At 38.1% G+C, this 115,343-nt stretch carries 103 protein-coding genes, 1 tRNA gene and 6 pseudogenes (1 of these 110 running past the window's edge); 67 read left to right on the forward strand and 43 right to left on the reverse strand.

Annotated elements, in window-relative coordinates; all coding sequences use genetic code 11:
- Both IX38_RS13440 and IX38_RS13445 read right to left on the reverse strand, forming a co-directional pair.
- A partial coding sequence (locus tag IX38_RS13440; RefSeq protein ID WP_034705844.1) for a hypothetical protein occupies nt 1-459 on the reverse strand: 459 nt, incomplete at its 3' end.
- Between the two features lie 9 nt (nt 460-468).
- Nucleotides 469-1,023, reverse strand: coding sequence for a LemA family protein (locus IX38_RS13445; protein WP_084680274.1), 555 nt, complete (start codon nt 1,021-1,023; stop codon nt 469-471).
- Between the two features lie 673 nt (nt 1,024-1,696).
- Between IX38_RS13445 and IX38_RS13455 the strand changes: the two genes are divergently transcribed.
- The 4 genes from IX38_RS13455 (at nt 1,697) to IX38_RS13470 (ending at nt 7,104) form a co-directional block, all read left to right on the forward strand.
- Nucleotides 1,697-4,201, forward strand: a complete 2,505-nt coding sequence (locus IX38_RS13455; protein ID WP_034705846.1) for a PIG-L family deacetylase — start codon at nt 1,697-1,699, stop codon at nt 4,199-4,201.
- A 100-nt stretch (nt 4,202-4,301) separates the two neighbouring features.
- Complete coding sequence (locus tag IX38_RS13460) at nt 4,302-5,993, forward strand: sodium:solute symporter (protein WP_034705848.1); 1,692 nt, start codon at nt 4,302-4,304, stop codon at nt 5,991-5,993.
- A 32-nt stretch (nt 5,994-6,025) separates the two neighbouring features.
- Nucleotides 6,026-6,544 (forward strand): DUF2911 domain-containing protein, encoded by a 519-nt coding sequence (locus IX38_RS13465; RefSeq protein WP_034705850.1) that lies wholly within the window; start codon nt 6,026-6,028, stop codon nt 6,542-6,544.
- 245 nt (nt 6,545-6,789) lie between these two features.
- Nucleotides 6,790-7,104, forward strand: a complete 315-nt coding sequence (locus tag IX38_RS13470) for a DMT family transporter (protein WP_034705851.1) — start codon at nt 6,790-6,792, stop codon at nt 7,102-7,104.
- Nucleotides 7,105-7,473: 369 nt separating this feature from the next.
- On the opposite strand, the gene IX38_RS13475 is transcribed toward IX38_RS13470, so the two are convergent.
- The gene (locus IX38_RS13475) at nt 7,474-8,073 is read right to left on the reverse strand and encodes a Crp/Fnr family transcriptional regulator (protein WP_034706037.1); all 600 of its coding nucleotides are present in this window, start codon (nt 8,071-8,073) and stop codon (nt 7,474-7,476) included.
- A gap of 124 nt (nt 8,074-8,197) precedes the next feature.
- Between IX38_RS13475 and IX38_RS13480 the strand changes: the two genes are divergently transcribed.
- Entirely contained in the window at nt 8,198-8,923 is a 726-nt protein-coding gene (locus IX38_RS13480; protein ID WP_117585903.1) for a hydrolase, read from the forward strand.
- A 546-nt stretch (nt 8,924-9,469) separates the two neighbouring features.
- Here IX38_RS13480 and IX38_RS22655 read toward each other — a convergent pair.
- Nucleotides 9,470-9,715 carry a ferritin family protein gene (locus tag IX38_RS22655; RefSeq protein ID WP_051884736.1) on the reverse strand — a complete coding sequence of 82 codons (246 nt, stop codon included), beginning with the start codon at nt 9,713-9,715 and terminating at the stop codon, nt 9,470-9,472.
- A gap of 144 nt (nt 9,716-9,859) precedes the next feature.
- Here IX38_RS22655 and IX38_RS23475 point away from each other — a divergent pair.
- Nucleotides 9,860-10,028, forward strand: a pseudogene (locus IX38_RS23475) (IS982 family transposase); the annotation flags it as partial.
- A gap of 262 nt (nt 10,029-10,290) precedes the next feature.
- Here IX38_RS23475 and IX38_RS13495 read toward each other — a convergent pair.
- From IX38_RS13495 to IX38_RS13505, 3 genes are all read right to left on the reverse strand, one after another.
- A complete protein-coding gene (locus IX38_RS13495) occupies nt 10,291-11,346 on the reverse strand; it encodes a serine hydrolase domain-containing protein (protein WP_228377962.1) in 1,056 nt (351 codons plus the stop codon).
- 162 nt (nt 11,347-11,508) lie between these two features.
- Nucleotides 11,509-12,555, reverse strand: a complete 1,047-nt coding sequence (locus IX38_RS13500; RefSeq protein WP_084680275.1) for a helix-turn-helix domain-containing protein — start codon at nt 12,553-12,555, stop codon at nt 11,509-11,511.
- 197 nt (nt 12,556-12,752) lie between these two features.
- Nucleotides 12,753-12,826: transfer RNA gene (locus IX38_RS13505), tRNA-Arg, on the reverse strand.
- A 59-nt stretch (nt 12,827-12,885) separates the two neighbouring features.
- On the opposite strand from IX38_RS13505, the gene IX38_RS13510 reads away from it, so the two are divergent.
- From IX38_RS13510 to IX38_RS13520, 3 genes are read left to right on the forward strand one after another with little or no spacing between them, the layout of a single operon-like run.
- Nucleotides 12,886-13,932 carry an ABC transporter substrate-binding protein gene (locus tag IX38_RS13510; protein WP_034705859.1) on the forward strand — a complete coding sequence of 349 codons (1,047 nt, stop codon included), beginning with the start codon at nt 12,886-12,888 and terminating at the stop codon, nt 13,930-13,932.
- Nucleotides 13,933-13,977: 45 nt separating this feature from the next.
- Nucleotides 13,978-14,622 (forward strand): monofunctional biosynthetic peptidoglycan transglycosylase, encoded by a 645-nt coding sequence (mtgA, locus tag IX38_RS13515; protein WP_034705860.1) that lies wholly within the window; start codon nt 13,978-13,980, stop codon nt 14,620-14,622.
- Between the two features lie 13 nt (nt 14,623-14,635).
- On the forward strand, nt 14,636-16,663 hold the full coding sequence (locus IX38_RS13520) for a recombinase (protein WP_034705862.1): 2,028 nt from the start codon (nt 14,636-14,638) through the stop codon (nt 16,661-16,663).
- A 383-nt stretch (nt 16,664-17,046) separates the two neighbouring features.
- Here IX38_RS13520 and IX38_RS13525 read toward each other — a convergent pair whose 3' ends face one another.
- The 4 genes from IX38_RS13525 to IX38_RS13540 all read right to left on the reverse strand — a co-directional run bounded on the left by IX38_RS13525 (nt 17,047) and on the right by IX38_RS13540 (nt 19,767).
- Nucleotides 17,047-17,343 carry a hypothetical protein gene (locus tag IX38_RS13525; protein WP_034705865.1) on the reverse strand — a complete coding sequence of 99 codons (297 nt, stop codon included), beginning with the start codon at nt 17,341-17,343 and terminating at the stop codon, nt 17,047-17,049.
- A gap of 125 nt (nt 17,344-17,468) precedes the next feature.
- Nucleotides 17,469-17,843 carry a four helix bundle protein gene (locus IX38_RS13530; protein ID WP_084680280.1) on the reverse strand — a complete coding sequence of 125 codons (375 nt, stop codon included), beginning with the start codon at nt 17,841-17,843 and terminating at the stop codon, nt 17,469-17,471.
- A gap of 121 nt (nt 17,844-17,964) precedes the next feature.
- Complete coding sequence (recF, locus tag IX38_RS13535; protein ID WP_034705867.1) at nt 17,965-19,068, reverse strand: DNA replication/repair protein RecF; 1,104 nt, start codon at nt 19,066-19,068, stop codon at nt 17,965-17,967.
- A gap of 3 nt (nt 19,069-19,071) precedes the next feature.
- On the reverse strand, nt 19,072-19,767 hold the full coding sequence (locus tag IX38_RS13540; protein ID WP_316934145.1) for a UbiA prenyltransferase family protein: 696 nt from the start codon (nt 19,765-19,767) through the stop codon (nt 19,072-19,074).
- Nucleotides 19,768-21,384: 1,617 nt separating this feature from the next.
- Here IX38_RS13540 and IX38_RS23565 point away from each other — a divergent pair.
- The 20 genes and pseudogenes from IX38_RS23565 to IX38_RS13635 form a co-directional block, all read left to right on the forward strand.
- A pseudogene (locus IX38_RS23565) lies at nt 21,385-21,714 on the forward strand (MG2 domain-containing protein); the annotation flags it as partial.
- A gap of 1,734 nt (nt 21,715-23,448) precedes the next feature.
- Nucleotides 23,449-25,725, forward strand: a pseudogene (locus tag IX38_RS23570) (alpha-2-macroglobulin family protein); the annotation flags it as partial.
- A gap of 6 nt (nt 25,726-25,731) precedes the next feature.
- Nucleotides 25,732-31,605, forward strand: a complete 5,874-nt coding sequence (locus IX38_RS13550) for an alpha-2-macroglobulin family protein (protein ID WP_051884738.1) — start codon at nt 25,732-25,734, stop codon at nt 31,603-31,605.
- A gap of 41 nt (nt 31,606-31,646) precedes the next feature.
- A complete protein-coding gene (locus IX38_RS13555) occupies nt 31,647-32,135 on the forward strand; it encodes an ecotin family protein (protein WP_034706045.1) in 489 nt (162 codons plus the stop codon).
- A 236-nt stretch (nt 32,136-32,371) separates the two neighbouring features.
- Nucleotides 32,372-32,827, forward strand: a complete 456-nt coding sequence (locus IX38_RS13560; protein ID WP_034705872.1) for a DUF1569 domain-containing protein — start codon at nt 32,372-32,374, stop codon at nt 32,825-32,827.
- A 19-nt stretch (nt 32,828-32,846) separates the two neighbouring features.
- Complete coding sequence (locus tag IX38_RS13565; protein ID WP_034705873.1) at nt 32,847-33,317, forward strand: hypothetical protein; 471 nt, start codon at nt 32,847-32,849, stop codon at nt 33,315-33,317.
- Nucleotides 33,318-33,364: 47 nt separating this feature from the next.
- A complete protein-coding gene (locus IX38_RS13570; protein ID WP_034705874.1) occupies nt 33,365-33,724 on the forward strand; it encodes a hypothetical protein in 360 nt (119 codons plus the stop codon).
- Between the two features lie 136 nt (nt 33,725-33,860).
- Complete coding sequence (locus IX38_RS13575) at nt 33,861-34,232, forward strand: VOC family protein (RefSeq protein ID WP_034705875.1); 372 nt, start codon at nt 33,861-33,863, stop codon at nt 34,230-34,232.
- A gap of 9 nt (nt 34,233-34,241) precedes the next feature.
- The gene (locus tag IX38_RS13580) at nt 34,242-34,784 is read left to right on the forward strand and encodes an SRPBCC family protein (protein WP_034705881.1); all 543 of its coding nucleotides are present in this window, start codon (nt 34,242-34,244) and stop codon (nt 34,782-34,784) included.
- 43 nt (nt 34,785-34,827) lie between these two features.
- Nucleotides 34,828-35,277 carry a VOC family protein gene (locus tag IX38_RS13585; RefSeq protein WP_034705882.1) on the forward strand — a complete coding sequence of 150 codons (450 nt, stop codon included), beginning with the start codon at nt 34,828-34,830 and terminating at the stop codon, nt 35,275-35,277.
- A gap of 159 nt (nt 35,278-35,436) precedes the next feature.
- Entirely contained in the window at nt 35,437-35,829 is a 393-nt protein-coding gene (locus IX38_RS13590) for a DUF1398 domain-containing protein (protein ID WP_034705883.1), read from the forward strand.
- A gap of 73 nt (nt 35,830-35,902) precedes the next feature.
- Nucleotides 35,903-36,580, forward strand: a complete 678-nt coding sequence (locus IX38_RS13595; protein ID WP_034705892.1) for a DUF2490 domain-containing protein — start codon at nt 35,903-35,905, stop codon at nt 36,578-36,580.
- A gap of 88 nt (nt 36,581-36,668) precedes the next feature.
- A complete protein-coding gene (locus tag IX38_RS13600) occupies nt 36,669-37,673 on the forward strand; it encodes a bestrophin family protein (RefSeq protein WP_034705895.1) in 1,005 nt (334 codons plus the stop codon).
- Nucleotides 37,674-37,849: 176 nt separating this feature from the next.
- Nucleotides 37,850-39,463, forward strand: a complete 1,614-nt coding sequence (locus IX38_RS13605) for a Na+/H+ antiporter (protein WP_034705898.1) — start codon at nt 37,850-37,852, stop codon at nt 39,461-39,463.
- 137 nt (nt 39,464-39,600) lie between these two features.
- Nucleotides 39,601-40,113, forward strand: coding sequence for a GNAT family N-acetyltransferase (locus IX38_RS13610; protein ID WP_034705900.1), 513 nt, complete (start codon nt 39,601-39,603; stop codon nt 40,111-40,113).
- 157 nt (nt 40,114-40,270) lie between these two features.
- Nucleotides 40,271-41,293: a glutaminyl-peptide cyclotransferase gene (locus IX38_RS13615; RefSeq protein ID WP_034705902.1), complete on the forward strand. Its 1,023-nt coding sequence runs from the start codon at nt 40,271-40,273 to the stop codon at nt 41,291-41,293.
- A gap of 100 nt (nt 41,294-41,393) precedes the next feature.
- The gene (locus tag IX38_RS13620) at nt 41,394-42,419 is read left to right on the forward strand and encodes a glutaminyl-peptide cyclotransferase (RefSeq protein WP_034706046.1); all 1,026 of its coding nucleotides are present in this window, start codon (nt 41,394-41,396) and stop codon (nt 42,417-42,419) included.
- A gap of 79 nt (nt 42,420-42,498) precedes the next feature.
- Nucleotides 42,499-43,455: a hypothetical protein gene (locus IX38_RS13625; protein WP_051884742.1), complete on the forward strand. Its 957-nt coding sequence runs from the start codon at nt 42,499-42,501 to the stop codon at nt 43,453-43,455.
- Between the two features lie 28 nt (nt 43,456-43,483).
- Complete coding sequence (locus IX38_RS13630) at nt 43,484-44,098, forward strand: deoxynucleoside kinase (protein ID WP_034705905.1); 615 nt, start codon at nt 43,484-43,486, stop codon at nt 44,096-44,098.
- Nucleotides 44,099-44,183: 85 nt separating this feature from the next.
- Entirely contained in the window at nt 44,184-44,534 is a 351-nt protein-coding gene (locus IX38_RS13635; protein ID WP_034705907.1) for an ArsC/Spx/MgsR family protein, read from the forward strand.
- 41 nt (nt 44,535-44,575) lie between these two features.
- On the opposite strand, the gene IX38_RS13640 is transcribed toward IX38_RS13635, so the two are convergent.
- Complete coding sequence (locus IX38_RS13640) at nt 44,576-44,881, reverse strand: DUF493 family protein (protein WP_034705909.1); 306 nt, start codon at nt 44,879-44,881, stop codon at nt 44,576-44,578.
- 41 nt (nt 44,882-44,922) lie between these two features.
- Nucleotides 44,923-45,594 carry a DUF4197 family protein gene (locus IX38_RS13645; RefSeq protein WP_034705911.1) on the reverse strand — a complete coding sequence of 224 codons (672 nt, stop codon included), beginning with the start codon at nt 45,592-45,594 and terminating at the stop codon, nt 44,923-44,925.
- 343 nt (nt 45,595-45,937) lie between these two features.
- Here IX38_RS13645 and IX38_RS13650 point away from each other — a divergent pair, with 343 nt between their 5' ends.
- From IX38_RS13650 to pdeM, 10 genes and pseudogenes are all read left to right on the forward strand, one after another.
- A complete protein-coding gene (locus IX38_RS13650; protein WP_084680276.1) occupies nt 45,938-48,781 on the forward strand; it encodes a SusC/RagA family TonB-linked outer membrane protein in 2,844 nt (947 codons plus the stop codon).
- 12 nt (nt 48,782-48,793) lie between these two features.
- Nucleotides 48,794-50,209, forward strand: a complete 1,416-nt coding sequence (locus IX38_RS13655; protein ID WP_034705917.1) for a RagB/SusD family nutrient uptake outer membrane protein — start codon at nt 48,794-48,796, stop codon at nt 50,207-50,209.
- A gap of 73 nt (nt 50,210-50,282) precedes the next feature.
- Nucleotides 50,283-51,674 carry a glucoamylase family protein gene (locus IX38_RS13660; RefSeq protein WP_034705919.1) on the forward strand — a complete coding sequence of 464 codons (1,392 nt, stop codon included), beginning with the start codon at nt 50,283-50,285 and terminating at the stop codon, nt 51,672-51,674.
- Between the two features lie 110 nt (nt 51,675-51,784).
- A complete protein-coding gene (locus IX38_RS13665; RefSeq protein ID WP_051884752.1) occupies nt 51,785-52,492 on the forward strand; it encodes a carboxylesterase family protein in 708 nt (235 codons plus the stop codon).
- A gap of 204 nt (nt 52,493-52,696) precedes the next feature.
- On the forward strand, nt 52,697-55,024 hold the full coding sequence (gene bglX / locus IX38_RS13670) for a beta-glucosidase BglX (protein ID WP_034705920.1): 2,328 nt from the start codon (nt 52,697-52,699) through the stop codon (nt 55,022-55,024).
- 83 nt (nt 55,025-55,107) lie between these two features.
- Entirely contained in the window at nt 55,108-55,494 is a 387-nt protein-coding gene (locus tag IX38_RS13675) for a hypothetical protein (protein ID WP_034705921.1), read from the forward strand.
- Nucleotides 55,495-55,960: 466 nt separating this feature from the next.
- Nucleotides 55,961-56,251: pseudogene (locus tag IX38_RS23480) on the forward strand (ligase-associated DNA damage response exonuclease); the annotation flags it as partial.
- Nucleotides 56,248-57,828: an ATP-dependent DNA ligase gene (locus tag IX38_RS13685; protein WP_034705922.1), complete on the forward strand. Its 1,581-nt coding sequence runs from the start codon at nt 56,248-56,250 to the stop codon at nt 57,826-57,828. The pseudogene IX38_RS23480 and the gene IX38_RS13685, both read left to right, overlap by 4 nt.
- 1 nt (nt 57,829) lies before the next feature.
- Nucleotides 57,830-60,277: a ligase-associated DNA damage response DEXH box helicase gene (locus IX38_RS13690; RefSeq protein WP_034705923.1), complete on the forward strand. Its 2,448-nt coding sequence runs from the start codon at nt 57,830-57,832 to the stop codon at nt 60,275-60,277.
- 162 nt (nt 60,278-60,439) lie between these two features.
- Nucleotides 60,440-61,084 (forward strand): ligase-associated DNA damage response endonuclease PdeM, encoded by a 645-nt coding sequence (gene pdeM, locus IX38_RS13695; RefSeq protein ID WP_034705925.1) that lies wholly within the window; start codon nt 60,440-60,442, stop codon nt 61,082-61,084.
- Nucleotides 61,085-61,181: 97 nt separating this feature from the next.
- On the opposite strand, the gene IX38_RS23375 is transcribed toward pdeM, so the two are convergent.
- Nucleotides 61,182-61,304: a hypothetical protein gene (locus IX38_RS23375; protein WP_262483455.1), complete on the reverse strand. Its 123-nt coding sequence runs from the start codon at nt 61,302-61,304 to the stop codon at nt 61,182-61,184.
- 17 nt (nt 61,305-61,321) lie between these two features.
- Here IX38_RS23375 and IX38_RS13700 point away from each other — a divergent pair, with 17 nt between their 5' ends.
- The 5 genes from IX38_RS13700 (at nt 61,322) to IX38_RS13720 (ending at nt 63,840) form a co-directional block, all read left to right on the forward strand.
- On the forward strand, nt 61,322-61,912 hold the full coding sequence (locus IX38_RS13700; RefSeq protein WP_034705927.1) for a TetR/AcrR family transcriptional regulator: 591 nt from the start codon (nt 61,322-61,324) through the stop codon (nt 61,910-61,912).
- Between the two features lie 69 nt (nt 61,913-61,981).
- Nucleotides 61,982-62,440: a hypothetical protein gene (locus tag IX38_RS13705; RefSeq protein ID WP_034705928.1), complete on the forward strand. Its 459-nt coding sequence runs from the start codon at nt 61,982-61,984 to the stop codon at nt 62,438-62,440.
- A 2-nt stretch (nt 62,441-62,442) separates the two neighbouring features.
- Nucleotides 62,443-62,745, forward strand: coding sequence for a DUF3817 domain-containing protein (locus IX38_RS13710; protein WP_034705930.1), 303 nt, complete (start codon nt 62,443-62,445; stop codon nt 62,743-62,745).
- Nucleotides 62,742-63,098: a rhodanese-like domain-containing protein gene (locus tag IX38_RS13715; RefSeq protein WP_034705931.1), complete on the forward strand. Its 357-nt coding sequence runs from the start codon at nt 62,742-62,744 to the stop codon at nt 63,096-63,098. The genes IX38_RS13710 and IX38_RS13715 overlap by 4 nt, the downstream gene beginning before the upstream one ends.
- 235 nt (nt 63,099-63,333) lie before the next feature.
- Nucleotides 63,334-63,840, forward strand: coding sequence for a pyridoxamine 5'-phosphate oxidase family protein (locus IX38_RS13720; protein WP_034705933.1), 507 nt, complete (start codon nt 63,334-63,336; stop codon nt 63,838-63,840).
- A gap of 345 nt (nt 63,841-64,185) precedes the next feature.
- Here the strand turns inward: IX38_RS13720 and IX38_RS13725 are convergent, their stop codons facing one another.
- Nucleotides 64,186-65,328 carry an NAD(P)H:quinone oxidoreductase gene (locus tag IX38_RS13725; RefSeq protein ID WP_034705934.1) on the reverse strand — a complete coding sequence of 381 codons (1,143 nt, stop codon included), beginning with the start codon at nt 65,326-65,328 and terminating at the stop codon, nt 64,186-64,188.
- A 68-nt stretch (nt 65,329-65,396) separates the two neighbouring features.
- Between IX38_RS13725 and IX38_RS13730 the strand changes: the two genes are divergently transcribed.
- A complete protein-coding gene (locus IX38_RS13730; protein WP_034705936.1) occupies nt 65,397-66,203 on the forward strand; it encodes an AraC family transcriptional regulator in 807 nt (268 codons plus the stop codon).
- Here the strand turns inward: IX38_RS13730 and IX38_RS13735 are convergent.
- From IX38_RS13735 to IX38_RS13775, 9 genes and pseudogenes are all read right to left on the reverse strand, one after another.
- Nucleotides 66,200-66,842 (reverse strand): annotated as a pseudogene (locus tag IX38_RS13735) (DUF6766 family protein). The gene IX38_RS13730 and the pseudogene IX38_RS13735 sit on opposite strands and share 4 nt — an antisense overlap.
- Before the next feature lie 39 nt (nt 66,843-66,881).
- Nucleotides 66,882-67,628, reverse strand: coding sequence for an SDR family oxidoreductase (locus IX38_RS13740; protein ID WP_034705937.1), 747 nt, complete (start codon nt 67,626-67,628; stop codon nt 66,882-66,884).
- A 7-nt stretch (nt 67,629-67,635) separates the two neighbouring features.
- Entirely contained in the window at nt 67,636-68,136 is a 501-nt protein-coding gene (locus IX38_RS13745) for a CinA family protein (RefSeq protein ID WP_034705938.1), read from the reverse strand.
- A gap of 42 nt (nt 68,137-68,178) precedes the next feature.
- A complete protein-coding gene (locus tag IX38_RS13750) occupies nt 68,179-70,311 on the reverse strand; it encodes a catalase (protein WP_034705940.1) in 2,133 nt (710 codons plus the stop codon).
- A 62-nt stretch (nt 70,312-70,373) separates the two neighbouring features.
- Nucleotides 70,374-70,760: a hypothetical protein gene (locus IX38_RS13755; protein WP_034705941.1), complete on the reverse strand. Its 387-nt coding sequence runs from the start codon at nt 70,758-70,760 to the stop codon at nt 70,374-70,376.
- 14 nt (nt 70,761-70,774) lie between these two features.
- Nucleotides 70,775-71,077 (reverse strand): hypothetical protein, encoded by a 303-nt coding sequence (locus tag IX38_RS13760; RefSeq protein WP_034705942.1) that lies wholly within the window; start codon nt 71,075-71,077, stop codon nt 70,775-70,777.
- Between the two features lie 236 nt (nt 71,078-71,313).
- Nucleotides 71,314-71,928: a Crp/Fnr family transcriptional regulator gene (locus IX38_RS13765; RefSeq protein WP_228377965.1), complete on the reverse strand. Its 615-nt coding sequence runs from the start codon at nt 71,926-71,928 to the stop codon at nt 71,314-71,316.
- 409 nt (nt 71,929-72,337) lie between these two features.
- Complete coding sequence (locus tag IX38_RS13770; RefSeq protein WP_034705944.1) at nt 72,338-72,550, reverse strand: hypothetical protein; 213 nt, start codon at nt 72,548-72,550, stop codon at nt 72,338-72,340.
- 86 nt (nt 72,551-72,636) lie between these two features.
- The gene (locus IX38_RS13775) at nt 72,637-73,521 is read right to left on the reverse strand and encodes a DMT family transporter (RefSeq protein WP_051884744.1); all 885 of its coding nucleotides are present in this window, start codon (nt 73,519-73,521) and stop codon (nt 72,637-72,639) included.
- Nucleotides 73,522-73,613: 92 nt separating this feature from the next.
- Between IX38_RS13775 and IX38_RS13780 the strand changes: the two genes are divergently transcribed.
- Complete coding sequence (locus IX38_RS13780; RefSeq protein WP_034705945.1) at nt 73,614-75,026, forward strand: aminotransferase-like domain-containing protein; 1,413 nt, start codon at nt 73,614-73,616, stop codon at nt 75,024-75,026.
- Nucleotides 75,027-75,028: 2 nt separating this feature from the next.
- Here IX38_RS13780 and IX38_RS13785 read toward each other — a convergent pair whose 3' ends face one another.
- The 5 genes from IX38_RS13785 to IX38_RS13805 form a co-directional block, all read right to left on the reverse strand.
- Nucleotides 75,029-75,622: a Crp/Fnr family transcriptional regulator gene (locus tag IX38_RS13785; RefSeq protein WP_034705947.1), complete on the reverse strand. Its 594-nt coding sequence runs from the start codon at nt 75,620-75,622 to the stop codon at nt 75,029-75,031.
- The gene (gene ytxJ / locus IX38_RS13790) at nt 75,622-75,999 is read right to left on the reverse strand and encodes a bacillithiol system redox-active protein YtxJ (protein WP_034705949.1); all 378 of its coding nucleotides are present in this window, start codon (nt 75,997-75,999) and stop codon (nt 75,622-75,624) included. The genes IX38_RS13785 and ytxJ overlap by 1 nt, the downstream gene beginning before the upstream one ends.
- On the reverse strand, nt 75,996-76,457 hold the full coding sequence (locus IX38_RS13795; protein WP_228377966.1) for a DUF1569 domain-containing protein: 462 nt from the start codon (nt 76,455-76,457) through the stop codon (nt 75,996-75,998). Before IX38_RS13795 ends, ytxJ begins: the two co-directional genes overlap by 4 nt.
- Nucleotides 76,451-76,987, reverse strand: coding sequence for a YfiT family bacillithiol transferase (locus IX38_RS13800; protein WP_034705951.1), 537 nt, complete (start codon nt 76,985-76,987; stop codon nt 76,451-76,453). Before IX38_RS13800 ends, IX38_RS13795 begins: the two co-directional genes overlap by 7 nt.
- A 330-nt stretch (nt 76,988-77,317) precedes the next feature.
- Nucleotides 77,318-78,460 (reverse strand): DEAD/DEAH box helicase, encoded by a 1,143-nt coding sequence (locus tag IX38_RS13805; RefSeq protein ID WP_034705952.1) that lies wholly within the window; start codon nt 78,458-78,460, stop codon nt 77,318-77,320.
- Nucleotides 78,461-78,903: 443 nt separating this feature from the next.
- Between IX38_RS13805 and pncA the strand changes: the two genes are divergently transcribed.
- Nucleotides 78,904-79,509: a bifunctional nicotinamidase/pyrazinamidase gene (gene pncA / locus IX38_RS13810; protein WP_034705954.1), complete on the forward strand. Its 606-nt coding sequence runs from the start codon at nt 78,904-78,906 to the stop codon at nt 79,507-79,509.
- Between the two features lie 162 nt (nt 79,510-79,671).
- On the opposite strand, the gene IX38_RS13815 is transcribed toward pncA, so the two are convergent.
- On the reverse strand, nt 79,672-80,856 hold the full coding sequence (locus IX38_RS13815; protein WP_228377967.1) for a pseudouridine synthase: 1,185 nt from the start codon (nt 80,854-80,856) through the stop codon (nt 79,672-79,674).
- A 101-nt stretch (nt 80,857-80,957) separates the two neighbouring features.
- Between IX38_RS13815 and aroB the strand changes: the two genes are divergently transcribed.
- The 4 genes from aroB to IX38_RS13835 all read left to right on the forward strand — a co-directional run bounded on the left by aroB (nt 80,958) and on the right by IX38_RS13835 (nt 84,997).
- Nucleotides 80,958-82,004 carry a 3-dehydroquinate synthase gene (aroB, locus tag IX38_RS13820; RefSeq protein ID WP_034705955.1) on the forward strand — a complete coding sequence of 349 codons (1,047 nt, stop codon included), beginning with the start codon at nt 80,958-80,960 and terminating at the stop codon, nt 82,002-82,004.
- A 267-nt stretch (nt 82,005-82,271) separates the two neighbouring features.
- Nucleotides 82,272-82,910 (forward strand): porin family protein, encoded by a 639-nt coding sequence (locus IX38_RS13825; RefSeq protein WP_034705956.1) that lies wholly within the window; start codon nt 82,272-82,274, stop codon nt 82,908-82,910.
- A gap of 264 nt (nt 82,911-83,174) precedes the next feature.
- Entirely contained in the window at nt 83,175-83,858 is a 684-nt protein-coding gene (locus tag IX38_RS13830) for a porin family protein (RefSeq protein WP_034705957.1), read from the forward strand.
- Between the two features lie 413 nt (nt 83,859-84,271).
- A complete protein-coding gene (locus IX38_RS13835; protein WP_051884748.1) occupies nt 84,272-84,997 on the forward strand; it encodes a porin family protein in 726 nt (241 codons plus the stop codon).
- A gap of 83 nt (nt 84,998-85,080) precedes the next feature.
- Here the strand turns inward: IX38_RS13835 and purF are convergent, their stop codons facing one another.
- The 6 genes from purF to IX38_RS13865 form a co-directional block, all read right to left on the reverse strand.
- Nucleotides 85,081-86,580 (reverse strand): amidophosphoribosyltransferase, encoded by a 1,500-nt coding sequence (purF, locus tag IX38_RS13840; protein WP_034705958.1) that lies wholly within the window; start codon nt 86,578-86,580, stop codon nt 85,081-85,083.
- Between the two features lie 64 nt (nt 86,581-86,644).
- The gene (locus IX38_RS13845) at nt 86,645-87,004 is read right to left on the reverse strand and encodes a four helix bundle protein (protein ID WP_034705959.1); all 360 of its coding nucleotides are present in this window, start codon (nt 87,002-87,004) and stop codon (nt 86,645-86,647) included.
- 36 nt (nt 87,005-87,040) lie between these two features.
- Nucleotides 87,041-87,760, reverse strand: coding sequence for a phosphoribosylaminoimidazolesuccinocarboxamide synthase (gene purC, locus IX38_RS13850; RefSeq protein WP_034705960.1), 720 nt, complete (start codon nt 87,758-87,760; stop codon nt 87,041-87,043).
- Between the two features lie 33 nt (nt 87,761-87,793).
- Nucleotides 87,794-88,489, reverse strand: a complete 696-nt coding sequence (locus IX38_RS13855) for a DUF3307 domain-containing protein (protein WP_034705961.1) — start codon at nt 88,487-88,489, stop codon at nt 87,794-87,796.
- Nucleotides 88,490-88,491: 2 nt separating this feature from the next.
- A complete protein-coding gene (locus tag IX38_RS13860; RefSeq protein ID WP_034705962.1) occupies nt 88,492-89,097 on the reverse strand; it encodes a SatD family protein in 606 nt (201 codons plus the stop codon).
- A gap of 231 nt (nt 89,098-89,328) precedes the next feature.
- Nucleotides 89,329-91,191: an endonuclease gene (locus IX38_RS13865; protein WP_034705963.1), complete on the reverse strand. Its 1,863-nt coding sequence runs from the start codon at nt 91,189-91,191 to the stop codon at nt 89,329-89,331.
- A gap of 193 nt (nt 91,192-91,384) precedes the next feature.
- Here IX38_RS13865 and IX38_RS13870 point away from each other — a divergent pair, with 193 nt between their 5' ends.
- From IX38_RS13870 to IX38_RS13890, 5 genes are all read left to right on the forward strand, one after another.
- Nucleotides 91,385-92,524 (forward strand): acyl-CoA dehydrogenase family protein, encoded by a 1,140-nt coding sequence (locus tag IX38_RS13870; protein WP_034705964.1) that lies wholly within the window; start codon nt 91,385-91,387, stop codon nt 92,522-92,524.
- Nucleotides 92,525-92,541: 17 nt separating this feature from the next.
- Nucleotides 92,542-93,039: a DinB family protein gene (locus tag IX38_RS13875; RefSeq protein ID WP_034705965.1), complete on the forward strand. Its 498-nt coding sequence runs from the start codon at nt 92,542-92,544 to the stop codon at nt 93,037-93,039.
- Between the two features lie 200 nt (nt 93,040-93,239).
- On the forward strand, nt 93,240-96,170 hold the full coding sequence (locus IX38_RS13880) for a reprolysin-like metallopeptidase (protein ID WP_034705966.1): 2,931 nt from the start codon (nt 93,240-93,242) through the stop codon (nt 96,168-96,170).
- 362 nt (nt 96,171-96,532) lie between these two features.
- The gene (locus IX38_RS13885; RefSeq protein ID WP_034705967.1) at nt 96,533-97,246 is read left to right on the forward strand and encodes a glycohydrolase toxin TNT-related protein; all 714 of its coding nucleotides are present in this window, start codon (nt 96,533-96,535) and stop codon (nt 97,244-97,246) included.
- A 10-nt stretch (nt 97,247-97,256) separates the two neighbouring features.
- The gene (locus IX38_RS13890; protein ID WP_034705968.1) at nt 97,257-97,667 is read left to right on the forward strand and encodes a hypothetical protein; all 411 of its coding nucleotides are present in this window, start codon (nt 97,257-97,259) and stop codon (nt 97,665-97,667) included.
- Between the two features lie 104 nt (nt 97,668-97,771).
- Here IX38_RS13890 and IX38_RS13895 read toward each other — a convergent pair whose 3' ends face one another.
- Complete coding sequence (locus tag IX38_RS13895) at nt 97,772-98,875, reverse strand: terpene synthase family protein (protein ID WP_034705970.1); 1,104 nt, start codon at nt 98,873-98,875, stop codon at nt 97,772-97,774.
- A 309-nt stretch (nt 98,876-99,184) separates the two neighbouring features.
- Between IX38_RS13895 and IX38_RS13900 the strand changes: the two genes are divergently transcribed.
- Genes IX38_RS13900 through IX38_RS13915 form a run of 4 tightly spaced genes read left to right on the forward strand, consistent with a single transcriptional unit; the run spans nt 99,185 to nt 101,024 of the window.
- Nucleotides 99,185-99,652, forward strand: coding sequence for a pyrophosphohydrolase domain-containing protein (locus IX38_RS13900; protein WP_034705973.1), 468 nt, complete (start codon nt 99,185-99,187; stop codon nt 99,650-99,652).
- A gap of 1 nt (nt 99,653) precedes the next feature.
- Complete coding sequence (locus IX38_RS13905) at nt 99,654-100,220, forward strand: TlpA family protein disulfide reductase (RefSeq protein ID WP_034705975.1); 567 nt, start codon at nt 99,654-99,656, stop codon at nt 100,218-100,220.
- A 2-nt stretch (nt 100,221-100,222) separates the two neighbouring features.
- On the forward strand, nt 100,223-100,828 hold the full coding sequence (locus IX38_RS13910; RefSeq protein ID WP_034705976.1) for a DUF4230 domain-containing protein: 606 nt from the start codon (nt 100,223-100,225) through the stop codon (nt 100,826-100,828).
- Between the two features lie 13 nt (nt 100,829-100,841).
- Nucleotides 100,842-101,024: a hypothetical protein gene (locus IX38_RS13915; protein ID WP_034705979.1), complete on the forward strand. Its 183-nt coding sequence runs from the start codon at nt 100,842-100,844 to the stop codon at nt 101,022-101,024.
- A 185-nt stretch (nt 101,025-101,209) separates the two neighbouring features.
- Here IX38_RS13915 and leuB read toward each other — a convergent pair whose 3' ends face one another.
- The 4 genes from leuB to IX38_RS13935 are packed head-to-tail and all read right to left on the reverse strand — an operon-like array spanning nt 101,210 to nt 105,512.
- Nucleotides 101,210-102,334, reverse strand: a complete 1,125-nt coding sequence (leuB, locus tag IX38_RS13920) for a 3-isopropylmalate dehydrogenase (protein WP_034705981.1) — start codon at nt 102,332-102,334, stop codon at nt 101,210-101,212.
- Nucleotides 102,315-102,920, reverse strand: coding sequence for a 3-isopropylmalate dehydratase small subunit (gene leuD / locus IX38_RS13925; RefSeq protein ID WP_034705982.1), 606 nt, complete (start codon nt 102,918-102,920; stop codon nt 102,315-102,317). Before leuD ends, leuB begins: the two co-directional genes overlap by 20 nt.
- A gap of 10 nt (nt 102,921-102,930) precedes the next feature.
- Nucleotides 102,931-104,319 (reverse strand): 3-isopropylmalate dehydratase large subunit, encoded by a 1,389-nt coding sequence (gene leuC, locus IX38_RS13930; protein WP_034705983.1) that lies wholly within the window; start codon nt 104,317-104,319, stop codon nt 102,931-102,933.
- A 29-nt stretch (nt 104,320-104,348) separates the two neighbouring features.
- The gene (locus IX38_RS13935) at nt 104,349-105,512 is read right to left on the reverse strand and encodes a 2-isopropylmalate synthase (RefSeq protein ID WP_084680278.1); all 1,164 of its coding nucleotides are present in this window, start codon (nt 105,510-105,512) and stop codon (nt 104,349-104,351) included.
- 146 nt (nt 105,513-105,658) lie between these two features.
- Here IX38_RS13935 and IX38_RS13940 point away from each other — a divergent pair, with 146 nt between their 5' ends.
- The gene (locus tag IX38_RS13940) at nt 105,659-107,203 is read left to right on the forward strand and encodes a hypothetical protein (RefSeq protein ID WP_034705986.1); all 1,545 of its coding nucleotides are present in this window, start codon (nt 105,659-105,661) and stop codon (nt 107,201-107,203) included.
- 44 nt (nt 107,204-107,247) lie between these two features.
- Here the strand turns inward: IX38_RS13940 and IX38_RS13945 are convergent.
- Nucleotides 107,248-108,215: pseudogene (locus tag IX38_RS13945) on the reverse strand (dipeptidase).
- Between the two features lie 256 nt (nt 108,216-108,471).
- Here IX38_RS13945 and thrS point away from each other — a divergent pair.
- The 6 genes from thrS (at nt 108,472) to IX38_RS13975 (ending at nt 114,909) form a co-directional block, all read left to right on the forward strand.
- Nucleotides 108,472-110,391, forward strand: a complete 1,920-nt coding sequence (thrS, locus tag IX38_RS13950) for a threonine--tRNA ligase (protein WP_034705988.1) — start codon at nt 108,472-108,474, stop codon at nt 110,389-110,391.
- A gap of 188 nt (nt 110,392-110,579) precedes the next feature.
- On the forward strand, nt 110,580-111,080 hold the full coding sequence (infC, locus tag IX38_RS13955; RefSeq protein WP_175548907.1) for a translation initiation factor IF-3: 501 nt from the start codon (nt 110,580-110,582) through the stop codon (nt 111,078-111,080).
- 503 nt (nt 111,081-111,583) lie between these two features.
- On the forward strand, nt 111,584-111,781 hold the full coding sequence (rpmI, locus tag IX38_RS13960; protein WP_034705991.1) for a 50S ribosomal protein L35: 198 nt from the start codon (nt 111,584-111,586) through the stop codon (nt 111,779-111,781).
- A gap of 117 nt (nt 111,782-111,898) precedes the next feature.
- On the forward strand, nt 111,899-112,243 hold the full coding sequence (gene rplT, locus IX38_RS13965; protein ID WP_034705993.1) for a 50S ribosomal protein L20: 345 nt from the start codon (nt 111,899-111,901) through the stop codon (nt 112,241-112,243).
- A gap of 222 nt (nt 112,244-112,465) precedes the next feature.
- On the forward strand, nt 112,466-113,641 hold the full coding sequence (locus IX38_RS13970; protein ID WP_034705996.1) for a M28 family peptidase: 1,176 nt from the start codon (nt 112,466-112,468) through the stop codon (nt 113,639-113,641).
- An 80-nt stretch (nt 113,642-113,721) separates the two neighbouring features.
- Nucleotides 113,722-114,909, forward strand: coding sequence for a M28 family peptidase (locus tag IX38_RS13975; RefSeq protein ID WP_034705999.1), 1,188 nt, complete (start codon nt 113,722-113,724; stop codon nt 114,907-114,909).
- Nucleotides 114,910-114,980: 71 nt separating this feature from the next.
- On the opposite strand, the gene hisIE is transcribed toward IX38_RS13975, so the two are convergent.
- Nucleotides 114,981-115,343: the 3' portion of a bifunctional phosphoribosyl-AMP cyclohydrolase/phosphoribosyl-ATP diphosphatase HisIE gene (gene hisIE / locus IX38_RS13980; protein WP_034706001.1), read on the reverse strand. It continues 225 nt past the right edge of the window; the window shows 363 of its 588 coding nt (coding positions 226-588); the start codon falls outside the window, past its right edge — the gene reads right to left on this strand; the stop codon is at nt 114,981-114,983.

The following is a 115,343-nucleotide window of genomic DNA, read 5'->3' on the forward strand; positions in this document are numbered from 1 at the left end:
TACGATATGATCGCAAGCTTCAAGGCAAGTCAATTCAATATTCTGGATTTCAGTAATAAGAGAGGATGTTAAGAGTGGGAATCTTACCGGCAATTCTATGGATGTCAACGCATTGACTTCAAAAATCGTTTTGAGATGAGCTTGATTGATCATTCCCAATCCGCTCCAGATATCACGAAACTGTCCAATTCCTTTTTGATTGGAAAGTGCCGTACAATTGTAGACTTTTTCAGAAAAAAGCTGGGCTCTTTCCAGATAATTTTGAGATTCGTCTTCATAGAAAAAAGGATAGATTTCTACATTTTCCGCAAGCTTGGGATCTAGGGCAGAATTACCTTTCAGACAGTACACATCTACTTTATCCGCAATTTCGGATAGAGCCTGCAAACTATGGCTGATGTGTGTAGACGCACCTTTGCTGGTGGGGAAAGCATCAAAACTGGCGTAGTAGGATTTCATTCTTCGAAGTTAGAAATTAACTTTCGTTACCTCGCGCTCACTCGCATTTTGAATTTCAAAAAATTCCGCTTTCTCAAATTTAAAAGCGTTGGCGATTACGTTGGAAGGGAAGACATCAATAGCAACATTATTCTCCTTTACCGTGCCGTTGTAGTATCTTCTCGCCATCTCGATATCATCTTCAAGGGCGTTCAAATCCTCCTGGAGAGAGATGAAATTACTGTTGGCTTTCAGGTCCGGATAGTTTTCTGCCACCGCAAATAGGTTTATCATTGCATTTTGCATAGTAGATTCCGCTGCGCCCAGTTCTTTTGCAGACTGCGCTTTGCCGGAAAGATTTCTGGCTTCTACTACATTTTGCAAAACCGACGATTCGTGTGATGCATAACCTTTTACTGTTTCTACAAGATTGGGAATCAGGTCATTCCTCTTTTTCAGAAACACGTCTATCGAGCTCCACCCTTCCTGCACGTTGACCTTTTTACTTACCAATCCGTTGTAAACCGAGATCGCCCAAATAATAGTAATAGCCAAAATAGCAACGATAATTCCGACTGTAATCATTATTTATTTTTTTTTACAAGTTAAAAAAAATACCAAAAGGAAAGGGAAAAATGTTGGAAAATTCTTTCAACCTATAAGATTTTATCAGGATTCTGACATTGAGCTATTATTTAGAGGCAATTAGTTTCAACTTCTTTTCACCATTCCAACCCGCTATCCAATTTGATTCCCGAAACTTCGGGAGATGCCGTTCCTGTCAATAGAATTCCATCGGCCCAACTTTGCAAAAAATCCAAAATTTGTTATTCAATCTTAATCTTGTTGTTTCAAATTTCCAACCATTTTTTTTAAATGATCTTTATTCAAGAAATATTTGTCCAATATTCAAATCTGTTGCACTGAACACTTATGTAATATGTCTAACTGCTAAACATACAAATGGTAAAAACATTTTTTCTTGGTTATTAATTTCAGTTACGGTTTCGTGCCTTTTGTGAAACTATCTGCTTTAGCTATTCTTTTTTTGTATCGTTATTTCAGGACTAGACATTTTAAGCATTAAAAACAATCGAAGCTGACCTAGTTGATCTTTAGTTTGCTTTGATTGTCTTTTACCTTCACACAAAGATTTTACGAAGAATATAATAGAATGTTTGGAGTTGCTAAGTGCTTTTTCTTTTAAGGTTGAAAGAAAAAACGATTTACTTATATTTGCCTCGTAAAGCAAATTTAAATGTTCAAAAAAGTAAGCACTGTATTTATTCTTGGCTTTTATACGGTTTTTTGTTCGGCCCAGCAGGTCCGGCCCTCCAAATCATCTGAAATTTACCGCGAACTCAAAACCCTTAAACAACTGCCTAAAGTTCTATACCTTGCGGCTCATCCTGATGATGAAAATACAGGATTGCTCTCTTGGTTAATCAACGACCAAAATGTAGAAACGGGCTATTTGTCTTTAACCAGAGGCGATGGTGGTCAGAATTTATTAGGCACAGAACAAGGTGCTGCATTGGGTTTAATCAGGACGCATGAGCTTTTAGAGGCAAGAAAATTAGACGGCGCCCAGCAGTTTTTTACCCGTGCGATTGATTTCGGGTTCTCTAAAAATACGACCGATACCTTTAAACAATGGGATGCAGACAGCATTACAGCTGATGTAGTTTGGGTCATCCGTAAATTCCGTCCTGATATTATCATTTGTCGTTTTCCTCCTACTGCTGCGGCAGGACACGGACAACATGCGGCTTCGGCTGTGGTTGCAGAAAAAGCTTTTAAGCTGGCAGGCGATAAAAATGCTTTTCCAGATCAACTAAAATATGTCAATGTATGGCAGCCAAAACGTGTATTGTGGAATACTTTCCGATTTGGTGCGGTCAATACGACAGCTGAAAATCAACTGAAAGTTACCGTTGGGCAATATGATGCGCAGTTGGGAATGGGTTATGGTGAACTGGCAGGATTAAGCAGAAGTTTACATAAAAGCCAGGGTGCGGGAACACAGTCTGTAGCCGGGATCAGAACTGAATATTTTAGCCACGTTCTTGGCGAGCCTGCAAAATCAACACTTTTTGATGGAGTAGCTAAAACCTGGACAAAAGAAGGAAATCCTGATATCGACCAATCTTTAGATAAAATTATTTCCTCTTTTAATTTTAATCAACCTGATCTCAGTTTGCCGGCTTTGCTTGTTTTGAGAAAAAATGTGATGGCATTAAAAGATTCAGACCTAAAAAAGGATAAAATTACAGCACTCGATAATATTATTTTAAGCTGTGCCGGGTTTATGGGTGAGATAGTGACCAATCAGGCTGAAGCTGTTGCCGGGGACAATTACAATTTCAGGTTAAATCTGATTTCAAGAGCTGAAAATCCTGTCGTTTTAGAGAATGTTAAATGGTTAACTCAATCAGAAAGCTTCAACAGAAAACTATCAAATGATTCTTTAATTACCATTCAGCATGACATTCAGATTCCTGCTGATGCAGCGCTTACAGAACCTTACTGGTTGGCAAAATCTCCCACGAATTCGGCAACTTTCTCTGTTCCGAATGATACTTTAATCGGTTTGCCTGAGGCAGAATCACCACTGAATGTTTTGCTTAGTTTAAAAATCGGTTCGGAAAAGTTTCAGGTTAAACTTCCTTTATCTTTCAAGAAATTAGATCCGGTACATGGTGATGTGGTCGAAGCTTTGCGCATTGTTCCTGCATTGGAATTGAAATTTACACAACCGCTTTATTTGGTCAAAGAAAATGAAGATTTACATTTGAGTTTAAATGTTAAGGTTAATTCCGGCAAAAAATTCACTAATAGTAAAATAAACCTGATGTATAACGGAGAACAATTAGGCAGTACTGATGTAAATTCGATCACAGGGAAAGATTTTACCATAGATTACGTTATTCCAAAAACTAAGCTTGCCTCAATCAATTCGAGTCGTTTGCAATTGGATGCAAATTATGTTGCAGATGGAGTAACTTACAATAAAAATAAGGTATTAATTCAGTACCCACATTTACCGTCCTTACAATATTTTGCGCCTGCAAGTGTAATTGTAATGAAGGGCGATATTCAGGCGAAGGTTAAAAAAGTGGGATATATACAAGGAGCGGGCGATTTTATTCCTGAATTTTTACGCATTGCAGGTATTCAGGTAGATGTCTTGAAAGACGAAGATTTTTATGGCAACTTAGATGAATCCGGCGGAAGCGGTAGCCAAAACAAGCTGTTGCAATATGATGCCATCGTATTTGGTATTCGTGCAAATAACACTGAGAAAAAGTTGGGTCGCTGGATGCCTTTTTTATGGTCTTATGTAAAAGCTGGTGGTAATTTGGTGATGCAGTATAACACCAATCAGGATACAACTGTTAACCAATTGGGGATGTACAATTTCAGCATTGCCAATAAACGCGTTACCGAAGAAAATGCTGAGGTTACGTTTTTAAATCCAAATCATAAACTACTGAATTTTCCGAACAAAATTACTACGGATGATTTTAAAGATTGGGTTCAGGAGCGGGGTGCCTATTTCCCTGATCAATGGGACGCAGCGTACGAACCGCTTTTTGAAATGCACGATACAGGTGAAGAGCCTCTGCAGGGATCAACTTTATATGCCAAATACGGGAAGGGTAATTTCATTTATACTCCGTTGTCATTTTTCAGACAGTTGCCTGCAGGAAATGTTGGCGCGGCACGTTTATTTTTAAACTTTTTATCTGCACAGAAAAACTGATGAACAATCAATTTAAAAACTGGAATACCTGGTACATATTATTGGCGATTGCATTGGTCGTACAGATCGCATTTTATTATTTGTTTACTAAATTCTGGGCATGAGCAATATAGATTGGACAGTTCTTATTTTTACACTGGTTGCAGTGGTTGTTTATGGCGTATTCATCGGTCGTGGCCAAAAAAGCAACGAATCATATCTGAAAGCAGATAATAAAATGCCCTGGTATATTGTGCTTATAGGTATTATGGCTACGCAGGCAAGTGCTATTACATTTCTTTCAGCACCGGGCCAGGCTTATACAGACGGTATGCGTTTCGTTCAGTATTACTTTGGTTTGCCTTTGGCGATGATTGTTATCTGTATCACTTTCATCCCGATTTTTCAACGCTTAAATGTTTATACAGCCTACGAATATTTGGAAAACCGTTTTGATAAAAAAACAAGGGTGCTCACTTCAATGCTTTTTCTTTTTTCCAGAGGCTTATCAACAGGAATCAGCATTTACGCTCCGAGTATCATCTTGTCAAGCGTTTTAAACTGGAATATTTACTTAACCAATGTTTTAACAGGTGGAATTCTGATGATTTATACTTATGTTGGTGGTGCAAAAGCGATCGCTCACACCCAAAAACTACAGTTTCTTATTATTCTAGGAACAATGGCTTTTGCAGGTTATCTGCTTATCCAGAATATGCCGAATGGAATTGGTTTTAAGGATGCGCTTTATCTGGCCGGAAAATCCGGAAAGCTCAATGTCATCACGACAGAATTCGATTGGAAAGATAAATATAATATCTGGAGCGGGCTCATTGGCGGTTTTTTTCTGGCACTTTCTTACTTCGGGACTGACCAGAGCCAGGTAGGAAGGTATATTACAGCGAAAGACAATACCAATGCAAAAATGGGCTTGCTGTTGAACGGATTGGTTAAAATTCCGATGCAGTTTGCTATTCTCCTGATCGGTGCTTTGCTTTTTGCTTTCTTTTCTCTAAAACCGGCTCCGATTTATTTTAACGAACGTTCTTATCAACATTTAAAGGAAACACAACCTGAACAGGCTGCGGTATTTGAAAAAGAGCATCAGAATCTGCAAATAAAATTTAACGCAGAATCGAAAGAAATTCTACAATTGAAAGAAACTCAATCTCCTCAACTTAACAAAACAATTCAGGATTTTAAAAATACACAAACTCAGGTGAAAGCACTTCACGGCAGGGTAGAGGAAGCCATCAATAATTCAAAATACAATGCAGAGAAAACGGATACCAATTATATTTTCCTGTATTTCGTAAAAAACACCTTGCCTGTAGGGATGATCGGTTTACTGTTTGCCGTCATTTTTCTGGCCAGCTGGGGTTCAATTTCCGCAGCGCTGAATTCCCTTGCCGCCTGCTCATTAAAGGATGTTCATTTGATATTTAAAAAGGAAATTCCTGATGACGCAACCGAATTGAAGTATAGTCGCTTACACACTTTAGCCTGGGGTATTTTCTCAATCGGCGTAGCGATGTTTGCAACCCAGATGGGTTCCCTAATCGAAGCGGTCAATGTATTAGGTTCTCTTTTCTACGGTCCCATATTGGGAATTTTTCTTGTCGCTTTTTACTATAAAAAAATTACCGGTTCAAATGTATTTGTTTCGGCAATTTTATCAGAAATTATGGTGATTGCCATTTACAATTTCGATATCGTTTCTTTTCTTTGGCTCAACGTAATTGGGGCAGCAGCAGTCATTATATTTTCTGCAATCGGGTTATTGTTTTATAAGCAGAAAGCAGTAAATTCGTAAACTAACAAAGTAAACATACAAACAAAAATATTATGAAAACTATCATTAAATCTGCTGTCGTCCTTGTTGCGACAATGACAATCTCCATGAATGCATTTGCACAGGACACTAAAAAACCTGCCAGCCCTCCGGCTACTGCTACAGGAAAAATTAAAGATGCAACCATTACCATAGCCTATAGCAGTCCTTCTGTAAAAGGACGTACCATCTGGGGTGGTTTAGAAGCTTATGATAAAGTTTGGCGTGCAGGTGCCAATGAAGCAACTACTTTCGAAACAGATAAAAACATTACCGTTCAGGGTAAACCGCTGCCTGCAGGTAAATACAGCTTTTTCTTAATCCCTAAAGAGTCCGGAACATGGACTGCGATTTTTAACAAGGAGCCAAAACAATGGGGCGCTTATAAATACGAAGAATCTAAGGATGCTTTACGTGTTGATGTTAAAACAAAACCTTTACAGGCAACACAGGAAACTTTAGTTTATAAAGTGAACAGTAACGGATTCACAATGGATTGGGATAAAATCTCAGTTCCTGTAGAGATCAAATAAATTTGAATATTCAGAAATTAAAATCCCGTTCATCCGGGATTTTTTTTGTTTAAAATTACAGTTTTCATTGTTAGCAAATGTGTGGAGTTGCTAACTTTGTTAGGACACAATTCTTATACTTTTTAACTTTAAGAGTATATAAATTTTGTCTCAAAAATAGTTGCAAGTGATCATCAGCAGAGATAAAGCTTCTCTGTTACATAATGGATAGAATAATAAAAAATTAAAATGAAAAACTACTTTTTTTGGTATGTGCCATTATTTTTGAAAGTTTAGGAACTTCTTTTCTAAAAGCGTCAGAAGGTTTTACCAAGCCTTTGCAAACTTTTGTTTTCGTTGTGGCAATGACCACATCCTTTTATATGCTTACACTCGCCATTCGAACCATTCCGATTGGTATAGCGTATGCCATTTGGTCTGCAGTAGGTATTGTTGTGATTTCTATAGTCGGATATTTTCTTTACAAACAAAATTTAGACCTTCCTGCAATCATTGGAATTGGGCTTATTATTGTTGGCGTTATTGTTATTAACGTTTTTTCGAAATCAGCTTCATATTAGAACGTTCTAATGTGTTTTTTGAAAATCAATTTATAGCTTTAAAAATTTAATGTCATCTTAAACCCAAGTTATTCATAAAATTGGACGTATTGCAATGTTCCAGATTAAGTGTCTGATTGAGTAAAAGCTCCATTTCCGAAAAATTATTTATAAGCGATTTAATTCCAGCTTGTAAAACTTCCACATTTGTATTAAAAGAACCTGGCATCCAAAATTTACATTTATAAGTGTTCAAATAATCTAAGCTGATTTCTGAAATAGCTAGCAGTTGTTATGGCAGAGTATGATGCTAACATCATCGCACTCCATCTAATAATATAAAAAAGACGGAATCTGATGTTGCAACTCTTTTTATCTAGGATTGCAAGTTTACTGCTTTCGTAAGCCATTGCTTTTCATCTTGCTTAAGAATTCAGGAGTGACACCTATATAACCGGCGATGTATTTTTGTGGCAATTTACGCATCAGGTCGGGATATTTGTTAGAGAATTTCCAATATCGTTCTTCTGCACTGAGGCTGAGAATTTCCAGCGTGCGTGCCTGAAAATCTATTATTGAACGTTCAGCCAAAATCCGGAAGTACCTTTCGAAGACTGCACCTGACAACAACAACTTTTCTTTAGTTTCCTTGGTGAAAAATAAAATTTCGGTATCAAATATGGCCTGGATGTTCAGCTCGCTTGGTTTGTCATTGTAGAAGTTCTGCAAACTTCCTGTCCACCAGCCAGGCGTTGAAAATCCAAGAATGTGCTCTATCCCTCGGTTGTCTGTTATATATGTCCTAAGGCACCCGCTCAATATAAAGGAACTCATGGCTGCAACTCCACCTTCATGAATAAGATATTGATTTTTTTTAATTTGCTTGTACTCAACCAGGGAATTTAGTGTCAAGATTTCATCATCGCTCAAACTCACATAGGATTTGATATGGTTTTCGAGTGAGGAAGTGTCATATTTTGGACCTGTCATCTGATTCATTTTGGTCATTTCTTAATCTAGGTTAAGTCAATTTAATAAGGTACATTATTTCGCTTAGGCCTGCGAAGTTCTAATTTTGACTTATTAAATAACTAGAATTTTAAATAACTAATTTATGAAAAAATTAATGAATTCATCAGTTCTAAAGGCACTATCGATTATGTTCGTTTTAGGCCTGAATTTTACAGCAGCAAACGCACAGCAGAAAAAAACTACACTGATCAATCCGGATGATGCTGTTTTCTTATTTGTCGACCATCAGAGTGGTTTGGTGCAGACCGTTCACAGTATGCCGGTTGGTGATTTAAGAAGAAATCTTACCGCTCTTGCAAAAGCATCCCAATTGTTGCATATTCCTGCGATTTATACTGCATCCGTTCCGACAGGACCAAACGGCCCTACACTGCCTGAGGTAAAAGACAATGCCCCAAGTGCAAAGTATGTTATCCGCCAGGGAGAAATTAATGCCTGGGATAGCAAAGAATTTGTTAATGCGGTTAAAGCTACCGGTAAGAAGACCCTTATTATTTCCGGTATGTGGACCAGCGTATGTGTGGTGTATCCTGCCTTGTCTGCCCTTGGAGAAGGCTATACTGTATATGCAGTTGCTGATGCCAGCGGAGATATCACGCCTGAAGCACATAATCTGGCTATGCTACGCCTGACCCAGGCAGGCGCTATTCCGGTAACTGCCGGTGCGGTGCTTCCTGAATTGATGAAAGACTGGAGAAGAAAAGAGGCCGGAGATTTTGCCAAAATACTGGCAGAAATGGTACCTAATTTCCAAGCTGTTATCGAACAATACAATAAAGCCCAGGAAGTTGCAAAATCAGAAAAATAAATAAGTGGCCCTGTATTCTAATGATGCATTAAATACCAAGCCAATAAGAAAAGGTTGTTCCTCAAAAAGCAACCTTTTTTTAACCTCTATTGTAATTATAATACGGCTTAAGTCCAATACCAATTTTATATTAAAAAGACATAAATATGATACAATTATTAAAGAAAGAAGACCAGTTTAACAGAACCATATTCAATGGTAATTTTATTGCAAACAAACCAGCAGCTAGTGGAACAAAAGATAATGTCAAACCTTATTCCAGTCTATTTTACTGGAGTCACGCACGAGCAATTGACCAATGTGAGTTTGGATTGCATCCGCACGAAGGGTTTGAAATAATGACTTTATTTAGAAGGAAATGTAGCACATTACGACACGATGGCTCCGTAACTGACAAAATATCATTCATATTATCCAAACTAAAGAGACTGTCTCAAAAGTATCTCCTCTCTCGGACTCCTGTCTGACAATTTTTGCTATTTAGGAGATTCTAAGAGTAGTATTTTACCTTTTGAGACAGCCTCTTTAATTTTTCAATTTTAAAATTTAATTTTCCTTCTTTTTATATTCTTCAATTTTTTTAAACTGATGATAAGATTCTTTCAGGCTGTGCAATTGTTCCGAAACAATTTTTTCACTTTTTTCGCAAAGATCTCCGCTGTCAAAGGCCTTTTGATAAGCTTCTATCGCTGCTCTTTCCCCAAATACCACATTTCCCAGCGTAGATTCTTCAATATTTCCTATAGTAAATGAATTTTTAATATCAATCCATGTTCTGTGGGCTCCTGCCACGAAGTGGAATCGTCAGGAGTTCCGTTCTTTTCAGTAATTAGATTGATCAGTTCATTTTTCATAACTTTTGATTGAGAGATCATCCGGTCATATTCATCTTTTATATCAGGATACATTTCGGCGAAAAGGAGATTGTCTTTTAAAATCAACGAGATACGATTAAGATTAGCTAAATGTTTTTTAGAGTTTGAAGATTGCTTTATTATTGACAATATGCCCTTGGAAATCTGCAAAATCTCCCGAAGCCATCGGTCTAAAATTTGTAAAGGGGGCAGCTTACAGCTCTCCAGATAAGGGATATTGTGCATCACAACAAATATCTTCTATGGTGTTATGTATCTGGAGGATAAATTAGATGAAGAGGATTTAGAAGAATTAAATTAAAGTATAAAGGAGAAATTGAAAATTTTACTTTTAAATTGAATTCATTAAAAAATTCAGAACACACAATTTTATTGTAGGCTAAACTTTTTGTAATGTTATTTTAAGCGTTTGAAACAATCAAAGTTGACATAGTTGGACTTTAGTTTACTCCGATTGTCTTTACATCGAAACTGCTGTTATATGCTGTTTTTTTAGTTTATATTGATGTCGTCATACAAGTTATCAACTACTTTTTCTAAAATTTCTCCTGTTTCATTAAAGCTGGTATTTGTCAATATGGATATCCCTATATTTTGTTTAGGATAAATCACAAACCAATTCTGCATTCCGTATATACCTCCGTGATGTCTATAAATTAATTGATTATCATTTTCTATGATGTACCAATGATAGCCTTCCCAAAAATCAGCACCTTCTTTATATAATTTTTTATGAGATTCGTTTACAATAGGATTCAAGTTGTCTAGTTGCAATTTCATATATTTCACTAAATCAGTAGTCGTAGAGTGCAATCCTGAAATTCCGCCCCATAAAGTTCTGTTGAAATTAGGCATTAACTCGTTTTTATCGTTATAACCTTTTACCAATCTTGTTCTATCATTTTCATTGAGTGTAAACTTGGTTTGGTGCATTTTATTTGGTTTCAAAACAAATTCAATGACCAATTCGTCAAAAGGTTTTTGATACACTTTTTCAAGTATATAAGCTGTCAACTCTGGAGCTGTGTTTGAATAGAAATATATTTCTCCAGGTTTCGTTTCAATTTTGATGAGTTTTAATCCTTCAAAAAAAGCCTTTTTATTTTCGCTTTTTATAGGCAAATTAGGAAATCCACTGGTATGGGTGATGAGGTGTTTGATTTTTATAGGTTCACCTTTGAATTCTAAATTGGTATAAGGTTCGTCAAGATAGATTCTAATATCATCATCTAAATTTATTTTTTTATCAAGTACGGCTTTAGCGGCTACATAACCTGTAAAAGTTTTAGTTACAGAAGCTAATTCATAAAGTGTAGAATCGTTGGGTTTGTTTCCTTTTCCGATGGTTAATTCTCCAAAATGTTTTATGGTGGCTTCTCCATCTTTAAACACTGCAACGGAAACAGAATGAAATCTTTTGTCCTCTAATAACTGAAGAGCATTTTTTGTAATCGCATTTTCAACATTTTGTTTATTGATTGAATGAGCACTTTTACACCCAAGTAAGGCAAAAAATAAAATAAAGGTTACATATTTTATTGTCATCATTTATAGTTTCTAAGTTTTAAATTAACATTCATAATCTGATGCAAATATGCTGTAGAGAATTTTGAAAAAAGTCCGCGTAAAAAAAGTCGGACTCATTTTAATGAATAAAATGAGTCCGATTATTTACAAATCAAAGTTCGGATTTTTACAATTGATTAATTATCAACTGTTTCTAAATGCTGTTGGCGTTTGATTGGTGTATTTTTTAAATGAAGTATGAAAAGAAGATTTTGAATTGAAACCTACTTCATATAAGATTTCTAAAACTGTTACCTCTTTTTTTGTGGGATCTTTCAGAATGGTCATTGCTTTTTTAACGCGGTATTCATTCACAAAATCAAAAAAATGCTGATTGAGGTGATGGTTAATTAAAACAGACAACTCACGAACGGGAATTTTCACCTGATGCGCCAATTGCTGAATGGTTAAGGAGGGGTCTAAAAAAGGTTCTTTTTCAACCATGAAATTTTTAAGCTGTGCGATCTGAAAACTTTTTGTTTCGTCGGTCTTATTTTCAGCTTCAAGAGTTTCAGTAAAATCTTTTGTTGGCTGTAAGGTAGAATCAATTCTGCGAAAAAGCTCAGGATAATTTAATGCCTTTAATATAAACCAGCAGGCAGCCAATAAAAACACCGTTCCCGCAACAATATTCAACCAGATAAATAGATCTCTATGTTCTGTGTATCTTACTATGTTTTTAAAAATAATACATAAATGAATGACTAAGAAAATCACTGTAAGCTGATACAGCCATTTGTACAACAAGGTGTTTGGATTCGTATAGTTTTCCAGATAAATTTTCCTGTATTTTTTAAGGATAAGAAATACGCCAACGATATAAAAGAAATACTGCAGTTCTCCGATGAGTTGATAAAAAAACATTTCAGGGGAGTGCCAGATACCTTTAAAAAAATCTTCTTTTGTAGCACCTTCTGCAAGATAAAGTCTTGGAACCAAAATTAAATTGGCAACAATGAAAGGAACAAGATGCAGTAAATGCTTTCTTTTTAAGGTAAAATCAGAATAACAAACGGCATTAACGTAAAGATAAAAAAGAGGCATTACCAATAAGTAAGCAGATATTTTGAAAGTTTTCAAGTTGTAACTATCAGTAAAATGATGCATGAAAAGTCCGCTGATATCAATTGCATTAATAATAAGGAACGCTGCAAACAATCTGTTTTCTAGTTTTCTTTCTGTCTTTACCATTAACAAAAATACAGCAAGTAACAGCGATATAAAAGCGGCAATTGCTTTTTTAATAGGATTTAAGTAATAAAAATAGGATTGTTAATAATCATTTTTCAAATATTGTATTTTGATTATGTTTTCATCACTTAAAAACAATTATTTCATTAAATAAAAATGGCGCCAACTGTCTTTAGTTGGCGCCATTGGCAAATTTGTGACCTCGACAGGATTCAAACCTGTAACCTTCTGAGCCGTAATCAGATGCGCTATTCAGTTGCGCCACGAGGCCGTTGTTTCCTTGTTGTTTTAAGGTTTGCAAATATAGCACTTTTTTCCGTTCTTTGAAAGATGAAACAGACAATTTTACTTTTATTTACAGTTATAGCGCTAATATCCTGTAAAAGAGAACAAAAAAATTCGTCCTCAGACTGGACTCATCTATCAAACCGCACCCAGTTTAAAGAACATGATGGTATCCTGGAAATCAAATCGGGAAATTTTACCTATAATTTTAAATCCGGTCAGACTCCGTTTAAGAAAATTATTCTTTTAAATGCAAGTATGGCAGGATATATTTCTGAGTTGGGAGCCGAAAATCTTATTGTTGGAGTTTCAAGTCCGGAATATATTTACTCGGATAAAATTCAAAACCTTTTAAAGTCCGGGAAAATCCAGAATGTAGGAAGCGAGCAGAAATATGATGTAGAAAAGATCATTTCCATGAAACCGGATGCTGTTTTTACCAATTATATTGCAAGTTTCGACAATGCTTACCAGCTCCTGAAAAACAACGGAATCCAGGTGGTTTTCCTGGATGAGTATATGGAACAGCTTCCGCTGGAAAAAACAGCGTATATAAAGCTCTTTGGGGAATTCCTCGGAAAAGAAAAAGAAGCAGAGGCCAAATACGAAGAAGTTGAGAAAAATTATAATCAGCTGAAGCAGCTGGCATTAAAAGCAAAAGACAAACCTGTAGTATTGGCCAACGAAATGTACGGAGATGTATGGTATCTGCCGGGTGGAAAAACATCAGTGGCAAATTATATTACAGATGCCAACGCTTCCTACATTATGAAAGACAATAAGGAAGAAAAATCCCTGACCATGAGTTTTGAAGAAGTCTATGCCAAGTCAGCAGGCGTACAGTACTGGGTGAATGCAGGAAACCATGTTTCAAAAAAAGAAATGCTGGTTACAAATCCTTTCTACGCAAAACTGGATGTATTCAATAAAGGGAAAATTTATACAGTGGCAGGAAAAGAAAAACAGAAAGCCAATGACTTTTTCGAAAGTGGTGCCGTACGGGCCGATCTTGTCCTGAAAGATTACATCAGGATCTTCCATCCCGAACTTCTTCCGGAATATCAGCTTACCTACATGAAAGAGCTTCAATAACTCAGACGAATTGTTTATTTTTGCAATTCCTTTTTACAATAAATTATGTGGAAAAAAATTAAACAGCTTATTTTCATCGTTCTTGTTCTGAATGTGGTATTCATTATCTGGGGCCGGTTTTTCAATCCGCCTATTACCATCACGCAGATTGGAGGTCTTTTTGAATTCGGAAAGCTGCACAGGGATTATATTTCCTACGACGAAATGGGAAATAATGTCAAAAAAGCAGTGATAGCATCTGAAGACCAGAAATTCTTTGACCACAACGGGTTTGATTATACTGCGATTGAGAAGGCGATGAAGAATAATGAGAAAGGAAAGAAGATCCGCGGTGGAAGCACCATTTCCCAGCAGACAGCAAAAAATGTCTTTCTGTGGCAGGGAAGAAGCTGGTTCAGAAAAGGACTGGAAGCGATGTATACCTTCATTATTGAGAAGGTCTGGAGCAAAGATATTATTCTGGAAAGATATCTCAATTCTATTGAAATGGGGCAGGGCGTATTCGGTGTGGAGGCTGCTGCCCAGTATTATTTTGGAAAACCGTCTAAGGATTTAAGTGCCTCGGATGCAGCATGGATTGCTGCCGTACTGCCTAATCCCAAGAAATATGATCCTAAAAATCCATCTCCTTATTTAAGAAAGAAACACAATTGGATCATGAGACAGATGAGGAATGTGAGTTTGAAATAGTATCTTTGTCCCAATGAAATTTTTTAATTCCAGCACAAATTTTGAATCAGTTCTTAAAAAATATTTTTCTTTTAAGAATGAGACTATTTCTTTAGAGCCCTTTGCCGAGTTTTTAGAAGGCGTTAAAAGGGCGGATTTTACAACTGTTCTTAATTTTCTGAGAAATAATCCTGTTTTTGCCGGGAATTTTAAAAATTATATTCATCATATTTTCAAAGAAAGACCTTTCAACCTTTCCCTTACCGAAGCCAATATTCTTTCGGAAAATGCTTTCTTTCCGGAGCTTAAAAAAAGAATTCTGAACAAAGTGCTGCCGCCTGTAGAACATGAAAAAACAGTGTGGTACATGATTGATAATGTCAGCTTAAGACCTAAGACTGATCTGAAATACCTCCAAAATCTCCCTGAAAATGAATTTGATGAATTTTTAGACCTTATCGGAGCTTCAGATTTTATCATCATGCCCAATGTTAAAAAAGAACTTATCTTCTCTATGAGCATCCTTTCCTGGAGGGTTACCGGGATGGCGATGGAAGTAGAGGTTGTAAGAATGGCTCCTCAGTACAGAAATCTGGACAATCCGTTTCTGGCCCTTCAGAACGAGCTGGAAGCACTTACAGAAGACCTGAAAAACGATCCAGGGCTGCAGCTTCACTCCAAAGACAGCCGTTACAAGCAGATCAAAATTTATACAGAGCATTGTCAGGAATTTGTCAATATTGCTTTTAAAAACTCGGCTAAATACGGAATCTCCGGAAAAATTAACCAGTCGCTGCTTAAGATCCGTCAGCAGACCGAAAGAATCTATGAAATCGTACAGCTTTTGGTGATTGATAACGAGCAGGATATTACCATAAAATCTAAACAGCTGATTTTTAATATACTCAGTTATAAATCCCATAAAAATAATATCGCAGACCTGATCAACGACAGTACACGTCTGATCTCGCACCTGATTACCAACCACACCGCAGAAACCGGCACCCATTACATCACCTCTACCCGGAAGGAATATATGACGATGTTCTACAAAGCCAGCGGCGGGGGAATTATTGTAGGGGCACTCTGCGTTCTGAAAATGCTTTACGGATACATTCCCGGAAGTGATTTTTCACATGCATTTTTATACTCAATGAACTATGCAATGGGGTTCATTATGATCTATCTGATGGGCTTTACACTGGCCACCAAGCAGCCTGCAATGACGGCGGCTACTATGACCAAGGTCCTGTCGGAGGAAGGAAACGGAAAGCGGAATAATACCGAATTTGCCCATCTCGTATCAAAGCTTTTCAGAAGTCAGTTCATAGCATTTGTAGGGAATGTACTCCTTTCATTTCCGATTGCGCTGGCGATCATTTATGGGCTGGATGTGTTTTTCTCCCAGAATCTGGCTGTGGAAAGATCAGATAAATTATTGAAAGACCTTGATCCGTTTAAGTCGAAAGCGATACTGCACGCAAGTATTGCAGGATTTTACCTGTTTATTTCAGGGATTATTTCAGGAAATATAGGGAACAACTCTGTATTTTATCAGATTCCGGAAAGGATTGCAAAAAACCTTTCTATCAGAAGCTTTTTAGGTAAAAAAACGGCGAAAAGTTTGTCTAAATATTATGCCAAGAATTGGCCGGGAATTGTTTCCAATTTCTGGTTTGGGGTATTTTTGGGGGCAACAGCTCCTGTAGGTTTATTTTTCGGTCTGGACCTTGATATCAGGCACATCACCTTTGCTGCCGGGAACTTGGCTTTAGGACTTTACGGAAAAGATTTTTCAGTGGATTCCTATACCTTCTGGATATCTTTCTTCACCGTTTTTCTGATAGGCTTCTTCAACTTCCTGGTAAGTTTCAGTCTATCTATGTTTTTGGCGTTCAGATCAAGAAAAATGAACTTTGGCCAGGTAAGCGGAATTTACAGGGAGATTTTCAGATATTTTGTAAAGCATCCGTTTAAATTTTTCTTCCCGCTGCGTTCAGGGCTGGATAAAAGGGCGGATGATCTGATGAGCAATACGATCACGAATAAATCTGAGGATTGATAGCTTAATATTCAAAAAACGCTCCGGGAAAGAAGCGTTTTTATTTTTTTAAGATATGCCAGATTGTTTAAGAGATCATAAATCAAAATGGCTGCAGGGTTGTTTTATTATATACAGGGCTCCATTATTGGGCATTTAGCCGGAAGTGTAGTGTAATATGTACATTCACCCGTTGCACAAATAGTTTGACAGCATATCATTGCTCCGGAACCCATAATTTGTCTTAAATTTTCTCTGCTTAGTTTTTTAATAGACTTTTTCATAGTAACGTGATTTTATTTTTTTTAGCTGTTAAATGTATAAATTTAATCTGAAAGTTTTTATAATATTTCATAAAGCTTTAATGATTTATACAATCTGGAAAATGAAGTATAAATAGGAATTTACACAATACGCAAATCATTAAATTGATCTTCTCCAAACTTATCCTGAAACTTCTTCAGGTAAAAAGTTTTACGCATTTGGAAATCATGCTTTAACAGCGGAGAATCAATCTTGATGATGATGCACTTGCCTTCAATATTAACACTTCTGATCTCATTAAAAAGGCTCTCGTCGAGATAGTCCTCAAGAAAATCTTTAATTTCAAAGGCAATCAGCTTATGTTCAAAACCATAGATTCTTGCAAAAGATTTTACAAGTTCCGATGACTGAAATTCACGTTTTTTATTCTTCTTCATAGGGGTGGTACGGGTTCCGGGTTATATAGTGTAGGTTTTTCGTTTCGAGTTGCTGGATGAGTTTGGAAGTGATTTCAAAATTTTATGATCATATTTCGGTTACTACTTCACGGTCCGTATATCAATCATATTTTCTTTTCGTTCCAGTTTTCTTTGGCCCATTTCTTATAATTGTTAATTTTTCCACCTAATACATTATACTCATTTCTTAATGTTTCGAATTCTAATGAAATATCAGGATACAGTGCCATAATTTTTTCCAAATGATTAATCGTTTCATCATTACTGGCATGACTGTAAATCAGAAAGCGGATATATTCATTTTTATAACATGATCTTCCATAACCTTCCACAATATTGGTGATAACGGAATCAGAAGATCTCCTTAATTGACTGCCTAACTCAAATAACTCATATTTTGGAAGGAGAAAAGTAGCCTTATGTGTTCTCAGAAATAATTCAAAAGCAGTTTTATAAATCTCTAAATTTCGATAGCTCATAATCATTTGTGTTTGGGCTAAATTTAACAAATTTAAATTTACCAATCACCTAAATCCAAATTTACCCCTCAACTTTAGATTCTACATTCCTGATCCCGAATCCCGGAACCCGCATATCTCTTTAAACCTCAAAAATAATACTCTCCTCATTAATCTTCTTCACCACACTTTCCGTACGTTCCCTGTGTGTATCCGTAATGAAAATCTGTCCGAAACTTTCCTGGTTCACCAGCTCAATCAGTTGTGAAACCCGTGTATCATCAAGCTTGTCAAAAATATCATCCAACAGAAGAATGGGAGTCTTCTTTGTTAATTCTTTAACAAGGCTCATCTGTGCCAGCTTTAACGAGATCAGGAAAGATTTCTGCTGTCCCTGCGACCCTGTTTTCTTGATCAGTACATGATCCATCTCAAAAAGCAAATCATCCTTGTGAATTCCCTTTGAAGTATACGTCAGCATCCGGTCTCTTTCAAGACTTTCCGTTAAAAGGTGCCGAAAAGTTCTGTCAGGCTGAGCAGAGTCGAAGCCTTCACTTAAATCAGACTGATACTGGACAGAAACCGTTTCTTTTCCTCCCGAAATAATCCTGTAGAAATTCTGAACAATTGGTCCCAGTCTCTCAACAAAGTTCCTTCTTTTCACGAAAATACCGGTCCCGAATTTTGTGATAGGAGCATCATAGATTTCCAGTGAATCTCTATCCCAGGTTCTGTTTTTGGCGAAATACTTTAACAGTGCATTTCTCTGCTGTACCGTTTTCTGGTACTGTATCAGGTCAAACAGATACTCCGAATCCGTCTGTGAAATCATAGAATCCAGAAACCTTCTCCGGCTTTCCCCGGAATCTGAAATCAGGTTGGAATCATACGGTGAGATCATCACACTTGGAAGGTAGCCAATGTGGTCTGCAAGCCGGTCGTAGCTTTTATCATTCTTTTTAATGATCTTTTTAGCTTCTTTGGGCTGGGAGATCTTAATAATGTCTTCACTGTCTTCGTTCTGGACTTCAGCATCGATGGTGAAAAAATCTTCATCCCTTTTGATATTGTTAAAATCCGTGTTCCCTAAAAAACTTTTTCCTACGGATAAATAGTGCAGTGCATCGAGGATATTGGTCTTTCCGGCACCGTTGTTTCCCACAAAACAGTTGATCTGCGGAGAGAATTCGAACTTCTTTTCCGAATGATTTTTGAAATTGTAAAGGGAAAGCTTTTTGATAATCATTCGTCAAAAATACTCCATTATTAGTAAAAATAAAAAAGGAAGTGCAGAACAGGTTTCTATGCCGAATGAAAAATAAGTGTCATCTCTTTTATTTTCAGAGAAATAGATGAGGATAAATGTAATGATTCCTGAGAGAAAAAATGCAGTGCCATAGATCAGTTTAAGATAAAAAACAGCCAGAAGAATGCTGACAAAGACCAGTGCATAGGCAATGTATTTTGTATTCTGAACACCGATCATTTTGGGAAAAGTCTGTACCGTATCACTTTTCATATCCCTGATGTCAAAAGGCAGGACGAGAGCCGTTATAAAAAAGAAGCTGACCAGGAATATCGGAAGGCTGAATTCAGGAAGCGTAAGCCAGCTGTTGACCAAAGCCCATACAAGGCCTACGTAAAATACCTTAAGCAACGGAATTTTCCGGATATAGACATCCAGAAAAAAACTGTTATAAAGCAGTCCCAGCACCACAATGACAAACCATTTTAAAAGCCTTATTTCATTGTGGTTATGAATAATCAGAAAAGCACACACAATGCCTGCTATGGCATTCAGAACCAGTATTTTCAGAAAGTGCCTGGTATATTGGTATTTTGTGTAAAGATAACCGCTGAAGTAAGTAATGAAAATTAACAGTACGGTAGGGAAACGAAATGTGTTTTGTTCCTCCATGAAAAATACTGCAAAAAGAGTTCCCATTAAAGAGACATAAATTTGGCTGTCAATGACAGTTTTTTTCAGTATTTTTAAGAAATTCATTTATCAAAAATAATACCTATGAAAAACATCTCCAAATATGTTCTGTTGTTTTTTACTTTTTTCAGTATATTTTCCTCAGCCCAGGACTTCTATGAGGAGCAATGGCTGAAAGTGGCAGAAGGCTATCGCAACGGAGATTTCAAATCAAGTCTTCCCATTATACTGGATATTCAGAAAAAAGCAGTTAATGAGAGGAAGACCACGGAAATTATAAAATCATTGAAAGCCGAATTTGCGATCTATAAAGACACTCAGGATGATCCTAAAAATGATTATGCATCCGTTTTCTTTTCAAAAATCAGCAATACGGAAAAAGAGTTGAAAAAAAATGATCTGCTTTTATTTAAAGTTCTGGAGATAGAGTTTTTTGAAGACTATTATGAAAAAAATAAATGGGAAATCCAGAAACGGACAGATGTTGATAAAGAGGATATTACGGAAATTGAATCATGGACGAAACTTGATTTTAAAAATTACTACCTGAAGAAGTTTCAGGAGCTTTCGGAAATTGATAAAAAGCTTAAAAAAGTACGTCTTGAAAAATATAAAGATGCCTTCGATAAAGAAAGCGATTTCGATTTCTTTCCTACACTATACGACTGGAAAGTTAAAAAAAATATAGAGTTCCTGAACAACAGCGATATATTTACAAAAAATGAACTGAAAGATAACCAGGCTGTTGTTCAGGCATTATACCAGGATCTTATTGATAGTAATGAAGGTAATCCTAAACTTTATTTTCAGCATCAAAAACTGATTTACGGGAACGTGATAAAGAAAGATGACCAGTTTACCGAAAAACAGATCGCTCTGATCAACTCTACGGTAGTGGGTGATTACAAAATATTAATTGTCAATAATGTGGCCGGCGGTCTTTTCATGTCAAAACCTGATGAGGTGGATACTCTTATCAATAAAGTAAAAAGAGAATATCCCGGATCGAAGTTTCTTAGCAATATCACCTATCTGGAAAACCAGATAAAGACTCCTGTTGTACAGCTTTTTTACGAAGTTCACAATGAACCGGAAAAACCGATTCAAATTATAGCCCAGCATAAAAATGCTGACCAGTTCACGATAAAAATCTACACGATCAATGATTTCAAAAAACAGCTCCAATATCTGAAAAATCTTGAATACACTGAATCTTACAGGAAAATAGATAAAACACTTTACAGAACGGATGTATTCACCCTTCCCACTAAGAAAGACTATAAAAACCATACCACAGCCCTTGAAATGAAGTCACTTCCCAAGGGAATGTACATCTGTGAATATATCAATGGAGAAGATGTATCTAAATTTTTGTTTTTTGTAACTTCTTCAAGAGTTATTTACAACGAAAAGAAAGACCATATCCTCGTTTCAAGGGAAGACGGCAGACCTATGCCCAATACGAGGCTCCTGAAATACGGTTTTGGAGATTATTCGAATGTAAATGAAACGCAACTGCTCATAGAAACAGATAATTTTGCCAGATTTCCTTCCGAAAAGACACAATACCATTACATATCTCCCTACATTATTTATGATCCTGTGAATAATGATTTCAATATGATGGAAGGAACTTATGAAGCCCGTTCCAATAATTATTCCTATCCACATACCCAGTTTTTTCTGGACAGGGAAATATTCAGACCCGGACAGACCGTGTATTTTAAGGCGGTGTCTACAGTTCCCGATTTTGAGAAAAGAAGGGACAACATCATCATTAATAATGAACAGGAAGTGACGCTGTATGATGCCAACAGCCAGGTAATAAGCTCTAAAAAATTTAAAACCAATGCATTCGGATCGTACAGCGGAAGTTTTGTGCTGCCGAAAGATAAGCTGAACGGGCAGTTCAGAATGCAGGTTTCCGGTGAATATAAAAGTTATCAGATCAATGATTCAAAATATTTCTCTGTCGAGGAATATAAGCGTCCGAAATTTGAGGTTATATTTGATACCATCAAAAAGGATTACAAATATGGCCAGACCATAGAATTGAAAGGGAAAGTTCTTACATTTTCAGGAATCCCGTTAAGCAATACCAATGTTAGTTTTGAGCTGAAAAAAGAAAATATACGCCAGCGCTATTTCTGGTGGTATCCCGTTGACCAGTACAGCAATGAAAACTCCATCCTGGGAAAAGCGGAAACCAACGAAAAAGGTGAATTTATCATTAAAATTGATATGAAGAAGGATGAAAATACAGAAGGAATACAGGTTCATAATTATAAAGTAAAAACATCTGCCACAGACATTAACGGAGAAACCCAATCGGCAGAAACCAATATAAAAGTAGCATCAGTTTCACACTATCTCACAGCTGGTGAAATAAAAGAGGCATCGGCAGATGATGAGCTTAAAATCAACGTGAAATCTTTCAATTACAATGATATTCCTTTACAAAAGAATTATAACGTAAAATTGGTCCGTCTCAGACAGCCAAACAGAGTCCTGAGAAACAATTTTCAGAATAATATTCAGGATCTTCCGAAAATGTCGAGGGAAGAATTCCTGGCCAGATTCCCGCATGACAGGTACGATAAGTCGGAAGACCGTAAAAACTGGGAAATCCTGAAAACGGTTACAGAACGTTCACAGAATGAAAAAGAACTGAGTCTTGGAAAACTCGAAGCCGGAGATTACAGGTTATTGGTCTACAATATCGAAGGAAAAGATACCATAAAAACACAGCAGGATTTCAGCATCTGGGATAAAAAAGGGCTGGGACCGGATCAGTTCCCTTTCCTTAAAATAACAGCTCCGAAAGATGAAGCCAAAAGAGGTTCGCAGGTGACTTTATACGCGTACTCCGCCATTCCGGATGCCGTAGTGAATGTGTACTGGCAGGACGGGCAGGGACGTAAAAAAATTGAAGAGAAAAAATTCACCAATGGTGTACTGGCCTATACTTTCCCGGTCTCTCAGGATAAAAATATTGTTAAATATAATGTACAGTTTGTAGTGGTTCATTACAATGATGTGCAGAATGAATTTGCCAATATCTACGTTAAAAACGAAGAAGATCCTTTGAAAGTGGAACTCATGACCTTCCGGGATAAAGTAGAACCCAATTCAAAAGAAAAATGGAGCGTTAAGATTTTAGGAAAAAACAATGAAAAAGTAGTCGCGGAGGTGCTGGCTTCGATGTATGACAAATCCCTGGATAAATTTGCACCGAATACCTATAGGTTTAATACATACTACATCCCGCACAGTGTGATCGAGGACTATAACGTAGATAACTTCTTTGAATCCCTGTACTGGTATAAAAAGGTTAATTATGTAGAAACTAAAAACGTATACTTTCCACAGTTCAGATGGTTCGATGAAAATGTCTTTTATAACCTGTTGGTTAAATACTGCCTGACCACAGATACAGACGGAGATGGGATTGATGATCAACGCGATGCATGTCCTACTGTTCCCGGGTTGGAAACTTATAACGGCTGCCCAAGTCCCAAACGTTCGGTAGCAATGGAAGTCAACAGTAGTTTAAGCAGAAAAAAAGGCCGTTTTGAAAATGAAGAAGACAGCAGGCTTTCAGATAAAAAAGACAAGCAATCTGAAGATAAAAAAGAAGACCTGGATGATGTGAAAGTCCGTAAGAACCTTAATGAAACAGCCTTTTTCTATCCCCAGTTAAGAACAGATCAGGAAGGCAGGGTAAGCTTTGAATTCACAACTCCCGAAGCGCTCACCAAATGGAAGCTGATGTTTCTGGCCCACACCAAAGATGCGAGAAGTGCAGTTTTGGAAAAAGATATTGTTTCACAGAAAAAACTTTCCGTCAATCCAAACTATCCACGGTTTTTAAGAGAAGGTGATGAGCTCAGTTTCCAGACCAGGATCTCCAATCTTACCGATGAAGCTATGGCTGGTGTTGCGTCCTTACAGATCCTGAATGCAGAAACCAACGAAGATATTTCATCATTATTCGGGATCACCTCATCTGTACAGGATTTTAATGTGGGAGGAACCGGAAATTCCACCGTAAGCTGGAACATTAAAACGCCTTTCAATAACGTTTATTCAATTATCATTAAAGTGGTGGCAAAATCAGGAAACCATTCCGACGGCGAGCAGATTCCGGTTGCCGTACTTTCAAACAGGATGCTGCTCACCGATGCTGTTCCTCTTTTTGTAAAGGAAGGACAGACCAAAACATTTACATTAACTAATTTAAAAAACAATACTTCCCCGACAGCTTCCAATTTCAGTAATACCCTGGAGCTGAAAACCAATCCGGTCTGGGAAATTATTTTTGCGCTTCCTGATCTTAGCCAGAATTTAAATATAAGCTCCGATGAAATATTCAATACCTGGTTTTCAGATGTGGTAGGAACTGAAATTTTCAAAGCCAATCCAAGAATGAAAGCGGTTTTTGATGAATACAAAACAGCCGATCTTCTCAAAAGCAATCTTGAAAAAAATCAGGAGCTTAAACAGGTCCTTCTGGAAGAAACCCCGTGGGTTCTCCAGGCCAAATCTGAAACAGAAACCATGAATAATATCTCAAGGCTTTTCGAGGTGAATGCTATGAAAAATTCAATCAATAAAGATTGGAGCCTGCTTAGGCAATATCAGAAAAGTGATGGAGGCTTTCCGTGGCTTCCCGGCTATGAAAGTTCCTATACCTGTTCATTATACATCCTGAAAAATCTTGGAAAAATGAATGAGTGGCTTAAAGACGGCATTTCTGAATACCAATCCGGCCAGAATGATATGGTTTCCTCCCTCATCAGTTTTGTAGACGGGCAGCTGGAAAGATACTGGAAGCAAGAAGAGGATAATCCGTGGAGCAATTTTGCTTTAGATTATCTGGATGCCAGAAGATATTGGGAAAAAGAATATCCGATCAGTGGAAAAGGAGCGGAACTCAAAAGTATGATCATTAGCCGGGCAGATCAATTCAAAGTAACGGATCTTACGTTCTTCGGAGTTCACAGGGCTGCCCTTATCTATGACAGTTACGGCCTTAAAAACACCTCTAAAAAGCTGGTCAATTACCTGAAAGAAACATCCGTGTCCTCAGAAACCCAGGGCGCTTACTGGAAAAAGAACCTGAACGACTGGGGATGGTATGAAAGTAAAGCCGTGAATCATGCAGGAGCCATAGAAGCTTTAAATAAAGTCACTCCGGATGATGTCGGTTTTATTGAAGAATCTAAAGTATGGCTGGCTACCCAAAAAGAAGTCAATTCATGGGGAAATTCCAGAACAACGGCCGAGATTATTTACATTATGATGAATTCAGGAAAGTCATGGACTACACCAGAAGCAGATAAAGCAACTGTGATCTGGGGTGGAAAAGAAGTTTCAACACAGACCAAAACTACAGGCTACCTGAAGCAGGTAATCAAATCAGACCGGATCAATCAGAGCCTTGCAGAAGTTACCGTTACAAAACATGGTCCGGGAATTGCACAAGGTGGATTATTCTGGCAGTATTATGAAAATCTGGAGAATGTGAAATCTACAGAAACCTATCTTTCGATGAACAGAGAATATTATAAAAAAATAAAGACCGAAAACGGAGAGCAGCTGCTGAAGATTACGGAAGACAGCCCGCTGAAGGTAGGAGACAGAATAACCGTAAGAATGATTCTGAATACAGACCGCCCGATGCAGTATGTACACCTGAAAGATATGAGGGCAGCCGGGTTAGAGCCTGTGGATGTACTCTCCGGCTACCAGTATAAAAATAATCTGGCCTATTACCAGGTTACAAAAGATGCTTCCACGAACTTCTTTATTTACTACATGTCAAAAGGGAAATATGTATTTGAATATGACCTGGTATGTAATGCTTCAGGAAGATTCTCGAGCGGTTTTGCTGTTCTGCAGAATTATTATGCCCCTCAGATGAATTCCAGGACTGAAGGAAACAAAATAGAAATAAGAAAATAACAATATATGAAAAATGTCAAATTAATAATGATATTTCTGTGTTTCGGCTTTTTTGCCCATATGCATGCCCAGAAGTATTACGACGACCAATGGAAAAAAGTAACCGAAAATAGTGCGAAAGGTGCCTATAAATCTAATCTTCCCATTGTTTTAGACATACAAAACCACGCTATGAAAGAAAATAATGCCATCCAGCTCATCCGTTCCCTGAAGGCAGAATTCAGCATTGTGAACCTTACCGTAGATGACGATAAGAATGATGCAGCCTCTAAATTTTTCATCAAGCTGAAAGATGCTGATGCCAAATTGAAAGGCGAAGAGAAATTGGTATACACTGTTCTTCTCAACGGATTTTTTATGGATTACTTTAATCAGAATTCGTGGGAGATACAAAGCAGAACCAATATCAATTCACAAGACTTATCCCAGATTGAAACCTGGAGTAAACTGGATTTTAAAAACTATCTTAAGAAAAGCTATCAGGAACTTGATCAGCAGAAACAGGAAATGAAAAAAATTCCTCTGGCAAAATATAAGGATATTTTTACAGAAGTCAGGGACATTGCTTATTTCCCGACTTTATTTGAATGGTATTCTATGAAAAAGATCAGCTTTCTTTCCGAAAATGGTCTTTTCACAAAAAATGAACTTGCAGAGAACAGAACACAGATCAATGCTGCATTTGATGAATTGATTGCACAGAACAGCGGAAATCCTAAACTGTATTTCATGAAAGAAAAGCTGATGGAAAACTGCAGTTACAGTCAATGTAAAGACAAAACCGAACAGCTTCAGAATCTCTTGAAATCCGATACTGAAGGAGATTACAAAGTCATCATCATGGAAGATATCATGAGCGAGCTTATGGTGAAAAAGAAGGAGAAAGAAGCTTTGGCTATTGCTGATCAGGCCAGGAAACAGTATCCCAAATCTCCATTCATTGAAAACATAAAAAATAAAGAAAACCAAATCACCAATCCGTTTCTTACCATCAAATACGAACAGCAGACCCAGAATAACCTGCCGGTCCATATCGTGGCGGACCACAAAAACGTCACGGAATTTTCCCTGAACATTTATGAAGTAAAAGAAGATTTTACAACACTAATGCAGTACGTGCAGAATTCTTACAGCAATACCTTTGGAAAGGTGAAAAAAAATCTTGTAAGAAAAGAGACATTCCAGCTTGGTGATTCCAAAGATTACCAGGTTCATAAAACGTCTTTGGAAATTAAACCTCTTCCCCCGGGAGTCTATATGGTTGAATATTCCGTTGCAGGGTCAGAAGCAAAAGATAACGATTCCAGACAGAATTTTTACTTTCTGGTTTCCGGAAACAGGATAATTTACCGGACAAAAACAGACGGCAACCAGCTTTCCAATGAAATGAAATTGGTCAGCAGCGAAAACGGGAAACCGGCAGCCAATGAAAGTCTTACTTTCTACGAATTTGTGGCCAATAAAACCTTAAACAAAATTGACGGGAAAACGGATGCGAACGGTATTTTTAAATTTCCATCCACAGCCAGCAAAGAATATTACAGGACTTTCCTGATCCGCCAGCCAAAAACCAATGATTTCCAGATGATGCAGGTCTATGGAAACAGCGGAAATGCAGAAGACTTCAATCCAAATAAGCAGACCCGTACCCTGGCACAGATCTTTACAGACAGAGCCATCTACAGACCGGGGCAGACCGTTTATTTCAAAGTCATCAATACCAAGATTGATAAGGAAACAGAAGCTGTAGTTGCAGGGTTAAAACAGAAGATCACACTTCTTGATGCCAACAGCCAGGAGGTTTCTTCCCAAAACTTTTCAACGAACGAATTCGGTTCCTATCATGGAAGCTTTATTCTTCCCAAAGGTCAGCTGAACGGAGTTTTTTACCTTAGAACGGACGAAGGATCACAGGGATATAAGGACATAAGGGTTGAAGAGTATAAAAGACCCAAGTTTGAAGTCACTTTTGATCCTGTAAAAGAAGAATACAAATACGGACAGACCATTGAGCTGAAAGGAAAAGCAATGATGTTTTCCGGAGTGGCTCTGAACAATACGACCGTGAATTACGAGATCAAAAAACACAACATCAGATGGAAGTATTTCTGGTGGTATCCGCGTGATAATGATAACGAAAATTCTATCCTTGGAGAAGCTAAAACCAATGAGAAAGGAGAATTTGTGATCCGTCTTGATCTTAAAAAAGATGAAAAGCTGGAAGGAATCCAGATTGATAACTACGAGATCAATGCTTCGGTAACGGATATCAACGGAGAAACGCAGTCTGCCGATACCCAACTGAAAGTAGCTTCGGTTTCCCATTATATTAAAGCCGATGGAATCAAAAATACCTTCAGTGACGAAAATGTAAAACTGAAAGTAGAAACCCTCAACTATAACGAACAGGATCTGAAAAAAGCCTATCATGTGAAGCTTTCTAAACTGACTGTTCCGGACAGGATTTTCAGAGACAATTTTAAATCTGAGGTTCAGGATCTTCCGAAATATTCCAGGGAAGAATTCATCAGCAAGTTCCCACACGATCTGTTTGACAAAAATGAAGAGACTAAAAACTGGAAAACAGAAAAAATAATTTCTGAAAAACTTCAGCAACCGGCTGCAAAACTGGATTTAGGAAAACTGGAAGCAGGCGATTATCAGCTTGAATTGTATAATATCGAAGGAAAAGACACCATAAAATCTTCCCAGAATTTCAGCATCTGGAATAAAGAAGCTTTAAAGCCTTCCCAGAAAACCTTCCTTACGGTTATTGAGCCCAAAAATGAGTTTTCAAGAGGAGAGAAGGCTAAAGTATATGTATATTCCGCAGTACCGGACGCGCTTGTAAACGTATTTGTTCAGGACGGTTCAGGAAAAACAGTTTCAGAAGTACACCAGCTGAAAAAAGGAGTTTTGGAATACACTGCAGATATCCCTAAAGACAAAGGCGTATCGGCACTGAATATCCAGTTCCAGGTCGCAGCATTTAATGATGTGCAGACCCAGTCCGTTACTCTGAAAATAAAAGATAGTGAACAGCCTTTAAAAATAGAAACAGTAACATTCAGGGATAAGCTGGAACCGAACTCAAAAGAAAAGTGGACGGTAAAGGTTTCTGGAAACGATAAAGAGAAAGTAAATGCTGAAGTACTGGCCAATATGTACGATATGTCATTGGATCAGTTTGCAGCCAATACATTCGGGTGGCAGAATTTATATACGCCATATTCCATCGTGACTTCTTATGACATCAGACAGTCTCTGTTGCAGCAGTACTATCAGAAAAGATTGAAATATTACAATGGAAAATATGTAGATGTACCGAATTTTAATTGGTTTGATGGTGATTTTGACAGCTATGGATTAAGAGGGAGAGTAGCGGGATTACAGATTGAGAATCGCGCAATGCCAGCTCCTATGGCTGCCGCAAAAGTAGATGAAGAAGTTATTATGGTAGGGCATGGGCAAAAAAGAGTAATGAAATCTACTGCTGCCAAAATTCAGGAAGCAGAAGCCGACGGAGCTATTGATAAGGAAGCTTCGCAGGAAAACCTGGAAAAAGTTCCCGTACGTCAAAACTTAAATGAAACCGCATTCTTCTATCCAGATCTGAAAACAGATGCAGAAGGAAATGTAAGCTTTGAATTTTCTTCACCGGAAGCATTAACCAAATGGAAGCTGATGTTCCTGGCTCACACGAAAGATGCCAGAGCTGCCGTATTGGAAAAACAGGTAGTAACACAGAAAGAATTCTCGGTAACACCCAATTATCCAAGGTTCTTAAGAGAAGGCGATGAACTGAATCTTCAGTCGAAACTTTCCAATCTCACCGATAAAAAATTAAGCGGTTCAGCAGAACTTCAGATCTTGGATGCCTTTACGAATGAAAATATCACTTCTAAATTTGGGATCAGTGCAGGAACGCAGAACTTTAATTTAAATGAAAAAGGAAACAGCGCATTAACATGGAAATTGAAAGTTCCCGATAATGTTTCTTCCATTATATTAAAAGTGGTGGCCAAAGCAGGAGCTTATTCAGATGGTGAACAGCAGGCAGTTGCCGTACTTCCGAACAGAATGCTCGTAACGGATGCTGTACCGGTATTTGTGAAAGAAGGAGAAACGAAAACATTTGTTTTGGATAATCTTAAAAATACAACTTCTACCACAATCACCAATGTTTCGAATACACTGGAACTGACGACTAATCCGATCTGGGAAATCATGTTCGCACTGCCAAGCCTGAAAAATGATCAGAACAGTTCTGCGGACGTGATCTTCAACAAATGGTTCGCAGATGTGCTGGCTTCTGAGATATTCAAGGCCAATCCGAAAATGAAAACTGTTTTTGAAGAATATCAGAACAAAGGATTACTGAATTCAAATCTTGAAAAAAATCAGGAACTGAAACAGCTTTTACTGGAAGAAACCCCTTGGGTGCTCGAAAGTAAAAATGAAGGTGAGCAGATGCAGAAACTGGCCCTGTTATTTGATGCCAATACCATGAGAAATTCAATCAGCCAGGATTGGGACGATCTTAAGAAACTGCAGAACCCGGATGGTGGATTCTCCTGGTATCCTGGATATCCAAGTTCTTACGGAACATCTCTGTATATCCTTAAAAATTTAGGGAAAATCAATACATGGTTAAAAGATAGTGCAAAAGATTATCAAGGTGCTGAACAGAAAGAATTCGTTACGAAATTAGTTCAGTATGTAGATAACGAAATTGATAAATACTGGGATGCGAAAAAAGATAATATCTGGACCAACTGGACCATGGATTACCTTGATACCCGGAATTATTGGGAAAAACAGTACCCGTTAAAGGGAAAAGGAGCCTCATTGAAATCATTGGTAAAGCAGAAAGCAAAAACAGCGAAGATCACAGATTTCACCTTCTTCGGACTTCACCGTGCCGCTTTATTGATGAATGATTACGGCTTAAAAGACGTTTCGGATAAATTAATGAACTACCTGAAAGAAACATCCGCCGATACAAAAACACAGGGCGTTTACTGGAAACAGAACTTGAATGACTGGGGCTGGTTCGGATCCAAAGTAGTGAATCATGCAGGAGCTTTGGAAGCATTCAGCAAATTAAAGCCTAATGATCAGAAATTCATTGAAGACATGAAGATCTGGCTCATCACACAGAAAGAAGTCAACTCATGGGGAAGCTCAAGAGGAACCTCGGAAGTGATCTTTACGATCTTAAATTCAGGGAAATCATGGACCGGTGCCGAAAGCGACAAAGCAACGATTGTCTGGGGTGGAAAAGAACTAGTTCCGCAGACCCAGGCCACAGGCTATGTGAAATCAACAGTAAAAACTGATGCGGTAGACAAAAATTTAGGAACCGTTACCGTTACCAAACCAGGTCCGGGAATTGTTCAGGGAGGATTGTTCTGGCAGTATTATGAGGATTTGGACAAAATAAAATCTTCTGAAAACTATATCTCCATCACCAAAGAGCTTTACAAAAAAGTAAAAACGGTAAACGGCGAAGAGCTTCAGAAAATTTCAGCAGATACCCCTTTAAAAGTAGGCGATAAGGTAACCGTAAGAATGATCCTGAATACAGACAGAGCGATGGAATTCATTCACATTAAAGATATGCGTGCAGCCGGGTTTGAGCCTACAGATGCATTGTCCGGATACCAGTGGAAAAACAGCCTGGGCTATTACCAGTCTACGAAAGATGCTTCCACCAATTTCTACATCCAGTACATGCCGAAAGGAAAATATGTCTTTGAATATGACCTTGTTTCCAATGCAGCCGGTAAGTTCTCCAACGGGATCACCACTATGCAGAATTACTACGCGCCTCAGATGAATGCCCATACAAAAGGAACCCAGGTTCAGATTTTGGAATGATTTTTAGCTACAGGGAAGAAGTGAAATTTAAACAAAATAAGATGAGATTTTCAAAAACTTTAATGGCAGGACTGATCATGCTGGCAGGTGTAAATGCTTTCGCACAAAAGAAATCAGAAAAGTTGGAGAAGCTGGAGATTGAAATGTTCCCGAAAGCTAAAGACGGATTTAAGCAGGTGTACATTCAGCTGCCTGTTGCAAAAAACGAAAACGATTTAAAAGTGGAATTTTTTGCAGTAACTAAAAAAATGGTGGACTGCAACAAATATTTTTTAATGAGAGAAGTGAAAACCCATGGTCTTCAGGGTTGGGGCTACAGCTATTATGAAGTAGAATCGAATGGTGAAGCAGGCGGTACATTAATGGCATGCCCGGATCAGAAGAAGACTAAGAAATTGGTGACCCTTAAGCAGGAAATTGTAAGATACAACAGCAAGCTGCCTTTAGTATTCTATGTACCGAAAGACTTTGAAGTCCGTTACAGAATTTTGCGTCCCGATGCTAAAATGAAATCAGCGGTTCAGAAATAATCCGGATGATTTTAAAATATCAAGCTCCCCACAGTTTTTGTGGGGAGTTTTTTATTGATCTGGACTAACCTTAAAAACTTCAATATTAAATGGTTTAAAAATACATCAATCACAAAAATTTTCTTTTACAACCTGGTAGAAAACACATCCGGAAAACACGTCACCGTTTTTTTAACCACGCTGTAAAAATCAAAAGAAAAAACTGATATATTTGCTTTCAGATAATTAGACATATTATGGAAAATGTATTTGATGCAAAAGATGCTCAGAACTATATTGATAGGATAAATAATTTGGTTGAGGATACCCACGGTTTATGGGGGAAAATGACGGTTGACCAGATGCTTGCACACTGCAGCGTATCGTATGAAATGGTGTATGAACCGGAAAAACATAAAAAACCGGGATCTATTGCAAAATTTATTTTAAAGACTTTTGTTAAACCCAAAGTGGTTGGGGGAAAGGCTTACTCACGGGATTCCCCTACAGCTCCCCAGTTTTTGATCACCGGGAGGAAAAATTTTGAAGAAGAGAAGAAAAGACTGATTGGCTTTATCCAGAAAACACAGCAGTTGGGAGCAGAAGCTTTTGACGGAAAAGAATCATTTTCTTTTGGTAAATTAAATTCTCAGGAGTGGAATAATATGTTTGCAAAACATCTCAACCATCACCTGTCTCAATTTGGCGTTTAAATAATACACACAACACATTATGAAAAAACTTTTATGGATCCTCATTCTAGCCTTCAATTTTGCATCGGGCCAGATGCCGGATATTTCCAATGTCTGGCTGAACAACAGCAAAGCTTATACCGGAACAATCGGAGACCGCGGCCAGCAGCTTAAACTCAAGGTCAATATTTCCGAACAGAATAAAAAAAATGACCAGGAATACTTTATTTCCGGCTACTCTCTTGTAGATGGTCACTATTCAAAATACGAAGGAAAAATAACCATCTCAAAGTATAAGGATGCCAAAAGAAAAGGTGTGGTATTCGGGGAATACGAGCTGGCAGAAGAAGCTAAGGGAAAACATTCCGGTATTTTTAAAGGTAAACTGATCTATACCTTCAAATGGAATAAAAAAACTGAAAAAATAGAAGCACAGTACATAGAATTGATTGGTGACTGGAAAAGTTATGACGCAACACTGGACTTCAAAACCCGTTTAAAAAACCAATAGCCATTTTAAGAAGAATACTGACTGTACCGGCCGGGCTCATTGCAGGAATGATCTGCATTATTATCATTGAGAAAATAGGTCATCAATTATATCCGCCTCCTGCCGGGGCCGGAAGCGGTGATATGTTGGTAATGAAGGAATACGTTGCTCACGCCCCCTTTATGGCGCTGTTCTTTGTGATCATCGGTTATGCGTTGGCCGCTTTCGTATCAGGATTCACAGCTGCAAAAGTTGCAAACGACGGAAAACATACTTCTGCAGCAGTCTGCGGAGTTATTTTCCTGTGCATAACAATGTATATGATGATTTCTCTGCCTACCCCAATATGGTTCTGGATTTCAGGGATTGTTGTATGGGGGCTGGTGTTTGCAGGAAGTAAATTAGCTTTAAAAACAAAAAAAACATGAAATCGCCATACTTTGCAGACTAAGAATTTGTTTAAACTTCTTTTCGATTGACCAACTATATCAAATATAAGTTTAAACAGATTTTAAATATAGATTTACAATATGCGATTCCATCATTAAAAAATAAAATACACATATGAAATTAGGAGCATTCTCAATCAGCCTGAGTGTGAAAGATCTTCAGAAATCCAAAGATTTTTATGAAAAACTAGGTTTTACCGCTATGGGCGGAGGTATGGATCAGAATTACCTCATTATGAAAAACGGAAGTACCCTGGTAGGGCTGTTTCAGGCCATGTTTGACGGAAATATGCTCACATTCAACCCGGGATGGGATGAAAATGCCCAAAACCTGGAATCTTTCGATGATGTACGCGATATTCAGAAACATTTAAAAGAGAATGGAGTGGAGATGGAGAAAGCCGCAGATGAAAGCACTTCAGGGCCGGAACATATTTTCCTGAAAGATCCGGACGGAAACATGATCTTAATTGACCAACACAGATAATCATAGACTATGAAAATATTAAAAAGAATTATTCTCGTTCTGGCTTCTATCCTTATTTTATGGATGGTTGTGGCTGCTTTTATCTCAGGAGACTGTGTATATGAAAAATCAATAACGATTAATGCTCCCGCTGAAAAAGTGTGGCAGCATACCAATACGCTGAAAGCAATGGACCGATGGAGTCCCTGGAACGACCTGGATCCGGCCATGAAAAAAGACTGGACAGGAACCACGGGACTGCCAGGTGAAAAAGTGTGCTGGGACAGCAAAAAAGATGCCGCCGGAAAAGGATGTCAGGAAATAAAGAAAATTGATGCAGCAGGCAAAAGAATTGATACGGAGATCAGATTTTTAACACCTTACGAAAGCGAAGCCAATGCCTTTGTAAAAATTGTTCCTGAAGGCAACGGAAGCAGTGCCACCTGGGGATTCACATCAAAAATCCCTTATCCCTTCACGGTAATGAAAATGTTTATGAATATGGAAGATGCGATTGGAAAAGATTACCAGAAAGGACTTTCAAGATTAAAAGAACTATCTGAAAAACCTTAAACGGAAACTTAATTAAAACTAACTAATATTAAAAAAACAATCAATGGCAACAGTAAACGTTTATTTAACATTTAATGGAAACTGCAGAGAAGCATTTGACTTTTATAAATCAGTTTTCGGAGGAGAATATCCTTACATCGGAACTTTCGGGGAAATGCCCCCAATGGAAGGTAAAGAAACTCCTGAAGAAGACAAAAACAAGATCATGCACGTTACTCTTCCGATCTCAAAAGAAACTGTTTTAATGGGAAGCGATACAGGTGGTGAATGGGCTTCCAATTTCAAAGAAGGGAACAATTTCTCCATTTCCATAAACGCAGAGTCCAAAGAAGAGGCAGATAAATTATTCAACGGTCTTTCTGCCGGAGGACAGGTAACAATGCCTATGGCAGATACTTTTTGGGGAGCCTATTTCGGAATGTTTACCGATAAATTCGCAATCAACTGGATGGTAAACTATGATGATCCCGCGAAAATGCAGCAACATCCTTAAGATTTTATACGAAATATAGTTTAAAAATAACCGGCAGAAATCTCTGCCGGTTTTTGTTGTATGATACATTTTGCATTCCAAAAATTTTTAAATTTGGAAGAGGCGAAGGGCAATAGATTATAGGTTGCAACGATAAAGCCTCTAACATAAAAAACAGAGATGAAATTTACCATTGAGCAGATTAAAGCGGAACACCAAAAAGTAAAAAGCGGAGCAGATTTTCCGAAGTATGTCCAGGCCATAAAGAATCTTGGAGTTTCAAATTATACCGTATATGTGACTGATGGAAATGCCCGGTATTTCGATACAGAAAATCAATCGGCACAGACCGGAGGGAAGTATGATCATCTTCAGGTTTCAGATAAGCTGAATACTGAACAGTTTAAAACCAGATTAAAGCTTCACCAGCAGGGCGGAACAGATTATCTCACATTTTGCAATGACTGTGCAGAAAACGGAGTGGAGGGGTGGACAATGGATCTTCACACCATGACCTGTACCTATTTCGATACAGAAGGAAATAAAATTCTGACAGAGCAGATTCCCGGATAGCCAGTATCGTTTGCTATTATTGATTTAAATTATTAATTTTGTTGTATACGATAGATAATAGTAATTGAATAGCATGAGAAAGGTTTTTACGAAGCTGGTATTTACAATATTAAGTCTGGGGTCCATAGCGGCATCTGCACAGGAAAATGATTTGGGCGCGTGGTATATGTATTTTGGAAACAATAAGATCAGTAAGAAACTGAACTGGCATAATGAAATCCAGTACCGCAATTTTAATGCAGCGGGAGACCTGGAGCAGCTGCTGATCCGTACAGGAATAGGATATGATCTGACTGAAAACAACAATAATGTTTTGTTGGGTTACGGTTTTATTATAAGTCGCCAGTATATAAACGGAGAGAAAAAAGAAAATATTGAACACAGGATTTTCCAGCAGTTTATTACCAAACAGAAATTCGGACGTTTTAATCTGCAGCACAGATACCGTTTGGAAGAACGTTTCCTGCAGGATGATTTCAGGATGAGATTCCGTTATATGATTGGCCTGAATATACCGGTTAACAAAAAAGAAATGCTCCCGAATTCGCTGTATGTTTCAGTATATAATGAGATATTTCTGAATTTAGACAGTCCCGTTTTCGACAGGAACAGGGTGTATGGAGCTTTAGGGTATGTAATTAATAAAAACATGCGTGTAGAAGCGGGTTATATGAATCAGATTCAGGAAAACAGAAACCGCGGACAGATCCAGATCGGGTTTTATAACAATATTCCTTTTAACAAAAACTGATACTGACAATCCTTGACAGATGCCTTGATGAAGAAAAAACGGTCAGTTTAGAAAACAGAATCAACAGATCAAATATAAATAAACACATATGCATTCAGGGAAAAGATTTGGGGCGCTTGAGTTCGCCGCCTGGACAAGACGCAGTATTTACGTCTTAACGGTATTGTCGGCAATACCCACAGTATTGTATTTTTTAGGCTGGAAATTCGTTTCCGTACCCTGGCAGCCGATTGCCATTTTGGGAACTGCAGTAGCCTTTATTGTCGGCTTTAAAAACAATGCCAGCTATAGCAGACTTTGGGAAGCCAGGCAGATTTACGGTGCAATCATCAATGACAGCCGCAGTTTCGGGTATATTCTGAGAGATTCCCTTTCAGCAAAAGATCAGGAAAAGGTGAAAGAAATGTTTCTCCGTCATTACGCCTGGCTTACGGCACTCCGTTTTCAGCTGAGAGAGCCAAGAGCTTGGGAAAATATGGGAACTGCACAGTTTGACGAGTATTCCAGGAAATATGACATCCCGGAAAGACTGAGCCAGCTGGATGATGAGATGAAAAAGTATATTTCCGAAGCTGAGCTTCAATACATTTTAAGCAAAAAAAACAGGGCAACACAGCTGATGGCCAGCCAGAGCAAAGAATTGTCCGAAGCTTACACAAAAGGGGATATCAACGATTTTCAGTGGACGCAGATCAACCAGCAGTTGGTGAAATTTACAGACAGTCAGGGAAAAGCAGAAAGGATCAAGAACTTTCCTTATCCCAGAAACTTCTCATCCATTACAACCTATCTTTTGATGCTGTTTATTCTTTTTGTGCCTTTTGGCATACTGAAAGAGCTGGATAAACTTGGGGAAGGAACTGCTTTGGAAGGCTTAACCATATGGTTTAACATTCCGTTTTCATTGATGGTGACGTGGTGTTTCCACACACTCGACAGTGTAGGCGAAGCTTCCGTAAACCCATTTGAAGGAAGCCCGAACGACGTGCCGATCACCCAGATCAGCCGTACCATAGAAATTGATATGAGAGATATGCTGGATGAATCCGATCTTCCTCCGGCCATTACTCCAAAGAACAATATTGTACTTTAAAAGTAAAGAATAAGTTAATTTTATACTGTTAATCACTCTGATAATATTTTAAATAACCAACCTCTCCAAACCTTATAGGTTTCTAAAACCTATAAGGTTTTTAAAAAAGATCTTAAAAAAGCAAAAAATAAAATTATTTAACCATTTCAAAAAATAACTCAAAAAAATAACTCAAAATGATTCACAGTTATGTTATCATATCCATTGCAGTACTGCTGTCTGTTATGATATTGGTGATGATAGGGCAGAAGCTGAAAGTAGCCTATCCCATCTTCCTGGTGATTGCCGGTCTTCTTATCAGCCTTATTCCCGGAATGCCGCATATTGAAATAGAGCCGGATCTTGTATTTCTTATTTTTCTTCCTCCCATTCTTTTTGAAGCTGCATGGTTCACTTCATGGCAGGATTTTCACAAATGGAGAAAGCAGATCTTTTCCATGGCTTTCGGGCTTGTATTTCTGACTTCAATAGTCGTGGCTTACCTTTCATCTTCCATTATTCCGGGGCTTACTGTTGCCATGGGCTTCCTGCTTGGAGGGGTGAACTCTCCGCCGGATGCAGTAGCCGCTACTTCTGTATTGAAACATATGAAGATCCCTAAAAAGATCACCAGTATTCTGGAAGGCGAAAGTCTTATCAATGATGCGTCCAGCTTAATTGTATTTAAATTTGCTTTGGCGGCCGTTATTTCAGGGCAGTTTATATGGAGAGATGCTGTTCAGGATTTCTTTCTGATGGCTGTGGGCGGAGTGGCAGTCGGTGTTGCTGCGGGATTTTTATTTGGAGCTTTGTTGAGAATTATACCCTCAAATTCCAATATTGATACCGTAATGACGCTGATCGTTCCTTACATCATGTATGTTGGGGCAGAGCATTTCCATTTTTCCGGCGTACTGGCGGTGGTTGCCGGGGGGCTTCTGATGTCTTATAATTCACACTGTTACTTAAGCCATACCTCAAGAATACAGTCGGGAAATGTATGGAGTGTACTCATATTCCTGATGAACACAATTATTTTCATCCTTATCGGTCTTGAGCTTCCGGTAGTGGTTGCTGCGATGAAAGATTATACCATTTCAGAAGGGATCTTCTACAGCGTTGTTATTGGCGGTGCTATTATTTTCACAAGAATACTGTACAGTTATGCAGTTATGTATTTCCCAAGGCTCTGTTCCAAAGAATTAAGGCTAAAAGTTCCGAAACCGGACTGGCGGGAACCCTTCATCATCAGTTTTGCGGCTATGAGAGGAGTAGTTTCTCTGGCTGCAGCACTTTCAATTCCTGCATTTTTACCTAATGGAGAAGCTTTTCCGCACCGCAATATTATTTTATTTGTCACTTTCGTTATTATATTGATCACGTTGGTAGGCCAGGGACTTCTGCTTACTCCGATCCTGAAATGGTTAAAAATAGACGATGCCGGAAGTGAATTGCCTGAAGAAAAGCAGGAAGTCATCCTGATGCGTAAACTTAAAGAAACCGCTCTGCACAAAATGGAAAATGACTTTTCCGAGCTGGCAGAAAAAAATACTTTGGTACGTCATCAGAAACATAAGCTGGAAACCGAAATGATGCTGATGGCAGACAAAGCCCAGTGCATGGCTTCTACAGGAGATTACGTCAATGCGGTCAATGAAAATAAGGACGTGCTTCGCCAGATCATTCAGGCGCAGAGAAATGAACTGCACCGGATGAAGAAGGAGAAAATTTTTGATGACCATGTCATGAGAACCATTGAAATGCAGCTCGATTTTGATGAAGCAAAAATTACAGGATTCTCTCACAGCTAAAGCACATTTAAATCTGATACTATGAATACTCCAATCACCGTCAATAGTTTGCGGGAATTTTTCAAAGGAAAGCTTTACCGAAGGCTGGAATTTAATTATTGGACATAATATGAAACAATATCTGGAAAATAAATAATATGATAAACCTGCTGCCTTTTACCATAGAAGATAGTTTTGAATTGATTTCTAAAATAAAAGACAAAAGAATGCTTCTCCAGTTTGCCGGCCCGGCCTATCATTTTCCACTCACAAAAGAACAGCTGGAAGATGATCTGAAAACCGAAAACCGATTCATGTTCAGGGTTTTTGACCAGGCAGAACACAATGTAATCGGTCATGCTCAGATCTTTTTGAAAGAAAAGACTTTCCTGCTTGGAAGAATACTGATATGGGACGAAAACAACAGAGGAAAAGGTTATGGAAAGAAAATTGTACTTGAACTGCTTCAATACGGATTCAGCCGCTTCGACAGAGAAACAGCCGAACTTAATGTATACGACTGGAATACCGGAGCTATTGAATGCTATAAAAAAGTAGGCTTTGAAATAGACCCGGACGTCATGAGCAAAGCCTGTATTGATGATGAGGTATGGCTTTCCGTTAATATGAAAATCAATAGAAAAACCTTCCGGTCCCTGAAACAAAAATAAAAGCAGTCTGCTTTGATATCAGGGCCTTTAAATAGGATAGGAGGACGTTTGCGGTGTATGACAGCAACAGGTATATATTACAATTTGTTCAGCCTGCGGATAATATTGGCAATACGGAATAAAATTTGCTATTTTTGGGGAAATATTTAGACATTCAATGAAAAAGAATATAATAGTAGGTTTAGCAGTGGTTTTGATGCTGGCGTCTTGTAATAAAGATGAGAAGATCCTGAACACGCTGAATGAGTATAATAATTCAATGGTAGAAAAAGGATATCATTTCGGTGATCAACTTGAGCTGCCGAAAGAGGTGACGGAAAATGCAGAAAGCATCAGTATCAGCTTTGGAGACAAAGAAACTTCAAGCTTGAAGGTTGATCCTAAATTCTTTACATTAGGTGATAACGCCGTTACTTTTAATATCAAAACAAAAGGCGGGAAAACCCTTAATCAGGATGCAACCATCAATGTATTTGCGAAAAATCCTGAAAAAAACATCGCCTATCAGATCATAGCAGAATATCCGCACGATCCGAAGAATTTTGTACAGGGCTTCCAGATCGAAGGAAATACAATCTATGAAAGTGACGGTCAGAATGGCTCTTCACAGATCCTGAAATATACATTGGGAACTACAACTCCATTAGCTTCCACAAAGCAGCCTCAGGAAGATTTTTCTGAAGGAAGTACCATCGTAGGCGATAAAGTATATCAGCTGACATGGCAGAGCAAAAAAGGATATATCTATGATAAAAGCTCTCTGAAACTGCTTTCGGAATTCGTTTACCCTAATGTCCTGGGCGAAGGCTGGGGGCTTACCTATGACGGGAAAAACCTGATCGCATCGGACGGAAGCAAGCTTTTATATTTCCTTGATGCCAATAATCCTTCAAAACTGATCAAATATGTTGCAGTGGCAGGAAGCTCACAGATTTACGACCAGCTGAACGAACTGGAATACCATAACGGATTTATCTATGCCAACGTATGGCAGAAACCCGTTGTGCTAAAGATCAATCCAGCAACAGGAGAAGTTGTGGGAACATTTGATTTTACAGATATCGCCAAACAGAATACCAAAGGAAGTGACGATGTACTCAATGGTATCACATTCAAGGGTGAAAATATGCTTGTAACAGGTAAAAACTGGCCGAAGATCTATGAGGTTCAGATCAAATAATTCCATTAAATTTAATCAACAATATATAGCGTTCCACGAGGACGCTATTTTTCATGAAAGGAATAAAATTTAGTATTTTTGAAGAATGATTAAGAATTCCCTGAAAACAAATATCACAGCCGGATTTGCCGCCATTTTACTGTTGACATCATGCAATAACAAAGATAAAATGCTTGATTCTCTGGCCGATTACAACAATTCAAAAGAAGAACAGGGCTATCATTTTGGTGATCAGCTCCAGCTTCCAAAAGAAGTCACTGACCATGCAGAAACCGTTACAATCAGTTTTGGAGATAAGGAAACCTCAAATTTAACGGTTGATCCCAAATTTTTCACATTGGGAGATAATGATGTGACTTTCATCATTAAAACGGAAAGCGGAGAAATCTTAAACCAGGATGCAACCATCAATGTTTTTGCGAAAAATCCTGAACAGAACATTTCCTATACTGTTGCGGCAGAATACCCTCATGATCCGGATAATTTTGTTGAAGGATTCCTTGTGGAAGGCAATACCGTCTACGAAAGTGATGGGTTGGACGGTTCTTCCCAGCTTATAAAATATACTTTGGGCTCGGCATCTCCAAGCCTTACGGAAAAGCAGCCTGCAGATGTTTTTTCCGAAGGTTGTACCATTGTGGGGGATAAAATCTATCAGCTGACGTATAAAAATAAAATAGGTTTTGTTTACGATAAAAATTCATTAAAAAAAATCTCACAGTTTCCTTTACCGAATGTAATTGGGGAAGGCTGGGGACTGACCTATGACGGGAAAAATCTTGTTGCTACTGACGGTTCAAAAAATCTGTATTTCCTGGATGTGAATGACCCCTCAAAAGTTGTAAGAACAGTTGCCGTTGCCGGACATAAAGAAACCTATGACAAACTTAATGAGCTGGAATATCACAACGGTTTCATTTATTCGAATATCTGGCATAAACCTTTTATTTTAAAGATCAATCCAGCAACAGGAGAAGCAGTAGGAAAGTTTGATTTCACAAAAATAACTGCCGAAAATGACCAAGGAAACAGTGAACATGTTTTGAATGGAATTGCTTTTAAAGGAGAAAATATGCTGGTGACGGGGAAAAACTGGGCGAAGATTTATGAAATTGCCGTTAAATAACTGATCTTTTAAAATTTAAATAAAAGTATGTAAATTGCTGACGTTCCGCATAGGAAAGTTATCTTTACCAAAATAGATTTTGAGACCATTTTATATCATACTGATCTTCCTTTTCTGTACAGCCAATGCGCAGAAATCCCTTCCTTTAGATACCTTGAAGCTGAAGGAGGCCAAAGATATGCTGGCAGACGATTACGGAAACCTGTACATTTATAAGAACAAAGACTTTAGTTTCACCAAGTATGATTCTTTGGGAAAACAGCTTGGGAAAATGATGCTGACAGTTCCGTACAAAGTGCAGTCCGTTCAGAATCCGTTGAGCCTGGCGTTATTTTCAGAGAATGCCCAGGAAATGAAATTTGTGGATCAGAATATGAACGAGATTCAGAAGATTGATTTCAGACAGAAATTCGGATTTATCAAAATGGCGTATGCTGAAGATCTTCAGCAGCTGTGGCTTCTCGACGATAGTACAAAACGGCTGATCCAGTATAACTTCAGGAACGATACAACGATCAATTCCTATCCTTTTGATATCAGTTTTGATGATCTGATGGATATGCTGGTATTCGAAAATAAAGTTTATATCCTAACCCGGAAGCATATCAGGATATACTCGCTGAAATTTGAAAAACTCTTTGAAGTTCCTCTCGAAAACGGGAAAAGATTCAGAAGAGAGAACGATGTTATTTTGGTGGTGTCGGACAATTCGATTCTGAAATATGATCCTGAAAAAGGGATGATTAAAATTTTTGAAGATAAAGACGCACAAATTGTGGATAAAAACATCCTTTCTTATTTTGAAATCAAAGCGAACAAACTCTATCTTTACAACCTCGAAAAAATAAAGGAAACTAAACTGCAGACAGAACCGGAGACTGCACCGCCAGCCACAGAACCACCATCTGAACAGACAGTTGGAGAAGAAGTAAAGAAAGCTGACGGAGATAAAAAGGAATCTGACGAAAAAGCTCCTGATACTACTTTACAGAAGCTTATAGAAGATACTTCCGAGGTTCAGGCCGCAGGTGTTTAGCCCGATTAATAAAAAAATACTTAGGAGAATGCATATTGCAGTTACTGGAAATATTGGAGCCGGAAAAACAACTTTGACCACGATGCTTGCCAAGCATTATGGATGGGATGCACAGTTTGAAGATGTAGATCATAACCCTTACCTCGAAGATTTTTATGCGGATATGAGCAAGTGGAGTTTTGCACTTCAGATCTATTTTTTGGGAAGCAGGTTCCGCCAGGTGAAAGAGATCAGGGAAAGTGGTAAGAATATTATCCAGGACCGGACCATCTACGAAGATGCCCATATTTTTGCTGAAAACCTGAATGATATGAAGCTTCTTTCAGACAGGGATTTCAATAACTATGTATCTGTTTTCGGTCTCATGAAGTCTTTTGTTTCCGCTCCGGATCTGTTAATTTATTTGAAATCTGACGTTCCGAACCTGGTGAAAAAGATTTATAAAAGAGGAAGGGAATATGAGGCATCCATCAGCATTGAGTATCTTTCTAAACTGAACCAGAAATACGAAAAGTGGATCTCCGATTATACGGAAGGAAAGCTTCTCGTGATCGAAGTGGATGATCTGGATTTTGTAGAAAAGCCTGAAGATTTCGGATTTATTCTGGAAAAGATCGAAGCAGAGCTGAACGGCCTGTTTTAACAAATTTTTATCAGAATTTAAAATAGTTTTCAATTCATTTCTTCCTACATTTGATGGAAGAGTTTAATTTTTAAATGATTACATTATGACGGTTAAAGTTTTACATAATGGAAACTGCTCTAAATCAAATGCCGTACTCGAGTATCTTGATGAAAACGGTGTCCCTTTTGAAATCATCAATATCGTAGAAGAGCCGTTGAGCGTCTTAGAGATCAAAACATTGCTGAAAAAGCTCAATCAGAGCGTATTTCATATCATCCGTAAAACAGATAAGCTGTATACGGAAAATTATGCTGATAAAAATTATTCTGAAGAAGAATGGATCAGTATCCTGTCTGAAAATCCTTCCCTGATACAGAGGCCTATCCTGATCAAAGGATCTGTTGCCATGCTGGGAAGACCTATCGAAAATGTAAAATTCTTTATTGAAAAATAATACAAATAAAAAAGTCAGCTTTTCCGCTGACTTTTCTTTTTCTACAATAGAATGACGCCTTCTACTTTAGCGACTTCCTTATAAATATTCACTACCTGATCTGCATCCAGAACGAATGCATTGATATTGCATGCAGTGTATTTTCCGTTTTTGCTTTCGCGGTTTCCCAGTGTAAACTTGATGCCGTCAAAAACCTTATAAATTTCAGTAAGTTTTGCCTGATCTGTAGGAATGATAAATTTGAATAAATAATCTTCGGGAAAGTCATGCTGAGCTTCCAGTTTTTCCTTCAGGGAATTATAAAATTCCTCCGGGCTTGCGTGTTGGTTTCCTTGTAATATGTCCATCTGCAGTTGTTAATTTATATATAAATATAGCGAAATTTTTTCTATTTTCCAAGCGGTCCCAGCAGTGCTTTAGAGTTCTGGTGCTCGTAATCTTCAATGATGTTGAAAAGCCCGTTCACAAGCTGTTCAGAGGCAAGTTTACTCAATCCGCCGGTATTTACATTGCTGTTGCTTCCTCCCAGAAGGCTTCCAAGAAGATTATTTCCTGAAAGAGCGGTATTGATGGTTTTTGCAATTCCGTATTCATTCAGTTTCTCGTCCACTTTGGGAGCGATGGCAGCCACAAGCTGCTGAGAGGTTTTTTCCTTTAAAATCTGTGTTGCCGTAGTACCCTGGATGATTCTGGTGACATCCTGTGCATTCAAACTGTTCACAGCATTCTGTAGGATAGGTTTTGAAATATTAACAGTATAAGCTGCCGCCTGAGCAATAAAATCTCTTTCTTTGGCTACTAGGGAAGGGGCGATTTTTTCAAGAGTAGAGTTAATGTCTCTGAGTTCCTTGGGAAGAGCTTTATCCACCATATTATTTTTAAGGAAGGCCTCCTTATTGCTGTAGATTCCCATTCCTTTATCTATACCGTTCAGTAAAACCCGTTTGATGATGGATAAACCGAGGTCGGAAGTAGCCATTGATGTGCAGGATTGGACGCCGGTGAAAATTAATGTTCCCGTTCCAATTAATAATGCTGCTGCTATAACGTATTTTTTCATTGATCTTTTTCTTATTTTTTCAAATACTGCGCCAAAGGTAAACACTATAGACGTATTAACAAAATATTAAATACTTAGGGCTATTTGGTGAATTTTTTGTTAAAAAGGCACATTTTTCAATTGGGTATTTTATTGTAAATTAACATTTATAATGAATTTTGATTACTAAAGCTGGCTTTATTTGGTTTTTTATTTAGTTTTTATTTAATTTTTTTAAATTTTTATGATATGTTAACAATGTTCATATTTTTTTCTATTTTTGACTAATGTCTTTTTTTGAGAATTTAAATAACTCTACAAGACGTTAATAAAAATTAGATTGTACGAATAAAATTGAAACTATATGAAACAACGTGATTTAAAGTATTCATGTCTCATTGCCGTTTTGTACTTCGGTATGAACGTCAATGCGCAGACTACACCAAAAGATACTACTGCCAAAGAGCAGAAGATCGAGGAGGTGGTTCTGATAGGATATGGTGCCCAGAAAAAAGAAAATGTTACTGGGAGTATTGCCACAATTAGTGCTAAAGATATAGCAGACAGACCCAATTCGAACCCCATCAGTTCTGTTCAGGGTAAAGTGTCTGGGGTCCAGATTCTGAATTCCGGAGCACCGGGTGCTTCACCAAGAATAGATATTCGAGGGGTTGGGTCCATAAGTGGGAAAGCAGTATTTATTGTAGACGGAATGATTACAGATGACATCTCATTTTTAAATCCGCAGGATATAGAATCAATGAGCATCTTGAAAGATCCATCCAGTTTAGCCATCTTTGGAGCTAAAGCATCGAATGGAGCGGTTATTATTAAAACTAAAACCGGTAAAGGAAAAAAGACAACCTTTAATTTCAATTCTTATGTTGGGGTAAAGAAGGTGACAAACGTTCCTGAAATGGTGAATGGAGACCAATACGTTGAGTTATATAATGAAAAGTATATGAATGATATACGTGTAGGTGGACAAACATTCGATCCTACAAAAATTATATCAAGATCTCAATTCCCGGCAGATACAAACTGGTTCAATGAAATTTTGTCACAGGGAATTATCAGCTCATCTGATATTTCTGCCTCAGGTAATCTTGATAAATTAAATTATTTCTTAAGCTTAGGCTATTTGAAAGATGAAGGTACTTTAGAAGCTGGGCGTGGCATCAACTCAGGAAATGATTTCGGAAGATTAAATACAAGAATTAATCTTTCTTATAAGATTAATGATAATTTAACGATCGGAGATAACTTTACCTGGGCTGATATTCATAATAATAATGCCAACAATCCTTTATTGACGGCCTATAATGCTCCACCGGTTTTCTATCCTATTAATCCGAATACCAGTAATTACGATTATATTACTTTAGCAAATATAACGAATCCAAAGGCAATGCTTGATTTGTTCCGTTCAAAGACTAAGCAGCAGCGTATGCTGAATAATATTTGGGCCGAATATAAGTTTTTAAGCGACTTTACATTAAGAGTAAGTTATACTTCTGATAATACCAATACCAGCAAGTATGAATTTACCCCTACCTCAACTTATATTCCTCAACCTAACAGAACTCTCTTAATAACCAGAGATTCTAGAAACAGAGACTATGTATGGGATAATACATTGTCTTGGAAGAAAAAGCTGGGACGACATAATATTGAATTGCTGGCAGGTTTTTCACGTACCCAAAATTATTATCGTGAAAACTATTTAGAAGCCAGAGATATTATATTTAATGGTAAAGATAGCAGTCTTGATATTTCTACAGGAAATGAAATTGTTGGAATGACCATAAGTGGACAAGACGATCCTCGTGCTGTTACTCCTTATAAAAAAAGAATAGAATCAACATTTGGAAGACTTAATTATGATTACGCAGGTAAATATCTTTTAAATGCTTCAGTTCGTAGAGATGGGGCAACAGGGTTCTCTTCTGATGACAGATATAAAGTATTTCCGGCAGTAAGTATAGGCTGGGTGATCTCGAAAGAAGGATTTATGAGTAATCAGAATGTATTTAATTTATTGAAGTTAAGAGCAAGCTGGGGTAAACTTGGTAATCCGGAAGTTGCGAGAGATTATGATAATCTTACTAGTATTCTTACAGGTGGAGCTTATTTTGGAGGAATTGGTAATCCAGCACAAACAGTTACTAAGATTGTAGATCCAACTATTACATGGGAAACCACTACCGGCCGGGATTTAGGTCTTGAAATGGCTTTGCTTAATAATAGGTTAAAGATTGAAGCAACTTATTTTGATAAAGATTCTAAAGATGTGGTGTATGGCATTAATCAGCCAACAACATCAGGAGCAAGTAATGCAAACAGCTATGTAACTAACGCTTACTCTTTTAACAACAAAGGGTTTGAAGGCTCTATCAGTTATGATACAAAAATAAATGATCATATCAAGTTCAGTGTTTTTGGTAATATTACTACTCTGGATAACAAAATTACAAGTGTATATGCAGATTCATATAACCAGCCAGGGGTAAGTTTGTTTGGTAATCCAATAATTAGACTGGAGAAAGGCCAGGCTGTAGGCTCATATTATGGCTATAATGTAATCGGAGTATTCCAAAATGACGCACAGGTAACTGCTGCTCCTACTTATTCATCCGTAAAAAAGACTGTCGGAGGGTTTATGTTCGAAGATAGAGACGGAAATGGGGTTATAGATGCCAATGACAAGACATTCTTAGGAAGTCCTGTTCCTAAATTTACTTATGGATTTGGATTTAATGTTAATATCTACGATTTCGATTTAGCAATGGATTTTCAGGGAGTATCCGGAAATAAAATTTATAACTATAACAGAGAGCAGAGATTTGGAAATGAAAGCTGGGATTTAGATTTTTACAATAACAGATGGCATGGAGAAGGCACATCAAATACATACGCTATGACTACCAATGACCAGGGGGTTATTGTGCCAAGTAGCTTTTATGTAGAGGATGGAAGCTTTTTCAGAATTAGAAATATTCAGATTGGTTATAATCTTCCAAAAGATGTATTAGGTACGGCAATCCAAAAGTTACGTTTTTATGCAAGTGCACAGAACCCGTGGACAAGCTTCAAGTATCATGGTTTCTCTCCGGAAATTTTGAATACGGATAGAGTACAGATGGGTATAGACAATAATATTTATCCAATATCTGCAATATATACAGTTGGAGTAAATGTAACTTTTTAATTTAATTTTATCATGAAAAAAATAATATTTTCCATATTCATGCTTTCCGCAGTGTTAAGCTGTAAGAGTGATTATTTAGATATACCTGTTGAAGGAAGAACTGATGCTTCAGAATTCTTTAAAACAGAAAGTGATGCCATACAGGCTACCAATGCAATTTATAATTTTTTAAGAAGCTGGGATAATTCAGCATTTCCCTACCAATATCTGTTCGGAGTGCCTGCTGATGATGTATTAAAAGGCTCAAATCCCGGAGATGCCTCTTTTATGAACGCATATGATCAGTTTACTTTTACTTCCAGTGATGAAGGGGTTAAAGGATACTGGTCTGGCCAGTGGCAGGCAATAGCCCGCTGTAACCAGGTAATTTCAAAAGTTCCGGCTATTGAAATGAATACTGCTTTAAAAGACAGACTTTTAGCTGAAGCAAAATTTTTACGTGCTTACTTTTACTTCAATTTAGTAAGAATATATGGTGGTATTCCGATTTTTGATGGACTTCAGGAAAACTATAATATTCCCAGAAATACATCAGATGAAGTTTATAGCTTTATAATTTCTGATTTAACGGCGGCTTCGCAGATTTTGCCACAGTCGTACGGAGCATCAGATTTAGGGAGAGCTACTAAAGGAGCTGCATTGGGAATGCTGTCAAAAGTGTTCTTATACAAAAAAGACTGGCAGAAAGCTTATGAGGCTTCCAGTCAGGTGATTGCGATGGGGTATTCATTAGATGCTGATTTCAATCATTTATTTAGAGTTGCAGGAGAATTTGGCCCCGAATCGGTTTTTGAAGTTGATTGTGCTTGCACAGGCCAGTACAAAGGAAGTCAGTATTCACAAGTACAAGGAGCTAAAGATCAGTTTGGCTGGGGATTCTTTACCCCCTCTCAGGCATTAGAAGATGCTTTCGAACCTGGCGATATTCGTAAAGAATTAACGATTCTAAGAAATGGAGAAACTACACCGGAAGGAGATGTTATCAATGCAAATCCAACCTCTGTTAATACGTATAATCAAAAAGCATATGTTCCAACAAGCCAGCAAAATACAGCTTGTGACGCTGGTTCAGTTCAAAATATCAGGATTTTACGTTTTGCTGAAGTTTTATTAATCAATGCAGAAGCAGCAAACGAATTAGGAAATACTGCAGTAGCTATAGCAAACCTTAATAAAGTAAGAACAAGAGCTATGTTGCCAAATACGACAGCTTCTTCTCAATCTGCTTTAAGAACAGCTATCTGGCATGAACGAAGAGTTGAACTTGCTATGGAAGGGGACCGTTTTGTGGATCTGGTAAGAACAGGACAGGCTGCTACAGTATTGGCACCATACGGATTCAAAGCTGGAAAGAATGAACTTTTCCCAATTCCTTTTATAGAAATAGGTCAAAGTAATGGCGTTTTAACGCAAAACCCAGGATATTAAAAATAAACCATAAACTTTAGAGGAGAATGAAAGTTCTCCTCTTCTTTTAGTAGAACCAGGTAAAAAAGATTTCATGAAAAGGACCGTATTATCAATTGCCGTAACATCTTTATTCTTTGCATACTCTTGCAAAAATTCCCAGGCTCCAAAACAGGAAACTATCCAAAATAAAAACGTAAAAAGCACTATTACCGATGAACAGCTCATGGACAGAGTTCAGAAAGATGCCCTGAAATATTTCTGGGACTATGCCGAACCCAAGTCAATGCTCGGAAGAGAACGTTACCATGAAGACAATATCTATCCCGATAATGATAAGCATGTAGTGACAACAGGCGGCTCAGGATTTGGCCTGGCAACATTATTGGTAGGAGTGGAAAGAGGATTTATCCCAAGAAAAGAAGCCGTGAAAAGACTTACCCATATGATGGATTTTCTGGCGAAAGCAGACCGTCATAAAGGCGCATGGTCACACTGGATCAATGGAGAAACAGGGAAAACAGTTCCTTTCGGCAAGAAAGATAACGGGGGAGACCTCGTTGAAACCGCATTCCTTACCTCGGGGATTCTTATGGTACGCGAATATTTTAAAAACGGAAATGCCGAAGAAAAAGCCCTTGCCTCAAAATGCGATGAGCTTTGGAAAGGAATTCAATGGAACTGGTATACAAAAGGAGGTGAAAAAGTCCTTTACTGGCACTGGTCACCGGAATATCAGTGGGAAATGAATTTTCCGCTGGAAGGCTATAATGAATGTCTGATCACCTATATCTTAGCCGCTTCATCGCCAACCCATCCTATCGATGCGGAAACCTATTACAAAGGCTGGACGAGAAACGGGACATACCTTACAGACAAAACAAAATACGGACTTCCTCTGTATGTAAAACACAATTATGCAGAAGAATATGGCGGACCGCTTTTCTGGTCACAATATTCCTATATCGGTCTGGATCCTACCGGACTTTCTGATAAACTGGTGAAAAACTATTTTGACTTAAACAAAAATCAAGTCCTTATCGACTATAAATACTGCGTTGAAAATCCAAAACAGTGGAAAGGCTATGGCCCGAACTATTGGGGACTGACAGCAGGCTATACAAGAAATGAAGACGGAAGTACAGGCTATACCGCTCATATGCCTATTAATGACAACGGAGTGATCACACCTACCGCAGCGCTCAGCAGCTTTCCCTACACCCCAAAAGAATCTATGAACGTTCTGAGATTCCTCTATACTCAGAAACCGGAATTTATTGGGTCAGCAGGACCTTATGATGCAACTTCGGTTAATTATAACAACTGGTTCACACCAAGATATTTAGCAATAGATCAGGGAACAATAGCTCCGATGATTGAAAACTACAGAACCGGATTCCTTTGGAAATTATTTATGAATGCCCCTGAGATTCAGCAGGGACTTAAGAAATTAAGTTTCCAGTCTGACAAATATGGTATTAAATAATAGAAATTTATATTACCTTCAACAGGGTTTTCATCAATATGAATGGGCTTTACCCCGTTTAAATAAAAAAAGACATGCCAAACGGCTTTAGCCGAAACCTCAATAACAATATGAAACTAAAACTGAAACACCTTCCTCTTTTACTCCTGCCATTGTCACTGCAGGTGAATGCCCAGGAAATAAAAGCAGAGCTGAACAAAGAAATTAAAAGAACAGAAAAAATATCCTACATCCTTGATTATCCTCAAAAAGTAAAAGGAAACGTTCCGTTGATCGTGTTTCTTCACGGTTCCGGAGAAAGAGGAAATAACCTTGATGCAGTCAAGGCGCACAGTCCCTTTACCTATAAAAACCTCATCAAGGAACCTGTAGCGATCCTGGCACCGCAATGTCCCGCAGATTCATGGTGGGACACCATAACGGTTTATAACCTGATCAAAGAAATTCAGAAAAAATATAAAATTGATGCCTCAAGAATTTACCTTACCGGACTTTCGATGGGAGGCTGGGGGACCTGGAAATTAGCTATGGAACATCCTGAAATGTTTGCAGCGGTAGTTCCCGTATGTGCTCCGGCAGACAGAGTAATGGGAGCCAATATTGATCGGTTTAAACAGTTGCCTGTAAAAATTTTTCACGGGGGGAATGATGATGTCGTTTCTCCAATGAATTCGATAGAAATGTATCAGGCTTTAAAAAAAGTAAACCCAACGGCTACATTAACTATTTTTCCTGATGATAACCATAATTCCTGGGATTCTACCTATTCAGATCCGAAACTGTACGAATGGATGCTTTCTAAGAAAAAAGGAGAATAAATTTTTTGGTGAATAGTGCAGAACTAAAAATCGAGAATGTTTAAAGAAAGCGGGATAATGATAACATGATCAATTTTATCGCAGATAAAATCTTTGCATCTTAAAAACATACAGCTTGAAAAAATAGCACCTTCGTTATCCAAAAAAAGCCCCACTGTTAAACAATAAAATAAAATTAGAACTATAATTTAAGAAGATAGATTTATGAAAAAGTTAATTGTACTCGCAGCTTTAGCCCTTTCACCTGTATTTTCCGCACAGGAAATGGTAACCAGGCCGGTGCAGTCTTACCAGACAGCCCAGTATCAGGCGAAAAGAAAAGCTTTCGTAGACAACCTTTTGTCTAAGATGACTTTAGATGAAAAGATTGGCCAGCTCAACCTGCCGACATCCGGAGATTTTACCACAGGACAGGCTCAAAGTTCAGATATCGGAAAAAAAGTAGAGCAGGGATTAGTAGGAGGATTATTCAATATAAAAGGAGCTGAAAAGATCAAGGCAGTTCAGAAAGTGGCCATAGAAAAAAGCCGTCTGAAAATTCCTTTGATCTTCGGAATGGATGTCATCCACGGCTACGAAACCACTTTCCCTATTCCACTGGGACTTGCGGCTTCATGGGATATGAATCTTGTGCAGCAGTCTGCAAGAGTAGCAGCAAAAGAAGCTTCCGCAGACGGAATCAACTGGACATTCTCCCCAATGGTGGACATTTCCCGCGAACCAAGATGGGGAAGAGTTTCCGAAGGTTCCGGAGAAGATCCGTACTTAGGAAGTGAAATTTCTAAAAATATGGTTTACGGTTATCAGGGAAAAGACCTTTCCGTTGGCAACACCATTTTAGCTTGTGTAAAGCACTTTGCATTATATGGAGCAGGAGAAGCCGGTCGTGATTATAACACAGTAGACATGAGCCATGTGAGAATGTTCAACGAATATTTTCCACCTTATAAAGCAGCAGTAGATGCCGGTGTAGCCTCTGTAATGGCCTCCTTCAATGAAGTGGACGGAGTTCCCGCAACCGGAAACAAATGGCTTCAGACCGATGTGCTGAGAAAAATGTGGAACTTCAAAGGTTTCGTAGTCACCGATTATACAGGGATCAACGAAATGACAGAGCACGGGATGGGAGATCTTCAGCAGGTATCTGCTTTAGCCCTGAAAGCCGGAGTGGACATGGATATGGTTGGAGAAGGATTTTTAACTACCCTTAAAAAATCTCTGGATGAAGGAAAAGTGACACAGGCAGAGATCGATATAGCAGCAAGAAGGATTCTTGAAGCGAAATATGACCTTGGATTATTCGATGATCCTTACCGCTACGGTGATGCAAAACTGGCTGCAAAAGAAGTTTACAGTATGGAAAACCGTAACATCGCAAGAAGTGCGGCAGCCCAGTCAATGGTTTTATTAAAAAATGAAAATCAGGTATTGCCACTGAAGAAATCCGGTACAGTAGCCGTAATCGGGCCGTTGGTTAATAACTCGATGAATATGGCCGGAACATGGAGTGTTGCCACAAAACATGCCGCTTCAATATCCCTGATGCAGGGACTTCAGGCTAATTACGGGAAAGAAGTGAAATTCCTTTCCGCAAAAGGATCGAACATTGATTACGATGCCAAATTAGAAGAGATTTATGCAGCTCACGGTAAAAAAACAGACCGGGATAATCGTTCCAAAGAAGAATTACTGAAAGAAGCCGTTGACGTAGCCAACAAAGCGGACGTTATCGTTCTGGCAATTGGAGAATCTGCAGAAATGAGCGGTGAATCCTCTTCAAGAACCGAAATTACCATTCCCCAGTCTCAGGTTGATTTATTAAACGAACTGAAAAAAACAGGAAAACCCATTGCTATGGTGCTTTACACAGGACGTCCTTTGGCATTGACCAATGTAAAAGATACGCCTGATGCCATCCTGAATGCATGGTTTGCCGGTTCAGAAGCAGGAAATGCTATTTCAGACGTTTTATTCGGGAAAGTAAACCCTTCAGGAAAACTTCCGATGACCTTCCCGAGAAGCTTAGGACAGGTTCCTATCTATTATAATGCAAAAAATACAGGCCGCCCGCTGAGTCAGGATAAAGTTGATAAATGCATATACGAAAGATTCCGTTCCAATTATATGGATGAATGCAATACACCGCTGTATCCGTTCGGGTATGGTCTGAGTTATTCCAAATTCAGCTATTCTGACATGTCCGTTTCAAACCCAAACCCGAAAGGAAATCAAACTATTCAGGCTGCGGTAACAGTGACCAATTCCGGGAACTATGACGGGGCTGAAGTAGTACAGCTATACATCAGGGATAAGGTAGGAAGCATCACCAGACCGGTGAAAGAGCTTAAAGGATTCCAGAAAATATTCCTAAAAAAAGGAGAATCTAAAAAAGTAACCTTCAATATTACACCGGAAAGCCTGAAATTCTACAATGGAGAACTGAAATTCGACTGGGAACCGGGAGAATTTGATATGATGATCGGAACCAATTCAGATGATGTAAAACATTCCAAGATCAATTGGACTAAATAATAACCAAAGCCATTCTTTTGAGTGGCTTTTCCCTTCTTTGGCATGATTTTTAATCGCACATTTGTAGCTTTAATATAATAATTATGAAAAAAACGATTTTACTTTGCACAATGTTCCTGGGATCCTTCACGTTTGCACAGACAGCAGGCGGCGACAAAGATGCCCATGGATGCATAGGCTCTGCGGGATACACCTATTCTCAGATCAAAAAAGATTGTGTAAGGGTTTTTGAGCAGAAGATTAAATTAACAGAAGTTGCTCCTAAAGGAAGCGCCACTTCAATGGCGGCCGTTATTTTCAGTAAAGATCTGAAAAAAGCCGAGGTTTTCATTCCTGATACTGATGGAGAAAGCCTTATTCTTACAAGATCAGGCAAAGCTAAAGTCTGGAAAAAAGACGATTACGTATTGGTTCCTTTCCAGAAAGATGAATATCAGCTTAAGAAAGACAATGTTGTGATTTATCAGTAAATCCCAATTTTATAAAATAAAGTAGAGGCTGTCTGTGAAGACAGTCTTTTTATTTAAACGGCATACAGGATTTAAATTCTATCGGTGATACCCTTACCCGAACTTACGTTCAATAATATATTATATACGCCTCTCAAAATGAGTTTTTTTCGTATCTTAGATCAACTAATACCTTGTTTCAAAACTTCAAACCATTAATATTTTAAATATGAGAAAAACTATTTTACTGGGCGCAATATTCCTCAGTTCTTTTGCATTTACCCAACAAAAAACTCCGGTTGTAGGAGGTGATAAAGATGTTCATGGCTGTAGAGGTTCAGCAGGCTATACGTATTCACAAATCAAAAATGATTGTGTCAGGGTTTTTGAACAGAAAATCAAGTTAAAGGAAGTGAACTCGGATAAAAATTATACTTCCATGACAGCTGTTATTTTTAGTAAAGATATGAAAAGAGCTGAAATTTTTATACCGGATGCCGCAACAGCCATCTGTTCAGGTTGGATGCAGGTGCGCGGAGCAAGAAGATGGCGCAGTGCCGATGCAGGATTTGCCATGAGCGACCACGCTGACTGGAAAGGATTATTGCAGGCCGTAAAAGCTACAGAAGCTGAAATATTGCACGTTACCCACGGTCAGACCGAAATTTTTTCAAAATATTTGAACGAGATAGGGATCAAAGCAGATGTCGTACAGACACAGTTTGGTGAAGATGAAGAAGAATCTGAAAAGGAAATCATTGAAAACCCTGAGCCATGAAACACTTTGCAGATTTGATCAATGCATTGGAAACCACCAATAAGACCAATGCTAAAATAGATGCCATCCTGGATTATCTGGAACGTGCCCCGGATGAAGATAAAGTATGGTTCATTGCCCTGTTTACCGGCAAAAGGCCCAAAAGGAATGTGAACACCAATTATATGAAAGAATGGGCGCTGGAGATCACACAGCTGCCGTTCTGGCTGTTTCAGGAAAGCTATTCTTCGGTAGGAGATCTGGGAGAAACCATTTCATTGATCCTTCCCCCGCCTTCAGAAAAAATAGACCGCACTCTTTCCCAATGGATGCTGGATATTGTTCAGTTAAAAGATAAATCTGAAGCCGAAAAAAAGGAATTCGTACTCACATCATGGAACGGGCTGGATTATACCGAACGTTTGATATTCAATAAATTACTTGGCGGAAGTTTCCGTATCGGGGTTTCTGGTAAAACCCTTATCAATGCTCTGACTAAATTTTCTTCCCAGGAATCGAGCACACTGATGCACAGCCTGATGGGAAAATGGATGCCCGGCGAGATTTCGTTTCAGGAACTTATTTCGGCTAAAAATGTAAACCCGGATAATTCAAAACCCTATCCTTTCTGTCTTGCTTATCCTCTGGAAAAAGACCTGCAGGAACTTGGAAATCCCGGAGAATGGCAGATAGAATACAAATGGGACGGTATCCGAGGCCAGATCATCCGAAGGAATGATGAAGTCTTTATCTGGTCAAGAGGTGAAGAGCTCATTACAGATCAGTTCCCGGAAATAAAAGAAACCGTACAGGCTATGAAAGGCAACTTTGTTTTAGATGGAGAAATACTTGCGGTAAAGGATTCTAACATTTTAAATTTTAATGAATTACAGAAAAGATTAAACAGGAAAACTTTAACTAAGAAAATGCTGGCAGATATTCCTGTAGAAGTTTTTGTTTATGATCTTCTGGAGCTTGAAGGAACCGATCTCCGGGAAAAATCCATAGCGGCCAGAAGAGCTATGCTGGAAGAATTGCTTCTGAATGAAACCCCTCAAAACATTAAACTGTCCAGGGTTATTGATTTTGAGAAATGGGAAGACCTGAATACAATACGTGAAGCATCCAGAGCCATCAACAGTGAAGGCCTGATGCTGAAACAGAAAAACTCCCCTTACCATTCCGGACGTAAAAAAGGCGACTGGTGGAAATGGAAAGTAAATCCTTTAACGATTGATGCTGTCTTAATTTATGCCCAAAAAGGAAGTGGAAGGAGAAGCGCCTATTACACAGACTATACATTTGCCGTGAAAAACGGGGATGCCTTGGTGACCATTGCGAAAGCCTATTCCGGACTGACCGATAAGGAAATTATGGAAGTCAGTAAGTTTGTCAATAAAAATGCCATTGAAAAATTTGGGCCTGTACGTACTGTGAAAGCCGAACTGGTCTTTGAAATTGCCTTTGAAGGCATAGGATTCAGCAGCAGGCACAAAAGCGGTGTTGCCCTGAGGTTTCCGAGAATTGTAAGGTGGCGGAAAGATAAAACCGCAGATGAAATTGATGAACTTGAAGAAATAAAAAAACTCATCCAATAATTTGAAAGCATTTGAAAACAGCAGCGGATTCAGGATCATTCAGCAGTGGATGGCCGGTAAAGGCATTTCCCCTTTCAAATTTCAGACCAATACATGGCAGAAATTCGGGAATGGGTACAGTGGAATGGTCGTGGCACCCACAGGTTTTGGGAAAACATTTTCCGTTTTTCTTGCGCTGGTTTCAGATTTCATGAACCGTCCTGAAGAATACAAAAAAGGCCTGAAAATGATCTGGATCACTCCCCTGCGGTCCTTATCCAAAGACATTGCCAAAGCCATGCAGGAAGCAATGGATGAAATTGGCCTCGACTGGACCGTTGGAGTAAGAAACGGAGATACAGATCAGAAAGTTAAACAGCAGCAGATAAGGAATATGCCGGAAATTCTGGTGGTTACTCCCGAAAGTCTTCATCTGCTTTTGGGGCAAAAAAACTATGCCCGGTTTTTTCAGGATATGAAATGCGTCGCGGTTGATGAGTGGCATGAGCTGCTTGGCTCAAAACGCGGTGTTATGGTAGAACTTGCCATTTCTCAGCTGGGAAAATACGTTCCGAAAGTAAAAATATGGGGAATCACAGCAACGATCGGAAATCTGGATGAAGCAATGGATATTTTAATTCCCTATGACATCAAAAAAACGAAAATCACAGCAAAAGAATATAAAAAAATAGACATTATCCCTGTGATTCCGGATGAGCTCGATATTCTTCCCTGGGCAGGACATTTAGGTGCAAAACTAGCCGATAAAATCGTTCCGATCATTATGAATTCAAAATCTACCATTGTTTTCACCAATACACGGAGCCAGAGCGAAATGTGGTACCAGCTTCTACTGGATGTATATCCCGACTTTGCAGGTCAGATCGCCATTCACCACAGTTCTATTGACGCTCATCTCAGAATTTGGATCGAAGAGAATTTAAGTGCAGGAAAGCTGAAAGCCGTGGTATCCACCTCTTCTCTGGATCTCGGAATTGATTTTAAACCTGTAGATACCGTTATCCAGATTGGTTCGGCAAAAGGTGTTGCAAGGTTTCTCCAAAGAGCCGGACGAAGCGGCCACTCCCCTTTTGAAACCTCTAAAATTTACTGCGTACCCACCCATTCTCTTGAGCTGATCGAGGTAGCCGCCTTAAAAGAAGCCGTTAAGCAGAAAGTAATAGAACCCCGCGAACCGCAGGTGTTGTGCTTCGATGTACTCGTCCAGTTTCTGATGACCCTGGCAGTCGGAGACGGATTTTATCCTGAAGAGACCTTTGAAAGAATAAAAAAAGTATTCGCTTTCCGCGAAATGACCGAAGAAGAATGGAAAAGCATCCTGGACTTCCTGACCATCGGCGGAAGTGTCTTGAAAAACTATGAAGAATTCCATAAAATTGTTATTATGGAAGACGGCCTCTACAAAGTGACTTCCCGGAAAATTGCAATGCTCCACCGCATGAATATGGGCGTTATTGTAAGTGATGCGATGCTGAAAGTGAAATTTATTTCCGGCGGCTATATCGGAATGGTAGAAGAATATTTTATCTCAAAATTAAAAAAAGAAGAAAGGTTTATACTGGCCGGACGAACGCTTGAAGTCGCCATGATCAAAGATATGACGGTTTATGTCCGTGCTGCAAAAGGAAAGGCTATGGCTCCCAGTTATCTCGGCGGAAGGCTTCCTTTAAGCTCAAACCTGGGACATTTTCTGCGTGAAAAGCTTTCTCATGCCTTAAATCCGAAAGCTTCAGAAAAAGAGCTGAAGTTTTTGCATCCGTTATTAGTCAGTCAGGAAAAAAGATCCCATATCCCCAAAGATGATGAATTTCTGGTGGAACTGATCAAAAACCGTGAAGGCTATCACCTTTTCATGTATCCTTTTGAAGGACGGCTGGTACACGAAGTAATGGCTGCATTAATCGCTTACCGTATTTCAAAACTCGCCCCGATCTCTTTTTCTATGGCCATGAATGACTATGGTTTTGAACTCTTCAGCGACAAGGAAATCCCTTTGAATGAAGATAATCTGAATAAAATTCTTACCCGGGACAATCTGATGAATGATGTGATAGCCAGTATTAATTCTGCGGAAATGGCACGGAGGAAATTCAGGGATATTGCAGTCATCTCAGGAATGGTGATCCAGAATTATGCAGGGAAACAGCGTTCCAATAAATCGCTTCAGAGCTCTGCCGGGCTTATTTTTAAAGTTCTGGAAGATTACGACCCCAACCATTTCCTCGTAAGGCAGGCATACACCGAAGTTTTCAATATGCAGCTTCAGGAACCGCGTCTTGTGGAAGCTTTTAAAAGAATCGAAAGATCGAAAGTCATTTTAAAATATTCCCATACCTTTACGCCTCTAAGTTTCCCGATCAAAGTAGACAGCTTAAGGCAGACACTTTCCAGTGAAAGCCTTGATGTAAGAATCAGGAAAATGGTGGAACAGGCACGAAAAAGTGGCTGACATTTTTTTTATTTTAAATGATGAATGATGAATGATGAATGATGAATGATGAATGATGAATTTTAGGGTTATGTTACAAAATAAAACTCCCGTCCTTATCTTCCGATTTTTTCAACTTTTAAAAAATCATTAATATATTTCACACCGGACACTGTACAAAAAATGAATATTGCAGTAAAAAATATCACACTTAACAACGACATTTTCACGTTAACCAACCAGCGGGCGGCGTTCTGGAAAAAAGAAAAGGCGCTGATACTTTCCGATCTTCATATTGGAAAAACCGCCCATTTCCGGAAAAACGGAATTGCACTGGCCAATCACATTATGAAAAGTGATCTGGAAAGGCTTTCTTTTCTTATCGAATATTTTGAGCCTGAAAAATTCATTGTGGTTGGGGATCTTCTTCATGCGGGAGACAATTCGGATGTAGACGAATTCTGTAGCTGGAGAAACCAGTATCCTGATCTTCAGTTTTACCTTATTGAAGGAAATCATGACCGTCTGTCAGCGAAATTGGAGGAGAAACTATGCTTAAATTTTAAATCTGAATCTTTGTCGGTCAATGGTTTTACTTTTATTCATGACTTTGAAGAAACCTTACCGGAATTTCAGATTACAGGCCATATCCATCCCGGCGTTGTACTGAACTCTGCGGTGAAAAAGATTAGGCTTCCGTGTTTTGTTCAAACTCGAAACCAGCTTTTATTACCTGCTTTCAGTGAATTTACAGGATTGGATACCCGGAATATTCCCAAAGGAGGAACATTTTTTGTATTTACGGATTCCGATATTCATGAAATTTAAAAGAATCTATGCTTTGTGTGTCTTTGGTTATTCTGAAATTAATATATCACAAAGCAATACTGAATACTGTAAAATAAGGTTAAACAAAGGCATAAACTCAGCAAAGAAATACAAAATAAGCCCTTGCAAACATGTTTGAATTGGCATCTTCATTTTCTTTTCCGGAACCAGCTCCTGCCGAAGGAATAGCCTGGTTTTTAAAAATTCCGTTTCTTTGCATTAAAGCCACTCTATCCAATGAAAAAATCAGAAGCCACCCGATTGAATATTCTCCAGAAAGCCTTTGAACTGATTTACGTGAAAGGCTATCAGACTACCAGCGTAGATGAGATTATCGCAACTACCCAGGTCACAAAAGGTGCCTTCTATTATCATTTCAAAACAAAAGATGAAATGGGCCTGGCCATCATTAATGAGCTTTTAATAAACAATTTCAAAGATACCTTCATTAAACCTTTACAAAACAGCGCCCATCCACTGGAAAGCATCTATGACCTGATGTACGGCATCCTGATGGAAAACGATTTTTTAAAGGTAGAATATGGCTGTCCTGCATCCAATTTTACTCAGGAAATGGCTCCCTGGAACGTAGATTTCACGAAAGCATTAAATGAACTTTCTGCACAAATGGAAAACGCAATCATAGAATGTATTGAAAAAGGTAAAAATGAAGGGACCGTAAAAAATAATGTGGATGCCAGGGAAATTGCTGTTTTTGTAATGTCCGGCTATTGGGGAGTAAGAAATTTAGGGAAACTTGAAAATTCAAAATCCGTATATCTTATTTATTTAAAAGGACTTAAGTCTTATTTTGAGTCACTGCAATAATTTTTTTATCAAAAAACATACTAATTAGTATGTTTTATTATACCTTTGATGCGTTCTAAAAAATTCATCATGTACCAGACGTTTACATTTCTGCATTCCCTGTTCCGGTGGGTAGTTTTATTAAGTCTTATTTATGCGGTGTGGGTAGCCTTTAAAGGATATTACTATCGTGAAACCTTTTCAAAGAAGGAAGATTCAGTACGCCACTGGACGGCAACAATCGCTCATATCCAATTGGTTTTGGGTATTATACTTTACTCAAAAAGTCCCATTGTACAATATTTCTGGAAGTATTTCAGTGAGGCTAAAACATCTTTAGATCTTCTGTTCTTCGGCTTGATCCACATTTTCCTTATGCTCACTGCCATTGTACTGGTTACTGTAGGTTCTGCTTTAGCTAAAAGAAAAGCTGCGGACCGGGAAAAATTCAAAACAATGCTCATCTGGTTCACGGTTGCCCTGGCTGTTATTTTTATGGCCATTCCGTGGCCGTTCTCGCCTTTTGCCAACAGACCTTATTTCAGATAATTATGATACACTTATTTAAAACAAAAACCGGACGCCTGAGAATTCTGGCTATTTTGGAGGGAATATCCCTGCTAACCCTTATTTTCGTTGCAGTTCCTGTAAAATACTGGCTGGGAAATCCTGCTCTGGTAAAAGTAATGGGACCGGTTCATGGAACTTTATTCCTGCTTTTCCTGTTTAATACTTTAAGCGTAGGAGTCGAACAGCAGTGGAAGTTCAGGGAAACCACCTGGAAAGTAATTCTGGCATGTTTTATTCCTTTCGGGACCTTTTATATTGACAGAAAAATTCTAAGCAGGCTATGAAAAATACACTGATATTTGGTGGGATAATTTTTACCGTTTACATTGTTTACCGGGTTTACAGATACCAGACTTTAGATGATGGCCTGGATACACTTGTTAAAAAAGGAGCTGTTATCCTGGATGTGAGAACTGAAACGGAATATAAAACGGGCCATATTGAAGGTTCCGTCAATATTTCTCTTGGAACCATTAGAAAAAGATATGTTGAACTTAACCGGGACCAAACGTATATCACGGTGTGCTCTCACGGTTTACGCAGTGTAAAAGCTGAACATATTTTAAAGGAAAGAGGCTTTAAACATGTGCATAACGGGGGTGCATGGAGTGATCTTCAGGAAGTATTAATAAAATAATCTCCAAAAGAATCAATAATCATCGGGCAGTTATTTTTCAGCTGATCAGCATCCATTCCGGCAGGATTGAAAAAACCACATCAATTCCATTGTTTTTAAGAAAAATTTAAACTACCAATACCACAAAAGTTGTTTTTGGTCAGATATTTGAATTTAATGAGCAAGTATCATTGATTTTCAATTCAGAAGTAAATCATTTGAGTTCTTTCAATACCAACCATTAAAATATAATATTATGTCAACACAGAATTTAACCCATCTCGAAGCTATTAAAAAAATAAAGGAACTGTCGGAAGCAGCAAGAATATGCATGTTCTGTACTGAGCTGGAAACCGTTCCGGTGAATTCCCGTCCTATGACCCTGCAGGAAACGGATGACAGTGGAAATTTATGGTTTATCAGCAGCGCAAGCAGCAATAAAAATTTTGAAATAAAGGATGACCGGAGAGTGCAGCTGTTTTTTATGAACAACAGTGATTCTCAATATCTTTCCGTTTACGGTGAAGCGTCTGTTTATAAGGATAAAGATACTATTGAAGACAAATGGTCGCCAATGGCTAAAGCTTGGTTTGACGGAAAAGATGATCCGGATGTAACCATTATCCGTGTAGAGCCTAAAGAAACGTACTATTGGGATACGAAAGCAGGAAAGCTGGTCAGTCTCTTCAGTTTCGTAGCATCTGCCTTAACCGGCATTAAGACGGACAATTCTGATGGTGTGGAAGGAAATGCAACGGTATAAGCATTTAATAAGTGTACATGCGTCATAAAAGTTTGATATTAGTATGATTTAAGATCATTTTGATAGTGAATACATTTAATACTTTCTCTTTCAAATTTACTCATCATTTTAATAACAATAAATCCTGAAAACAATTTTCAGGATTTATTTTTTAGCCTGTTTGGCTGTTCGTAATTTATATTTCAAACGGTTAAACCTGTTCATAAAAAATTTCATCCAGAAACAATTACTAAAGAAAAATATTCTTCTCGAATAAGGAAATCTTGCAGGTTTATTTCAGTTATAAAAATCTGCAAAATCTGCAAAATCTGCAAAATCTGCGAGATTTTAAAATTCAAACAGCATCTACTCTACTTCAAAAATAGCCTGAATTTCTACAGACGAATTCACAGGAATAGAAGAAGCCCCCAAAGTAGCTCTTGCGTGTTTCCCTTTTTCTCCAAAGACCTCCACTGTAAGGTCTGATGCAGCATTCATAAGATCTGCATGCTTTGTGTAATCTTCTTTTGTGTTGAAAATTCCCGTCAGCTGTACGCATTGTTTTACCTTATTGAGATCCCCGCCTGTGGCTTCTTTTAAAACAGCAATAACATTGAGCATCGTAGCTTTTGCAGCTTCTTTTACCTGCTGTTCAGTAACGTCAACCCCTAATTTACCCGGATTCAGTATTTTCCCATCCTTCAGGGCAACCTGATTAATGAAGACCAGATTTCCGGAACGGACAAACGGTTTATAGTTTCCGGCAGGCTGAGGAACCTGCGGCAGAATAATATTTTTCTGTTTCAGAAGGTCGTTGATATCCTGCGATTTTTCCGTATTTGCAGCGGGCTGTTTTTTAGGGAATGTTCCTTTCAGGGCTAAGGCTGTTTTAGCAAAATTTCTTCCCTGGAGTTCTGCAAGTCCGCGTTCGTCTTTTGTGGGCCTTTCAACGTCTTTCAGCGATGCCAGGCTTGTTGTTCCCAAAACTGTATTTCCCTGTGGAATGGTTTTGCTGATGTTTTCATAACCGCGGATTCCATTGGAAACAAGTATCATTCCGTGAACGGCAAGACTATTCCAGAAGGCATTAAGGGCAAGCTCTTTTCCGGCTCCACTTCCTGCAGACATAAAAACCGTTGCAGGCATACCTTCCAACGAATGATTGGTCCATAAATTGACGGTTTTGGATAGAAATTCACTCATTCCTGTACTGATATTTCCAAAATAAACAGGTGATCCAAAAGCAATTCCATCATAAGAAGGCAGTTCCTCCACTGATGCTACAGGAATGTTCTTTAATTTAGGGTTCGGGGATTCTTTAACCTGCTTAATCACTGCAAGAGCATTTTTATCACTTTCAATACCGGATGCAATTTCTTTAGCCAGCTCATAAGTTCCGCCATTGTCGGAGTGAATGAGGACCAGGATTTTGATTGTTTTATCTTGTGCCATGACAGTAGTTATTTTTAATAATAAAATGAATACAAAAAATATACTTAGTTTTTTCATTTTTAATAGGATAATAATTAAAGGACAAAATTAGTATTGTCGTTTTTATTAAATTTGCCAAAAATTGTATGCAGAACGACATCGTGAAATGCGGTTTAAGAGAACAAAACAACAATCAATTTGTAGATACTATTGAAAAAGAAGCGTATGTCTGGTGTGAAAAAGACTGGAAACACGATGAGCAAGAGCATGCGCATCAGCGGGCCCAGCTTACTTTTGTAGAAGAAGGGTATCAGTATTTCCATATAGATAAGAAAATTTATCTTGTGCCCAGGCATCATGTCATCTGGATTCCTTCCGGCAAGCCTCACAGAATTACTTCAGAAGCGAAAACGGTCAGCTTAATGGTCTTTCTGTTTAAAAATGTCTTTAATGATGATTTTTACCGGAATGTTCATGTTTTTGCAGTTCCCCCGGTTTTGAAGGAGATGATTCTGTATGCATCCAAGTGGAATCAGCTGGTAAAAGAAGATGAAGAGCAGGATTTGTTTTTTAAAGCTATTCTAAAAAGTCTGCCGAACTTCTGCAGAGAAAACAGTCCTCTTGAAATTCCTGTTCCGTCAGATATCAGGCTTATTCCGGTCTGCACATCCATCAATTCAAATTTTAAATACAGCCTGAATGCTGATGAGCTGGCGGAAAAAGCACGGATGTCGGTAAGGAGCTTACAGAGAATTTTTAAAAATGAAACAGGAATTACTCTTCAGAAATACCTTCAGCTTGTAAGAATATTAAAGAGTATAGAGCTTATCGATACAGGCAGGTATACTTTAAGCGAAATTGCTTATCAGGTGGGCTACCAGAGCCTGTCGGCTTTTACGGCTTCTTACCAATCAGTGATGAAGACCAAACCCAAAGTAAAAAGAATCACCTAAGGTGTTTCATCGTGGGCCATATCTACCGGTTTAGATTCCGGTGAACCTTTTTCGCGGAGCCAGATAGAAAGTATAACTATGGAAAAAACGGCTAAGAATTCGCTTTGCCAGTTTTGAAAGGATTCAAACCAGAACCTGGATTCCGATATGTACTGTAATGCTGTAACGGTAGATTCGTTTTTTATGATCTGCTCTTCGTTATACTCCTTAAGGCTTCCGTAGAAATGCATTCCAAAACTCGCAATAGGCTATGGACAGAGAATGCTTATAAACAGCAAGCCATATTCCACCTTTCTTAACGGGCCACGGAGCTTTTGCATGAATTTCCGGTTCTTTATCTACCTCTTCTTCTCCTTCCAGCGATTTTGATTCACTGGAACCTTTCTGCCTCAGGGAAACCGTCAGTACAATATACAGCATCATCTGTAAAAATTCGCTTTCCCAGTTTTCAAAGGTTGCCTGTATAAAATGTCCGCTATGGATATAGGCTCCCAAGCTGATCCCGGAGCTGCCCTCTTCTGCCAATTCTTTGTTCAGGGTTGTCCAGCCCGTGAAAAACTGCCCTGTAAGGCAGGAAAGCATTAATACAAGCAGAACAATACTTAAACTGTTACGGTAAAAGAAACTTTTTTTAGACATTTACGTATTTTAAAGTTTAAGGTTTAAAATTCATAAGTTTTATCCGTTGATGATCAGGCCGCCGTTGGGATGGAGGACCTGCCCCGTAATCTGGGCCGCACCGTTTCCTGCAAGAAACAGAAAGCTGGCTGCCACTTCTTCCGGGGTAGCATTTCTTTCAAAAGGAGGCTTATCGGGATTTTCCTCTTCGTCTCCGAAGGTCTCTTTGGTGAGCGGTGTTGCAACGGGTCCGGGTGCTACCGCATTGATGCGGATTCCTTTCGGTTTTGCCTGCAGTGCCAGAGATCTTGTAAAAGATACAATAGCGCCTTTTGTTGCGGCATAATCCAGAAGCTCCGGATGTCCCTGGTAAGCAGTTGCAGAAGTGGTATTAATTACGCTGCTCCCTTCTTTCAGATAAGGGAAAACCACTTTTGTAAGCAGGATCATTCCTATAATATTGGAATCAAAAGTTTTCCGGATATTTTTTTCTTCAAGATCTTCTATATTTTCTGCCGGAAACTGTACCCCTGCATTATTGATAAGAACATCAATTCCTCCAAAGGCTGAAACCACTTGTTCTGCCGTCTTTTCACAGAAATCATACTCATTGATATCACCTTTGAAAGTAATGCATTTCCTTCCGAGTTTTCCGATTTCTTTTTTTGTTTTTTCTGCATCTTCATCATCTGTATGATAGATTATTGCGATATCAGCTCCTTCCTGTGCAAAAAGTAAAGCCGTTGCCTTACCGATTCCGCTGTCTGCTCCGGTAATAAGAACTGATTTGCCTTTTAGTTCATTCATCTGAAAATTATTTTAAGATCAGGAGTTGGTTGATTTCACTTTTGAAGCATCCGAGAATGAATTCTGTGTAGTAAAGCTGTGCGTTGAGAGCCTGTGTTTTGGGATGCAGTTCCAGTTTTTTGGTCAGGATAATCTCCCCTTTGTAGGAAAATGCAAAATAGGCAAATATCTTATAGGATGAACTTCTGATGGGTGTACAGTAGCCTGTGGTAGCAATTGACCAGTCAGAGTTGAATATTTTAGCTGCATTAAGAGCCATGGTCCGGGCAATGTTTTCGGATACGCAGTCACATTCCTCGGCTTCCTGTCTGTCAACATTCAGCAGTTTTACTTTTTGTGGCAGTGTATAGGCTGTTATGCCCCCGTTATAAAAGAGAGAGGCATTCGGCATCTGGGAAAAAGCCAGCTGCAGGCATCCTGATGTAACGCTTTCTGCAATAGAAATGGTTTCACCGGCAGTCATAAGAGATTGGCTTATATATTCTAAAAGGTTTTTTTGAAATTCCATAATTTTTAATATTTAGTAGTGGTGTGAAGGTGTGTAGAAGGTCTACTTATTTCTTTCCGGTTCAAACTCCCAGACTCTGTGTCTGGAAACAGCTTCAATGAACTGCTTGTAGGAACGGCCGTCTTTCCAGATGATCACAGCGGGATCTTCATGTTTTTTCATAGCTATATTGCTATTGTCATATAGAGCTTCTGTCCCTGATCCGAAGTAAATTGCCTTACAGTGCTTATACGCTTCATTGATGAATCTCAGTACATGGTGTCTGTTCTCCGGAGCCATCAGCTCTATTGCAGATTGTTCTCCGGCACTGATGTACAGGGCATCAAAACATACACTTGCCGTACTTGTCAGAGAATGTTTTGGAATCATTGAGCCGTCGGTGGTTTTAACGGGAGCCAGGCTTGGTGCAATAAGCTCTACTTTTGCTCCTTCTTTTTCAAGTTTTGCTTTCAGATCATTGAGAGCTGTTCCATCTGCGCCATTGGCCACAATAAACCCGATTTTTCTGCTTTTGATGGTATCTTTAACGGTATTCTGCATGCTTAATGCTTCAGATATCTTCGTGTTCGGTTCTCTTTCCTCACTCTGAAGTTCAGCGATGTTACCATCTGCGGGAATGCTTTGGTTGGGCTGTTTTAGCTTTTTGACTGTGACGCCTAATTTTTCAGCAACCTTTTTGGCAAGTGTTTGATCAATGAAGGCCAGTTGTCCCACCATTCTCTCCCTGATCTCCGGTATTGTTACTTTCGACAGTTCAAAAACAAGGGCATTCTGAAGGTGTGTCTGCTCTGGAACAGACTGGCTGTTGTAAAATAATTTTGCCTGTGAATAATGATCTACAAAGCTCTGGCTTCTTTTTCTGACTTTTTCTCCCGAAACTCTTTCTTCGTGGGACGTAAATCCTCCTTCTGACATCATCGCCTGGAAAGGACATCCTCCTCCGATGGAATTCGGTTCGTAACTGACTTTTCCCTTTACAATCTGCTGTCTCATATGCCCGTCACGCTGGTTGTTATGAACTGTATTGACAGACCTGTTGATTGGGATTTCATGGAAGTTGGGAGATCCTAATCTGGACAGCTGGGTATCGGTATATGAAAATAATCTTCCCTGAAGCAACGGATCGTTGGTAAAATCAATCCCGGGAACAATATGTCCCGGATGGAAAGCAACCTGTTCTGTTTCTGCGAAAAAATTATCCGGATTTTTATTGAGCGTTAAAGTTCCTACGATTTCTACACGAACTTCTTCTTCGGGAACCAGCTTGGTAGGGTCCAGAAGGTCGAAATCAAATTTATGTTCGTCTTCTTCCGGGATCAGCTGCACACCGAAATCCCATTCCGGGAAAGCTCCGTTTTCAATGGATTCCCACAGATCTCTTTTGTGAAAATCGGGATCTACCCCTGAGATTCTCTGTGCCTCATCCCAGGCTACAGAATGCACGCCTAATTTGGGTTTAAAATGAAATTTAACAAAATGTACTTTGCCCTCTTCATTAATGAATTTAAAGGAATGAACTCCGAAACCTTCCATCATCCTAAGGCTTCGCGGGATGGCTCTGTCACTCATCAGCCACATGATCATGTGCATGCTTTCGGGCATAAGTGAGATGAAATCCCAAAATGTATCATGGGCGGAAGCTGCCTGCGGCATCTCATTATCCGGTTCCGGCTTCACGGCGTGAACAAGATCCGGAAATTTAATCGCATCCTGAATAAAGAAGACGGGCATATTGTTGGCCACAAGATCATAATTTCCTTCTTCCGTATAAAATTTTATGGCAAAACCTCTTACATCTCTTGCCAGATCGGTACTTCCTTTGCTTCCTGCCACTGTTGAAAACCTTACGAAAACCGGGGTTTCCTTTCCAACCTTTGACAAGAATCCGGCTTTGGTATAGGTGCTGAGGCTTTTGTTGAGTTTAAACACTCCATGCGCTCCTGATCCTCTTGCATGTACTACTCTTTCAGGAATTCTTTCATGATCGAAATGGGTGATTTTTTCTCTCAGAATAAAGTCTTCCAGCAGTGTCGGGCCTCTTTCACCGGATTTTAATGAATCCTGGTTATTATTGATTTTTAATCCCTGATTGGTGGTCAGTTTTTCATTTTCATTGGAAGTTGTGTGTTCATTCAGCTGGTCTAACTTTTCGTTGTTTTGGTCGTCGTTTTTCATAATGAATTTTTTAATGTGATGTGGTGTGAAGGTTAAAAAGTCAAACTAAATCTTTTACGGGATCATTCTGTTTTTGCCCTGTCTTTTTCCAGGGTGCTTAACAGTTTATTGAGGTATTCTTCTTCTTTTAATACTTTATAATACGCTGTTTTGGCATATAGGGTGAATGAAGAATTTTCGATATTGATTTCTGTAGTCAGGTTTTCCGGAGAAACAGTACTTTCACCGTGGTATTCAACGATATTCAGGATGTATTCTTTTATATAGGTGTCGATTACATTTTTCAGAATGTCGCACTTTGCATTATTTTTTATCTTTTCCAATGATTTGATCAGAAAAGCGGTAACTCCGTAAGAATTGATAACACTCGGGAACAGAGATTCATTCTCTATCATATTGTTTTTATCATTCAGTCCGGAATGTATTAAAGTGTCATTTTCAAATATCATATTCGTAACGGTTATTAGTTATCGGGAACTTTTAAATATTTCTCAAAATAATGGAGGTCTTCTTTATCTTTGATCGAAAGATAAAACATGATCTGTTCCGGTTCTTTCAGTCCTATACTGCTGAAGCAGTCGAAATGTGCGATCAGGGCACGAATATTTTCAATCTCTATATCTTTCAGTATTACAAATAATAAAAAAATATTGTCATTTATTTCTTTGGCATAAATAGCCGCACCGTCTTCGAACCAGTTTCCTTTGTTGGGAACTTTTACGAAGTCTTTATGCTTCAGCGTTTTTACTATCTTTTGACAATCCATATATCTGATTAATTGTAGGTTACATAAAATTCTCTGTGAGAAGTTTTATGATATTACTTCAACATCAATTTCTCCGAACTGCTGTTATTTCAGTATTTGCAACTGAATTTCACAAATTATATGAATTGCGTACTGCAACTGCCTTTACAGAGCTCTTAGAATTGTGTTGAACTTAATATATCAAATATAAGCCTGAATAATTCACTTTCTTATGACTTGGATCATATTAAATCCCGTTAATAGACAATTTTCCTGTTTTCAATAGTAATATTCCCTTCCTTTTCCATCTTTTTCAAAACCCTGATGACGGTTTCTACACGCAGCCCTACCAGATTGGCAATCTGCTGTCTTGTAAGTTCTACCTGAAAGCAGCTTCCACAGCTGTCATCATGATAACTCTTAAGATATTCCAGAAGCCCTGTAAGTCTTGAAACGGGATTCAGGGATGCCATATTCTGAAGCATGATAGCCTTGAAATAAAGTCTTTGGGAAAGGCATGCATTCATTTCCAGAGAAAGTTTAAGATCCGTTTTTAATAATTTCAGAAACTGATCTTTCGGGACTCTTACAATTTCTGAAGGTAGGATACTTACGGCATTCATAGGATAAAATTTATCTAAAAAGATCATAGAATCCCCAAAGCTTTGCTTTTCCCCAAAAATGTTGTGTATAAATTCTTTCCCTTCGTTATCATAATTGTTGAGTTTTACTTTTCCTTTTATGATCTGGAAATAATAGAGAGCATGGTCTCCTTCCCTGTATATGATCTCCCCTTTTTTATATTGTTTGATCTCCCCTCCGTATGAATATAGCAGTTCGTCGTCTATATTCATGCAGCTTATTGTTTTCATAGTTATTTCCTTTAATATGTTCAATAAAAAATAGTGAATTTTATTATTGAAACTGCCTTTTTTATATAAAATTTTTGACTTTTAATGCGGTCAATTTATTTTCTATATATCTGCTGACTAATCCTTGCCAACACTCTTGTCTTTTAGCAAATTTAAGTGTGAAGCTGATTCTTTAGAGCACATGCAAATATTGAACCTTATTACTTAGTTTAATTGTTAAAAAAAGTTAAAATATTTATGAAAATATATTATAATCAAATTATATATTGATTCTTTGGCATGAAAACAATTCATAATTTAAGATATCAATAAATTGATTTTAAGGTACGAATTATTTCTCCTGTCAGATAACCGGAGGATAGTAAACCCGCTTTTCAGAAAACGGGTTTTAAATTGATGGAAGGATAAATTATTTTCTGGTAACCTTAGCCGTATCCGTTTTCTTAGCATTTACAGTATCTGCCGTATGCAGAGTATCGGAAGGCATTGGAGCCACAACGGTGTCGGAAGGCATGGTATCAATAACCACACTGTCTGTTCTTGTAGAAGTATCCACTTTTGTTTCTTTTTTGCAGCTTAACACGGTTAAGCCAAATAGCATTAGTAAGATGGTAAATTTCATAATAGTTGTATTTTGTAATGTATTTCAAATATAATCCAATTACAAGATGTTACTTTATGATCAAAGTCATAACGCTTTATTTTTGACTATTTCGCAAATTTTTTGGTTCCGGCAACGCACAGTATAACCCCAACGGTAACTCCCAGCATTCCCATACTTACCTGCTCATGAAGAAAACAGGCAGCAAGTCCCAGTCCGAAAAAGGGCTGCAGCAGCTGCAACTGTCCCACTGTAGCAATACCACCCTGCGCCAGACCTTTATACCAGAATATAAATCCAATAAACATACTGAAAAGAGAAATATAAGCCATCCCAAACCATCCCCGGAAACTTACAGTCTCAATATGATCAGGGGAGTAAATAAAAAATAACGGAATCATAACCGGTAAAGCCAACACCAGCGCCCAGGAAATAACCTGCCAGCCACCTAATGTTTTGGACAGCTTTGCACCCTCGGCATAACCCATGCCACATAATATAACCGCAAGCAGCATTAGGATATCACCAACCGGTGAAGCTGATATTCCTTGTGAAACGGCATATCCGATCACTAAAAGGCTCCCTATAATGGAGAAAAACCAAAATACAGGATGCGGTCTTTCCCCGCCACGTACAACTCCGAATATGGCTGTTGCCAGAGGAAGCATTCCTAAAAATACAATAGAATGCGCCGAAGTGAGGTGTTGAAGTGCCAATGCAGACAACAGCGGAAAACCGACTACACAACCGATTGAAACCAATAATAAAGGGAATATTTGTTTTTTTTCAGGACGTTTTTCTTTGTAAATCAGTAAAACGGAAAGTGCCAGTATCCCTGCAATAGCTGCACGTGCAATGGTTACAAAGACCGGACTCATTTCCATAACTGCCAGTTTAGTGGCAGGCATGGATCCGCTGAACAGCAATACGCCTATAAATCCGTTAATCCATCCGCTTAAACTTGCATCTTTAGATATTTTAGCAGTCATCATTTCTATTATTTTTTAATCATTCAAAATTAAAAAGCAAAAACGGATAAACACAGTCCCAGTTTTGTATATTTGTATGAGTACAGTTATAAAGAATGAATAAAGAGTTTATATATACGGAAATCGCTGACGGAATTGCGTCCCAGATCAGGAATGGAGTACTGAAGCCGGGTGACAGGCTTCCATCTGTAAGAATGATGTGCCGGGAGCATCAGGTAAGCATGAATACGGCAAAGCGTGTCTTCCTTGAGCTGGAGTCACAGTCGTTAATTGAATCCAAACCGCAGTCAGGTTATTTTGTCAGCAGCCTGATGTCTGTAAAGCTTCCTCTTCCTGAAGTAAGCCGTCCGTCCCTGATTGCTAATAATGATGAACAGGACGAACTCATCAGCCGTGTGTACGAAAATATGGGTAAAAAGGGATTAACTTTTTTCTCTATCGGGGTTCCTTCAGGAGATCTTCTTCCACAGGCCAAATTAAAAAAAGAAATCATCAACGCAACCCGTGAATTAAAGGACGGCGGAACGGAATATGAAGAACTTCAGGGAAATTTAAAACTGCGGAGAATGATCGCTGTACGGTCGCTGCAATGGGGTGGAAACCTGAGTGAAGATGACCTGGTTACCACAAACGGTGGTATGAATGCCTTGTCTTTCTGTCTCATGGCCTTAGGGAAACCGGGTGATACAATAGCCATCGAAAGTCCCTGCTATCCGGGAATTCTGCAGCTGGCCAACGGTTTGGGTTTAAATGTACTTGAACTTCCCACCCACCCGACCACGGGAATAGAGATTGAAGCTTTAAAAAAAGTAATTCCCAAGATTGATCTGTGCCTGTTAATTCCCAATTTCAATTCACCGTTGGGAAGCTGTATGCCGGATGAGAATAAAAAAGAAACCGTAAGAATTCTTTCTGAAAACAATATTCCTCTGATAGAAGATGATGTATACGGGGATCTTTATTTTGGATCCAGCCGTCCGAAATGCTGTAAATCTTTTGACAAAGACGGAAATGTTCTGTACTGCAGCTCTATTTCAAAGACTCTGGCTCCGGGATACCGGGTAGGATGGATTGCACCGGGAAGGTATAAGGATAAAATCATGAAGCTTAAACTGCTCCATTCCACATCGTCTATTTCCATTGTGAACGAAGCTGTGGCTAATTTCCTCAAATCCGGAAAGTATGAAAAGCATCTCCAGCAAATGCGAAAGGCACTCCAGAACAATTATCAGAATTATGTGCAGACTATCGCAGATTATTTCCCTGAAGGTACAAAAACAAGCCGCCCGCAGGGAGGTCTTTCCCTCTGGGTGGAATTTGATCAGCATATCCGTACCACAGAACTGTATGACATGGCCATCAAGCAGAACATCAGTATAGCTCCCGGCAGAATGTTCACCCTTCAGGATCAGTTTGAAAACTGCATGCGTTTATGCATTGGCCTTCCCTGGACGGAAGAAACCAGATTATGCCTGCAGAAAGTGGGAAATCTTGCGAAAAAGATCTGATATTATTTATCCGGAACAAAATTTTTCCTTGCAAGCTCTTTTCTTACCCTGCTCAGGCTTTCCGGCGTGATTCCGAGATAGGAAGCAATCATCCACTGCGGAACTCTCAAAAGAAGGTCCGGATACATTTTAATGAACTTCATGTATCGTTCTTCCGCAGTTTCACCCAGTAAGGAATTGATCCTGTTCTGAAGGCTCCTGATGTGCTTTTGCAGAAGGAAATCGCTTCTTTCAATACTGTTTGGGAACTGTTCTACGAGTTTGTTGAAGAAATCGGGATGAAGAAAAAGAACTTCCGTATCTTCTACCGCTTCTATATAGTAAATTGATTTTTCGTTGAAGTAAAGACTGCTCCGGTCAGAGATCAGCCAGCTTTCAGGAGCGAACTGTATAATGTGCTCTTTCCCGTTCTTGTCGATGGAATACATTTTCAGCAGCCCTTTTTCTACAAAGAATATATGCCTGCAGACTTCACCGTACTGTAAAAGAAACTGATTTTTAGGTATTTTCTTTACTTCATAGTGTAAACTGCACATGTTCACTTTTTCGATAGGAACATTTAATACTTTGGCTAAATAGGTGTTGATATTCTTCATTATGTGATCTGGCTTACGGATATATCTTCGTGCGATGCACTGTTAATGATTTTTCCATCTTCAATTACGATCAGCTGTGGGCTTTCATGCCTGATTCCCAAATCCTGAGAAATTTTATTTGAAATGGACCTGTATTCCAGCAAATCTAAGTAATATAAATCCAGTTTTTGATCTAAATTATCTATTTCTTTTTCAAAATTTTTCAATACCGTTTTGCTGATGAAGCATCGTGTAGAATGCTTGAAAATAGCAACTTTATGGTGATAGGAAGTTTCAATCGCTTTGGCCAGATCTTCCTCGGATTCTATTTTTTTCCAGAAAGATTTGCGCTCAGGGGTGTTTTCTTTTCCTCCGAATATTTTATCAAAAAAACTCATACTTTAAATTGTTTTAAATGGTGATCCAGATGCTTATACTCTAAAAATCCCCAGTCTTTTTTAGTCATTGTTCCAAATAGTCTGTGATGGTCCGGAAGCTCTTTATTTTCAGATGCCGTCCGGAAATCCTTCAATGTATTCAGCAGATTGGTTTTTGATCCATCAAAATCACATTCAAAATTAACGATTAGTTTTTGAAAAGTAGGCATATTCCTCGGAATTCCGTTGTTAAAGATCTGCATTTCCACTTTGGTTACCGCACCTATTGTTCTAAAAAGGATATTAATGCCCGGAAGGTGCACTTTCTTTAAAGGTACCTGAAGAACAAGATCACAGTGCCTTAGCATCTGGGAAGCACTCATTTTCCCCCATCTTCTGTCAGATTTTTCGGTAAGCAGGGATATCCTGTGGATAATTTCGTCAAAATAAACCGGATTATGCAGGCTCTTCCTTACCACCCTTTTTCTTTCTTCAGGTTTTCAATGTGGGCGAAATGGTGGTTGCAATGCCAGACATACAGGGCAAGATAACTTCTCAGGTCATAATTTTGGTTGTGTTCAGGATGATGGAAGGTTCTCTCGAACTGCTTATTGGTAAGAGTTTTCAGCAGGGCGGCCCATCTCTGGTGGGTTCCTTTTATCATTCTCATTGCGGGTTTTACCGGCATACTTACGCTGTCCTGAAGTTCTGCCCATTTGGCTTCATCATAAGGTCTTATGGTGGGGTTATCCTCCGTTAAGGCCAGTTTAAGACGGATAAAACTGTTGATATGGCTGTCAGCAATATGATTAACAAGCTGCCGCACAGTCCATCCTCCCTCTCTGTAAGGAGTGTCCAGCTGATCATCAGAGAGGTTTTCTATTAAGTTTTTAAGCTTTTCAGGAAAGTTTTTGATGACTTTGATATATTCATCAAGTTTGATATCGCAGATGTTCTCGGGCTGCTGGTACTCACCTATCGGAAACCTCTTCTGTTCTAAGTCGCTCATTCTATTAATTTTAAATTGTAATGTGACAGTTTTTGTCCGGTTATTTGTTTTTGGACGTTTCTTTTAATATCAGTGTTTGTAAATTTATCAAAAATTCAATAATTTAAAATGAAGAAAGCGTTAATTGTAATTATCTCCACGTACAAAGCTGGAATCATATTAAAAATTCAGGGTAAAAAAGCCCCAATTATTGAGGCAGAAGCTGGAAAGGCAGGCTGGAACCCTTGATAAGAGTATTCTTCTATACTTTTCCCGGATAATATTTATTAGAGAAGTCTCCATAACTTTTCTTCTTCCGCTTTTCAGGCTTTCTGAAATTGTACTTACAGACTAATACCCATGCAGATCAATATCTTCTGTTCTTTGTAAAGTCACTTTTCTGCCCATTTTCTTTTGAATTACTCTGAAATGCTGCAATTCGTCGTCCGTCAGAATATTAATGGCAGTCCCTTTTTCGTTGGCACGGCCTGTCCGGCCGATACGGTGAATGTAGTCTGCAGGTGAACGCGGCAGTTCGTAATTGATAACACACGGTAAAGATTCAATATGAATACCACGCCCAATCAAATCTGTAGCGACCAGGATCTGAGCCCCATTTACTTTGAATTCCTCCAAATTATTTCTACGGGCACCTTGTGATTTCTGACTGTGAATGGCTACTGCTTTAATTTTATTCTTTTTAAGCTTTTCCACTAAATTATCCGCAGACCTTGTAGATGAAACAAAGATTAAAGCTTTTTCAACCTTCTTTTCTTTAATTAAATAACGCAAAAAAGGACCTTTATTTTCCGGGGAAACGTGATAGGCCAGCTGCTCGATATTATCTATTTCAACTTCTTCTTTTTTAATTTCTATCACCACAGGATTAATGGATAAACGTTCTTTCATTTCAGAAACTTTATCATTTAAAGTTGCCGAAAACAAGGTCGTCTGTTTCACTACAGGCATTAGAGCAAAGAGCTTATCCATTTCTTCACCAAAGCCTAACTGAAACATTTTATCCGCTTCATCAATCACCAAATGCTGAATGCCTGAAATGCTCAATGCATTATGATCAATTAAATCCAGTAAACGGCCGGGTGTTGCGATAAGAACTTCCACCCCGAACATTCCTTTCATCTGCGGATTGATAGAAACCCCGCCATAAACAGCCATTGTACGAATCTCACGCTTCAGATTTTCTGTGAAAGCTCTGAAAACTTCATCAATCTGAATTGCCAGCTCACGCGTAGGAACCAATATTAAAACCTGAACATTACGGTCTTTTTTAACTTCCGAATTCTGTAGTTTCTCTAAAATAGGCATTACAAAACAAGCCGTTTTCCCGGAGCCTGTCTGTGCAATCCCCATCAGATCTTTTCCCTGAAGAATAACCGGAACAGCCTGCTCCTGGATAGGAAAAGGTTTCAGATAACCCAATTTGTTGACAGAACGAATAATATTGTGTGATAATCCTAAAGACTCAAATGACATAAAATACTTATTTAATGCAAAGATAAGCTATTGTGGATGGTTTACCCGCCGGTACTGTTCTCTTTTTTTCATTGAAACGATTTTTATTCTGAAAATCTTTTTAAACTTATATCTTATATAGCTGGCCAATCGCCAAGGCGCAAATGATATTAAAAAAGATGTTTTAAGGTGCAAAGATTTATATGCGATAAAATTTCTAACTCTTTATTATAGAGCTTTTGCTGAAAATCTTTGATTTTCCTGAGCCTGAAAACATCCCATACAGTTAAAAAAAAATTGCGTCTTTGCGATTTCCAATAAAGAAGGTTAAACAAATTCTGATTTTCAGTTTTTTATATAAACTATCCGGTATATTCCTTAAAATTTATATTGCCGATTTGTCCGATAATTCAGTTTTGGAAAGTTTTTTGAGTACTTTTATCCAAAATTCGAGAAATCTAAATATGAAAAAAGCGTTAATAATAGTAGATGTGCAGAATGATTTCTGTGAAGGTGGCGCATTAGCAGTTCCGGAAGCCAATGAGGTTATTCCCTACATCAATCTTCTGATGGAAGAAAATGAATATGACCAGATCGTTCTTACCCAGGACTGGCATCCTGCCGACCATAAAAGTTTTGCGAGCAATAATAACAGAAAAGTAGGTGAAAGCATTATCCTGAACGGTGTACCGCAGTTTATGTGGCCGGATCATTGTGTCCAGGGAACTTTCGGGGCAGAATTTCATAAGGACCTGAACAGGGATAAGGTGACCCACATCATTCAAAAAGGGAAAAATACAGAAATCGACAGCTACAGCGGCTTTCAGGATAATAACCACTTTATGAAGACCGGACTGGACGATTTTTTGAAGTATCATGAGATCCAGCTGCTTGAAGTTGTTGGTCTTGCATTGGATTACTGTGTAAAATTCACATGTACGGATGCCGTGGCCAACGGATATATCACATGTCTGCATTTCAACGGGACCAAAGCAGTAAATGTAAAACCGGACAATGGCAAAGATGCTATTTATGAGATGCTCCAGAAAGGAATTACAGTTCTTGGATAGGTTGTAAATTATAAATGATGAGTGATCATTTTTAGAAATCCCATATCGTTAAAGTTAAAAAAAGGCGCAGAAATAAAATTTCTGCGCCTTTTTAATCGTATAATTTCCTTAAGGTTTAAAGCTTAGCTTTCATAATGATTCAGAATCATTACTCACTTGCTATTAAAGCATTTTAAGATTATTAACTTCCAGTTCTGTAAGGATTCTCCAGTGTCCACGTTTGATATTCTTTTTCGTAAGACCTGCAAACATCACTCTGTCCAAAGCTTCCACTTCATATCCAAGTCTCTGGAAAATTCTTCTGATCACACGGTTCCATCCGGTATGAATTTCAATACCTATTTCATTTTTCGGTTTTCCTTCAATGAACGAAATCTGGTCTACAATAGCTACTCCTTCATCAAGGCGGATACCTTCTACGATCAGCTTCATGTCTTCATTGGTCAGTTTCTTATCCAGGGTTACATGGTAGATCTTTTTGGCATCAAAAGAAGGATGTGTCAGTTTTTTCGTCATATGCCCGTCGTTCGTTAAAAGAATAACTCCGGTGGTAGAACGGTCCAGTCTTCCTACAGGGAACAGGCGGTATGGCGATGCATTCGCTACCAGATCCATTACGGTTTTTCTGGCTTTGTCATCCTTAGTGGTAGAAATATATCCTTTCGGCTTATTTAAAAGCACATAAACCGGTTTTTCCGGCGTAATGCTCTGTCCGTCAAAAACAACTTTATCGGTTTTCTGAACCTGATACCCCATTTCACTTACCACTTGTCCGTTCACCTCTACCAGCCCCTGCGTGATCAGTTCGTCAGCTTCTCTTCTGCTGCAGATCCCGGAATTGGCGATATACTTGTTCAGACGGATGGTATCTTTATGAACATCTTTTTCAATCTTGTTTAACCTTCTTTTCTGTACAAAAGATCTTGCCTTGTCATCATTTTTATCATCTCCGCTGGATGGCCTTCTTCCGTATTTCAGGCTGCCTCTTTCATACTTGTCTCTGGTATCAAAACTTTTTCCGCCTCTTTTCGGAGCCGGTTTGCCGAAAGTCTTCCTTTCATTTCCTTCACTTGAATTGGTGATGTAAGCTCTGCTCTCGGTTTTTGATCCGGAATCTTCATCTCTGCCGGCAGTATTTTCTCCACTTCTTTTGAAAGGTTTCGGTTCAAACTTTGAATTATCCCCTTTTTTGTCAAAATTTCTGTCACCGGGCTTCGGAGAAGATTTTTTAAAAGGTTTTGATCCTGAAGAATTTCCAGGTCTAGAAGCACGAGAATCATCAGAACTTTTTCTTGTTGAAATTCTTGGTCTTTTTGGTCTTTCTGAATTATTGTTATCTCTGCTCATTCTAAAAATTTCTGCAAAGATAGTAATTTAGTTACGAGTTAAAAATTAAGAATCATAACTTTGCAGAATAGTTTTATTTTAATCTTAAAGAAACTCTGGTAATGATAACAATATTAAACGATGATTTTTCTCAATTAAACAGCTTCCTTCACGAAAAATCTTTCAGTAAGATCTTTATTTTAGTTGATGAAAACACCCATGAATATTGTCTTCCTGTCCTTTTAGGCAACATGGAAACAGATTTAGGCTTTGAAATTTTAGAGATTGAAGCCGGTGAGGAAATGAAAAACATCCAGACTGCCAACCAGCTTTGGGAAATCCTTACTGAAATGCAGGCAGACAGAAAAGCACTTGTTATCAATCTTGGAGGCGGTGTCATCACGGATATGGGAGGTTTTGTGGCATCTACCTATAAAAGAGGAGTTCAGTTCATCAATATCCCTACTACCCTTTTATCCATGTGTGATGCTTCTATCGGAGGGAAAACCGGGATAGATCTTATGCATTACAAAAATATGGTGGGAACTTTTGCGTTCCCTGAACAGATCTTTATTTATCCTAAGTTCCTGGAAACCCTTCCATTCAAAGAATTGAGAAGCGGTTTTGCCGAAATGCTGAAACACGGCCTTATTGCTGACAAAGCTCATTGGGAGAGTCTTATTCAGATTTATACGCTTGATACGGATGCGGTAGTTCCTCATATCCAGACTTCAATGGATATCAAGCAGGAGGTAGTGGAAAAGGATTTTCATGAAAAGAACATCAGAAAGACCCTTAATTTCGGGCATACAATAGGGCATTCCGTAGAAAGTCTTTGTCTCAGCCAGGGAAATCCTATTCTTCACGGTGAAGCAGTTGCTATGGGAATGATCTGTGAAGCCCATCTGGCCTATCTTGAAGATCTTATCCCGCATGAGGATGCAGCCGGCATTATTGAAAATATTCAGAGATACTACCCTTACCTTGATATAAGTGATTTTACGGACGAAAGTATTACTGCACTTCTATTGAATGATAAAAAGAATACGGACAGCAAAATTAATTTCTCCCTGCTTTCAGGGATAGGCTCGTGTACTTATGACCACCAGTGCAGCCAGGAAAACATTTTGAAATCTTTGGATTTTTACAGAAAACTGAATAATGCGTAATCTGTCTGCATAAATCATTTCATACTTTTATAATGACAATAATTTAGATTTTATCTAAACAAACGTTTGATGTAATTTTTAAACAACTATAAATCAACTAGTTAATTTAAATACAGCTTATATTCGGGGTGTATTTTTTACTGATTTTTGTCATGTTTTCTGTTTTTGGCAAGCAATTTGGAAGATACTCTGCGTCAAACTCAGTAGTAAGGTTTGGCAGTAGTAAAATTTAAAATTAGAAATAGTAAATATTAAAAAATTAAAGTTATGAAAAAGTTAATTTTAGGATTAGCAGTAACTGCAAGTTCACTGGCTTTCGCTCAACAGACTACTCCAACAACATCTTCTAACCCGGTAACATTTGGTGTAAAAGGTGGAATGAACGTATCTTCTCTTTCTAAAGATGAAACTTTAGATGATCAAAAATCTAAGATAGGATTCAATGCGGGTGTATTTGCTAACATTCCAGTAGCAGAGTCATTCAGTGTTCAGCCTGAGGTATTGTACTCTCAGTATGGTTCTAAAGCAGACTATACTGTATTGGGAAATAAGTATTCTTCTTCAACTAAATTAGATTATATCGCAGTACCGGTAATGTTCCAGTACAACTTTATCCCTAATCTTTATGTAGAAGCAGGTCCGGAATTTGGTTTCATGGTAAGTGCAAAAAATAAGATTAAAAATGAAACTAACGGGAACTCCTCTACTTCAGACAACTACAAAGATGATTTAAAAACATTCAACTTTGGTATCGGTCTTGGTGCAGGATATTACTTCACTGACAACTTTGGAATTACGGCAAGATATGTTGCTGGTCTTACAGACGTTGCGAAAGACAGACCTAACGGATCTGATGCAACAAGAAACAACACATTCCAGGTAGGATTAGCTTATAAATTCAAATAGTAAGCTTCAACATTCAGAAAAAACAAATTTTATATTCAATAAGAAGCCGGATTATTTATTTAATCCGGTTTTTTTATGACGCTATCGCAATTTGATGTTTTGTCAATTCTATACAGCCTATTTATTCAAACTTATTTCATTAGAAAAAAAATCAGGCTTCGATGCATTATGTCTTATTTTCCCTATTGAATATGATTCTTATCAGTTTATTCTCTTTGGCGGGAATTTTGATGCACTGTGGAGACAAGTTTAAACTTAAAAACCATGAAAAAACTAATTTTAGGATTAGCATTTGCAGGAAGCCTTTTGGTTCATGCACAAGAAAAAACTAAATCTTCTTCTCCTGTTACTTTCGGAGTAAAAGCAGGACTCAACGCTTCTACTCTTTCCCAATATGATGGATATGACGGGTATGATAACGATCAGAAAATGAAAGCCGGTTTTAATGCAGGGGTATTCGTTAATATTCCGGTAGCAGAGAAATTCAGTATCCAGCCGGAACTTCTTTTTAACCAGTTAGGTTCGAAATCTGAAGAAAAATATGAGTTTTTCATTAACTCCGATGTATTAAGACAGAAGTTCGATTATAAAACAACCCTTAACTACCTTTCGCTGCCTGTAATGGTACAATATAACATTCTTCCTCAGCTTTATGTAGAAGCGGGTCCGGAATTCGGAATTTTACTGAGCGGTAAAACAAAAGGAGATGCCACTATGACTAATATTTCCGGAAACACCAGCACACAGAGCTTTTCAAACAACATTTCAAAAGATATTCTTAATAAATTCAATTTTGGAATCGGTATAGGAGCCGGGTATTACTTTACTCAAAATCTTGCTGCAACGGCAAGGTTCACAGCAGGTATTACAGACGTTTACAAGCACAACACCGGAGATGCTATCAGAAACAATGCAGTTCAGATTGGTTTAGCTTACAAATTCAAGTAGATATATATTATTTTCAAATTAATGCCGGGCTCTTTTAGGAGTCCGGCATTTTTATTTTCACTGAATCATCATTTTTAAATGGAAGATATGTTTATTTTTAGGATGAAAGAAGTTTATTTTTCATAAAACGTCTCAATAATCCTGTTCATTTTTTATACTATTTCTTCAATTTTAACTCTATGTTGAATTGTCATTCATAAAATCAATTTAGTTTAAAATCATTGCTTCAAATCAGATTTTCATCATATAGTTTTCATAAAAACAGTTAAAAAAATAAAGTCTGAAATAGTGAAACATCCTCTGTAAGTTCCTTGATATAAGGGTTTTGGAAGTTTGGCAAGCGTTTTGCAAAATAAATCAAGTCTGGTTGAAAAATCAGATGAGAAGTAAATAGTAAAATTAAAAATAAAATTATGAAGAAGTTATTTCTAGGGTTGGCAGTTACTGCCAGCATGATGATGTTTGCTCAGGAAACACAAAAAACACAAGAAACAAAAGCAGTAAATCCAGACCCGATCAAAAAAGAAAAACAGCCTATAAGATTCGGTATTAAGGCAGGAGGAAACTCTTCTTATTTCAGTGAACAGAAATTAAGCCTTGATAACCAGAAAATAGGATTCCATGCCGGGGTTTTAGTTAATATTCCACTTTCTCAGAAATTCAGCTTACAGCCGGAGGTTTTATATAACCAGTTAGGGGCAAAAAGCGTGCTCTCATCTACGGATGTAACCGTTGGTGAAACGAACATTAAAACAAAAAGCGACTATAAAACTACCATGAACTATATTTCAGTTCCTTTAATGGTACAGATGAGACCTACGGAGAGGTTTTATGTGGAAGCAGGACCTGAATTCAGTTATTTCATTAACGGGAAAAATTCCGGAAACAGCTCTATTTCTACCACGACAGGAGGTATTACAACCACTCAGTCCGTATCTAATTCTGAAGACATCAATAAAGATGATGTTAATAAGTTTAATTTAGGTCTTGGTTTAGGTCTTGGGTATGATATTACTCAAAACCTTGGGATCAACGCAAGATACATCAACAGTCTTACGGATATGAGAAACCAAAAGCCTGAGGGAACTGAGCCACTGAACCACAGAGCGTTTCAGCTAGGTTTGAATTATAAATTCTAACACAGACAATCAATTATTTAACCTATAGTAAAGGCCGGATTTAACAAGTTAAATCCGGCCTTTCGTTTTTTATTGATGTGGAATTAATTGAATAATTCTATCTCCTCTCCTTTTTCTACCGGGTATTTTTCCGTAAAGCAGCCAAAGCAGTGGTTTGAAGATCCTAAAATTTCTTTCAGGTTATCTGTGCTTAAGAACTCTAATGAATCTACCCCCAGATAATCTCTAAGCTCTTCGGTCGTCATATTGGCAGAAATCAAATCATCTTTTGAAGGTGTATCGATTCCCAAATAACAAGGCGCAATAATTGGAGGAGAGACACTTCTGAAGTGAATTTCCTTAACGCCTGCATCCTTTAAAATTTTAACCAATCTTTTAGACGTAGTTCCACGAACGATTGAATCATCAATGATTACTACTCTTTTGTCTTTGATCTCTGAGATGATCGGGTTTAGTTTAAGGTTCACGACTCTTTCTCTCATCTCCTGGGTAGGTACGATGAAGCTTCTTCCGATGTACCTGTTTTTAATCAGAACCGGACGGAAAGGTATTCCGGAAGCTTTTGAGAAGCCTATGGCAGCAGGAACTCCCGAATCAGGAACTCCAATTACAATATCAGCTTCTACAGGTGCCTGATGCCAGATCTTTTCACCGGATTTCTCTCTGATCTCATATACATTGATGTTTTCTAAGGTAGAGTCAGGTCTTGCAAAATAAATATATTCAAATGAACATATTCTCTGTTTTCCTTTTGCTTCATTCACCATATAAGACTGAAGTTTTCCAGGCTCATTTTCGTTGGTATAAATGATCTCCCCCGGAAGAATATCACGCACATACTGTGCTCCTACAGCATCCAGCGCAACAGATTCAGAAGCTACCACATAGGTTTTTTCGTCAACAGCTCCTAAGACCAATGGACGGATCCCGTTGAAATCCCTGAAAGCAAAGAATTTATTTCTCGTCATTCCCACTACGGAATATGCGCCTTCAATTTTCTCCATGGTCGCTTTGATGGCTCCACGAAGTCCCAGGTCAAGATTTTTCTGGATCAATCTTAAAATAACCTCAGAATCAGAAGTAGCTCTGAACACTACGCCTTCAGCCTCCAATTCATTTTTTAATTCTCTCGCATTGGTAAGGTTACCGTTATGCGCTATAGAAAGAATAATCTGGTCGTATTCGTTTTTCGCGAAGAACGGCTGGAAATTATATTTCTTTTTGTCTCCTGCAGTGGTATAACGGGTATGCCCGATTGCAGAATTTCCCATAAAAGCTTCAGGTTCCTGAATTTCTTTATAAACGTCCAAAACCAGTCCTTCATCCTTCATGTTCGTGATCTTTCCGTCTTTTAAAACGGAAATACCGCAGGCTTCCTGTCCTCTGTGCTGAAGGGCAAAAAGTCCGAACTGTGAAAGAGAAAATGTGTCCAGGTCATTATCAGAATACAACCCGAAGATCCCGCACTCCTCATTGGGAGCATCCAGTCTTTCCTCTTCCTGTGTTCTGAAAAGATTCCTCCCGTAGGTCTGGTCTTTAAACTGTTTTAAATATTCACTTTTATGAATGTCTAAACTTTTCATTTCTATTTTTTCTAAATTAGAAGTTAGATATTAGATGTTAGAAATTAGTCTAAGTTAACTTCAATTATAATTTTAAACTTGTCTTCAATGAATAAATCATTTTCTGTATCTCAGTTAAAAGTTCTTTTAAAGGGATTATTTTAGCTTCGGAAATAAAATTTAAATCTATTAATAATTGTAACTGAGTTTGTAATTCATAAGTTGAGCCAAACGCAATTCCAAGAAATTGATAAAATTCATTCTTATTATTTCTTCCCGCTCCTTCTGCAATATTTGAAGGTATTGAAACAGCACATCGTCTAATTTGAGACAGTAAACCAAATTTTTCTTCATTTGGCAATTCTGCAGTAATTAAATAAACTTCTTTTACTAAAGCCATTGATTTACTCCAAACTTTAAGATCTTCTATCCGGTGCGATTTCATACTAACCTCTAATATCTAACTTCTAACTTCTAAAATTTACTTACCAAGTAAATTTTTCAATCTGTTGTAGATCTCAACGTAAGCTTCAGTTACTTCTCCAAGATCTCTTCTGAATCTGTCTTTATCCAGTTTCTTCATAGTATCCTTGTCCCAAAGTCTGCAAGTATCAGGAGAAATTTCGTCTGCCAGGATGATCTCACCATCTGCTGTTTTTCCTAATTCAATTTTAAAATCAACCAGGATAATGTTCATTTTATCAAAAAGATCGATCAGGATTTCGTTGATATCGGAAGTAAGCTCATACATTTCATCAAGCTCCTCATACGTTGCTGCACCTAAGAAAACGGCATGGTGATCGTTGATAAGCGGATCTCCCAATTCATCTTTTTTGTAGCAGATATCGAAGATGGTAACAGGAGATTTAATTCCTTCTTCCACTCCCAGTCTTTGAGCCATGCTTCCTGCAGAATAGTTTCTTACAACCATTTCCAATGGAATGATGGATACTTTTTTTACCAGCTGCTCTCTCTCGTTCAATTGTTTTATGAAATGAGTTTTAACCCCTTTTTCATTTAAGTATTCAAAAATAAGAGTGGTGATAGCGTTGTTCATTTCGCCTTTCAAATCAACAGATCCTCTTTTCTGAGCATTAAATGCTGTAGCGTCGTCTTTAAAACGTACCACTACTTCATTAGGATTATCGGTAGCAAATACCTGTTTTGCTTTACCTTCGTACAACATTTCTTTCTTTTCCATTTCTAAATTCGTATTAGTTAGATTTATTTTATATTACTTAGTTAAAATTCCTGTTAAAACAGCCATTCCGAAACTCAGGAGCGTACCGATCAGTACATATTCCGTGAGTTTTCTCTGTTTGGCCTGTGCCAGATCGCTGAATCTGAAAACCGATTTGGCAGCGACCATGAAACCTACTCCTTCCCAATGATTCACCATGATAAAGGTGAAAACCAGAAGACGTTCTAAAATCCCGATATATTTTCCTGCACTCGACAGAGATTCGGTCTGCAGACTGCTTTGTGTTTCCGGAACGGGAGTCCATGAAGACAATAATATCTTAATAAAGATTGAAGCCGGCGTTGTCAGGAACAATGCAGCCATCAATATTTTTAAAACTTCTTGATTTTGCAGAAAACCGAAACTGAATTCTTTGAAATAGAATGAGATTCCGGCAATCACAAGAATATGCAGCATCTGGTCAATGAAAAACCATCTTTTTTTATTTTTTACAGTCTGAAAAATCAGTTTTGAGGCATCAATAATGAAGTGTGTACTCCCTATAACTAACGAAACCCACCACAGATCTGTATTCCAGAGAAAAACAAAGCTTAAAACAGTGTGGATCAGAACATGAAGGTACAAATACGGGCTTTTCAGCTTACGGCGTTCCTTATCTGCAACCCAAGAATCTGGCTGAAGAATAAAATCTCCGAATAGATGTGCCAATATGAGTTTAGTAAAGATCATGCTTACAGTTCTGAGATTTTCTTTCTAAAATATTGATTAGTTTCTACGATAAGATCGTAGTTGGCGCGTTTCAGTCTCTGGCTTACCGAGGACTGTGAAATAGCAAATCTTCTGGCCAGATCTTCCTGTGTGATATCCTGGTTCATGATCATTTCATGAATGATCTCTGCCGTGGCTACCGTCCAGCTGTCGAAATCTTTTGAAGACCATTTCAAAAGGATGTTTAAATCCCTGTCTACGGCTTCGTTTGAGGTTTTTATAGAAACGGTGTGGCCGTCACTTTTAAGATCATTCAGCAGTCTTCCGGAATGCACATAAGCTGTTCCGTTGGATTCGGTGATCTTTTCAGAGGAAAAATTCTCTTCCCCAATGCCTATGGCAATTCTTACATCTAAATTTTCCTGACTTCTTATGAGGGACTTAATGGCTAGAAAACGCCAGAATACTTCATCAATACTACATTTGAACTGAAACTCATCTCCCCTGTAGATTTCCCATGCGAGCGGTGAACTTCCCCAGTTTTCCAGGAGATTCTTGAGTCTGGTGATCCAAACTTCCGTGTCTGCATGCTGTGAATTTATAATATCACCGGTTATGACCGCTATCATTATGCAAATATAAGCATAATTACTTATATATAAAAAATATAGGCAGAAACACTTATAGATATTGATTATTAGTGAATCTGCTTATATCAATGATACTTTGTAAATAAGCTTTACAGGTAGATTTTAAAAATTAAAGTATCTCCTCAATTGCTTAAAGTGATTGCGAGCGAAGAGATTGTCAATTGTATAAATCAAGAGATTGGTTCGCTTCGCTCGCAATGACATTCAATATTATTTTTTGATAAACTGGTAGGCTTTATCATCAAGCTTCAGGAAATATGAGCCGGCAGGGAGATTCTGTACTGAAATATTTTTCTTATTTCTGAACGGATTTTTTTCAGTATGGACCACTTTTCCTGAAAGATCCAGCACCTGAGCTGTTTTAATATCCTGAGCATCTCCACTTACGTAAAGATTATCATAAGCAGGATTCGGATATATTTTAAATTCTTTGTTGGAAGTGATCAGATCAGCTGTAGATAATGTTCCAAGATTCTGACAGTAATCAGCAGAGTAAGAATCCCACTCACTCATAGTGAAAGTAGCTGCCGGCTGGCTTACCGTAGCTTTTCTGTAAAGAGAAACATCCCCGTATGAATTACTTACCGACTTACTTCCTATAACATCAACCGTTGTGGATTTATAGGACAATTCTACATATTGGGTTCCTGCAAAAGTCAGAGCATCACCTGCTGTAAGAAACCTTGCATCATCATTGGTGTAACATGATAATGCGGATTTAGGGTTCAGAATGACGAAATTTTCATTATTGGGTATTTTTCCTTCCAGTTCAAAACTGTTACCAAAATAATAAGTGCCACTCGTACTATTATAATATTGCACTCTTATGCTGTAATTGTTTAAATCTACTTCATGACCTGTTTTGTTTACAATTTCCAGAGCTTTGTTATTGCCTGTCCCTTCAATATATTTAGTGATAAAAAGATCCCTGGAATTGGTGTCAGCAGCTGATGTGGACACCGTAATTATATTACTGTCAGGAGATTGCAGGTAGCTTTGATCATACGCTTTTACGGTAAACGAATAAGAGGTGGAAGGTGTCAGGTGATCAATAGCTATTGATGTAGATTTTGTGGTGGTTAAGAAAACACCATTCTTGTAAATATTATATCCTATAACATCTGAACTCGTGCTTGGCGACCATGCTAAATGAGTGTAGTAAGCTCCCGACTGAGTGGAATTTAGATTGAAAGGAGCCTGTGGCGCAACAGCATCAGAAGTCTGCACCCAGATACCATTCACCCATTGAGGGTTATCAATAAAGGGATTCCTGTTTTTCTGGATAGCATAGATGGCATTATTCCGGTCTGTTTCCCTTTGAGATACAGGATCCTGAAGATTCCACTGGAGAAGCATCGAAATATAAGCAGGGTCAAATGCCCTTTCTGCGGTTCCGTCAAAAGGAGAACGGTCTATCGCAGGATTAATATTGGTTGAATAATTAAATGAAGGCAGTTTATCTTCATATCTTACCGCAAAATAGAGCAGCATCCTCGCAATATCTCCTTTGAATTCATCCACAGGCTCATAAACCCTATTCGTATAAACATAATTGGGAATAGCACTGTTGGCAATTTTAGATGAGTTTGTAAATGTATAATGAACCGTGGAATTCCCAACGCCATAAGGGTAATTATTTCTAAGCTGATTGATTCTTGCATCCGTAGGAATCACAAAATGTAAATCAGAATACATTGGATAATCACTGTTAAAAGTACTCTGCGGAACAGCATGCTCCCTGTTGAATCCTAAGCCTTCAGCTCCTGAAGTACTTATTAAGTTTGCCGATGTATACTCATAAGAATCAGCTCCGGCAGGAATTTCAGAATAAAGATCAAGCAAGATGGTCGTATTACCAGGCCCGTGATCATAATATTTATCTAAATCTGTCTGATTATAGAAATTGGGTAAATCTCCATAATGCCAGTTGATATTCTTTTCAGAAATAATATCGTGCAGTCTGGATTTCAGTGCATAGCCTGTAAGTCCTGCTGTTCCGTCATAATATCCTGCCGGAGCCTGGGCAGAGATCAATGACGATATTATAATAATAGGTAGTAGAATTTTTTTCATTCGTTAAAAATTGGGAGGCTAAAATAGTAAATTAAAACACCTAAAGTTCTGAAATTTTTATTAAGAAATCATTAATTATTAAAATATAAAAAATTGATTATTAAAATATTGCGTATATGATACTATGAGCTAAATAATTATTTTCGGCTTTCCGTCAATTTAATTATCTTTGGGAACTAACTATTTTATCTATATGAATACAGAGACTATTGACAACATTAAAATGATAGCGGAAACAGCAAGAGAATTTGCTGATAAAAATATCAGACCGAATATTATGGAATGGGACGAGAGCCAGACGTTTCCAAAAGACTTATTTCACCAGCTGGGAGAAATGGGATTTATGGGGATTGTGGTTCCTGAGCAGTACGGAGGTTCCGGTTTAGGTTATCATGAGTATGTTACTATTCTGGATGAGATCTCTCAGGTAGACCCGTCTATTGGTCTTTCTGTGGCTGCGCACAATTCACTTTGTACCAATCATATTTATGAGTTTGGAAATGAAGAGCAGAGAAACAAGTGGCTTCCGCAGCTTGCTTCAGGAAAAGTGATCGGAGCATGGGGACTTACAGAACACAATACAGGTTCTGATTCAGGAGGTATGTCTACTACTGCTGTAAAAGATGGGGATGACTGGATCATCAATGGAGCCAAAAACTTTATCACTCACGCTATTTCGGGAGATATTGCCGTAGTTATGACCAGAACAGGTGAGATAGGAGCTAAAAATAATTCTACCGCTTTTGTTTTAGAAAAAGGGATGCCGGGCTTCACTTCTGGAAAGAAGGAAAATAAGCTTGGAATGCGTGCTTCTGAAACGGCTGAGCTTATCTTTGACAGCGTTCGTGTACCGGATTCGCACCGTTTGGGAGAAGTTGGGGAAGGATTCAAACAGGCTATGAAAATTCTGGACGGTGGAAGAATTTCTATCGCAGCTTTAAGTTTAGGAACAGCAAGAGGAGCTTATAAAGCTGCTTTAAAATATGCTAAGGAAAGACACCAGTTTGGAAAAGCAATCGCTGAATTCCAGGCCATCAACTTTATGCTGGCTGATATGGCCACTGAAATTGATGCTGCTGAACTTCTGATCCAGAGAGCTTCAACATTGAAAAATGCCAAGCAAAAAATGACTAAAGAAGGTGCAATGGCAAAATTGTATGCTTCTGAAGCATGTGTAAGAATTTCTAACAATGCAGTTCAGATTTTCGGAGGGTACGGATATACAAAAGACTTCCCTGCTGAGAAATTCTACAGAGATTCTAAATTATGTACCATCGGTGAAGGAACTTCAGAAATCCAGAGAATGGTGATCGGAAGAGACATTACCAAATAATTTTATAAAACACACAAATGATTAAACAAGCTCTTTTAGGTGAGTTCCTGTATGAAGCGGAAAATACCAGAAAAATTTTAAAAGCAATCCCGGACAGCGCCTTAGATTGGAAACCGTCTGAGAAAAACTGGACGACAACGCAACTGGCTTCCCACATTGCAGAAGTTTATAACTGGTATGACTCTACCTTCAACCTGGATGTTTTTGATATGGGAACTTACCATTATGATAAAGGCGACATTTCTAAAGCGGAGAATATTGTAGCAAAATTTGAAGAAAATGTAGCCAAAGCTCAAAAAGTTTTAGAAAATTCTGATGAGAGCACCTATTTTAATGAGTGGAAAATGGAAATGAACGGAAACGTTGTTTTCCCTCCTGCCCAGAAAATACAGATTATCAGAGGATTTTTGTACAATCACCTGTATCATCACAGAGGTGAGCTTGTGGTTTATTTAAGATCAACAGGAAATAAAGTCCCCGGACTTTACGGCCCTACTGCTGATGATAAAATGTAATTGAGAATTATTCTATCAATAAATGAATAGCATACGTGTTTTACGTATGCTATTTTCTTTTTTTGAGACATTGATTTTTCAACTATACGCAATGTATCGCATAATAGTTTAAATAAATACTCTAAATTTTTCTTAAATAATTTTGTTTTTCATAATATATTTTTCATTAGCTTTGATACCCCACAATCAAAAAGATTAATATGAAAAAACAATTATCCATGATTGGGATGCTACTTATTACGGGCATTTCTTTCGCGCAGACTGACCGTCTATGGAGTGAAGGTTCAAAAAAAGCACCTTCAGACATTTTTGAAAACAAAACCCAAATCACTAATCCCAAGATCTACAGCTTAGATTTTGCAGGACTGAAAAATGCTCTTGCCAGAGCTCCGAAAAGACTGGCTCCGGGAGAAAAATCAGAAATTATCATTTCTTTCCCTAATTCCGAGGGTAAGATGGAAAACTTTAAAGTAAGGGAAAATTCAAATTTTGATCCTCAGCTTGCTGCAAAATATCCGGATATCAAATCTTATGTAGGCGAAGGCCTCGGCGATTCCAATTCAACAGTCTATTTCAGTATTTCCCCGCTTGGTCTTTCCTCTATGGAAATTTACGGTGACAAATCTGCAGTTTTTATCGAGCCATATACCAAAGATCTTTCTTGTTACGTAGTTTACAGAAAGTCAGATAAAAAAGATGATCTCAATAAATTTGAATGTACGGTTATTGATGTAGCACAAAAAGGAGTATCCAATACCAATATCGCTGCAAGACCCAATGCAGATGATGCCAAACTGAGAACGTTCAGATTAGCACTGTCATCCACCGGCGAATACACGGCATATTTTGGAGGGACAAAAGCCAACGCACTGGCTGCCATGAACAATACCATGACCCGTGTAAACGGTGTTTTTGAAAAAGATTTTGCAGCAAGAATGGTATTGATAGCCAATAATGATGCTGTAATCTATACCAATGCCTCCACAGATCCATATTCTGCTGCTTCAGGAATGAGCAGCTGGAATTCCCAGCTTCAGAGTACACTGACCTCTGTAATCGGAGAAGCCAATTATGATATCGGGCACTTGTTCGGAGCTTCCGGAGGTGGTGGAAATGCGGGTTGTATCGGCTGTGTCTGTACAAACGGTTCAAAAGGAAGCGGCTATACTTCACCGGCAGATGCTATTCCTTCAGGAGATAATTTTGATATCGATTATGTAGCCCACGAAATGGGACATCAATTCGGAGGAAATCATACGTTCTCTATGAATAATGAAGGAACCGGAGTTAATATGGAACCGGGTTCAGGATCAACAATCATGGGATATGCAGGAATTACAAGCCAGGATATCCAGCCGCATTCCGATTCATTTTTCCATGCGGTAAGCATCCAGCAGATCACAAATAATATTAAAACCAAAACCTGTCCGGTAAGCACTTCTACAGGGAATGCCATTCCTACAGCCAATGCCGGCCTGGATTATACGATTCCAAAAGGAACACCGTTCATGCTTACAGGAACGGGAACAGATGCCAACGGAGATTCGCTGACTTATATTTGGGAACAGATGGATAATGCATCCTCATCCCAAACCGGAGCCAGTTCCGCAGCAAGTGCTACCAAAACAGCAGGACCTACTTTCAGATCATGGACGCCTACCACTTCTCCAACGAGATATTTTCCAAGAATGGCATCTGTCTTAACGGGAGCCACTAGTACGGCGGGTTCGGAGATCACGGTGGAAGCACTGTCTAATGTAGCAAGATCTTTAAACTTCAGATTTACGGTGCGGGATAACAGGGCCGGAGGTTCTGGAAACAATTCGGATGATGCACTGATCACTGTAAACGGAACAGCAGGACCTTTCAGTGTTTCATCGCAGAATTCAGCCACTACTTATTCAGGAGGAAGTTCACAGACAGTGACATGGAATGTCGCAGGAACAACCGCAAATGGTGTGAATGCTTCGAACGTAGATATTTTATGGTCAACAGACAGCGGAAATACATGGACTACCCTTCTTGCCGGAACTCCTAATGATGGAACCCAGGCGGTAACCATTCCCAATTCATCTACGACAACGGGAAGAATCATGGTAAAAGGATCCAACCATATTTTCTTTGATGTAAATAACGCCAATATCACTGTAAATGCAGGTTCAGGGGGAACAGATACGGTAGCTCCTACAGCTCCTACCCTTGCAGCTTCCGGAACTACATCTACCACGACTAATCTTTCCTGGAGCGGAGCTACTGATAATGTGGCGGTTACAGGTTACGATGTTTATCAGGGTGCTTCATTGATCGGTTCTACAGCATCAACAACGTATACGGTGACAAGCTTAACGCCTGCAACAACTTACAGCTTTACTGTTAAATCTAAAGATGCAGCAGGAAATGTATCTCCTTCAAGCAATTCAGTAAGCGTTACAACACTTTCCGGCGGTACCGTGTCTTACTGCTCATCTTCTGCAAGCAACACGGCAGATGAAAGAATAGGAAATGTGAAATTCGGAACCATTAACAATACTTCAACAGGAACTGCCGGGTATGAAAATTTCACTTCGGTTTCAACGAATGTAACCAGAGGAAGCGCTTATACGATCTCAGTAACTCCAACATGGACATCAACGGTTTACAGCGAGGCTTATGCAGTGTATATCGATTATAACGGTGACGGTGATTTTACAGACAGCGGAGAATTGGCATGGTCCAAAGCAGGTTCTACGACGACTCCTGCAACAGGAAGCATTACTATCCCTGCCACTGCCACAGTGGGCTCTACAAGAATGAGAGTAATGATGAAGTACAGCTCTGCACCTACTTCTTCATGTGAAGCCTATACTTACGGACAGGTTGAGGACTATACCCTGAATATCGTTTCTTCAGGAAGAGGAGATCTTACTGACACCAAAGATCTGATCACTGATATCAGGCTGTATCCAAATCCTGTAAAAGATATTCTGCATATTTCAAATACAGCATCGGAAGACTACAGAATCTTTGATATGGGTGGAAAACTGATCAATTCAGGAAAACTGGAAAGAGGCAGTGTGAATGTAAGCGGACTTATTAAAGGTGCTTATATGATCCAAATTGGAGAAGCCGCCAAGAGATTTATTAAAAATTAATAACCATTTAGTCAACTTTGAAGACTGCTCCATTTCGGGCAGTCTTTTTTATTGCTAATTTATCCATTATTTATCGTACTATTTTTATTTATCAAAAATTCACCACTAATTGAATTTTTTAATTTAAATTTATCGTTCAAAATTATTTTTTCCCTGTACCGTTTATCAATCAGTATTTGAGACAGCTTCTGCAATTGATTTGACTGATTCTGATACAAATGATTCTCTTTAATTCAATTCTTAAGAGTCTCAACTTTTGTACTGTCAAAGTCATAAGTAAAAAGACCGGACATTCTATCTCACACCACCATTTTACATCTGATACTGCTTCAAAAAAACTAAATAACCATTAAAATTTTTATATGAAACATTTATTTAAGTACCTCTTTTTTATTACAACTGCTTTCTTTTCAATTGCATGCAGCTCAGACGATGAGGAAATTGACTATACAACACCAGTCGTTACGCACGTATTTTATAAAAATGCTGACGAATTCGCCTTAACTTATGATAAAACCGGAAATGTAAGTCAAACTATCAGAAATCAGGCGTTTGATCTATACAAAATGGGTAAATGGAGCGAACTGGAAGCTCTCTTTAAGGCCAATAATCTCAATGATGGATGGCCGCCTGCTAATGGAGGCTATAATATTGCTGATGACGTTTCCTTCCATGCCGGACAAAAATTTGACAGGTACAGCGGAGCTGTCGGCAGCTATGACGGAACAGGAATTCCTACCCTGGGAGGCAGCTTTACAAGTCCAATAGTAAACGGATACGTGTATACTTTTTCACAAAGAGCCTTAAATCAGCCCGAAAACAAATATGATTTTTATTATGAAATAGATGTTCTGAATAATTTATTACCTTTCAAGTCTCAAACAGCTGATGTAATTCCCTGGTTTAATCAGGTGGGCGGAGGAAAGCAAACCATGTGGAAAATCCCGATTGATGTAGCAACAGGTTATCAGAAAACATGGAATAAGCTGGCACAGGAAGGATATGTAAAAATAACGATCAAAAAAAGCCCGAGCGGAAAATACAATAACCTTGCAGGTACCGTTATTCAGCAATAAATAAACTCAGATGTATTCAATATCAAGAAAAATAAAACTCGTTAAGCCGGCTCTCGTTGTAAAAAATCATTTCATTAATGATGAAACAATTCCATCTGCTAAAACAAAATTCACTTGCTGCGATTGCAGCCATGAAAATACGATTGAAATTTTCCCGTATGAAACCGGGTTTCCTATCTTTCAGGTGTATAATGAAGATCGGATATTATCAAAAAGTGAATTATTAAATAACAGAATGGTTACCGAAACTTCACAAAGAATGATCCATCTTGGTGATCTAACGGTAAACGATTTACCGACTTTATATTTCGGAACAGGTTGCCAGGTTTGTCATTCAGAATACATCTGTGTATTCAGCTATGGAGAAAAACAACCCGGATTAACCGTCTTAAATATTTCAGGTGTCTGGAAATATGAGTAATGAAGATAAATTATTTTGAACTAGATAAAACAAAAATCAACAGTTATTGATTAAAATTTTAATCAATAACTGTAAATTTATTTTAGAACTGTTAATTTAAATAATTATGTGGATACAGATTCATTGGTTTTTGTCTCCACCCATAACGAGGTAGGGCTTTTATATCTTGAAGTATGACATTGCCATATCCAGCTTGACTGCATAATTTTGTTGACACCAATAAGATGATTTTCCATTGTAGACTTCATTTCGGGATCAAATTCATTAATTGCAATTTTAATTGAATTCGACAAAGAAAATATTTCGGTAAGCTGAGTCCGAATAATTTCAGCTATTATGTCTATACTTTTATGTAGTGAAATACCAGGGTTATTTAAAATATTAATAACCAAAAGGTTAGATCTCGATTTATTCCATATGACTTCTTTTTCAAAAGATACAAGATCATTAACTGAAATAGCAAAATCACTTACCACTTTATAAAGCCTTTTTAGAGATTGGTCAATTTTCTTTTTTTCGAGAAATTCCCAATTAAGAAATTTACCTTCACTATATTCGATCCAGTCTAAAATTAGATACATTCCTCCAGAATGGCAACGGTACTCTAGAAAATCATCAACACTAGGTACTTGTTCAAAAGAACAAATTTCATGATTCTTGTGTGTAATGCCAATATAATAACAGTAAGAACGTAAAAATTGAGAGAACCACTTTTGCGTTGAATTATTTTTAAATTCCTTTAGCATGTCTATATTCAGAAATTCTAAAGGGTCTGCTTTTGGACTAACAAGCAAATCTTCATTCAGCTTACTTATATTGTCAACGATAGCTTTTGCATTTTCATATTGATCTGGTGAAAGAAATTTAATTGTATCCCGCCCCATAATATCATTTAGATAAAAACAATAAGTAAGATTTTTACCAATACTGAGTACTTTTTCGGGAATACCATTAGGAAAAAGGAAAAAAGCACAAGTTATATGTTGATGAGAATTAGGAAGCCAGATATTATGCTTCTCGCCATATTCTTGGATATCATTTTTTAAATTCTTATTTTGGAGATGGATACTGAATTCTTTACTGAATTCTTCAGAATTTATTTCCGGGGATAGCATTTCTTTAAGAGACAATTGGGCTGATTGGAGTTCGTCATACTCTTCTTTAATGTATTTAAAAAAAGAAGAATCAAAGAGAGATTCGGATTTCATGTTATTGGTTTTAGTTAGTAATATTTTGTTTTTATGAAATATCTACTACACTAATGTAAGTCATATTTATTTACGATTTTTATAATTTATACTTTTATCTGAACATATAATTACTACATTAATTTAAATTAAATATTAAATCATCATTCAGATTCGATTATTGTTTTGATGTTTATTTTCAATTTATTATTAATTAAAACAAAAGAAAATTATTAATGCTTTTCATGATAAATTCTTTAAGGTGTATTTATAAATTTTATATATCAAAATTTATTACCAATCATTATCTTTGCGTAAATAATAAAATTCATGGAGAAAATTGACAGTCTGAACCAGGTAGCAGAATTCCACACCACTTTTAAAGCCCCTATTTTAGATATACCACAAATCCCTTCCCCGGAAAGATGCAACCTCAGAGTTGAGCTCCTACAGGAAGAATTAAATGAATTAAAGCAGGCTATTGCTGATAATGACATCGTAGAAATAGCTGATGCCCTGTGTGATCTTCAATATGTTTTAAGCGGAGCTGTGCTGGAATTCGGACTTGGCAATAAATTTGTAGAGCTATTCAACGAAGTACAGCGTTCCAATATGTCCAAAGCATGTGACAATGCAGAACAGGCAGAGGAAACTGTAGCATTTTATAAGGAAAAAGAGGTAGAATCTTTTTACGAAAAATCAGGTGAGAAATTTAACGTTTACAGAAAAGCAGACCATAAAGTTCTTAAAAACAAGTATTACTCTCCTGCAGATTTAAAAACAATTATCGAAAAATAGTATGAAAAAATTTATTACCCATATTATTGCCGTTTCAAGCTTTGTCCTGGCTTCCCAGCAGTTCAGCGCCCAAAAAGTGGTGATGAACCGTGAAGTAGACACTCAGAAAGACGGCAAAATGCTTTTGGGAAACCAATTCAAAGAGCAGTTTTTAAAGGCCCCTTATGCAGACTGGTATGTAAAAGAGCATGACGAATATGCTATTGACCAGAAAGCGGTCGGTGATCTGAAAAAAGCTAAATTAACGACCTATTCTCTTATTGTTTTTATGGGAACCTGGTGCGAAGACAGCCACAGGGATTTTCCAAGACTGATGAAGATCCTGGAGGAATTAAAATATCCTGACAATAAGCTGACGATCATTGCCGTTAACCGCAAAAAGGAATCTCCTACCGGAGACGAGGTTCGTTATAACATCCAGAAGGTTCCTACCATTATTGTAGAAAGATATGGTAAAGAGATCGGAAGAATCATAGAAATGCCTGCCTCCGGATATATTGAAAGAGATCTGGTTGAAATTCTGAAAAAAGACGACAGTTCTGTAATCAAAGAAATTTTTAACAAATAAAATTGAGAAATTACAAAGTAATCATATCATTTGCAGCGGGAATTCTCGTTATGCTGATCCTGTTTTTCGGGCTTAAATCCTGTTTCAATATGGGCGGAAAAACGGAAAAATCGGATTATTACATCCTGACCAACCAGATTTCCAAAATGAATAAAATGGTGGTTCTGGAACAAGATATTTCCAGCATGCAGAAAACCAAGATGGGCTATGAGGTGTTTGGAAAAGAAGTTTCAAACAACAGCATTATTACCTACACCAAAACCAATGCCCAGGTTTCTTATGATCTTAATAAAATGAAAATGGAAGTGGATTCCATTAACAAAAAACTGGTTATCACCGAACTTCCGGAAGCGGAAATAAGAATTACCCCAAGCGTTGAGATCCAGTCACTGGACGATTCTTTTTTCAACAGGATTTCAGAAAAAGACATCAAAAATGTGACCCAGAAAGCTAAGGAAACTGCGGTTAATTCTGTCAATCAGAATCAGTTGAGAACGGAAGGCCGAAAACAATTAATGGAAAATCTTAATAATATTTTCGTTTTGGCAAAAGCTTTGAATTATACCATAGAGGATGAAACCGGCAAGCTCGGTGTTTTAGGACTCTAAAAAATGTAAAGCTATGGATTCAAAAGACAACAAAAAGAAAGAATCTGCCAACAGTGCAGAAACCAAAAAACAGAACCAGGATTTTCAAAATATTCCTGCTTCATCAGAAAACAGCAATCCACCCGATATTGATAAAGAAGATGTTCAGAAATCTTCAAAAAACAAATCAGGAAAAACGGATAATACCAAGAAATAAAATTGAAAGGTTCTGTCTCAAACGAGGCGGAACCTTTTTTATAAATTTCGCGCAGATTTTTTTCTGGAAATATTGAACCATTAAGGTTTGTTAAGTTTTTAAGTTTAAAACAGGATAAAATCGAAAGATTCTGCCCCAACGGGACAGAACCTTTCTTCTATCTAATTATTATATGGACTTTAATGTTATACGATCGTAGATTTTCCGATCTTGATATTTTCAAAATTGTAATAGGATTTCTCAGAATATTTGATATAATCTGCAATAAAACTCCCTACTTCACTTGTAGAATAGTGCTGCTCCGGGTTAAGGTCTGCTGTAACATATCCGTTGTCGATGGCATGATCCACTGCCCTTCTTAACTTATCAGCCGCTTCAGGAAGATCAAGATAATTCAGCATCATGGCTGTGCTCAGGATAGAGGCTACGGGATTGGCAATACCTTTTCCCTTAGCCTGAGGATAAGAGCCATGGATAGGTTCAAACAAAGCATTTTCTTCACCTATCGATGCTGATGGTAAAAGCCCGATGGAACCGCCGATAACACTGGCTTCATCAGAAATAATATCTCCGAACATATTTTCGGTCAGGATAACGTCGAACTGCTTTGGATTCAGAACCATCTGCATGGCCGCATTATCTACAAATATATAATCCATCTGCACATCAGGGTATTGAGAGGCAATTTTCTGGCAGGTCTTTCTCCAAAGTCTCGAAGTATCCAGAACATTGGCTTTGTCGATCAGTGTAAGCTTCTTTTTCCTTTTTTCAGCTTCTTTAAAAGCCATATGGGTAATAGGAATAATATCTTCTGTGCTGTATTTACAGACATCATAAGCATATTTACCGTCCGGATCTGTGTATTTTTCACCGAAATAAATACCGCTTACCAATTCTCTGAAGATCTGAATATCCGTTCCTTCAATGATCTCTCTTTTCAAAGGACTTTTATCGATCAGTGAGGGATAGGTTTTCAAAGGTCTGATATTGGCATACAATCCCAGCTCTTTACGGAGCTTCAGTAACCCCTGTTCAGGTCTTACCTTTGCCTCAGGATTGTTGTCGAAAACCGGATCTCCAATCGCTCCAAAAAGAACGGCATCCGAATCTTTACAGATCTTCAATGTTTCTTCGGGAAGCGGATCACCTGTTTTAAAAATAGCTTCAGCACCCATCAATCCATAAGAAAACCGGAACTGGCATTTAAAGACTTCAGTCACAGCATCCAATACTTTAATACTCTCACTGACCACTTCCGGCCCGATCCCGTCACCGGGAAGAACGGCTATTTTAAAATAACTGCTGCTCATACTTTTGTGTTTTAAGTTCAAACTGTTTTATCGCGTGCTTTTTGCTGATCAGAAAATCAATATCATCATAACCGTTGATCAGGCATATTTTTTTATAAGAATCGAGCTCAAAAGTTTCTGTTTTTCCGTTAAAGCTGATGGTTTGCTGCTCTACATCCACCGCAATTTCCGATTCAGGATTTTCCGTAATGGCATTTAAAATATCTTTTAAAAACTCTTCAGAAACTTTTACGGGAAGAAGACCGTTGTTCAGGGCATTCCCTTTAAAAATATCAGCAAAATAGCTTGATATGATCACCTTAAAACCATAATCGGTCAAAGACCAAGCGGCATGTTCCCTGCTGCTTCCACATCCGAAATTATTTCCGGCCACCAAGATTTCTCCTCTGTATTTCGTATTGTTTAATACAAAATCTGGATTGGGCTCTCCCGTATGGATATTGAACCTCCAGTCCCTGAACAGATTTTCGCCAAAGCCTTTTCTGTCAATACTTTTAAGGAATCTGGCGGGAATGATCTGGTCTGTGTCTATATTTTCCGCAGGTAATGGTACTGCGGTTGATTGTATATGTGTTAGTTTTTGCATTGTAATCTGTTTAGTTTAAACTTTCAAAAGCTGAAATTCTGCCTTCTATAGCGGCTTTAGCGGCAGTGAGCGGACTGGCTAAAATAGTTCTGGCTCCCTGTCCCTGTCTTCCTTCAAAATTTCTGTTTGAGGTTGAAACACAATATTCCCCTTCAGGAATTTTATCATCATTCATCGCCAGGCAGGCAGAACATCCCGGCTGACGGATCTGGAATCCCGCATCACTGAAGATCTTATCCAGGCCTTCTTCGTAAATCTGCTTAACAACCTGCTGAGAACCGGGAACGATTAAGGCTTTCACATTTTCGGACTTATTTTTTCCTTTAATATACTGTGCTGCTGAACGGAAATCTTCTATCCGGGCATTGGTACAGCTTCCGATAAAAACGTGCTGCACTTTAATGCCTGAAACTTCCTGTCCGGCTTTCAGGCCCATATATTTCAGTGCTTTTTCTTCAGATTCATTCTGAGGAACAGGAATAGCTTCATTTACTGAAATTCCCATTCCCGGATTGGTTCCGTAAGTGATCATTGGAAAGATATCCGAAGCGTTGAATATCAGCTCTTTATCAAAAACAGCTCCTTCATCCGTTTTCAGGGTTTCCCAATACGCCAGTTTATCTGCCCATTCTTCTCCTTCAGGGGCGAATGTTTTTCCTTTTACATAATCAAAAGTAGTCTGGTCAGGGGCGATCATTCCGCCCCGTGCACCCATTTCAATACTCATATTACAGATGGTCATTCTTCCCTCCATCGACATTTCCTCAAAAACATTTCCGGCATATTCACAGAAATATCCTGTTCCTCCATCGGTCCCGATTTTGGAAATAATATAAAGGATGACATCTTTGGGCTGAACATTATCATTCAATTTTCCATTGACTGTAATCCTCATAGATTCAGGTTTATTGAGCAATAGACACTGGCTGGCAAAAACCTGGGCAACCTGGCTGGTTCCAATGCCGAAAGCAATCGCCCCAAAAGCGCCATGCGTAGAAGTATGGCTGTCTCCGCAAACGATACTCATTCCCGGTTGGGTAATGCCCAGTTCCGGAGCTATGATGTGCACAATTCCCTGGTACTGATGTCCCAATCCAAATAATTCGATATTATTTTTTTTGCAGTTCTCCGTCAGCTGTTCTACCTGGTTCCGGGACAGTTCATCCCGAATGGGCTCTTCCTGATTGAGGGTCGGAACATTATGATCCGCAGTGGCTACGATCTGCTTGGGCCTGAAAACCTCGAGATTCCTGGCTTCAAGTTCTGCAAAAGCCTGGGGACTGGTTACCTCATGGATCAGATGCTTATCTATATAAATGATTTGAGGTCCGTCAGGAATCGCTTCTACGACGTGGGCATCCCAAACTTTGTCAAAAAGTGTTTTTTTACTATTGTCCATATTCAATTTTCCTGATTTTTAAATCAATACTATCCTATTTTCCGGGTGCATACTTCCATGATCATGTACAGATCATCATTTTTTACTTCTTTCTTTTGGTCAGCGATCTTTAGAAATTCCTGATACAGGAAGTCAAGTTCATTTTTAGTGATGTCATAACCGATATGTTTAAACCTGTATGCCAGTGCGGAACGTCCGCTTCTCGCTGTAAGAATGATAGATGAAGAATTCACGCCCACTTCTGCAGGATCTATGATCTCATATGTTTCACGGTTTTTAATAACGCCATCCTGATGAATTCCTGAGCTGTGGGCAAAAGCATTGGCTCCGACGATGGCTTTATTAGGCTGTACCGGCATTCCCATCAGATCTGAAACCATAAGGCTCATTTCATTAAGCATCTTTGAATTGATATCTGTATGAAAATTCAGGTGCTTATGCTGCTTTAAAATCATGACCACTTCTTCCAGAGCTGTGTTTCCCGCTCTTTCTCCCAATCCATTGATTGTACATTCGATCTGGCGGGCTCCGTTGATGGCTCCGTAAATTGAATTGGCTGTGGCAAGTCCTAAATCATTATGACAATGGCATGAAAGGACCGCTTTTTCAATGCCTTTTACATTTTCTTTCAGGTATTTTATTTTCCGGCCGTATTCCTCAGGCAGGCAATAGCCTGTTGTATCCGGGATATTCAGAACGGTAGCTCCGGCTTTAATTGCTTCTTCGCAGACTCTTGCCAGGTAATCATTATCCGTTCTTCCCGCATCTTCCGCATAAAATTCCACATCCTCTACATAGCTTTTGGCATATTTTACAGCGTCAGCCGCCCTTTCCAGGATATCTTCACGTGTTGAATTGAATTTATACCTGATATGGGAATCAGATGTCCCGATTCCTGTATGGATACGGGGTCTTTTTGCATATTTCAATGCTTCGGCAGCTGTATCAATGTCTTTTTTATTGGCTCTTGTCAGTCCGCAAACTTTGGCATTTCTTACCAATTTTGAAATTTCAGAAACAGATTCAAAATCTCCCGGACTTGAAATCGGAAAGCCTGCTTCAATTACGTCAATCCCTAGCTTATCAAGCCTTTCAGCGATAATCAGCTTTTGTTTTGTATTCAGTTTACATCCGGGAACCTGTTCCCCATCCCTCAGCGTTGTATCAAAAATTTCAATTTTTTCGGAATTCATAATGAAGTTTTTTACTTAATTTTGATCAAAACTACTGTTTACGATATTTTTACATTTTCATTTTCTCTGAAAATTACAATATTCAACAGCTGGAAAAACCAATTCATTAAATTGATAATCAATATATTATATTTTATAAATTTACAATGGCAGAATTGCAGAAAGATTTTTTGTTTGTACTGATTAAGTCATTAACCACTTCTGAAAAACGTCAGTTCAAACTGTATGTGAACCGTCTCGGAATTAATGTTGATGCCAAATTTCTGCTCCTTTTCTCGGAACTGGATAAGATGAAGGAATATGATGAGCATATCATTACCGAGAAAAAAATTTCCACCAAACAGCAGCTTTCCAACCTGAAGGCTCATCTGTATAAACAAATTCTGGTGAGTCTCCGCATGAATCCCAGCCACCAGAACTACAGAATACAACTCCGTGAACAGCTTGATTTTGCTAATATTTTATACCAAAAAGGACTCTATAAACAGGCTTTGAAAATATTGGACAAGACGAAGCAGTCTGCATTGGAACTGGATGAAAAAAGTATTGCTTCTGAAATTATTGATCTTGAAAAAGTAATTGAATCCCAGTTTATTACAAGAAGTATTGAAGGCCGTGCCGATGAACTGATCAAACAGTCCACAGAAATCAGCAGGCAGAACCATTATGCAACAGAGCTTTCTAATCTGTCACTGAAATTATACAGTGAAATGCTGACGCATGGCTATGTAAAAAACGATACGGACCGGGAAAAGGTATTGAATCTTTTCCATGAGCAGATTCAGAACATAAAACTGGAAAAGCTGAATTTTACAGAGAAATTGTGGTATTTTAAAGCTCATGTATGGAAAAACCAATTGCTGCAGGATTATAAATACACCCTGAAATATGCGCATCAGTGGGTGGATCTTTTTCATAAAAATCCTGAAATGATCATCAGCCATCCGGTATGGTATATCAAAGGAAACACCTATCTGCTGAAGATTTTATTCCTGTACGGAAATATTGATATTCTGGAAGAGCATTTTGAGCATTTCAATACGATGGTGAGGTCCCAGAATTTTGTCCAGAATGAAAACCTGCAGGCTTTAATTTTTCTTACGCATTACAATACTTTAATGAATATTCACTTTGTAAAAGGCGAATTTTTTACCGGAACAAAGCTTATTCCTGAAATTGAACTGAAAATGGAACGGCTCAGGGAAAGGATTGATGAACACCACTTTATGATCCTTTATCTGAAAATGGCTGCCATGTTCTTCGGAAGCAAAATGTTTGAAAAATCTATTGAATATTCGATGAAAGTCGTTGAGTGTAAAGGAAATGTTCAGGAAGATCTTCTTTTCCATACACGCATCCTGATCCTGATGGCCAAATTTGAATCGGGTAATGATGAAGATTATGATGAATTTATCAACTCTACCTTAAAATTTGCCCGTAAAATGAAAAAGCCGGAAGCATTTCATTTTGAAAGCATCCAGTTTTTCAAGAATATTAATGATCTGGTTTTAAATAAGCAAGAGAAAGCATTTAAAGCTTTTGATGAAGTACTGGAAGATTTTTCCAGGAATGAATATTACAGAAGATCTTTGCTGTATATTGATATTCATGGTTGGGTAAAATCTAAGGTGAAAAATGTGGATGTGATAGAAATTATCAAGCAGAAAGTCCGGTATAAACGGAAGAGTTAAACCCCGATTGGTGGCTGAACCACCCGAAGCCACCAGGCCGCCATTTAAATCCTTTCTATAAAATTCAACGCATTCTTATAACTGATCTTTTCCATAATTTCTGTGGAAAAATCCTTTTCAACTCTGCTGTTGATCAAATTAAATGCTGATGCATCGTCATATCCTTCAAAGAAAAATGGATAACGGGACTTATCCGGATGCCCTTTATCGTAGAAAAAATCTGCACCGTAGGCAATAGCATCTTCTGCTCCCAGATCGAGCCCATGCCGGATATGGTCATATAATCTCTCAGGACTCTTTTCATCAAGCCATTCCCTGATAAAATTAAGCCCGATCAGGCCTTTTCTTTTAATAACTTCTTTCGCCAGTTCATCCGGAAGATTTCTTTTTTTATCCTGCATACTCCTGTAATTGGAATGGCTTGCTATAATGGGAATTTTGTAATTTTTTTGGTCTGCATAATTAAGGATACCGTATGCCAGCTGATCACTGGTGTGGGAAAGATCAATAGCGATCCTTCGGTCTGCAATATAATCGATCAGGACTTTTCCATCCTCCTTCAATCCTGCTTCAGAGTTATTCCGCCACCGAAACGGTTTTCAGAATGGTGAGTAATTCCCAGATAAAGAATTTTTCTTGTGTTTTTGATGATCTCGTCCAGGTTTTTGAACCCTGCTTCCAAAGTATCATCTTCTCCACAAAAAGCAGATGCGTTTTCAATGGAAGCTATAATGCCTATCCTATCTTCATTTTCAGTATTTTTGTAATTTCCGTTTTCAAACAGGAAGAAGTTTTCATTTTTTAAAAGATCTGAAAATATCTTACTCTGTTTTGCTCCATCAACATTGCTGTTTACACCTGTTGAAGCATATATTGCCATTACCTGGAGCTTTACGTTTCCTTCTTTTAAATAAGGAAGTGAGCATCCTAATTCTCTGTCATCAATTGTTGAACCTGGTTTTAATAAATGACATAACAAATCACAGTGAAGGTCAACAGTGAAATTTTTCATATCGTAGTATATTTTTTTCTCCCGAATTAATACAGGATTTCAACGGAAAACCCTTATTTTCACAGGATTATTACTGCAAAACGCAGAGAATTTAAGCGCGTTTCTCTATGGAAAATTCAGGTTGGGGATGAATACATTTAAAATCACAGATGAAAATTTGAAGATTCAACAGCAATTCTTATTTCAAATATACTTTAAAAATAGCATATTATTTAAAAAATGCGTATTTTTGCCTCTTAAAATTTCTTAGTAAACAATGATAAAAATTACACTTCCAGACAATAGTGTCAAAGAATTCGAAGGAGAAGTTACTCCTTTAGATGTGGCAAAATCTATCAGCGAGGGATTGGCTAGAAATACCATTTCCGCAGTTGTAAACGGCAAACAAGTAGAAACTACCACACCTATAACCACGGATTCAACGGTACAATTGTTGACATGGAATGATGATCTTGGAAAGAAAGCATTCTGGCATTCTTCTGCCCACTTGCTGGCGCAGGCTATCCTTGAATTTTATCCTGATGCTAAGCTAACAATCGGACCTGCCATTGAAAGTGGATTCTATTATGATGTGGATTTCGGGGACGAAAGTTTATCTGAAAAGGATTTCGAGAAGATTGAAAAGAAAGTTTTGGAAAATGCCAAAAAAGGTTCAACATTCTCTTTATATCCTGTTTCAAAAGAAGAAGCATTAAAAACGTATGCAGACAATCCTTACAAAGTTGAGTTGATTTCTAATCTTAATGATGGTGAAATTACTTTTGTAACGCATGATAATTTCACAGATCTTTGTCGTGGAGGTCATATTCCAAATACGGGAATCGTGAAAGCTGTAAAGATTTTAAATGCGGCAGGAGCTTACTGGAGAGGAAATGAAAAAAATCCTCAATTGACAAGAGTTTACGGTATTTCTTTCCCTAAACAGAAAGAACTGACTGAATATCTTGAGCTATTGGAAGAAGCCAAAAGAAGAGATCACAGAAGACTAGGTAAAGAACTAGGAATTTTCGCTTTCTCGGAAAAAGTAGGTGCCGGTTTACCACTTTGGCTGCCAAAAGGTACTGCTTTGAGAAAAAAATTAGAAAATTTCCTTTCTGATGCTCAGAAAAAAGGAGGATACGAATTTGTAATGACACCCCATATCGGGTCAAAAGAATTGTACGTAACTTCCGGACACTGGGATAAATACGGTGCAGACAGCTTCCAGCCGATCAAAACTCCGAATGAAGGGGAAGAATTCATGCTGAAGCCTATGAACTGCCCTCACCACTGTGAAATCTACAAGACTTCACAATGGAGCTACAGGGATCTTCCAAAGAGATATGCAGAATTCGGGACTGTTTACAGGTATGAGCAAAGCGGAGAGCTTCACGGGTTGACAAGAGTTCGAGGATTTACTCAGGATGATGCTCACCTTTTCTGTACTCCGGATCAGCTGATGGATGAATTTAAAAAGACCATTGATTTAGTTCTTTATGTTTTTGGTTCGCTTGGGTTTGCAGATTTCACAGCTCAGATTTCATTGAGAGATCCTGAAAATAAGGAAAAATACATCGGTAGTGATGAGAACTGGGAAAAAGCGGAAACTGCTATTGTAACTGCTGCGAAAGAAAAAGGATTAAATACAATCACAGAATACGGAGAAGCAGCCTTCTATGGTCCTAAGCTGGATTTCATGGTGAAAGATGCTTTGGGAAGAAAATGGCAGCTGGGAACTATCCAGGTAGATTATAATTTACCGGAAAGATTTGATCTTCACTATATCGGGAACGATAATGAGAAGCACAGACCGGTAATGATCCACAGAGCCCCATTCGGTTCTATGGAGCGTTTTATCGCGATCCTGTTAGAGAATACAGCAGGTGATTTCCCGTTATGGCTAAGCCCGGATCAGTTCATTATTTTACCAATCAGTGAAAAATATGTAGATTATGCAAAAAAAGTTTCACAATTTTTGGAAAATCACGATATTAGCGGTCTGATTGATGACAGGAATGAGAAGACAGGGAAAAAGATCCGTGATGCGGAATTGAAAAAGATCCCATTCATGCTGGTTGTAGGTGAAAATGAAGAGAACGACGGCACGATTTCTGTAAGAAGACGTGGTGAAGGAGACCTTGGAGTGATGAATATGGAAGATTTTGTTTCTTACTTTAAAAAAGAAGCAGCGATTTAAAATTTAAATTAATAAAAGATTAAAGGATTAAAAAAATAAGAGATTGCATTTAATATTAAATGATTCAAATTTTTAATCTTTTAATTGAGAAAGATAGATAAGTAATTAACCAATAAAATTATAATACAATAGCACAAAGATTTAACAACAGGGGCCCACAGAGACGTCCTGTACAGGAGGACTTACACTTGATCAACGATAAAATTCGTGTGAGAGAGCTTCGTTTAGTGGGCGATAACGTAGAGCCGGGAATTTTTCCAATCGATAAAGCAAGGCAACTTGCTACGGAACAGGAATTGGATTTAGTGGTAATTTCGGATAAGGCTGAACCTTTCATTGCAAGGATATTAGACTATAAAAAGTTTTTATACGAGCAAAAGAAAAAGCAGAAGGAACTAAAAGCTAAGCAAATAAAAGTGGTTGTAAAAGAGATCCGTTTCGGACCTCAGACAGATGATCATGATTATGAATTTAAGAAAAAGCATGCTGAGAAATTCCTTGAAGAAGGTTCAAAATTGAAAACCTACGTGTTTTTTAAGGGACGTTCAATTATCTTTAAAGATCAGGGAGAGATCCTGCTTCTGAAACTTGCTCAGGAATTGGAGCACGTTGGAAAAGTAGACCAGCTTCCAAAGCTTGAAGGGAAAAGAATGATTATGATGATGAGTCCTAAAAAACCAGCTAAATAGTTTTTAGCAGACGCAATGTCTGTTTCCTATCATATAAAAAATCCTCAGAATATTTTGAGGATTTTTTATATTTCAATGGATTAATCTGTTTAAGCTTATATAGTTGGCCACACGCAGAGGCGCAAATTATATTATAAAAGATATTTTAAGATGCCAAAGATTTTATCTCAGATAAAATTAAAATTTCTAACTTTTTATTACAGAGCTTTTGCTGAAAATTTTTGATTTTCCTGCGCCTGAAAACATCCATACAGTTTAAAACTTTGCGGCTTTGCGATTTTCCAGCAAGAAGGTTAAACAAATTTATTATTAAATGGTATGTATTTCCACATCCCATATCCAATGAAGATATAAGGAAAGTAACAATTAATATAGGTTTAAATAATTGTTCGAAAAATTAGCCGTACTCATGTTTTTTTCGTAATTTTGCAAACTATTATTCCTAGCATCGGTAGGGATATTCAAAACAGATATTGATAACAAAACAATAAAAAAGCAGAACAATGCCAAAATTAAAAACGAAATCAGGTGCTAAAAAGCGTTTTAAACTTACCGGAACAGGGAAGATTAAAAGAAAAAATGCTTTCAAAAGCCACATCTTAACTAAGAAAGAAACTAAGCAGAAGAGAAATCTTACGCAGACTTCTTATGTTTCCGCTGTGGATACAAAAAGCGTTCTACGTCAATTAGCAATTAAGTAGTTTTTATAAATCTATATCCGGTTTATAAGAATTCAAACAAATTCAACAATTTAACCCTGAAATGGTGCCACTAAGAGCAGTTGATCTGCCGCCCCTTTCAAAAAAACAATTTAAATTATGCCAAGATCAGTAAATGCAGTAGCTTCAAGAGCTCGCAGAAAGAAAATTATTAAGCAAGCTAAAGGTTTTTTCGGTAGAAGAAAGAACGTTTGGACTGTAGCTAAAAACGCCGTGGAAAAAGCAATGCAATATGCTTACCGTGGTAGAAAAGAGAAAAAGAGAAACTTCAGATCACTTTGGATTACTCGTATCAACGCGGGTGCCAGAGAGCATGGAATGTCTTACTCTCAGTTTATGGGAGCTCTTAAAAAGAACAACGTTGAGCTTAACAGAAAAGTTTTAGCAGATTTAGCAATGAATCACCCTGAAGCTTTCAAAGCAGTTGTAGATCAAGTAAAATAATGTAGAATTTTTTGTTATCAATATAATCCCGGGTTTTTCCCGGGTTTTTTTGTGCATCCTGTTTATGTTTTTTAATAAAATCCTTTAAAGTAGGAAAATTGATGTCTTTTTAGGGATAAAAAAAGTAAAACGGTATTGAAAAGTTTTTCTTTTGCATAAAAATAAATTGATTTTTATTATCTACATTTGTGAATTATTAAATCTATAAAACTTCAGTTAAAAGTGAAAAAAATAACGACTATTTTACTTCTTTCTTTATCAGCTTACAGCCTTCAGGGACAGAATTTCATACAGGCCTATCAGACAAGAGTCAATAAGGTATCCCAGGCCAATATTACGGCAAACCTTCAGGGCTTTGGAGATCTTGGTATAAAAACTACGGGTTCTATAGAAAATACGAATGCGATGAATTGGCTTAAAGCAAAATACCAGTCTTACGGATACAGTACAAGCCAGATGACAGAAGACACTTTCACCTATAATGGTAAGACTTCAAAAAATTTAATTATAACCAAAACCGGTACCGTCTACCCTAACATTTATGTGATCATTTGTGGCCACTATGACACCATCGTAGGCCCCGGTGTGAGTGACAATGGAAGCGGAACTTCTATTTTGCTGGAAGCAGCCAGGATCTTAAAGGATGTTCCTACTGAGTATTCTGTGAAGTTTATTCATTTTTCCGGTGAAGAGCAGAATCTCCAGGGAAGTACCCATTATGTAAACAATGTTGTTTTCCAGAATAATGCACGCCAGCTTACTCTGAAAGTTGTCTTCAATATCGACCAGGTAGGAGGACAGCTGGGAAATGTAAACAATAATATCAAGTGTGAAAGCGATCAGAGCGGACAGAACGGAAATAACGCAGCTTCGCTGGCAATGACACAACAATTAGCCACCTGTACCACATTATATTCTCCGCTTCAGACCACCATGTCGAATGCATACAATTCAGATTATATGCCATTTGAAAATAAAGGGGATATCATTACAGGATTTTATGAAACGGACAGAAGTTATAATGAGCATACTGTGAATGATACTTTTGATAATGTAGATCCTGTTTATGTTTTTAATGTAGGAAAAGCAGCTGTGGGAGCATTACAGCACTTTGCAGTGGCCTCCACCACTACTTTGGCAACGGATGATGTACATACTGAAAATTCATTAGAAGCAATCAAGATCTACCCCAACCCGGTGCATGATGTCCTGAATATTGAACTGCCAAAGGATCATTCAGACTTTAAGGTAGAAATCAGTGATATGACTGGCCAATTGGTTTTAAATACAGAAAATGAAAAGAAAATAAATACTTCGGGTCTCATAAACGGAGTATATATGGTGACTGTAAAATCTGATAAAAACAGTGTAACCAAAAAAATCATTATTGAAAAATAATCGTAATTCATTATGTCCCGGCTTCTACCGGGACTTTTACTCTTTTGATGTATCATTATCGTTCAATCATAAATAATTAAATGAGAAAGACAATTACCATTCTGTCCGTCTGTTTAGCCGTATTCAGCAGTAAGGCCCAGACTTTTATCCAGGCTTATCAGGACAGGGCCAACCTTGTTTCGCAGACCAATATTACAGCGAACTTACAGCAGTTCTCCAACCTTGGGATCAAAACCACAGGAACCACTAATAATGCCGATGCTTTGACGTGGATCAAAAACAAATATATTTCCTATGGATATTCTGCCAGCCAGATTGTGGAAGATCCTTTCACTTTTGGAAGCACGAGTTCTAAAAACCTGGTGATTACCAAGACAGGAACTGTTTATCCTGATAAATACGTGATCATCTGCGGGCATTTTGACAGCATTTATGGTCCGGGTGTGAATGATAACGGAAGCGGAACTTCTATTATTTTAGAAGCGGCAAGGATTTTAAAAAATGTTCCTACAGAATATTCAATCAAGTTCATCCATTTTTCCGGTGAGGAACAAGGACTGGAAGGAAGTAAACATTACGTTAATAATGTAGCTTATCAGAATGGTACAAGAGTATTGGATATCAAGCTGGTATTCAATCTTGATCAGGTAGGCGGTGTTATGGGCAACAACAATAACACGGTATATTGTGACCGGGACCAGGCAGGGCCAACAAGCAATAATGCAGCTTCGGCGGCCGTAACACAGCAGCTTAGAAACTGTACTGCCCTCTACTCACCACTTCAGACGGCAGTGGATCCGGCTGAAGACACAGATTATATTCCATTTGAAAGAAAAGGTGAAGTGATCACAGGCTTTTTTGAAAAGATCAGAAGCACTTATCCACATTCTATCGATGATACTTTTGAGAATACGGATCCTGTTTATATTTACAAAATAGGAAAAGCAACAGTCGGAGCGCTGCAGCATTTTGCGGTTGCCACTTCTACCGGTTCTATCCTGCTGGGAACCAAGGAAACAGCTTCAGACCATTCTCTTGAATCCATATCTATCTATCCGAACCCTTCTAAAGATACCATCAATATTGAATTCCCGGATAACAGCAGAAAAGATTTCAGTTTTGAAATTACCGACATTTCAGGAAAATTACTCCTTAAAACAGCTAATGAAACGACAATCAATGTTTCAAAACTGACTGAAGGGGCTTATATCGGTGTTATAAAAGCTGACGGACAGACGGCTATACGAAAAATTCTGATTGAAAGATAATCTGAAATCATACATCTAAAATAAATAAAGCAGGAAGAATTACTTCCTGCTTTTTTTGTGAAAATTCAAATCTATCTATCCCTGTTTAGAAGAACTTCCTCAATATCCTCCATCGCAAATCCTTTTGCCTTAAGCAGGATCAGAAAATGATAAAGTAAATCGGCTGCTTCATTCTTAAAAAGATCATCATTGCTGTCTTTAGCTTCAATAACGAGTTCTACGGCTTCCTCTCCCACTTTCTGGGCCATTTTATTAATGCCTCTCTGATAAAGGGAATACGTGTAGGAACCTTCTGTTTTATGATCAATTCTTTCGGAGATTTTTGCTTCTAATTCATACAAGAATCCTTTGCTTTCCTTTTTACCAAAACAGCTGAAGCTTCCGGTGTGGCAGACTGTATTTTCAGGAACAGCCTGTATTAAAATGGTATCCTG

It is taken from the genome of Chryseobacterium luteum (genome assembly GCF_000737785.1).
Taxonomy (GTDB): Bacteria; Bacteroidota; Bacteroidia; order Flavobacteriales; family Weeksellaceae; genus Chryseobacterium; species Chryseobacterium luteum.

Coding starts and splice junctions, on each gene's coding strand:
- IX38_RS13445 (WP_084680274.1), bottom strand. CDS start 1,023: ATGATTACAGTCGGAATTATCGTTGCTATTTTGGCTATTACTATTATT.
- IX38_RS13455 (WP_034705846.1), top strand. CDS start 1,697: ATGTTCAAAAAAGTAAGCACTGTATTTATTCTTGGCTTTTATACGGTT.
- IX38_RS13460 (WP_034705848.1), top strand. CDS start 4,302: ATGAGCAATATAGATTGGACAGTTCTTATTTTTACACTGGTTGCAGTG.
- IX38_RS13465 (WP_034705850.1), top strand. CDS start 6,026: ATGAAAACTATCATTAAATCTGCTGTCGTCCTTGTTGCGACAATGACA.
- IX38_RS13475 (WP_034706037.1), bottom strand. CDS start 8,073: ATGACAGGTCCAAAATATGACACTTCCTCACTCGAAAACCATATCAAA.
- IX38_RS13480 (WP_117585903.1), top strand. CDS start 8,198: ATGAAAAAATTAATGAATTCATCAGTTCTAAAGGCACTATCGATTATG.
- IX38_RS13495 (WP_228377962.1), bottom strand. CDS start 11,346: ATGATGACAATAAAATATGTAACCTTTATTTTATTTTTTGCCTTACTT.
- IX38_RS13500 (WP_084680275.1), bottom strand. CDS start 12,555: ATGGTAAAGACAGAAAGAAAACTAGAAAACAGATTGTTTGCAGCGTTC.
- IX38_RS13510 (WP_034705859.1), top strand. CDS start 12,886: ATGAAACAGACAATTTTACTTTTATTTACAGTTATAGCGCTAATATCC.
- mtgA (WP_034705860.1), top strand. CDS start 13,978: ATGTGGAAAAAAATTAAACAGCTTATTTTCATCGTTCTTGTTCTGAAT.
- IX38_RS13520 (WP_034705862.1), top strand. CDS start 14,636: ATGAAATTTTTTAATTCCAGCACAAATTTTGAATCAGTTCTTAAAAAA.
- IX38_RS13525 (WP_034705865.1), bottom strand. CDS start 17,343: ATGAAGAAGAATAAAAAACGTGAATTTCAGTCATCGGAACTTGTAAAA.
- IX38_RS13530 (WP_084680280.1), bottom strand. CDS start 17,843: ATGAGCTATCGAAATTTAGAGATTTATAAAACTGCTTTTGAATTATTT.
- recF (WP_034705867.1), bottom strand. CDS start 19,068: ATGATTATCAAAAAGCTTTCCCTTTACAATTTCAAAAATCATTCGGAA.
- IX38_RS13540 (WP_316934145.1), bottom strand. CDS start 19,767: ATGGGAACTCTTTTTGCAGTATTTTTCATGGAGGAACAAAACACATTT.
- IX38_RS13550 (WP_051884738.1), top strand. CDS start 25,732: ATGAAAAATGTCAAATTAATAATGATATTTCTGTGTTTCGGCTTTTTT.
- IX38_RS13555 (WP_034706045.1), top strand. CDS start 31,647: ATGAGATTTTCAAAAACTTTAATGGCAGGACTGATCATGCTGGCAGGT.
- IX38_RS13560 (WP_034705872.1), top strand. CDS start 32,372: ATGGAAAATGTATTTGATGCAAAAGATGCTCAGAACTATATTGATAGG.
- IX38_RS13565 (WP_034705873.1), top strand. CDS start 32,847: ATGAAAAAACTTTTATGGATCCTCATTCTAGCCTTCAATTTTGCATCG.
- IX38_RS13570 (WP_034705874.1), top strand. CDS start 33,365: ATGATCTGCATTATTATCATTGAGAAAATAGGTCATCAATTATATCCG.
- IX38_RS13575 (WP_034705875.1), top strand. CDS start 33,861: ATGAAATTAGGAGCATTCTCAATCAGCCTGAGTGTGAAAGATCTTCAG.
- IX38_RS13580 (WP_034705881.1), top strand. CDS start 34,242: ATGAAAATATTAAAAAGAATTATTCTCGTTCTGGCTTCTATCCTTATT.
- IX38_RS13585 (WP_034705882.1), top strand. CDS start 34,828: ATGGCAACAGTAAACGTTTATTTAACATTTAATGGAAACTGCAGAGAA.
- IX38_RS13590 (WP_034705883.1), top strand. CDS start 35,437: ATGAAATTTACCATTGAGCAGATTAAAGCGGAACACCAAAAAGTAAAA.
- IX38_RS13595 (WP_034705892.1), top strand. CDS start 35,903: ATGAGAAAGGTTTTTACGAAGCTGGTATTTACAATATTAAGTCTGGGG.
- IX38_RS13600 (WP_034705895.1), top strand. CDS start 36,669: ATGCATTCAGGGAAAAGATTTGGGGCGCTTGAGTTCGCCGCCTGGACA.
- IX38_RS13605 (WP_034705898.1), top strand. CDS start 37,850: ATGATTCACAGTTATGTTATCATATCCATTGCAGTACTGCTGTCTGTT.
- IX38_RS13610 (WP_034705900.1), top strand. CDS start 39,601: ATGATAAACCTGCTGCCTTTTACCATAGAAGATAGTTTTGAATTGATT.
- IX38_RS13615 (WP_034705902.1), top strand. CDS start 40,271: ATGAAAAAGAATATAATAGTAGGTTTAGCAGTGGTTTTGATGCTGGCG.
- IX38_RS13630 (WP_034705905.1), top strand. CDS start 43,484: ATGCATATTGCAGTTACTGGAAATATTGGAGCCGGAAAAACAACTTTG.
- IX38_RS13635 (WP_034705907.1), top strand. CDS start 44,184: ATGACGGTTAAAGTTTTACATAATGGAAACTGCTCTAAATCAAATGCC.
- IX38_RS13640 (WP_034705909.1), bottom strand. CDS start 44,881: ATGGACATATTACAAGGAAACCAACACGCAAGCCCGGAGGAATTTTAT.
- IX38_RS13645 (WP_034705911.1), bottom strand. CDS start 45,594: ATGAAAAAATACGTTATAGCAGCAGCATTATTAATTGGAACGGGAACA.
- IX38_RS13650 (WP_084680276.1), top strand. CDS start 45,938: ATGAAACAACGTGATTTAAAGTATTCATGTCTCATTGCCGTTTTGTAC.
- IX38_RS13655 (WP_034705917.1), top strand. CDS start 48,794: ATGAAAAAAATAATATTTTCCATATTCATGCTTTCCGCAGTGTTAAGC.
- IX38_RS13660 (WP_034705919.1), top strand. CDS start 50,283: ATGAAAAGGACCGTATTATCAATTGCCGTAACATCTTTATTCTTTGCA.
- IX38_RS13665 (WP_051884752.1), top strand. CDS start 51,785: ATGAAACTAAAACTGAAACACCTTCCTCTTTTACTCCTGCCATTGTCA.
- bglX (WP_034705920.1), top strand. CDS start 52,697: ATGAAAAAGTTAATTGTACTCGCAGCTTTAGCCCTTTCACCTGTATTT.
- IX38_RS13675 (WP_034705921.1), top strand. CDS start 55,108: ATGAAAAAAACGATTTTACTTTGCACAATGTTCCTGGGATCCTTCACG.
- IX38_RS13685 (WP_034705922.1), top strand. CDS start 56,248: ATGAAACACTTTGCAGATTTGATCAATGCATTGGAAACCACCAATAAG.
- pdeM (WP_034705925.1), top strand. CDS start 60,440: ATGAATATTGCAGTAAAAAATATCACACTTAACAACGACATTTTCACG.
- IX38_RS23375 (WP_262483455.1), bottom strand. CDS start 61,304: ATGCAAAGAAACGGAATTTTTAAAAACCAGGCTATTCCTTCGGCAGGA.
- IX38_RS13700 (WP_034705927.1), top strand. CDS start 61,322: ATGAAAAAATCAGAAGCCACCCGATTGAATATTCTCCAGAAAGCCTTT.
- IX38_RS13705 (WP_034705928.1), top strand. CDS start 61,982: ATGTACCAGACGTTTACATTTCTGCATTCCCTGTTCCGGTGGGTAGTT.
- IX38_RS13710 (WP_034705930.1), top strand. CDS start 62,443: ATGATACACTTATTTAAAACAAAAACCGGACGCCTGAGAATTCTGGCT.
- IX38_RS13715 (WP_034705931.1), top strand. CDS start 62,742: ATGAAAAATACACTGATATTTGGTGGGATAATTTTTACCGTTTACATT.
- IX38_RS13720 (WP_034705933.1), top strand. CDS start 63,334: ATGTCAACACAGAATTTAACCCATCTCGAAGCTATTAAAAAAATAAAG.
- IX38_RS13725 (WP_034705934.1), bottom strand. CDS start 65,328: ATGAAAAAACTAAGTATATTTTTTGTATTCATTTTATTATTAAAAATA.
- IX38_RS13730 (WP_034705936.1), top strand. CDS start 65,397: ATGCAGAACGACATCGTGAAATGCGGTTTAAGAGAACAAAACAACAAT.
- IX38_RS13740 (WP_034705937.1), bottom strand. CDS start 67,628: ATGAATGAACTAAAAGGCAAATCAGTTCTTATTACCGGAGCAGACAGC.
- IX38_RS13745 (WP_034705938.1), bottom strand. CDS start 68,136: ATGGAATTTCAAAAAAACCTTTTAGAATATATAAGCCAATCTCTTATG.
- IX38_RS13750 (WP_034705940.1), bottom strand. CDS start 70,311: ATGAAAAACGACGACCAAAACAACGAAAAGTTAGACCAGCTGAATGAA.
- IX38_RS13755 (WP_034705941.1), bottom strand. CDS start 70,760: ATGATATTTGAAAATGACACTTTAATACATTCCGGACTGAATGATAAA.
- IX38_RS13760 (WP_034705942.1), bottom strand. CDS start 71,077: ATGGATTGTCAAAAGATAGTAAAAACGCTGAAGCATAAAGACTTCGTA.
- IX38_RS13765 (WP_228377965.1), bottom strand. CDS start 71,928: ATGAAAACAATAAGCTGCATGAATATAGACGACGAACTGCTATATTCA.
- IX38_RS13770 (WP_034705944.1), bottom strand. CDS start 72,550: ATGAAATTTACCATCTTACTAATGCTATTTGGCTTAACCGTGTTAAGC.
- IX38_RS13775 (WP_051884744.1), bottom strand. CDS start 73,521: ATGATGACTGCTAAAATATCTAAAGATGCAAGTTTAAGCGGATGGATT.
- IX38_RS13780 (WP_034705945.1), top strand. CDS start 73,614: ATGAATAAAGAGTTTATATATACGGAAATCGCTGACGGAATTGCGTCC.
- IX38_RS13785 (WP_034705947.1), bottom strand. CDS start 75,622: ATGAAGAATATCAACACCTATTTAGCCAAAGTATTAAATGTTCCTATC.
- ytxJ (WP_034705949.1), bottom strand. CDS start 75,999: ATGAGTTTTTTTGATAAAATATTCGGAGGAAAAGAAAACACCCCTGAG.
- IX38_RS13800 (WP_034705951.1), bottom strand. CDS start 76,987: ATGAGCGACTTAGAACAGAAGAGGTTTCCGATAGGTGAGTACCAGCAG.
- IX38_RS13805 (WP_034705952.1), bottom strand. CDS start 78,460: ATGTCATTTGAGTCTTTAGGATTATCACACAATATTATTCGTTCTGTC.
- pncA (WP_034705954.1), top strand. CDS start 78,904: ATGAAAAAAGCGTTAATAATAGTAGATGTGCAGAATGATTTCTGTGAA.
- IX38_RS13815 (WP_228377967.1), bottom strand. CDS start 80,856: ATGAGCAGAGATAACAATAATTCAGAAAGACCAAAAAGACCAAGAATT.
- aroB (WP_034705955.1), top strand. CDS start 80,958: ATGATAACAATATTAAACGATGATTTTTCTCAATTAAACAGCTTCCTT.
- IX38_RS13825 (WP_034705956.1), top strand. CDS start 82,272: ATGAAAAAGTTAATTTTAGGATTAGCAGTAACTGCAAGTTCACTGGCT.
- IX38_RS13830 (WP_034705957.1), top strand. CDS start 83,175: ATGAAAAAACTAATTTTAGGATTAGCATTTGCAGGAAGCCTTTTGGTT.
- IX38_RS13835 (WP_051884748.1), top strand. CDS start 84,272: ATGAAGAAGTTATTTCTAGGGTTGGCAGTTACTGCCAGCATGATGATG.
- purF (WP_034705958.1), bottom strand. CDS start 86,580: ATGAAAAGTTTAGACATTCATAAAAGTGAATATTTAAAACAGTTTAAA.
- IX38_RS13845 (WP_034705959.1), bottom strand. CDS start 87,004: ATGAAATCGCACCGGATAGAAGATCTTAAAGTTTGGAGTAAATCAATG.
- purC (WP_034705960.1), bottom strand. CDS start 87,760: ATGGAAAAGAAAGAAATGTTGTACGAAGGTAAAGCAAAACAGGTATTT.
- IX38_RS13855 (WP_034705961.1), bottom strand. CDS start 88,489: ATGATCTTTACTAAACTCATATTGGCACATCTATTCGGAGATTTTATT.
- IX38_RS13860 (WP_034705962.1), bottom strand. CDS start 89,097: ATGATAGCGGTCATAACCGGTGATATTATAAATTCACAGCATGCAGAC.
- IX38_RS13865 (WP_034705963.1), bottom strand. CDS start 91,191: ATGAAAAAAATTCTACTACCTATTATTATAATATCGTCATTGATCTCT.
- IX38_RS13870 (WP_034705964.1), top strand. CDS start 91,385: ATGAATACAGAGACTATTGACAACATTAAAATGATAGCGGAAACAGCA.
- IX38_RS13875 (WP_034705965.1), top strand. CDS start 92,542: ATGATTAAACAAGCTCTTTTAGGTGAGTTCCTGTATGAAGCGGAAAAT.
- IX38_RS13880 (WP_034705966.1), top strand. CDS start 93,240: ATGAAAAAACAATTATCCATGATTGGGATGCTACTTATTACGGGCATT.
- IX38_RS13885 (WP_034705967.1), top strand. CDS start 96,533: ATGAAACATTTATTTAAGTACCTCTTTTTTATTACAACTGCTTTCTTT.
- IX38_RS13890 (WP_034705968.1), top strand. CDS start 97,257: ATGTATTCAATATCAAGAAAAATAAAACTCGTTAAGCCGGCTCTCGTT.
- IX38_RS13895 (WP_034705970.1), bottom strand. CDS start 98,875: ATGAAATCCGAATCTCTCTTTGATTCTTCTTTTTTTAAATACATTAAA.
- IX38_RS13900 (WP_034705973.1), top strand. CDS start 99,185: ATGGAGAAAATTGACAGTCTGAACCAGGTAGCAGAATTCCACACCACT.
- IX38_RS13905 (WP_034705975.1), top strand. CDS start 99,654: ATGAAAAAATTTATTACCCATATTATTGCCGTTTCAAGCTTTGTCCTG.
- IX38_RS13915 (WP_034705979.1), top strand. CDS start 100,842: ATGGATTCAAAAGACAACAAAAAGAAAGAATCTGCCAACAGTGCAGAA.
- leuB (WP_034705981.1), bottom strand. CDS start 102,334: ATGAGCAGCAGTTATTTTAAAATAGCCGTTCTTCCCGGTGACGGGATC.
- leuD (WP_034705982.1), bottom strand. CDS start 102,920: ATGCAAAAACTAACACATATACAATCAACCGCAGTACCATTACCTGCG.
- leuC (WP_034705983.1), bottom strand. CDS start 104,319: ATGGACAATAGTAAAAAAACACTTTTTGACAAAGTTTGGGATGCCCAC.
- IX38_RS13935 (WP_084680278.1), bottom strand. CDS start 105,512: ATGAATTCCGAAAAAATTGAAATTTTTGATACAACGCTGAGGGATGGG.
- IX38_RS13940 (WP_034705986.1), top strand. CDS start 105,659: ATGGCAGAATTGCAGAAAGATTTTTTGTTTGTACTGATTAAGTCATTA.
- thrS (WP_034705988.1), top strand. CDS start 108,472: ATGATAAAAATTACACTTCCAGACAATAGTGTCAAAGAATTCGAAGGA.
- rpmI (WP_034705991.1), top strand. CDS start 111,584: ATGCCAAAATTAAAAACGAAATCAGGTGCTAAAAAGCGTTTTAAACTT.
- rplT (WP_034705993.1), top strand. CDS start 111,899: ATGCCAAGATCAGTAAATGCAGTAGCTTCAAGAGCTCGCAGAAAGAAA.
- IX38_RS13975 (WP_034705999.1), top strand. CDS start 113,722: ATGAGAAAGACAATTACCATTCTGTCCGTCTGTTTAGCCGTATTCAGC.